This window comes from Blautia marasmi (genome assembly GCF_900258535.1).
GTDB lineage: Bacteria > Bacillota > Clostridia > Lachnospirales > Lachnospiraceae > Blautia > Blautia hominis.
The window spans coordinates 1,353,527-1,468,869 of sequence record NZ_OIWX01000001.1; the positions used below are offsets into that span (position 1 = coordinate 1,353,527).

The following is a 115,343-nucleotide window of genomic DNA, read 5'->3' on the forward strand; positions in this document are numbered from 1 at the left end:
CTGTATCCTCTCTTGTGGAGAGAGATACCTGATGTGTCAATGCCAATAGTAGCCACATCTTTCATAAATGCCACACGAACCGGAAAACTGGCCCCGTCCTCCTCAAACCAGTCCACATGATACACTGCTCTCAGGCGTTCCACCATGGCTTTTTTCATGATAGACTGAATATCAGAAGGGCTGAACAGCTGGCTTTTCACAGAATTCGCCTTAGCCACCCAGAATTTTCCGTCCTGAGGGATATATTTTTCCCAGGGAAGAGCTTTTGTTTTCTCGAATAACTCCTCAAAAGTGACAGCCTTAATTTTAGCCACCTTTAAAAGTACCCGCTCCGTTGTGCGCAAAAACATATTTGCCCGGACAATTGCCCCGGCATCTCCGAGAAATGTCACTTTCCCGTCCTCTACTTCACTGATTTCGTAGCCTAAATCCTGTATTTCCCGTTTTAATACTGCTTCCAGTCCAAAATGACATGGTGCGATCAATTCAAATTTTTCCATTATAATTTTAACTCCTTAACAATTTCCCCGTCAAATCCGCGGATTGAGAACAAGCCGTCCTCCAGCACCGCATAGGTGGGGATATTTCCTTCCTTGGGAATGGAAACAGAACCCGGATTCAGGATAGTATAGTTTTCCTTCTTATCTGCACGCAATACATGGGTGTGGCCGTGTATAAAGATATCCCCATTTTTCATAGGCGGCAGATTTTCTTCATTATATATGTGCCCATGGCTGGCGTAAATAGTGCGCTCCCCATCCATGATCATGCAGTAATCAGCCATAATCGGAAACTGGAGCACCATCTGGTCCACTTCCGCGTCACAATTGCCACGTACCACATACAATTCATTTTTATATTCATTGAGCATGGCGATGACTTCTTTTGGCGCGTAATCTCTGGGAAGGTCATTTCTGGGACCATGGTACAGCAAATCCCCCAGCAGGATCAGACGGTCTCCATTCTCCGCCTTATATGCTTCCAACATCCTTTTACAGAAATAGGCTGAACCGTGGATGTCTGATGCAAACATGTATTTCATAGATATATTCTCCTCTGTTTTTCTCATTAAGCTGTTTCGTCTACCTTATTTTACTATGCTCTGCGGGAAAATACAAGTTCGTTCCTTTATATGCGTGGAAACCGCCTACAACGGATTTCACACGGTAGCCTCTCTGCATCAGTTCCCTGGCTGCCAAAAGGCTGGCGCTTCCCCTGTCGCAGTAAAGAACAAGGGTCTTATTGGCGGGAAGCGCTTCAAAGATATCAAGCTCCTCATACGGAATGTTGACAGCTCCGTCAAAATGGCTTGCTTCATATTCCTCTTTGTCACGCAGATCTATGATCATAACATTCCTGTCCCCATAATATTTATCCAGATCATGGGCTGAAATTGTTTCAATACCAGTCATATGAATTACCTTTTTCTTCTATTATATGCATACCAAATCCAGGACGCAAATAATAGAAACCACGCCCGCGCGGTTTCTATCATCATAAATCAGGGAGATTCCGGATGTTGTCCGAAATCTCCCTGACTGTATCCTCTTTTAGTTATAATTAATAGTTGTACTCTGAGGATGTGTTGTTTTTAGAAGAGTTTTTGCTGTTGGAAGAAGACTCATTCTGTGAGTTTCTTGTTCCGCAGTTCTCTGTTCCGTTTTTGTTTCCTGAATAGGAGTTCTTCTGAGAATTCTGGGAATTCTGAGAATTCTGAGAGTTCTGGGAGTTCTGAGAATTCTGGGAATTCTGAGAGTTCTGGGAGTTCTGAGAGTTCTGAGAATTCTTGGAGTTCTGAGAGTTCTGAGAATTCTGGGAGTTATTTGCATTAGTGGATTTGTTGTTGCTTGACTCATTGCTATAATTTTTAGCCATGACTTTACCTCCTGGTTGTACATTTTTATTTACAGTCTTATTATGTCTTTTCTGCTCCAAAATATTCGCCACTGTTCAATTCTTCTTCTTTTCGTCAATTTATCCGGCTAAAATCATTAATATTTCCTTTTGTTATGCGTATCTCGTCAAAAAAGGATTGCATTTTTTTTCCTTTTATATTATAATATGGGTTGTAAAAAGAATTTACCCTTCAAAAATTTTTTTTACATTATAACCCCTTATTTAATTATTTATACTCCCCTCGAAACACCCTGTAGCTCCCCTACAGGGTGTTTCTCTGTCTATTTATAAGGGGTTGGGGGATTTCTGTGATTTACATCTCTGGGATGTGAGTGATCACAGGAGAGTTTTTATACCACTTTTACACCACTAAGCATTTATGGAGCATGGTTATACTTGTGTGGCCCAGAGTTCCTGCATAACCTTAGGCGGGATTCCGTTCTCCAGACCTCTGGCAGCGAATGTATGCAGTCCCTTTGCTTATCACTCTCCATTTACAATCAATACCTTTTTCCCCTGAAAAGCAAATCCATATTTATAAATTCTTTCTCGGCAGATTCCTTTTGCTTCCAAAGAAGCGGCATAATCCCTTTCTTCAATCTGGTGCAGTGCTGACCGGGCGGTATCATCCAAATCTTTTTCTTTCCTATCCTGAACTTTGAACTCCAGAATCATTGCCGCCTCATTTAAGTCTCTCGGCTCCATCATAACGTCATAGCGGCCAAAACCACTTTCCCGGTTAGATGTAATCACATAGCGATTTTCCAACTCAACCATAAGGCCCAGAACAAATCCATGATAGAACCGTTCCGGTTCACATTCTTCAGATGGCTGGCTTCCGCTGTCAAAAAAACTAAAAGTCGTTAGGGCAACACGATTCATATAAACATTCATGGCTTCCAGATCATTTTTCAGCAATGCCTGAATGAAGCCATTGTAATTAGATGAAGTCGGGGAAAACCAGTCCCTTACCATATTTCGGAACATAATCATAACTTCGAGATTTGTAATTCCTAATGTATAGTCCTGTTTCCAATACTCATACAAAGAATCCTGTACTTTTGTTCCGCACACTTTTAAATATCCGCTGGCAAGCAACAGGCTCCATATTGCTTTCTCGTCAAAATCCAGCTGGTCGTATACAATCTGCTCGTCGACTTCTGTAGTAATGGTCTCCCCAGTTAATAACCGCTCAAACGCCTCCTTTATCTGTCCCGTTCCCTTCTGGATCTGGCTACTGATCAGTCGGTTACTGCTAGTATTAGCCCAGTATGGACCTGCATTATGGCTTTTCAGATAATTAATGATTGACCACGGATTATATATATCTTCTTGATTTCCAAACCTGAAGCCGTCATACCATCGCTTAACTTCGTCTTTCCGGTCATACAATCCATACTCCTGCAAGGCCTCATCCACTTCTGCTTCTGTAAATCCGAAGACATCCGCATATTGATTTGACGTGGTCGTTATCACGATTAGATTATTCAAATCTAAAAAAATAGATTCTTTACTAACTCTGGTAATTCCTGTCATAATAGCACGTTCCATATACGGATTATTCTTAAAAGTTGCATTAAACAGGCTTCTGTTAAATGACACCAATTTTTCCCAATATCCTCCAACATAAGCTTCCTGCATAGGCGTATCATATTCATCTAAAAGAATGATCACTTTCTTACCATAATATCGGTAAAGATAATCCGATAACCGATGTATTGCTAAAGAAGCCTCATACTCCTCCATATCAGCCGATACACTTAAAAAATACTCTTTTTCTTTTGCATTTAGAACACTGTCTTTCAGCAGAAAATCATATTTATTGTATAATAACTGAATCAAAATACATATTTTCTTCTTCACTTCGCTGTAGGAAGTCTCCTTAATAGTGGAAAAGCTCAATGCAATCACTGGGTATGTTCCCTGGAGCTCCCGATATTTTTCTTCCTTCCATATATTCATTCCATGAAAGATATCTGTCCCGGCGTAATTCACCGAGAAGAACTGTTCCACCATACTGAGAGTCAGTGTTTTTCCAAAGCGCCTCGGACGTGTGATCAGCGTAACATCATCTTTCTCTTCCCACCAATCCTTTATGAACATGGTCTTATCAACTAAAAACACGTTTTCTTTCCTTATTTTTTCAAAATCCTGCAATCCGATGCCCACAGTTCTTGCCATATCCCCACCATCCTTTTTATTATAATTTCCATTTCTTTCCTAATTTTCTTCTCGTAATACTTTTTATTAAATAATTATAGCCTAAAATATAATGCCCTACAACCAAATGTCAAAATGAACCCTGTTTTTTACACCAATTTTACACCACACACCACATTTTCCTATGAACTCTAATAAATCACAAGAGGCAAAGAACGCCTTAATATAGCCCATGTACAGTCTAAGGGATGGCTTACTTACGTCAAGGATGGTGAGGCTGCCGGTACCACAGGTGAAAGCCGCAGACTACGGGGGCGGCCAGGCGAGTTCCGAAATATGGTAAGCAAGTACCCCCAACCCCTTATAAATAGACAGAGAAACACCCTGTAGGGGAGCTACAGGGTGTTTCAAGGGGAGTATAAATAATTAAATAAGGGGATGATCAACTAGCTGTTCAAGGAGGGGTAAAAGAGGCAAAGTATGCATATAATCCTTTAAATTTACAGAAATCCTCTAATGTCTTAGGCGTATATCTGCATATTCCCCAAACTTGTCATACATCGCCCATTTGTGATACATAGGGACATAAAAGTGTATATTGTAACTCAAGCGGTAAAATCATGTTCCCCCATCACATCTGCAAAAAACTTCCGCAGGAGCTTTTCATCGCCCCCGCGGAAGTTTTCAAACTATTATCCAAAAACGGCCTCCTCCAGCATGGCACACAGCGTATGATACAGGGGCAGGGTATACTCCTGAACACGGTACGTCTCTGCTGACGGCATCCGAAAACAAATATCACAGTATTTTGAGAGCACGGATTCCTTCTCCCCTGTGATTCCCAATACTTTCATCCCTTTTACTTTCGCGGTCTTTGCGCCCTCCACAATATTTGCAGAGTTTCCGGATGTAGTGATAGCTATGAGCACATCCCCCTTTTGTCCGTAAGCATAAACCTGCTGCGCGAATATCATGTCAAAGGAGGTATCATTTCCCACAGCTGTCATCAAAGACGTATAGCTGTTGAGGGAAATAGCGGGAATTCCCTGCTGCAGCCTACCGGATAAGGTCTCTCCCCCTTCCAGGTTCCTGAATTTTTCCTTCTCCTCATCCGGCAGTTCGCGCTTCAGCAGAAAGCCTTTCATCAGTTCTCCTACAATATGTTCCGAATCCGATGCACTGCCTCCATTTCCGCAGACCAGTATCTTTCCACCGCTTCGGCAGCTCTGCAGGAGCAGTTCAAAAGCTGCCCAGACAGGCTGGTCCCTCAAAACAGGATAATCCTCCCGGAATTTTTCATACACTGCATACTCTCTGCCCATTTTTCCCTCCCTGGATCGCCACGGAAAGTGCCGCATAATCACCGATCTTATTTCCCAGTTTAGCGGGCACGATCCTGCATCCTTCTCTTGAAATAGCCAAGGCCTCCTGCTCGATCACTCTCTGCGCACATGGCCATAACAGATCTTCACTTCTTTCGTAGACACTGCCCAGCACAATGATCTCCGGATTCAGAATATCTATGAGGATCGCAAGTCCCCTTCCCAGATAATATCCACTGGTTTCATAGATATCAAGCGCCAGAGGGTCACCACCCTTGGCAGCAAGAGCTACCGTTTTAGCAGACAATTCCTCAATCTGTTCAAAGCTCGGGCAAAAAGACGGGCGTTCACCTATCTGCAGCTTCTCCAGCACCTTCATCCTGGCGATCTGGGCAATTCCTCCGCCGCTGCAGAACCCTTCAAAAGAGCCGGATTTGCCAAACCCCACAGGGCCGCTCTCTGTCATTCTCACATGTCCGACTTCCCCGGCCATATTGTTAGCGCCATTATACAGTTTTCCATCCAGGATAAGGCCGGCGCCCATACCTGTGCCATATGTAAGGAATATCACATGCTGATACCCTCTGGCTGCCCCGAATTTCCATTCCGCCAGCGCACAGGCGTTGGCATCATTCTGTATGTATGCGGGAACCTGAAACTCCTTTTCCATAATATCCACAATAGGTATATTATCCCATCCATATAAATTGGGGGGATTCTTCACCACCCCCTTTATATGATCCAAGGGGCCTCCGCAGCTTATGCCTATTGCCTGCAGCCGCTCTGTCTGAATATGGTTTTTCTCAAGCAGTGCCCGGACTGCACCAAATAAATCCCGGATCACACAATCCGGCCCTCTCTTAGCCTCAGTAGCAAAGCATACTCTGTCCAACACCCGGCAGTCCTCATCCGCTTTTCCAGCTTCACCCAGCACCACTGCGCATTTTGTGCCGCCTATATCAATACCGATCACATAGTCGTCTTTCATAGTTCAATCTCCTCGCAGGCATTCTTTTGGCGCATCATTCTTCCCATTCCAGGAAATTCACCTTGGCTGGCTCTGCATCCACAGATTCACTGACCAAAAATGTTTTGATCTCATACGGTTTAAACTCCGCATGAATGGTTTTTTCAAGGAAATGCAGACAGATCTCAGCCTGACACGCCTTTCCCTCTGTCTCATAAAGCCTGACAATATATCCCCTGTCTTTCTCCGCCTTTTTCAGGGCAGACAGCACCACATGGGACTCACTCACTGTCAAGAGTTCTGCCTTCTGGGGATAGTCACCTTTGTGATACGTCTCTATCACTGTGACACAGGGCTGGTTTAATTCTTCTGCCCGCTGCACCAAATGTGCCTCTTTCCCGGTTCCCAGATGGGGAACGATGGTATAACAGAAATTCTGTATTCCCTGGTCTGTGAACTGATAGTCATCCTCCTCCTCATCCAGAATATAAGGATTATGATGTGCATACACAGGACTTCTCAAAACTGTCATTTCCATGCAGTTGTGCTCCATACAGGCACTGTATTTACAGTCATTTAAAATACCCACTCCACAGATCACCTTATGATTATCCTCCTGCATTCCTGATAGATCCATCCAGCGCTGTACCGGTTCCTCCTCCCCGTTGCAGGCCTTCTCAATACAGCCAAATGGAATTTCGTATATTCCTCTGTACTGGTCCAGCGCAACTGGGAACTGGATTTTTACACAGCGGAATTTTTCCTGCCAGTTGATCTTTGCAGAAACCCTGACAGAACTGTCTTCCTTATATAATGTATAAATCTGTACCAGTGTGGAATTTTTGTATTTGCTGATGACCCGGATACTGCTCCTTACCGGCCCATCCTCTGTCTTTTTCACGGACTGCGGGACAAAGAATCCCTCTGTCTCATGAAATCTGGTGACACCATGGCTCCACGTATCCGAATTGTCCTTAACTACCACAGCTCTTCCGAAAACCCCGTCACAGTATTCAATCTTGTTTTCCTTATCCCAGATTGAAACCATTGCCCCTGTCTTCTCCTCAAACTGGACACGGACTTTTTCATTTTCCAAAACCAGTGCGCAAGAGGTATGCTCCTGCTCCTGTTCCTGCTCCACTGCATAAATGCGGAACACAGCATAACCAAGGGAGGGCACACAAGCCTGAAACACAATGCGGTTTCTTCCGTTCACCTTAGCGTCGGAAGAGATTTTTTGTGACGGTACCACATGGCCGCTGCTGTCTTTTACAATATAAGATTCACCCCTGCAGAAATTGCCGAACATTCCTGTCTCCACTTCCACGTATTCCTCCACTTCCCATCCATGGGGATTAAACACCACTGCCGGCAGCATATTCTCTTCCTGCTCAATCCCAATATGGAAGGAGATGGCCTGCAGGCTGTTATTCTCGTTTCTGGCTGCGATGGACAGCGCCTCCCCGAATTCATTTCCGGTATCTTCATATGCCTTTTGGATACTGGTCCCTGCCAAGATATCATGGAACTGGTTAAACAGGACACGCTTCCATCCCTCTGTCAGTCCCTCCGTATAGCCATGTCCGGTGATTAGCTTTGACATAACAGAAAATTTCTCTGCCCTCAAAAGAGCATTCTCCGCCTTCCTGTTGTAACGCTTCACCTGAGATTCCGCACTGTAACAGCCACTGGAATGATGCTGCAAATCTCCATGTACCACCGGAAGTTCATATTTTCTTTCCCTGAGTTTCTCAAAGTAAAAATCCGGGTCAGCAAAGACGATCTGAACGTCATCCCATTCCTTTTGAAGCTTTTTCACAGTCTCAATATTTTCGATGGTTGGGCCGCCTCCATGGTTTCCCACACCATAAAAACACATCAGCTCATCTACACCGGCGTCAAACTCTTCCTTGCAAGCCCTCATATGGTCCTCCAGCCTGCCGAACGTACAGTAGGAAAATGGAAGACGAAAAGCGTGCACCTTTGAACCGTCATCTGATTCCCAGATAAAATTTCTGGCGGGCAGCCCCTTTTCATGAGGCCCCGGGCGCATAAACACATAATTTTCCATACCCGACAGCTTCAAGATCTGAGGCATCATACCCTGATGTCCAAAGCTGTCCACATTATATCCGGTTTTGGCAGTCACACCAAATTTCTCTTTAAAATAATTCTGGGCAAGCAGAGCATGGCGGGCAAACGATTCCCCACAGGGGATATTGCAGTCCGGCTGCACCCACCAGCCCCCGCAGATCACCCAGCGGCCTTCCCGGACTCTCTTTTCAATCTCCGCAAACATCTCCGGATCATTTTTTTCGATCCACTCATAAAACTGCGCGGAGCTTGACGTAAATATTACATCCTCATATTCACTCAGCCGTTCCAGCGCCGATCTGCAGGTGGCTTTATTTTCCTGGAATCCCTCCTGCCACGGCCAAAGCCATACAGGGTCCAAATGCGCATTTCCGATCATATACAATTTCTTCATAATTGTAACCTCCCAATCTTAGAAATATAGACATTACGGTCCTTACGCTTCCATCCTCAAGCCCGCCGGTACGATCAGCCCGGGATGCTCCGTATCTGTGCATGGGGAAGCGTGCTGCCTGCAGCGGAGTGAACCGTAACGTGCAGGTGATTGCAGTCAGCCTTTTGAGGCTCCGGTCATTGCAAATCCCTTTGACATATAGTTTTGTGAGAAGAAATATAAAACAAATACAGGAAGCATATAGACAATGGAATAAGCCGCCAATTGTCCGTAGATAACCTGTCCGCGTTCCCCAAAGAAACGGTAAATATTCACGGCAGCCGGTATTTTCTCTGTGGACTGCAGCAAAATCAGCGGTACAAAAAAGTTTCCCCAGCTCCCCACAAACGTGAACATGGCAACTGTAAATAATCCGGGAAGCATCAGCGGCAGCACCACATGTATCATACTCTTGACCGCGGACGCACCGTCAATCCACGCCGCCTCCTCCAGATCAACGGAAACCCCGTCCAGAAAATTTTTCATCATCCAGATGCCATAGGGAAGCCCTGATGCTGAAAGGAAGATAATAGTTCCCCCCAAGGAATCAACCAGCTTCATCATAATAAACATCTGATAAACAGGCACCATCACCGCTGTGATGGGAATAGAGGTCAAAAACAGCATCCCCATGGTGATCTTCTGTCCTGTCTTCAGCTCATATCTTGACAAGGGATATGCTGCCAGCAGGGAACACACCAGAACAATACCTGTCTGTACAACAGAAATAAACAAACTGTTCAGGAACCCCCTCTGGTTTTTGGCATCTGTGAGGATAACCCTGAAGTTTTCAACACTCATATGCTTTGGCACTGCGAACGCCTGACTGGCTTCCGGATTAAAAGCAGCAAATACCAGCCACAGGAGTGGAAGCAAAAATGCGCCTGCAATTATCAGCAAGATCATATAGGGAATGATTTTCTGTACGTTTTTCTTGTTTTTCTTCATGATGATCCCCTCCTAATTGCCGTCGTTTGCACGAATCAGCCTGATATATACAAGACTCAGCAGAATCCCGATCGCCAGAATAAAAAGGGCAATGGCCATACCGTATCCTATCTGATATGCAATGAACGCTTTTTGATACATAAATATAGAAAGTGTTGTTGTCATAATAGCCGGTCCGCCTCCTGTCATGGCAAACACAAGGCCAAATGCGCCCAAGGTAGACAATGTCACGATCACGAATGTGGTGGCCATAGTGCTTTTTATCATGGGCAGTGTGATCCTGAGCAAGATCTGGAATCCATTGGCACCGTCAATTTTAGCTGCCTCCACAATATCATCTGATATATTATCCAGGGATGCCTGGAACATCATCATGGAATAGGCTGACCCTTTCCATATATTTGCTATGACAACACAGGCCATGGGAAATGTAAAGAGCCAGGAAACCGGCGATATCCCGAAAATACCCGTGATCTTATTCAATGTACCTGCATCGGCAAAAAAGGAGCTGAACATAAATGCCGCGATCACTTCCGGGGTGATCCAGCCTGCCACTACTGTAAAGCCGACAAATTTCCGAACCAGTCTGTTTTTCCCTCTCATGAGAGATGCCAGCAGAAATCCCAGACACTGCTGCCCAATAATACCTGAAAACACCAAAAATACCATGGTATTTTTTAATACAGTAAGAAGTTTCGGGTCTTTGAAAATCTCAATAAAATTCCTGAACCCCACAAATTTCATTGCCTGTGCGGAACTCCCCGTCAGTGAAATGTCCGTAAAAGAAAAAAAGACAGTCATGATCATGGGGCCTATGAAGAAAACGCCAAGCAGTAAAATTGATGGGGAGAAAAAAAGTGCTGTCTTCCATATCTTTCGTTTTTCTTGATTTCTTGTTCCAACCATCCTCAGTCTCTCCTTTAAAGATTCAGCTTGGAGCAATGCTCCAAGCTGAATGTAGATCCTTTATTTATAACTATTCAGTGCCTTCACAGTTACAGGCAAAAATCCATGCAGAATGGCCTTCGGCAATGGGATTTTTGCTTGGCTGCGGTACGCTTTCTTACGGTCAGCACAGTAAATGCGCTGACCTACTGAATAGTTTCCTTTATTTCACAGTCACGTTTTCCTCGCCCACAATTCGTTTCATCTCTGACTCAAAAGTAGCTGCCGCATCATCCGGACTTGCGCTTCCCATGGCAATGCTCTCCACCACCTCTGTAAACATGGTTGTCAGAGTGGAATATCCCTCTACGGACGGTCTGAAATGTGCATACGGCAGCATCTCGCCGGCCTCTTTTACTACAGACATTTTCTGTGATAAGTATGTTTCATCCTCCATGACGTCTTTACGCACGGCCAAGTCACCTGAGAACATGGCGTATTTAAGCTGGCAGTCTTTTCCTGCAATGAACTTCAGAAGTTCTTCCCCGCCGGTTTTATTATTGGCATTCTTGGGAATCGCCCAGGTCCAGCCGCCGGACATGGTGCTGAAACCGTCACCGCTTCCGTCATATGTGGGAATCTTGGCAACCGCCCAGGTATCAAGACCTTCCGGCCATTCATAGGTCCTTCCCTCTCCCCAGTTTCCGGGTACCCAGCTTCCTGTGAAGATCATGCCCAGTTTTCCGTTTTTCATATAATCACTTACAAAAAGGTCTTCCACTTTCTGCTGTGATACAATACTGAGAGGTGCACCGATCTTCTCCACATTGTAAACATCATTTACAAAATTATAGACCTTCAGTAAATTCTCTTTATCAACAACCCATTTCTTTGTGTCAAAATCATATAAAGTTCCGCCTGTTCCCGAGTAAAGCTCCTGGAAGGTTCTCATAGAAGTCTCCTCAGGTGAGGTTTTGGATGCATACAGGAAAAATGGGATAAATCCTTCACCTCCAACCTCTTTCAGCTTTTTGCCGGCCTCAATGATCTCATCCCAGTTCTTTGGCTGGAACGGAACAGAAACCCCTGCTTCCTCCATCAGCTTCTTGTCATACCAAAGACACTGGGTATCCGTGGAAAATGGAACCCCGTACTGCACACCGTCAGCACCTTTGGCGCCGTCCAGGATAGCCTCCTCAAACTGGCCTGCATCCCCCCAATTCTTCATGAATTCATCCAGCGGTTCCAGATAACCGGCCTCCGCATCGGACATGATCATGAACCCATCCTCGGTTATCAGATCAGGAGATGTCTCTTTTGACTGCATCATCATTGTGATTTTTGTGTACATGTCAGAGCCATTGACGATTTCAATGATCTCCACTTTCTTTCCCGGATTCTGCTTCTCAAACTCATCTGCCAGCCCTCTGTAAAAATCAACACGGTCTGCCCCCACAGCCATCTTGATCACATCAGACTCAGCGGAACTGCCGCCGCTTTCCTCTGTCTCTGCTTTTTTTGTCTCATCTGCCGGTTTATCACCCCCGCTTCCGCATCCAATCAATGATACACACATCATCGCTGCCAACAGACCTGCAATTTTCTTTTTAAACATAAAAATACCTCCTCCTTTACACAAAGACCAGCTTTTTGGTCTCTCTTTTTGATGAGTACATAGTAACATCGTTTTACTATAAAGTCAATTTATTTTACTATATAATGTGCAATTCGACCTTTTTCACATTTTTTTATCAAATTATTTGTGCACTTTTCACTTTTCGCAACAACATTACAGACGCATAAGTAAACTCTCCGTACTATTGCCTTTTATTAACATCTATACTATAATGAATTTAAGAATACAAAGTCACTATGCATTTTGGGGTTTTATGTTTCTTTTCAACCTGCTCTCCCACAAACGCAAAGTCTGATCTCTGTAACTGTTCCGTAGATCTGCATTTCCTGCGCTGACCGCAGGAAAGCATTTTGCATCCAGGCAAAAACGCCCCTCACCAATGACGATTCTGTACGGATTTTTGCCTGTAACCGTAAGGGTGCTGAACAGCTGCAAATTTACTATATAAAGGCGGTATTATATGATGGAAAAAACCGGATCAAATATCCAGGACGTGAAATCGAAAAATCGAATGCTTGTTTTAAAGCATATAGCAACAAGCAGCGGAATATCAAGAGTTGATATTGCCCGGAGTACCGGGCTGTCAAAAATGACGGTAGGCAACATTGTTACAGAACTGCTCAGCTCCGGTCTGGCAGAAGAGACCATAAATGTTTCCAATAATACTTCTGCAAGTTACGGACGCAGGCCTATCCTTCTTACTCTGGCCCAAAACTCCCCCTGTATCTGCGGAATGCTGATCAAAAGAAAGCTGTTTCAGATCATTCTCTCTGATCTGGGCGGCAGGATCTTTAAACAGGTGGATTACCCTTATGACACCCTTAACAGCTCAGAAGACCTGCTTCAGATTTTAACGAAAGCTTATACGGAGTGTGCAGAAAGCACGAAACGGCGTATCATTGCAATTGGTATCGCTTCCCTCGGGCCATTGGATTCCTCAAAGGGTATCATACTGAATCCCCCTTATTTCTATGGCATCGAGAACCTGCCCATTGTTTCTATCATCAGGGAAGAGACCGGCCTGCCTGTATTTCTGGTGAATGACGCCACAGCAGGGGCTTTTTCAGAAAAATTGTTTGGTTCCGGCACCTCTATATCTAATTTTGCTTATCTTCATATTATGAATGGGATCGGAGCCGGGTTTATTTTGAATCATGCTCTATATGACGGGGATTCGGGGCAGAGCGGCGAGATTGGCCATACCTCTATTAATTTTGACGGCCCCCTCTGCGCCTGCGGCAACCGGGGATGCCTGGATCTATATGCCAACCTGGATAACCTGCAGCAAAGGATAAAGGAGCTTGCTCCCTTTTACCCCAACTCTCCCTTATCCATCCCCAAGACACCCGGCTGGCTGGATATTGTATCCTGCGGCAATCAGCAGGACCCTCTTGCAGTCACCGTGCTGGAGGAATTCTGCTCCTACATCGCCTATTCCCTCAGCAATACCCTGAATCTGCTCAACCTCTCCACCATCATCGTGGGGTATGATTCTGATGGAACCAACACCATCATCGAGGATCTGCTGTATCACAAACTCTCCAGGATCACCCTGACAGCCAAATTCAATCCTCTTTCCATCCTCCACTCCACATTCGGAGGCAACGCCCCGCTCATTGGCTCCGTAGCCCTTGCAGCGGACAAGGTTTTCAGCGGTCATCTCACACTGCTGGAACTGGAGACACTATAACGCATAAAAGGCGCTGTACAGCAAGGAATACGCAACACATATTCCTTGCTATACAGCGCCTTTCATAAGCCTTGGCCGCTACATCCTTCTGCGCAGGAAGGAGAGCAGGATCAAAACTGCCACAATAGGGAGTACCACCGGTAACAGCGCACTGACAATACTGATGATCAGAGCGATCACACCCACCACGATCAAGATCCCCAGTGCCAGATGCACGGTTGGGTTATTATGCATCTTTTCCTGCACATGGTGGAAACCGCTGCCGGAGTTCTCGCTCCCACTCTGGCTGTAGGAGGTCTGGTTGTATGAAGACTGGCTCCCGTGCCCTTCCTGGTGACCAGTGCCGGACGCACCGGAAGTCTCCAGGATCGTGCGGGCGATCAGCCGGGGATCTCCCAGGCGCCCTGTCACCTCCGCCTCAGATGCGCCTTTTTTTATCTCATCGCTTATATATTGGTCGTAATATTGTACATGTCCATTTACCACATTTTGAGGAAGCTCTGAAGCGAGCGTTTCCCGCAGTACCTCTAAAAATTCTCGTTTGCTCATGGCATCAAAATCCTTTCCTGTTATACCGCCATCTTATCATATCTTTCCCAAAAAGTAATGATAATTCATTAAAATTTTTATTAAAATAAAAGAAAAATCCCCATGTCCCTGCCTAGGGTAATATAAAAACACCCTGGGGAAACTGCATCAACAGTTCCCCACAGGGTGTCCTCAATTCTAACTTAATACGGAACCAAGCGCTCCATATCCCAAAAAGCACATGATAATCGTGGCTATACAGAGTCCCAGCAAAATGGCGGGAACGGACTTTTTCAGATCCACTTCCAGAAGAGATGCGATCAAAGCTCCTGTCCATGCTCCGGTTCCCGGCAGCGGGATCCCCACGAACAGAACAAGTCCCCAGAACTCATATTTTTTAATCTTGTCACTCTTTCCCATGGCCCTTTTTTCCAGCTTAACGATCAGAGGGCGAAACACTTTTGTCTTCTTCAGCCACTTAAAAATCTGTCTGATAAAAAGCAGAATGAACGGGATAGGAATGATATTCCCGAGGATACAGGCAATGACGGCCTGAAGCATGGGAATTTTCAATACGGTTGCCAGTAAAAGTCCGCCCCTCAGTTCCAGTATGGGAACCATGGAAATCAAAAAGACGGCTGCTTCCGGTGTCAGGAAGGACGGCATGTTTTCAGCAAACCAATGTACTACGGATTCCATTAAAACCTCCTGTTACTTTACCTGGAATTCTTCAGCCAGAGCTTTGAAGCCAGGCATAGAATTCATGATTGTTTCGTAGGATACACAGTAAGCGATCCGCACATAACCGGGACAGGCAAAAGAAGATCCCGGAACGATCAGGATATTGTGCTTCTTCGCCGCCGCACAGAAGGCCTTCTCGTCCTCCACCGGGGATTTTACGAACAGGTAGAATGCGCCTTCCGGCTTTATGCACTCAAATCCCAGTTCTTTCAGTCCATTATATAAGGCTTCCCGGTTACGGTTATAAAACGGTACGTCTACTTTGGCATCCAGACACTTTGCGACAACTTTCTGCATCAGGGACGGAGCATTGACATATCCGAGAATACGGGTAGCCACGTTCGCTGCTGCAATTACATCCTCAGCATCACTCACTTCATCCGGAATCACCAGATATCCGATACGCTCACCCGGAAGGGACAAGGACTTGCTGTAGGAATAACCAATGATAGCATTTTCATAGTATTTTGTCAAATACGGAACCTCAATCCCATCATATACCAGTTCCCTGTAAGGCTCGTCCGAAATGAGATAAATATCGGTTCCCAGCTCTTTTTCTTTTCCGCGGAGGATATCTGCCATCTTCTTGATCGTATCCTCAGAGTACACAACACCTGTGGGGTTATTTGGAGAGTTGATGATCACAGCCTTGGTTTTGGCAGTGATCTTTTGCTCCAGTTCTTCCAGGTTCGGCTGGAATGTCTCCGTATTGGGGCTTACAACCACGATCTTACCGTCATAGTTTGAGACATAGCTGTTATACTCACCAAAATACGGTGCTATGACGATCACTTCGTCCCCCGGGTTCAACAGGGTTTTCAGGATAACGTTCAATCCTCCTGCCGCACCTACCGTCATAATGATATTCTGTTCCCCAAAAGCAGTGCCGAATCTTTTATTAATGGATGCAGCGATGGCTCCCCTTACATCCTCGTATCCGCTGTTGTTCATATATCCGTGCAGCACAACCGGATCTTCTTTCTCCAGCTCCTCATAGACTGCCTGCTTTACCTCCGCCGGCGCCGGGACATTGGGGTTTCCAAGGCTGAAGTCATATACATTCTCAGCTCCGTATTTGGCCGCCATAATTTTGCCTTCCTCAAACATAGCCCGGATAGCTGAACTGTTTTTTACCAAATTCACCATTTTATCTGCTATCATATTATTACTCTTCCTTTCTATGTAGTCTTTCATTCGGATACCTACGATTATACCATTTTCCGTCCGGCAAAATCAACGTTTTAACACATTAAATCAAAAAATTATTTTTTTACACAAAGGACAGCTTATAAAGGCTGCTGTACAGACCCTCTCTCTGCATCAGCTCCTCATGGGTCCCCTCCTCTGCGATCCCGTCGTCAGTCAGGACGAGTATCCTCTCCGCCTTACGGATCGTGGACAATCTGTGTGCAATGACAAAGGTTGTCCTGTCTTTTGCCAGGCTTTCCAGAGACTGCTGTACGATTTTCTCACTCTCATTGTCCAGTGCGGATGTGGCTTCATCAAAGATCAGGATCGGCGGATTCTTCAGGAATACCCTGGCAATGGAAAGCCTCTGCTTCTGCCCTCCGGAAAGCTTGACCCCTCTTTGTCCGATATCCGTGTCATAACCATCCTCCAGACCCATAATAAAATCATGCGCATTGGCAGCCCTTGCCGCACGAAGTACCTCCTCGTCCGTTGCATCCGGTTTTCCATAGCGTATATTCTCCATGACCGTTCCCGCAAACAGATATACATCCTGCTGTACAATACCAATATGATTTCTCAGACTCTGCAGCTTGATATTCCTCACGTCCATGCCGTCCAGACACACGCTTCCGCCGCTCACATCGTAAAACCTGGGGATCAGACTGCAGAGGGTTGTTTTTCCCGCACCGGAACTTCCCACAAGGGCCACATATTCTCCTGCCTTTACCGTCAGATCCACATGGCTGAGCACTTCCTCCTGGCTCTCCTCATAGTGGAAAGAGACATCCCGGAATGCAATCTCTCCCTTCACATCCCCCAGTTCCACTGCATCAGGTACATCCTTGATATCCGGCGCAATGGCCATGATCTCCAGAAACCGGGAGTAACCGCTGTATCCGTTCTGGAACTGCTCTGTAAAGGTGATCAGCTTCTTCACAGGATCTGTAAAGTTATTGATATACAAAAGCACGGTCACCAGGTCCTCCACAGGCATTTTCCCTCTTGTCATGAAAAACGCACCTACCAGAAGCACCGTGATAGTGATCAGGGTAGTGAATGCGCCCATGCCGGAGTTATAGGTTCCCATGTATTTATAACTACGTTTCTTGGAGTCCACAAAACGCTCATTGCCTTTCTGGAATTTCTTCATCTCTTCCTTCTCGTTGGCAAAAGATTTCACCACACGGATGCCGGAAAGGCTGTCCTCAATCTGGGTATTGATATCCGCGATCCGCGCCCTGTTTTCCCTGAATGCTGATTTCATCTTCCTGTTATAAATAAAAGCATAGATAAGAAGGAACGGCACAAACAGGAAGGCTGACAAGGCCAGTTTCGTGTTAATAAACATCAGGATAATAAACGCACCGATAAATTTAATGACAGAGATCACCAAATCCTCAGGTCCATGGTGCAGCAGCTCACTGATGTCAAACAGATCAGAGGTAATTCTGGACAGAAGATGTCCAACCTTCTGGTTATCGTAAAACGCAAAAGAGAGCTTCTGGTAATGTCCAAATATCTCGTTGCGCATATCCCGCTCGATCCTGGCTCCCATAATATGACCGTAATAGGCAATATAATAGTTACAAAATGCCTCCACCAGCACAAGGGCAACCATAAAAATACCCAGCTTCATGATCAGGTCTGTGGCCTCCCGCACAGGCTGGTTCACTACTGTGCTGGTGATATAGCGTACGATCAGCGGAATCACCAGCGTGATCCCCGCTCCTAAAATCGCAAAAAACAGGTCAGAAAAAAACAAACCCTTATAGGGCTTATAATAGCTGACCAGTTTTTTCAGTGTTTTTCCCATCTCTTTTTATCTCTCCTTTTCTTTCTCGTGTCTATTCCGTGTTTTCGTATGATCTCAGACAACGATTCCATAGGTCTGCGCATTTTCTGCGCTGACCGTAAGAATGCGTTCCGCAGCCAAGTAATATCCCATTGCCGAAGGCGATCCTGCATGGATCTTTGCCTGTAACTGGCCTGTAACTGTGAAGGTACGAAACAGTTACAATCACAGTATAAAACAGGACACTGTTTTTGGCAATGTCCTGTTTTATAAACTTTTACACAGGGAAACTGTCCCTGAGACATAAGGCTCCATACCCCGTCTGGTTATTGGGATAAGGGCCTCCCAGTAGATGGCGTGCCCCCCTTCGCAGATATGCCTTCACTTTTTCTCCGTAGAGAAACGGATCATTTCCTCTGACGATCCCCCATTCCATCAGCAGAGCCGCCGAACCGGTGACAAAAGGCGCCGCAAATGAGGTGCCGGTCCTGGAGGTATATCCCCCGTTTGGTGCGGCTGTTGTAATATCCACACCCGGGGCAGCGATATCAGGTTTTACCATATTCGTGATCCTGGTAAACCCCCGCCCGGAAAAATCAGCGTAAGCCTGGTATCTGGAATTGTATGCCCCAACCGAGATCACCCTTGCGGCTGTGGAAGGAATGGTAAGGGTTATCTCCGGCACGGGAAATAGGAAACGTGTACCTTCATTCAATGCCGCGCCTCCGGGCATCCACAAATTGTACCTGCCGTCCACAATCCTCCCCGGTATCAGGTTGATCTTCCACACGCCGCTGTCAATGTAAGTATTCTGGGGGATAAAGTCAATGAAAATCTCCTGGGACAGACTGAACGGACTGGGTTTCCCATAATAGATCAGTATCTGGGTGGTCCCCAGATTAAAGCGCTGGGGCCCCAGTATTTCCTGAAACGGCCCGGCCACCTGACCGTTAGGATGCTGAAGGGAAATATCCATCTGGTCCACATACTGTTTCCAGATCTGTATATTCATCCCAGTTTCATAAGCACCGATCTGGAACGAAGCCGCCTGGCTTTCCCCCTGCCGGAGAGTCCCTGAGGTGTGCACTGCCTTGTTTCCTTCATTCCCCGTTCCCACGCATATGACTGTCCGCCCAAGATTGGACGCATTGTCCAGATATGCCTCTATGAGAGATTCCCCGCTGTGGGAACCATAATTATTGCCAAAGCTCAGATTCAGCGCGAGCGGCATTCCCATGGCAATAGATTGGCGGATGCAGTAGTCAATTCCCTGCATCAGTTCCGTGGTCCTTGGAAATCCCTCCGTCTGAGGTGTCCCCAATTTCACCGCTATGATCTGGCTCTCAGAGGCCACACCTCTGCGCAGCCCCCCGGAAGCCCTGCCGTTACCTGCGGCGATTCCCAGAACGCCTGTGCCATGCCCGCTCAGATCACGGCTTGGGACCGCTGCGTACCGCTCTGCCGCTGTCGGTTTCTGAAGTGCCTCATCAATCTGCTCTTTGGTATACTCTGTTCCAATGACATAACCGGCCGGCGGATTCCCGGGCACAGTCTGGTCCCACAGTCTCAGGATACGGCTGCTCCCGTCTGCATTGCGGAAATCCGGATGGGCATAATCCACCCCGGAATCCACACAGCCCACAAGAACACCTGCCCCAAAAAGCGGCTGTCCCAATGGTGAAAACCCGCTCTGCACCGGATTAATACAGGAAGCCGCGCGCCCCTGCTCCACCGCGAAAAACAGCCGCTTAGGCATTTCAATAAATTCTATCTGGGGATATTCCGAAAGACTGTCGATCTGGTTCTCCGGAACAGAAAGTATGGCAAATCCACCCAAAAGCTCCACAGCCTTTATCTCCGGGTTCAGCGCGCCCTGCAGACTTCCGGAGTATTTTACAATTAAATCCCACCTTCTCTCTTCCGGCTCAAACCCCACATCCAGTACAAGGGACTTTTCCCGTTCCTGCGGTGTGGCATCCAAGGCCAGATTCAAAAGATTTTCCAGCTTTTGATCCTGCATAACAGCTCCTGGTCTTTGCGGTATCTCTCCATTATATGCAAAAAAGGCGGCCAAAATCTGTCTTTTTTCCAAACAGATTCTGACCGCTCCTTTATATTACGAATTTAGCGCTTTTGATTTGGTCATAACATGGTACGGACCTGCCACGAAGAACACGCCGCCTATCATATTACCGATGGTTACAAATAAAAGATTATAGAAATAACCTCCTACGCTGACTGCTGCATCCCCTGCATTTAAGATTCCAACTGCCAGAATACTCATATTGGCAATACTATGCTCAAATCCGCAGATCATAAATACAAAAATACACCAGAATACCATGATCAGCTTTCCTGACTCGGATTTCATCTTTAATGCGCACCATACGGCAAGACATACCAGGATATTACAGAAGATTCCCCTTACCAGAAGCTGTACAGGTGTCAGAGACATCTTTGCGGCAGCTACCTGTGCAAAATAAGCTCCTATATCACCTTTTGGCACTCCGGTAAGCTGGAAGCCGGCAACACCTAACAGAGAACCTAAAAAGTTTCCGATATAACATAAGATCCATGCTTTGACTGTCTTGCCCCAGGGCACACATCCACTGAAGGATGCACTTCCAAGAACCATATTGTTGCCTGTAAACAACTCGGCACCCGCCATAATAACAAGGCTCAATGCTGCCGCAAATGCAAAGGCCTGCACGGCTTTCAGCATTGGGGACCCCGCTGCGTTCAATGGTGTTCCCAGAGTAAATGTTACAAAACTTCCGAATGCAATGAAAAGCCCTGCAGTGATGGAGGATACCATAAAACCAAAGGTATTGTTCTCCATGAAGTTTATCTTACCTTTCGCCGCATTACAGACTGCACTGAATTCATCAAAATACATATATTTTCCCCCGCTTCTTTCGCTAACGTATGCATACAAAATTCAGGTACGGCTTTAACCGTACCTGATTTCATCTTTATTCAGTTTTCAATATGGAATTTTATTAGAACAGACCGGAGATCTTTCCTGTCTCATCAACATCAATTCTCTCTGCAGCCGGAACTTTCGGCAGACCAGGCATGGTCATGATCTCTCCGGTAAGAGCAACAATGAAGCCTGCACCTGCGGAAATCTTCAGGTTACGAACGGTTACTTCAAAGTCTTTCGGTGCACCCAGTTTTGTCTGGTCATCTGTCAGGCTGTACTGTGTCTTAGCCACACAAATCGGGCAGTTTCCATATCCAAGAGCTTCCAGCTGAGCAGCCTGTTTCTGAGCATTTGCTGTCAGAACCGCTTTCTTGCCGCCGTAAATCTTCTGAACGATCTGGTTTAATTTGTCCTCAATGCTTCCTTCCAGCTCATAGGAGAATGTAAAGTCATTCTTCTCTTCCACAAGACGTACCACTTCTTTAGCCAGTGCAACGCCGCCTTCGCCGCCTTTTGCCCAAACTTCGGAAAGTGCAACATTTACGCCCAGTTCTTTACATTTTGCTTCTACCAGGTCAAGCTCTGCCTTGGTATCGGTCGGGAATGCGTTGATCGCAACAACACACGGAAGTTTGTAAACATTTGTGATATTGCTTACATGTTTCAGTAAGTTCGGAAGACCTTTCTCCAGAGCTTCCAGGTTCTCGTTATTTAAGTCTGCTTTCGGTACGCCGCCGTTGTATTTCAGGGCACGTACAGTCGCTACGATAACAACTGCGCTCGGTGTCAGGCCAGCCATACGGCACTTGATATCCAGGAATTTCTCTGCACCTAAGTCCGCGCCGAATCCTGCTTCTGTGATAGCATAGTCACCTAATTTCAGTGCCATCTTGGTAGCAATGACTGAGTTACATCCATGAGCGATATTAGCGAACGGTCCGCCGTGAACGATTGCAGGTACATGCTCCAGAGTCTGAACCAGGTTTGGTTTCAGAGCATCTTTCAGCAGTGCACACATAGCACCTTCTGCATGTAAATCATGAGCTGTAACAGGTTTCTGCTCGGAAACCTTGCCATATGTATAACCAACGATGATCCTTCCCAGTCTCTCCTTCAGGTCTGTAATGTCTTTTGCCAGACACAGAACAGCCATGATCTCGGAAGCAACTGTGATATCGTATCCATCTTCTCTCGGACAGCCGTTTGTCTTTCCGCCAAGACCATCAACTACAAAACGAAGCTGGCGGTCATTCATGTCCACGCATCTTCTCCAGGTAATCTTTCTTGGGTCAATGTTCAGGTCGTTGCCCTGATAAATGTGATTATCCAGCATTGCTGCCAGCAGATTGTTCGCTGCACCGATCGCATGGAAATCACCTGTAAAATGCAGGTTGATATCTTCCATTGGAACTACCTGTGCATATCCGCCGCCTGCGGCACCACCTTTTACACCGAATACCGGTCCCAGGGATGGTTCACGGAGCGCTACCATTACATTTTTTCCTAATTTCTGAAGGCCGTCAGCCAGACCTACTGTTGTTGTGGTCTTTCCTTCACCGGCAGGTGTCGGGTTGATAGCGGTAACCAGAACCAGTTTTCCGTTCGGTTTATCAGATTCTTTTAACAGATTGTAGTCAATTTTAGCTTTGTACTTACCGTACTGCTCCAGATATTTGTCATCAATACCTGCTTTTTCTGCAATCTTTGTAATTGGCTCCATTGTGCACTCCTGTGCGATTTCGATGTCTGATTTGAATCCCATGTTAATACCCTCCTTTTCATAGCAATAGCTTTGTCTTCTGCCTGCCACCACTGTCTATGTATGAACCTCTTTGAAAAAAAAGGGCAACATTTGTCAATTACACAATTACAAACGTTGCCCAGACGGTCGGCTCTCACTTACATTTTGACTTCACTGTGGTGCTCCACATTGTAATCCGTCAGAAATCAAAACTATTATTTTGTTATGTCTATAATTTATCACAATTTCCGATTACTGTCAATGCTGTATTATATTAAAAATTCACAACAATATTTCGACAATTTTACTCTATTTTCCAGCGATAAACGCTAATACCTCTTCTTTTTTAGGCATAACACGGAGGGCGCCCTTCTTTGTAGTAATAAGAGAGGAGGCACCATTGGAGAATTCCAGCATTTCATAGAGCTGTTCCTCTGTAAGGCCTTCCATTCCGTGCTCCAGCACATAATTCAGCGCACATGCGCCGAAGGTATCCCCGGCCCCTGTTGTCTCGATTGTATTCTCCTGTAAAAACGGCGCATGGAACACTTCTCTGCCCTCATGGAACGCAGTGCTCCCTTCTTTTCCCATGGTTACATTCATCAGCTTCAGATTAGGATACTGTGCAAGCAGCATATGGGCGCCTTCCTTCACATCCTTGGTTCCGGTCATGAATTCCAGCTCCTCCTCTGAAATTTTCAGCAAATCACATTTTGAGAGGCCGTAGGCGATCTGTTCTTTTGCAAGCTCCATGCTGCTCCACAGAGGGGGACGCAGGTTCGGATCAAAAGAGATGAGAAGTCCGGCCTCCTTTGCAACATCAATGGCTTTGGCAGTGGCTTTGCGCACCCCTTCATGGGTCATGGACAGTGTTCCGAAGTGGAATGCCCTGGCTGATCTTATGTATGCTTCATCGATCTGCTCAACATTCAGCATCATATCCGCACCGGGATTTCTGTAAAACGCAAAGTCCCTGTCCCCGTCCTCAAACGTATGGACAAATGCCAGTGTTGTGTGGACCTCCTCGTTCTCATACAGATGGCTGGTGTCAATACCCAGGCTGTTCAGTGTACTTCTCAGGGATGTACCGAACTGGTCCTTTCCCACAACCCCCAGAAAAGATGTAGTTTTTCCAAGGTTATTCAGCATAGCCAGCACATTACACGGCGCCCCGCCCGGATTTGCCTCGAAGATGGGATTTCCCTGTCCGCTCACACCGTTCTCCGTAAAGTCGATCAAAAGCTCGCCCAGCGCGATAACATCAAAATTCTTATTCATATATGTTCTCCTTGTCCGTTTTATTCTACTGTGAATTATATTCGTTTTGCCTGCTTTACGCAAGTACCGCGGCATAATTATTCATAAAAAATACATTGGATGTAGAATTTTTGTCACTGCACAGCTAGGAAACAAGGGATTGATTCTTAATGAATCGAAAGGTTTTCTTTAGAATTTCTTTTAAATTGAGCCTGCAATTTCTTTTAAATTTTATGATGTAATGAAAAGGTAAGAAAAATGTCGAAACTGAGGTGATTTTTATGAATATATTGAACCAGATATCTGAGTATGCCTCCATCTGCCCGGAAAGAACAGCCATCTGCTGTGACGGCTTGTCTGTTACTTACGGGGAGCTGGAGTTATATTCTTCCCGCCTGGCCTGCCATCTTGAGCAGCTATGCGGACAGAACCGTTCCCCCATCGCAGTGTACGGGCACAAACATCCCCTGATGCTTGTATCCTTCCTGGCATGTGTGAAATCGGGCCGGGCCTACTGCCCCATTGACACCTCCGTACCGGATTCCCGTGCGGAAATGATCCTGGACGCCCTTGATTCACCTGTCTTTTTATCCCTCTCTCCTCTGCGGGCTGAATGCAGGGACAAACGTACACTATCCCTGGAGGATATTGATATTATCGTGCATACGGATCTATCCTGTATGAATGGCTGTCTGGAAACCGGCAGACCAAAGCCGGTTTCCGGGGATGATGTTTTCTATATCATATTTACTTCCGGAAGCACCGGTACCCCAAAAGGAGTTGCCATCACGGAAACCAATCTAAGCAATTTTCTGGACTGGTCCATCACCCTTGGAACTCCAACCAATGCCAAAAAGGGAAAGGTGTTTCTGAATCAGGCCCCCTTCTCCTTTGATTTATCTGTTATGGATCTGTACACCTGTCTGGCAGTGGGCGGAACGCTCTGGTGTCTGACAAAAGATGTGCAGAAGGATTACCGGAGACTGCTGGATTCCCTGAAATGCTCCGGGGCATCCATTATGGTCTCCACACCGTCCTTTGCGGATGTGTGCCTGTCAGACCCAGCCTTTGCCCAGGCCTGCCTGCCTGACCTTGGTCTGTTTTTATTCTGCGGGGAAACCCTTACGAACCGGACAGCCCGAAAGCTCCTGGAACGCTTTCCTGATGCCAAAGTCATGAATACATACGGCCCCACCGAATCCACCGTGGCAGTCACCCAGGTGGAGATAACCCCGGAACTGGCAGCCAGCCCTTCTCCTCTCCCTGTGGGCAGGGCAAAACCTGGCACTCTGCTGCAGATCTGCGGTCCGGACGGCAGTGTACTCCCGGAAGGGGAAAAAGGGGAGATAATGATCATAGGTGATACGGTAAGCCCCGGCTACTATCAGAATCCCACACAGACCAAGAGCCGCTTTTACCCGTATACCAATAAGGGCATCATCAAGCAGGCATACCGCACAGGTGACAAAGGGTATCTGAAAGACGGAATGCTCTATTACTGCGGACGCATAGACCTGCAGATCAAGCTGCACGGATACAGAATTGAGCTGGAGGATATTGAAAATAATCTTCTCCGCCTCCCTCAGATAGAAAAAGCCGCCGTACTCCCAAACACGAGGGAGGGGCGTGTCAAAAGCATCAGTGCCTATCTGGTCTGCCCCGGCATGACGGCGCCGGAGCGCAATTACGCAGAAACTTTGAAAGAGGGACTGCGCACATTCCTTCCGGAATACATGATACCTAAGAAACTCGTATTCATGGACCGTCTTCCCATGACCGGAAACGGAAAAGTTGACAGAAAAGCTCTGGGAGACCTGGTTCTTTGAGTTTTTACGAAGGGCTTTCCTTCTTTGTCTGCCTTTTTCTCTTCCTGATACCCGCCGTCATTCTGGGCATCATGGAAAAAAAGATGGGCCACTACACCCTGGCTGTCTCCCTTGTATTTATCGTCCTGGTTTTCGGCCACAGTCCCAGGCAGTTCCTCTACCTGCTTTTGTTTTACGCATGGTCTTACCTGGTGGTACGCGGCTATGCGGCTGTCCGCAGAAAAAACGGCAGGAATGAAAAACAGTATTATCTGTTTCTGGCAGCCATGCTGCTGCCACTGATATTATGTAAACTATCGCCCTTGTTTCACATGAACATTTTCGGATTCACGGGCATTTCTTATATGAGTTTCCGCAGCATTCAGATGGTCATAGAGATTTACGACGGAATCATTGAGGAGATTCCACTCCTGGAATTTTCAGGATTCCTCCTTTTCTTCCCCTCCATCAGCTCCGGACCCATTGACCGGAGCCGCCGTTTTCACGATGACTGGGAGCGCACCATACCGAGGGCGGAATACCTGGAAATGCTGGGAGAAGGCATTTTTAAACTTCTTTTGGGCCTGGTCTACAAACTGGCGCTGGGCACTCAGCTCTACACACTGCTCACCATATGTGAACAGTCCATGGGGCAGCGCGGCGCCCCCTGGTATTTCGCCGCCGGGTATGCCTGGCTGTACGGTTTCTACCTGTTCTTTGATTTTGCAGGATATTCCCTTATGGCAGTGGGAACCGCATATATTCTGGGCGTAAGGCTGCCTGACAACTTCCGGGCGCCTTTCAAAAGCCTGGATATAAAAGAATTCTGGGACCGCTGGCACATAACCCTGTCCCACTGGTTCCGTGATTTCCTATTCACCCGTTTCATTATGAAATGCTCAAAGAAAAAATGGTTCTCCACCCGCCTGAACAGAGCCTGCGCCGGATTTATTGTCAATATGGGCGTCATGGGATTATGGCACGGCGTCACGCCCTCTTACATCCTCTACGGACTCTACCACGGTATACTGCTGTCAGCAACAGAGGTCTACCAGAAAAAATCAGGCTTCTACAAAAAACACAAAAACCAAAGACTATACAAAGCAGTCTCCTGGCTGCTTACCATAAACCTGGTGATATTCGGCTTCTTTATCTTCTCCGGAAAATTTCTGGAGCTTTTAACCGCCTGATATCCAGCATCGGCACCTATACGCAGCAAACACGCTGCCCGGTGACCATCAATGATACTTAAAAAGGAGAAATGAAAAATGGAAGAAAAAATTTTAGATCTATTAGCAGAAATCTGTGAGGATGACATTGTAAAAGAAGACTTAAAAACCGAACTTTTCCAATCCGGTCTTCTGGACTCTCTGGGATTTGCCGAACTCCTCGCCGGTCTTGAGGAGGAATGCAGCGTTGTCATTGCCCCCTCAGAAGTCACCAGAGATGAGATGGATACCCCGGAGAAAATTCTGGCTCTCGTGAGATCCAAATGCTGACCCAGGAAAGGCAGGCGCAAGAAACATGAAAAGACTGACTGCATTTTTCACGGCTTTCGTACTATTCCTTGTCACTGCGGCAGGCATTCATCTGACTGTCCGTGACAAGAAAATCCCGGACTCCCATACATTTTCCACATGGGCCAATGAGACCAAAACACGATCCCGCGAAACCATAAAACAAAACCTGAACTCCCACAGCCTTCTGGTATTCGGCTCTTCCGAGTTCATGCACGGACAGGACACCCCCTACCATCCCTCATCCATGTTTGCTGACAGTGACTTTCAGCCCATGCTCATAGGCGCGGGCTATTACCAGTCCCTGAGCCATGCCATTGCCCTCAGCGCTTTAGGGGAGGGGCAGAAAAAAGCCGTTCTGTTCCTATCCCCACAGTGGTTCCGAAAAACGGGTGTCCTGCCCCAGGCCTTTGCATCCCGTTTCTCGGAAAATGACTACATGGGTATGCTGCAGAACGAGACCCTTTCAAAAGAGACAAAACAGTACATCATAGACCGCACCCACACCCTTCTGAAAGACGACCCCAAAACCCAGAACCGTCTGACCACCTACGAACGTGTATGGAACACCAAGACCGCAACAAGCGAGGACACTCTCATAGCCAACGCCTGGCAGAGCTTCCTGAACGAGAAAGAAAAAATAACGGTCCCCCTTCTCTTTGACCTAACCGCCAAAAAGCCAAGTCCACCCGCCGGCAATCTTTCCATCAACTGGACCAAATGGCTTTCCAAAGCCGAAGAAGACGGTGCCCGCTATCAGGAAAACCAGTTCTACATAGATGACAAAAACTACAAAAAACTAAAACCGCGCCTTTCCAAAAAGAAAGACTGCAACAAAAAAGCCATCCACGGCTACGGTTCCTCCCCGGAGTACGATGACCTCCGCTGTTTCCTGAATGTCTGCCGTGACATGGACATCAAGCCATTACTTGTAGTCCTGCCTGTAAACGGCTATTACTACGACTACACCGGCTTCCCCCAGACCGCCAGAGAAACCTACTATTCCAACATCCAAAGCCTGGCCGAAACCTACAACGCCGAGCTTGCCGATTTTTCAGCCGACGAATACACCAAATACTTCTTTGAAGACCAAGTCCACATCGGACGGAAAGGATGGGTACTGATCAATGAAAGCCTTTACAACTTTTATAAAGAACCTTAAAAAAAATCCCAAAACCCGCTTCCTCCTCCAAGTCCTCTCCTTCTACGCCCTCCTCATGCTCCTTTACCTCTACTTCATGACCGCCAACCTCTCCACTGCTCCCCCCTTCCTCTACTCCCAATTCTGAAGCCGCCCCGCGGCTTCTTTTTCTCCCTCTTCTTCCCAACACTCCAACGCACCGCCCCATCTTCTTCCTGACGCTACAACGCACTGCCCTATCTTCTTCCTGACACTACAACGCACCGCCCCATCTTCTTCCTGACGCTACAACGCACCGCCCCATCTTCTTCCTGACACTACAACGCACCGCCCCATCTTCCCCGCCAACACCTGAATCCCATTAAAAACACCGTGGCCGGCAGTCTTCTCCCGGTACTGCGTTGCGCAGGGCTTTTAGGAAGTCTTAATGCGAAACGGCCAAAGATTGGCAGATAAAATTGGGTTCACAAAACCCAATTTTAAGCGGTGATGAGATGTAAAATCATCAGATTTTACATCGGTTCGCCGCGGTTCTGTCAATCTTTGGCCGTTTCGCATTTAGACTTTCTTAAAGCCCGAAGCCGCAGTACCGGGAGAAGACTGCCGGTCACGGTGTTTTTAATGAACAATGAACACTACTCCCTCTTTATCATCCGATACCCAATCCCAATATGCGTCTGAATATACCTAGGCTCCGAAGGCTCCTCCTCAATCTTCTTCCTAAGCGTCGCCATAAACACCCGCAGGGAAGGCACGTCACTCTGCATCACATTTCCCCACACTTCATTCAGTATAAAATTATGTGTCAGCACCCTCCCCACATTCTTAGCCAAAAGACACAGCAGCTTATACTCAATAGGCGTCAAATGGATCTCCTCATCCCTGATAAATACACATCCCGAAGCATAATCAATCTTCAGATCCCCATTCTCAAAAACAGCGTTATCCTCCACACCCCCGCTGCTCTGATACATAGCCCTGCGGAGACTTGCCCGCAGCCTTGCCAGCAGTTCCTCCACGCTGAATGGCTTCGTCAGGTAATCATCTGCCCCCGCATCCAGCGCATTTACCTTATCTGCATCCTCGCTTCTGGCACTCACCACAATAATAGGAACATTTGACCAGGATCGCACCTTTTTGATCAGATCCACACCATCCATATCCGGCAGCCCCAGATCCAGGATGATGACATCCGGCCGCTGAGACACAGCCTCCATCAGGGCCTGCGCCCCGTTTTTCGCCATGTGGTATCTGTATTCCTGCATATCCAGTGTGGTTGCCATCAGGTTTCTGACTGCCTTATCATCCTCCACAATAAGTATCAATGGTTTATTCATGTATCACAACCTCCTCTGCCGGCAATGTGAAATAAAAAACACTTCCCCGGGGCTTGTTATCCCTTACCCCGATCTCTCCGCCGTGTGCATTTATAATAGATTTACAGAGGGCAAGTCCCAGGCCCAGTCCGCGCCTGCCGTCCCCCTTCTGGTTCTCCGCTGTATAAAACATCTGAAACAGCTTATCTTTCTCTTCATCCGCCACACCTTTTCCATTGTCTGCAATTTCCGTCCACACAAATCCATCCTTTTGAAACACGTGGACCTTAATCTCCGATCCGGGTGGCGTATATTTAATGGCATTATCAATCATGTTAATAAACACCTGCACGATCAGTCTAGTATCCATCTTTGCCATTAGAAATTCATCATCCTGCTTCACAGTGATCCTGTGTTCTCCGCTTTTTCTGTCCAGATGGTGCATGGCCTCGTTGATCACATCATCCAAAAGTTCCGTCTGTCGTTTCAGATTCATGGCACCGTTCTCGATTCTGGTGACCGACAGCAGATTCTCTACCAGATTGATCAGCCAGATGGCATCATCATAAATATCCCCGTAGATCTTATGCCTCTGCGCTTCCTCCATCTGAGCACCGCTGTTGAGCAGCACACTGGCATTTCCGGAAATACCGGTCAGCGGCGTGCGCAGGTCATGGGATATGGCACGAAGCAGATTTGCCCGCAGCCGTTCCTGCCTGGCATTCATCTCCACCTCTTTTTTCTCCTCATCCAGCCTCTGCTTTTCAAGTGCCAGAGCACATTCATTCAGCATGGCAAGGAGCAGGCTTCTCTCAAAGGCAGTGAGTTCCTCGGCCCCAATAACGATCCCAGCCACTGCCAGCGCTTCTTTTCTGCCCCTGACAGCCAGATACAGGCATTTTGCCTCGGGCAGCGTATCTGTTGTGGCACCGGCATGTTTATTGTTCTGGTATACCCAGGAGACCACTTCCAGTTCTTTCTCATTGATATACGGCTCTGCGTCCCTCATCTCCCGGTTATCTGTCCGCGGTACCAGACTGCCCGTTTCATCGGGCATATAGAAAATGACCATACGGCCCAGCATTTTCTCCATCTGCACCATAGTCTCTGAGATGATCTGTGAAACATCCCTGGCCTTCTGCAGCTTCTGGCTGGTTTCCAGCAGAATTTCCGTGCGGTAAGCCTTCTCCGCCGCCTGGTGTGCCTGTTCCTTCACCCTGGTGGTAAGAGTGGATATGAGGAATGCCACAAGGAACATAATAATAAATGTAACGGGATATTCCGGTCCGTAAGCTTTCAGGGAATACCTGGGAAGAGTAAAGAAAAAATTAAAGGTAAACACACTGATAAAAGAGCTTACCAGACTGTATGCCTTACTCTCTGTCCACATGGCAGTAAGCACCACTCCCAAAATATACAGCATGATGATATTGACCTCTGAAATCCCATGACTGTACATCCAGCCACCGATTCCCGTTGAGGCAACCAGCACTCCCACTGTTTTCAGGCTGTCTTTCAATGTAAATCCTGTGCTGCCGTGCCTGATCCTGAATCCCGCTGTCCCCGTATTTTCTTCCATGGAGGGGATAATATAAATATCAGGATTAGAGCCCAGGGCTGTGAGCCTGTCGGCAAAGCTGACTCTGGAAAATGAAAGACCTCCTATCCATTTTGTCCGGCCCAGTACGATTTTTGACACCCCGGCCATTCTGGCATATTCCGCGATCTGCTGAACCACATCATCCCCATACATGGTGATGACCCTGGCCCCCAGTTTTTCAGCCAGCTCCATATTTTCCCTCAAGATCTTCTTATCCGTATCCGGCAGATTTTTATCGTGGGATGTCTGTACATACAGGGCCGTAAAGGCACCGTGAAAGGCATCTGCCATACGTGCAGCCGTTCTGATCACCCTGCCGTTGGAGGGGGATGGTGATATCCCCGTAAGGATATGTTCTCCCGGATAAGAGGTTTCCCGTACCGCCTCTCCTTTCTCAGCGATCTTATTGATCCTGTCCGCCATTCTTCTAAGCGCCATCTCCCGCAGGGCAGTGAGAATGCCCGAGTCAGCCGCATGATTTCCGAGACGTTCCCGCACTTTTTCCGGCTCCGCATCCACAAATTCCACCTGGTCGGCCTGGTCAAACACTTTATCCGGAATCCGCTCCCCTGCGGGCCTGCCGGTCAGAGAGGATATCACATCCGAAAGACTCTCGATCTGCTGTACATTCAGGGTAGTATATACGTCTATCCCTGCCCGGAGTAGTTCTTCTATATCCTGATAACGCTTTCTATGCCTGGAGCCGGGCACATTTCCATGTGCAAGCCTGTCAATGACTAAAAGCTGCGGCTTTCTTCTGATGGCACTGTCTATATCAAATTCAGGAGACAGCTTTCCCTGGTAATTATGGAAAACAGGTGCAAGTCTTTCCATCTCCTCCCGCAGATCCCATTCCAGGGGAATACAGCCAATCACCACATCGCAGCCCTCTTCTTTTCTTTTCCCTGCATCCCGCAGCATCTGCACCGTTTTTCCCGTACCTTCCGCATAGCTAAAAAATATTTTCAGTCTGCCGCCTCTATCCAAATCCATTGATGCTCCCCTTTCTGTACTGCTTACATCACTCCCGGTAAAATATACGGTTATCTGACGGGAGTTAACAGGTTTATTATAGCTTATTTTATAAAGTAATCAAATAAATCGCAAAAAGAAAGGCAAAGAGCGCCGGCTATCTCGCCTTTGCCAGCGCTCTTACATCTTTGTAATGTCCCATTATGATCAGGGTTTCACTCCCCCGGAAAACATATTCCGGGCGGGGCAGAGGGTAGATCTCCTCCTGTTCCTTGACTGCCAGGATACTGATATGATATTTATTCCGCACTCCTTTTTCCACAATGGATTTTCCTACCCACGGTACCGGCACAGGGATTTCATAGATGGAATAATCAGGCGTAAGTTCAATATAATCAAAAATATTTTCCGTGCCGAATTTTACGGCCAGCCGTTCTGCCATCTCTCTTTCGGGATAGACTACCTTATCCGCCCCGTTTCTGAGAAGGAATTTTGCATGTACATCCCTGTTGGCCCTTGACAGGACAAAGGGTGCGCCATAGTCCTTGAGAAGCGCTGTGGTTTCCAGGGAGCTCTGAAAATTGTCTCCAATCGCCACTACGCACAGATCAAAATTCCCCACCCCCAGAGAGGCAATAAAATGCTCATTGGTGGTATCCCCGATCTGCGCATTTGTCACCAGATCAAGCGCGTCATTGACACGCTCCTCATTTATGTCAACCGCAAGGACTTCATTTCCCTCTTCGATCAATTTAGCGGCCATATGTCGCCCAAAGCGGCCCAGTCCCACAACAAGAACCGATTTCATATTTTACTTTTCCTCCTTTAATAGGCCTTAGCCTACAGATACTTTTTCCATTGGCAGTTTTGACGGTATACACGCGATCCTGTTGCCGAAAGCAATGAGTATGGTAATACCTCCAACCCTTCCGATAAACATGAGCAGGATCAAAACGATATGTGACACAGTGCCAAGCTGAGCTGTGATTCCAAGGGACAGCCCCACCGTTCCGATCGCGGATGCTGCCTCAAACAGCGCATCCTGGATCATGACCCCATCTGCAGAGGATATCAGAACCGTTCCCACAAGGATCAAAAGCCCGTACAGCATGGTCACACAGCTTGCGTGCCGCAGGGCATTTTCCTCCATTCTCCGGCGGAAGCACTCAATATCCTTCCGTTTCCTGAATTCCGACCAGATACTCAAGATCATAATGAACATGGTAGTTGTCTTGATTCCTCCTGCAGTGGAGCCTGGGGAACCACCGATAAACATCAGCCCCACCATAAGGATCTTGCTGCACCCGGTAAGGGTTGTCAGATCCACGGTGTTGAAGCCTGCTGTTCTGGGCGTTACAGCCTGGAAAAACGCACATAACACCTGTTCGCCAAAACTCCGCCCCTCCATGGAGGGTTTCCCCAGTTCAAAGAAAAATATAAGGACAGCTCCGCCGAAAATCAGAATGGTCGTTGCCATAAGCACCACCTTGGTATGGAGCTTATAATTTTTATAGTGCCATTTATGTTCCCTGATATCTGACCAGACAAGAAATCCCAGTCCTCCTACTATAATAAGAAGCATAATGGTAATACTCACCAGCGGGCTGCCCGAAGCAGTCATAAGGGACGAACCGGGTTCAAAATTCCCCATCAGATCTATTCCCGCATTACAGAACGCCGAGATAGAATGAAATACGGAAAAATATATGCCTTTTCCAACTCCAAGCCTGGGAACAAAATAAAAGCTCAGCAAAATGGCTCCGATCCCCTCGAATAATACCGTTCCGCCGAACACAAACTTTGCCATACGCACGATCCCGCCCACCTGAGGTGCAGCCACGGATTCCTGCATCAGAAGCCTCTGCGACAAACCAATCTTTCTTTTTGTGATAGTAAGCGCGGAAATGGCAATTGTCATAAATCCAATGCCGCCTATCTGTATTAACAATAAGATAACACCCTGGCCGAATGAGGACCAGAATGTATAAGTGTCATGCAGGACCAGTCCTGTGACACATGTTGCTGATGTAGCAGTAAACCAGGCATCCATAAATGGAACCGCAGTCATCTGCCTGCTGGACACAGGCAGCATCAGCAGAAGCGTACCTGTGGTGATCACCGCCAAATATCCAAAAACTATAAGTTTCGTTGTGGTCCAGTGATGTTTCTTTATTCCTGACATAAGAGTTTTCCACCCTTTTTATTCTCTTTATATGTTGTTCTGTAACATAACTGTTACATATCTTCACAGTTACAGGCCTGCTGAGTAGTTATCCTGTAACTACATATTCTAAATTCTTTTATATTAAAACGGCGTAAAGCTATATTAAGGACACATTAAGATAGCATAAAGATTTATATGCTCTTTATGCTATCTTGTCCTGTTCTCTTATTCTTTATTCTCTATCTGTTCGTCGTCCCTGGTATTGCGGTAAAACCATTCCAGAAGGTCCTCCAGCGCTTCCTTGACGGACTGAAGAGGCTTGTCAAACATTCCGGATTTATAAAAATTGATCACAACAGCACCAATGGGGACTGCAAGTATCATGCCTATCACACTGCTGATACGGTATCCTGTATACATAAAAATCAAAGTAAGCAGCGGGTCCATACCAATGGAATCCCCCACCATTTTGGGTTCTATGATCCGTCGCAGCAGTTGAGTGACCAAATACAGAATGATAAGCCCAACCGCAAACTTTGTATCTCCGGACAGCAGTTTAAATATGGCCCATGGAATAAGCGCCGTACCGGTACCGAAAAACGGCAGCATATCCAAAAAGGAAATGAGAAACGCCACCAGAACAGCAAAACTCACCTGTAGAAACAAAAGTCCCACGCAGAGTATAGCCCAAATGATCGCCATGATCTTAAACTGTGCCTTAAAATACCCGCCAAAAACTTTCTTGAAGCTGTCTGAGAGCACCTTCCATTTTTCCTGTATGATCTGCGGCGTGTTATTCCGCCCAAACTCCAGGATCCCATCCCTGTCCGCAATGAAAAAATATGCAGACAAAATGGTAAAGATAATAGATATCAGCACACTTGGAAGATGTTTTGCCAGGTCTCCCGCATATCCCACCGTCCACTCACTGATATTACCCACCAGTTTTCCAATCCGTTCTCCCAGATCATCCTGTATATTATTGATAGAAGTCTGTACATTTTCCGGAAGCTGTTTCATAAATTTATTCAGGTTGTGTTCCACCTCACGAAAATCTTCCCGAAAACCGCCGTAAATATCTGGCGCCTGGTTAATCAGCTCGCTGGTTTCCTCCACTGCTTTTGCCCCAATAAAATACCCCGCCCCGATAATGGCGGCCAGAACTGCTATGATGATCAGCATTGAGGTATGCTTTCTGGCTATCTTCATCCGTCTCTCCACCATACGAACCAGAGGACTTGCTATCATAGCAATAACCCAGCCAATGACAAAAGGCATAAAAAATCTGAGGAATTTGATTCCCAGAACAATGAACAATATAACGCCTAAAACGCTGAACAACGCCGCCAGAATACCTTTAACATACTTTTTCCACTTCTTCATATCTAAATATCTCCCATGCCTGCCTGTTTTGACTGCTGTCACTGCAATCTGACAGTAGCCGGGGCAGATTTTGCCTGCACCGGCTACTTTAAGTATACTCTCATCCGCATGGGATACAATGCATATCCCGTTAATTTTTTATGAAAAATTTGCGAACTGTATCTGGTTGTTATTTTTCCTTCGGAAAGGTCAAAAGTGTTTGTTTGTACTGTCAAATTTCTCTGAGAAAAGCAAAGGGTTCCTCGTCATGCAGAAAATGCATCAGCATATATGCTGTCATGATCGCAGCCTTCTCTTCTCTCAGGATCCGCCTGACTTCCTCCCTGTCCGCCAGCACAATCTCCAATTCCTCGGAGTCTTCCAGGCCGTCCCCGGAAATCTCACCGGAAGTATAGCCATACACCGTGGCGCAGGATTCGTCAGTCATGCCAATAGTTGTGAAGTACGGCTTTTCGTACGCCGGATCCACATCAATGGGGGACAGCTCAAGTCCGGTTTCCTCTTTCATTTCTCTGATTCCGGCCTCTTTGTAGTCCTCACCGGGTTCTACCAGTCCCGCCGGAAATTCATAGATATAACTATCAATGGCATAGCGGTACTGACGCACCAGCACCACTTTGTCCTTTTTCTCTCCGTAAAGGCTGTAAATGATCACACCATCCGGGGTATTTTTCTTCGTTCTTATTTTCAGGTCATTTTCTGTCTTTGCTCTGGACGCCACGTAATAATGGCCTTTTCTGCCTGTTTTGCTCTCCACATCCAAGTGATAGAGATTCACGTGGGGGTTTTCTGTGAGCGGCGTCACTTTTTTTATTTCCGGCATATTTTATTCTCCTCGCAGTAATACTCTGATCCTTTTATATATAAGCAGTGTGACGGCAGAAATGATACATCCTTTCACCAGATTAAACGGTGCCACTGCCAGCACTACAAAGGTAAACAGGTTGTTGATCGCAGGATGGATGGATGTGCCCATCTGGATAAATGCGCTTACCGGCATGCCAAATGCTGCCCCATATGCGGGAAGCAGAATAAATGCATTTACCACGCAGCCTACAACAGCCATTGAGATCGTTCCTATCACCATTCCAATCACGGCAAATTTTTTATTCCTGCGGTATTTATAGAAAAATGCTGCCGGAACAATGAAAGAACACCCAATCAGGAAATTGGCGATCTCACCTACCCCGGCTGTGGCGGAGCCATGGATCACTGCATACAGCAGTACCTTTAAAAGTTCGATCATAATACCAGCCACCGGCCCCATGGCAAACGCCCCTACCAGTACCGGTACTTCTGAGAAGTCCATCTGATAAAACGGCGGTGCGATCACCGGGATAGGAAACTCGATCATCATCAATACCGTAGCCACTGCCCCAAGCATAGCTACCTGCGCCAGTGTCCTGATCTTAGAACGATTCTGCGCCCCTGCAGGCCTTTTGTTTACAATTGCGTCATTACTCATTTTCATTCTCTCCTTTTTATGATGGTTTCATAGTAACTATTCAGTAAGTCTGCGCATTCACTGCGCTGACCGTAAGAAAGTGTACCACGGCCAAGCAAAAATCCCATCGCCAAAGGCGATTCTGCATGGATTTTTGCCTGTAACTGTGAAAGTACTGAACAGTTACGTTTCATAAAAGGAAATTCTTCTTTTCTGTCATTGATGTACAGATTCCATCCTGCTGCGCTGCCACAGTAATAATGAAAAAATGCCCTGAGATCAGGGCACCGACGAAATCTGTATTGTGACATACATTTTCTTCTCTCATCCAGACTTTAACTGTCGGTACCGGAATCACACCGGTTCAGCCATTTACATGGGTCGCGGACTATACCGCCGGTAGGGATTTACACCCTGCCCCGAAGAATTTTCTTTTATTCTATTGGGAATTATAGCGCATTTGACTATATTTTTCAAGGGTTTTTGTGGATATTGTATAAAAATGAGCGGGGATTTTGTAGGTGTTTTCTTATAAATCCTCATAACTGTTTATAACTCCTTATAAAATCGGCCGGAAATGGTGTAAAAATAGTGTAAATCTAAATGGCTGAATGCCTCTAACTGGTATCATATATTATCTCATGCCATTGTAATGTTCCTTACATTTACCTATCTACTTATCTTCTCTACTATATAATATTATACCGTACTTTTTTATCTACGTCATGATGTATTTCAAGATTTTACCAATGGCAGCAGGATAAAAGAAAGCACCAGTTCAGGAATATTCTCTTATTGGTGCCAGTCCTTTACCAAGTCAACCAACCATACGTTTTGTAATCTCTTGATCTAATATGGTAAAACGCTTCATTACAAATATCTTGTTTCATTTTCCTCCTGAAAGCTCTCTGGTAAAGTTTTCTAGCTTTTTTGTTTTCTTTACACCACCAACGCACTGTTGGTCTGTTCATAGAATTTTTCTTACTATGGTTCCATCTATATAACCTCTTATTGACCTTAATTCCATAAACTTTTTCCATGTTCTGATATTCTAAATCACTTTCCCATTCGTAGATATCAGTATAGTTTGTCTCCATTCCTTTCACCAGTACAAAGAGCATTATTTGCCTAATGGCAAGCCACTTCCGTACTTAGAAGACATTCAATCTGTAAAATAACTTATTGCTCATCTCCCTTCCTCTTAACCTTATCCTATTATTCCTTTGATATTTTCCTAACGGCAGCAGGAGATAGAATCAAAATCTCCCATCTAAACATTGAACACCAGTTCCCTGTATGGTATAATTTATTTGTATAATTGAACAGAAAACGGATGCGATTTTCCGAAAGTTAGATGCCCTCTAGTATCACGAAAGAGAGGGTGATGCCCTATGAATACCATAGAAGTGCTAACGCTTTTGCTGGTAATATTTGCGGCTCTGTCTTACATAGACAATCATAAAAAGAAATAGCATCCCTACCCTGAGAAAGTAAGATGCTATTTCTATAAAACATTTTAAACTACTGAGGGCAATCGGAAATTCATTCCGATAACCTTTCTAAGTAAATTATATACTAGAGCTGCTTGTTTTGCAAGTGGCTCTTTTCATTTACCATTCTGTTTTGATGTGCTGCCCCTCAAGTTGACAATTAAAAAAACAACAAATTATTTTCTGCCCGGTGCTATGCTGGGCAGTTTTTATGCTGCACCCAGCAGTTGCTTTTTATAATACTCCTGTGGATAATAGCGATAAAGATAATCTGATAACTGATATAGAATCTCAAAGAAGCTTCGTAGTCTTCCATTACAGCGGAAACATTTAAGAAATCTTCTTTTTCACCCTCATCCAGGATATCTTCTTTCAGTAAAAAATTATACTTGCGATATAAAAGCAGGATCAGCTTACATATTTTCTTTTTCACCTCACTGTAAGAGTTCCTAGTAGTACCTCCTGTTAGATAGCAAGCCCCTCCTTGTTCGTTACACAATTTTTTTAAGCAAACCTGCCAGTACAGATGTGAGATTTTAGTCATTTGGTATTAAATATCCGCCATCATAACTTACTATTTTATCTATGGCAGGAATACTCAAGCTGATTACATATTCACAAGAACAATCGGTACCAGAGATTATAAATTCATTCAGCCCTTTTGACAATTCAACTGTAATCTCACCGGAATCTTTTTCACTTACATTACCCTCTTCTAACTGTAAGATTTTCCTCCAATCTTGAAATATTTCTAATTCATTTTTATCATTGCTGTAAACAATTTTCATCGTCCCCGGCGTATTTTCACTGACTTCAACTGCCAACAGAACACCATATGAATCATGTACTTTTACCTTCCCTTTGGACATAATAACATTATCATTTTGCTCGATTTTTGATGCCTCAAATGATGTAGTTTTTATTTGAATGGGCCAATCTGTATACGCACAGCCAGATAAAATACTTGCAATTAGAATCAATAAAATAAAGCCCTTTATTTTTTTCATGGATACCCTCCAATAATTCTTATCTAATAGTTTACCAGGCATTGCGCTTTATCACGAGAAGCCAATGCAGTGTTAAAATCCCATATTGGCCTGCAACATATCCAAATTTAAATATTGATTATCAATAGATGCATCGTTGTTTGACACAGATCTGTTTCTCTCAGTAACAATTTGGTTAGAAATTCCTTCTCTCACCTCATCTATCCACTCACCACTGCTTGCAAGATACAATGTTCTTGAATCGCCATCTACTATAACGTGCATATTTTGGTTATTCAGAGCGCCGTTTCCATTATAAAAGTACCATTTTACACCCATTTGTTTCCAACCAGTCAGCATATGTCCAAGAAAATTTAAATAATACCATGTTCCGTCAATTTTCTGCCAGTCTACCAACATATGTCCTAATCAATACAGATAGAACCAGTTACCATTGGACTGTAAAACCAATTAATTATTTCAGTCTTTTATTTTTAAGCTTTTTCCTCCATAAAAAGACCGTTACAGAAATTATAAATATGATAACCACAGCTGCTGTTATCCTATATAGTCCAATCGGCTGTGACTTTTTTCCAATATCAATTACTGCTGATTCACCACCTTGTCCAAACGTATCTGGAACATTTGCCGCCGCTTGCATTACACTCTTAAAATCATATGCTTGAAATCCATCCGGATCTGAAGGCTCCAATTCTTCATCTGAATATATATTTCTACGTGTTTTACTGCTATCAGTTATCATTGCAGCAGCCGATGTCCGCGCTGGAATAACATACAAAATCTCCTCATTATCAAGTGCTATGAATAAAGGCTGTCTAATAGGTGATACCCCACCGACCAAGAAAAATTGATAATCATTCATTTCAATTTCATTTTTTTCTAGAGATGCGTTTAATTGTTCTTCTAATGTTAAATTCCCCGGTTCGTAACCATACACACCTTCCACTTCCCATGAACCAGTCTGCTGCCCATTTTCATCTCGTTCTCTTGTAACACAAGCTTCATACAAAACATCATCCGCGCGGATAGAAACTATCCACATATACGGGCTTTGGCTTAAAGCATCCATTACTTCAGCATAATTTATAATTTTATTTTCAATTAAAGGTGTATCTAAGTATTCCTTAACCGCGTTATTAAGGTCAACATCCTCAACCGTAATTTGTCGCCCTCCTGATGATGTCGTTGGACCATTATTTACAAATTGAACAATTTGACTTTCAATATTATACATTGAATCATAATCTTCTGAGTCCTTTAATTTTTCTATAGAGCCTGCCATGACATCTTTAACTATAAAAAACATTGAAATCATTAACCCCAGCACAATAACTCTACTTTTCTTTTGCATTGACACCCTTCCTTAATTAATAATAATCAGATTTTTATTGTATCCTGTTATTGTTTGATAATAAACTGTATGACTCAATACCAAAGTACACCATCAGCACGCTGTGGTCTATTGTTTCTTACTCTCGCTTCGTTTATCGAATACTTTCCTACTGGCAACAGGCGGCAGAATCTAAATTTCCCATCAGCTCATTGAACGCCTATTCCCTGTATATTATAATTTATTCGTATAATTGAACAGAAAACAGATACGATTTTCCAATAGTTAGATGCCCTCTTGTCCGCTGTCTTACATAGACAATCATAATAACAAAAAGAAATAGCATCCTACCGTCCAAAGTAGATGCTATTTCCATAAATACATTTTAAACTACTGAGGGCAATCGGAAATTCAATTCCAATAACCTTTCGCTTGTTTTAATTCCAATAACCTTTCGCTTGTTTTGCAAGCAGCGCTTTTTTTCCATAACATATTCAATTGCTGCCCATTTCTTTCATAACACTTTTAACAGAAATCCTTATTCCTTACTAACAGCCTTTCAGCCACTAGTCCTATCTCCGCATTAATCGTACGCCTGTCCGAGAACATCCAAACTCCCTAACTTCTCATCACTTAAATATCTTCTTCGCAACAAATAAGAAAATACATGCGCCAAAGACAGACACAATAACATTAGCCAGAAAACCATATGCATGAAATCCCACTAATGAAATGACGGCGCTGCCCACAAAGGAGCCGGCGATTCCGGTGATAATGGTTCTGATGAATCCTCCTTTTTTTACGTCCATGATCTTCCCGGCGATCCAGCCGGATACTATACCTATAACTAATGATGTAAGCATTTTTCCCTCCTACTATTACTCCTTTTATGGAATGTCTGTTACTGTTCAATCTTTGTATATATCATTATATGATATCCTTATATAACAATAATATTATTGTACCATAATTACGATCATGTTTCACCATCAACTTCTTATCACAGAACAAATCCCCCTGCCTGTAACATCACCGTTATCAGGCAGGGGGATTTTATTCATTAGAAGATCTCTCTTCCCATTTCATCAGGGATCATAGATTTTCTATAAAAGAAACTGTTGATCACATCGCACCATTCCCGGCTGTTTTCTGCCTGGCGCACAAAGCGTTCTTTGACTCTTTGGAAAATATGCTGCGGGATTTTATCCTCCAGGCAGTTCCAGTCTCTCTGCATTTTTTGAACATCAGCATATCCCTCAAAATGACTGTCATATATATGCTGAATCAATGTCTTCCCGGAACGCAGCCGGTGTGTGTAGGGAACACGATGGAAAAACAGCAGCAGATTTTCCGGACAACTTTCTGTATCTCTGTACAGAGCTGCATTTTTCTCAAAATACTGCTCACTATATCCGGTGCCCTTTTCGCTTCTGTCGACACCCACGGCCAGATGGTCGGCTCTGTGGTAGGTACCCCATTTGGAGTATTCGTATCCTTCCGGATTCGGCCCATAGTGGTATGCAGGATTCACCATAAAACCGATTCCCAGAGGCGCCGTATATTTTTCGTAAACTTCTCTGGAACGAAGAAGGATATCTCCGATCATCATCTTCACATCACTGTCTCTGCTGATCTGCAGGGAAATCCACTCCTGCACGATCTCTTCTGCTGATATCTGAGGATTCCAGGCCAGGCGCCCGAAGCCGTACAGGTTGGCGCCAGCAAGATCATGCCCTGTCCAGTTGGCATCCCTTCCTGTGTTGGCGACAGCAGCCATGCCGCATTTCTGCTGTCCGAATGTCCTGCCTGAGACTATGTCCGCAACGGTATCTTGGGGTTTTCCACAGCCTGTAGAAAAATCAAGCACTTCTTTCCACATGGGAACAAGATAACACACATCAATCTGCTGGCCAGTGTATTCCTGAGCTATCTGTACTTCCAGCATTTGGTTGGTGTGCTGGAGGCCGCCGAAAAGGGGATGCACCGGTTCTCTCACCTGGAAATCAATGGGGCCGTTTTTGATCTGAAGGATCACATTGTCATCAAATTTTCCGTCCAGAGGCATAAAATTGTCATACCCGGCACATGCACGGTCTGTCCTGCGGTCCCGCCAGTCCTGCTGACAATTGTACACAAAGCATCTCCAGATGATCGTTCCTCCATAAGGCTTTACCGCACGGGCCAGCATGTTGGCGCCGTCCGCATGGTTCCTGCCGTATGCAAAAGGACCCGGACGTCCCTCAGAGTCTGCCTTTACAAGAAAACCTCCCATATTGGGAATCCGGCTGAAAATCTCACCGCATTTTTTCTCCCACCATTTCCTCACGTCCTCATTCAGAGGGTCTGCGCAGGGAAGCCCGTCCAGAGTCATGGGCGCTGCAAAATCAATGCACAGATACATGGAAATACCGTATTTCCCAAAGATACCGGCAATCTGCGCCAATTCGTTATAGTGCTTTTCTGTGATAAGCCATTCTGCCCCATCCCGGACATTCACATTATTGATGGAAATTGCATTGATTCCAACGGAACAAAGCAGTCTGGCATAATCTGTGATCCGCTTCGTTACGCATACTTTTCCGTTTTCATAAAAAAAAGAGTTTCCTGCGTAACCACGCTCAATGCTGCCGTCTATGTTGTCCCACTGATTCAGCATTCTGATGGGATTCTGCGGATTTTCCTGAAGGGAAATACCCGTGATATCTTTTCCTGCGGAAACCATAAGAAGAAACCGGAAGGTTCCGTACAAAAGTCCGTTTTCCCCGGCTGCACGGATATAGATTCTGTCATTTTCTTCGGTTATCTCATATCCTTCCGTACCCAGGTCCGGGGATGGATCTATTTCTAACAGAATTCCTGCTTTCTCCCTGTCATCTGTCCTGATGATCTGAATGCTGAATAGTTTTTCAGATGCAGTCTCTATTTCCCGCAGAGCGCTTATGATCAGCTCTCCGTTTTGATCTGTATAGACAGACTTAAAAAATTTCCTGTTCCTCTGATTTTCTATCGGTTCATATGCAAGCCACGCCTGCTCCCAGTTACACATAATTTCCTCCTCGTCTTTCATATCCCAGATATTGTTTCAGCATGTCTGTCTCCACACCTGCCAGTATAACAATTGCGGAAACTATCATCCCTTTAATCCGGAGGTTGCAATTCCGTCCGCCAGATATTTCTGGAAGAAAATAAATATCAGCACAATCGGCACAATGGAAAGAGTCGCCATTGCAAACATAGCACCATAGTCCGATGAGGAACCCGGATCGCAGAACAATTTCAGCGCCAGGGCAACCGGATACATGGCGGCATCATTGATATAAAGCAGGGCTGACATAAAATCATCCCATCTCCACATAAAGGAGAAGATACCGCCCGTGATCAGCGACGGTGCCATTAGCGGCAGGATGATACGGAAGAAGATCCCGTAATAGGAGCATCCGTCTATCTTAGCAGCTTCATCCAGCTCTGTGGGGATACCTTCGATAAAATTCATCATCAGATATACGAAAAATCCCTGAATGGCAAAGAAAAACGGAACGATAAGCGGAGAAAAACTGCCTACCCAGCCAAGTTTTTCATACCACAGATACTGGGGCACCATAAGGATCTGGCCCGGCAGCATCATGGATGCCAGCATGGCACCGAATAAAATCTTCTTGCCCCTGAACTGGCATCTGGCAAAGCCGTAAGCCACACAGGCGGAAGATGCCAGCGTACCGATGGTACCCACAACTGCTATAAAAAGAGAATTTTTGAAAAAGGTACCAAAGGACACCCCCGCAAAACCTCTCCAGCCATTGGAATAGTTCTCCAGTGTAAATGTCTCAGGAATCAGGCTTCCCGCTGTTGTAAAAATGGTGCTTGTCTCTTTGAAAGAGCTCATGAACATCCAGCAGAGCGGATACAGCATGGCTAACCCGAAACCGCAGACTAAAACATGATAAACAACTGTTCTTATATTCTTCGTTTTCACAATCTCACCCCTGTTCATATACCCAATATTTTTTCGTCTTAAACAACACAAATGTGATCACCGCAATAATGCCCAGCATAACCCACGCCATTGCGGATGCATATCCGGATTTGCTGAAGGAGAAGGACTGCTGGTACATATACACAGCGTAGAATAAGGTAGTATCCATAGGTTTCCCCTGTGTGATGATCAAACTCTGTGTAAATGCCAGGAACCCGTTGATCATCTGCATAACCAGATTGAAGAAAATGGTAGGCGTCAGAAGCGGCAGGGTAACGCGGAAGAACTTTGTCACCTTGCTGGCACCGTCCACATCTGCTGCCTCATACAGCGATTTTGGAATCTGTTTTAATGCAGAAAGGAAAATCAGCATGGAGGAACCGAACTGCCACACAGCCAGCAGGATCAAGGTCCAGATCGCCGTCCTGGTATCACTGAGCCAGGCAAAGTTTGTATCAATTCCGAGCATTCCCAGAATACTGTTCACTACACCGTCAGGTGCAAACATCCTCTTCCACAAAATAGCCACTGCCACAGAGCCGCCGATGATGGATGGCAGATAGTATGCCGCACGGTAAAAGCCTGTAGCTTTTGTTGGTTTCACCAGTATCATAGCCACCAACAGGGCAAAAATAAGCCTCAGCGGAACAGACACCAGCGCGAAATAAAGAGTCGCTTTGATGGAATGCCAGAACACTTCATCATTTGTAAACATATCTATGTAGTTCTTGAGTCCCACGAACTCCGGCGGGGACAAAATGTCATAGTCACACAGGGAGTAGTAAAAAGAGATTCCCATAGGTATGATCAAAAACACCAAAAATCCTATGATAAAAGGAAGGCAGAACACAATTCCTGCTGTCTTTTCCTTATTTAAAAACTTGTATAATTTTTTACTGGTAGGTTTCAAAATCTCCTCTCCTTTCTAAAGGCAGAAAAAGGGCTGCCGCCGTCCAAAAGACTACAGCAGCCCTGATTATTTATTGATGGGTAACTTGTTCAGTACCCTCACAGTTACAGGCAAAAATCCATGCAGAATCGCCTTTGGCGATAGGATTTTTGCTTGGCTGCGGAATGCTTTCTTACGGTCAGCGCAGTGAATGCGCAGACCTACTGAACTGTTACTATTGATGTTCCGCGTAAATTTCGTTTGCGCTTTTGAAATATTCCTCCGCAGCCTGCTCCGAAGTATATTCCCCGTATTTCACTTTCTCCTCCAGCTTTCTCAGCAGATCCTGAGACTCGCTGGTCCCCTCCGGTGCCAGAGGCGGCAGTGCACTGGAATTTGGAGTGATAACGTCCGTGATAAATGCAGCATTTTCCTGGTCTTCCTTGCTGATTAATGGCATGATCTCCTCTGAGATCTTGCTGGACACCGGGATTCCTCTTTCTGCCAGAAGGATCTTGTATGCCTCTGAAGAATTTGTAAAGTAATTCAGCACTTTCACTGCCTCTTTCGGATTTTTCGTATCAGCGCTCACACAGTAATACATACTGGGTTTTACATAGTTGGATTTTTTCGGGTCTGTGGATGGTATGGTTGTGATCGCAATGTCTGTTCCCTCCGGTGCTGCTGTCTGGTAGGCAGTCAGCATGGCAGAACCATTGATGGTACACCAGGTCATATTGTCCGGATTGGAACCGTATACCATTGGGTCTTCCTCAACGCTGGCTGTGTCAGCTGCCTGGCTGGGGGAGATGTGCCATCCCTCTTTGACACCGTCTTCAGAAATTTTAAAGTAATCTACATAGTCCTCTGCGCTCTCTCCGCCAAGTTTGTCCACTACCTGAATCTCATTAGCCCTTGCATAGACTTCCATGTACATTCCGTAATGGATAAGGTTTGCCCGGTATCCGGTCTCATCATAGACCTGCTTTGCGATATCGATAAACTCATCTAAAGTCATATTGTCCTTGATCGTGATCCCCAGTTCATCCAGCAGTGTTTTATTATAGAACATACAGGAGGCACTGGTCCCGGATGCAACACCGTAAATCTTGTCTCCCACCTTGCCCATATTGACTGCATCTTCTGACAGATCGGAGGTATCCAGAGTTCCGTCTTCAATATAGGGTGACAGGTCTAAAAGCTGGCCCTTGTCCACATACTGCTGCAGATATGACATATCCATCTGGATGATGTCCGGCATTTTTTTGCCTGCCGCTGAGGTAGCCATTTTACTCCAGTAATCATCCCACTGGAAGAACTGTCCCTTAACTGTAGTTCCCTCTTCTTCCTTATATTTATCCAGCACCTGCTGTGTACGCTCATTTCTTACCTGGTTTCCCCACCAGGCCATGGTCAGTTCTCCTGATGCTGCTTCCTCTTTACTTCCTTTTCCGCTCTTGTCTGATCCGCACGCTGTCATGGAACCTGCTGCCAGTGCACATGCCAGTGCCACTGCTGCTGCTCTTTTTAAATATTTCCTTTTCACTGTTTTTCCTCCATGTTTTCTTTTGAGAAGCTCCTCTTGATGTATCTCATTATATAATGATTTTCCCCGGATGAAAATTGATAAAACTTACTTCCAAACACAAAAAACACACCTGCATCAGCAAAAAAATTACTTTACCTGTAAATAATTGACTTCCGACATTTTTTGTTTGTTTTTTCCGGGTAAATCAATTGCACTTTTATCTTTATTTTACTATAATTTTTTTAATCCCCCGTTTTCCTCCCTCAGGGAGGCGAGCGCAGAGGAGCACTGATTTCATTTCACACATACTGAAAAGAAGGGCGTTGACCATGAAAAAAATGGGAAGAATACAAAGCATGTCCCTGAAATACAAAATACTGACCGTTATCCTGACCGGATTTCTGGTGCTTTTTCTGGCTGGGATCGTCAGTCTGAATTTTGTGTCAAATTCTTATGAAAAAAAGCTGTACAATTCAATTGCGGCCACTCTCACCGATTCCGCACTTGAGATTTCCGACCAGCTTCAGTACATTGATACGATCGTGGATTCCATACTGGCGAACCAGACCATACAGGGCAGTCTGGACCGTTCAGGCAAGAGCACCCAGAACTCCGAAAAACAGCTCTGTTTTAACCAGGTGTACTCCACTCTTTGTGATTATTTCTTTATTTTTAACAGTGACGCCATTTCTTATATCTCCGTGTTACAGGGAAATGATGTCATCAGCACTTCCAACCGGAAGTTCCAGACTGTACCGGAATCTGTCCGCAGCAAACTGCTCAAGACAGCCATCGACAACCAGGGAGCCACTGTGACGGTCACAGATTACGGACCTGACTATGGGATCTTCATTGTAAAGGAACTGAGGAAAATAGAAGGCCTCAGCCTGGATTCCCTGGGTGTTCTGATCATAAATATAGATATGGATGCTATTATCTCTGCCGCCACAGCCGCCAGCGCGGAGTTTGAAGATATCTCTTATTACCTGTATGATGATAACAGCCTCATATTTAATGACAGTGCGCTGTCCCGGGAAGATTCCGACCAATTGTATAAAGAATTAAAAGGAGACTATGATGTTGTCTCCCTGAAAAACGAAAAACTGTTTGCTGTAAGCGGTTTGATCCCCACCTATGGCTGGAATTATATCTGCACAGTCTCCTATACTTCCATCTATCAGGCCATCACGCTCTCCAGCCAGTCCTTTTTCCTGATTATGATATTGGCTGTGATCATCGTGGGCATCTTCAGCACCAAACTGGTCTTTGCGCTTTTCAGGCATTTTGACCGTCTTATTGAAAATATGAAACAATTCGGGGAAGGCAGATACGAGATTAACGCTGCGCCCAAGGAATACCAGCAGGATGAGATCGGGCTTCTCTATAAAAATTTTGATACCATGGTAGAAAAGATCAATACTCTGATCAATGAAAATTATGTCAATGAGCTGCTGAAAAAAGAGGCACAGATCAAGGCAATGGAAAGCCAGATGGACCCCCACTTTCTATACAACACACTGGATTCTATCAACTGGCGGGCACGCATGATCAAATCAGAGGAGATATCCCAGATCACTACAGCCCTTGGAAATCTGCTGCGCCTGTCTCTCGGCAACAACTCCAAGGACTTTACCCTGCGCCAGGAGCTTACCATTGTGGACAATTATATTATCATACAGAAAATAAGGTATCAGAAGCGTCTGGATTTCTCTGTGGAGATCCCTGACAGCCTTCTGGATATTCCCATTCCCAAATTCACCCTACAGCCATTGTTGGAAAATGCCATCCGCTATGGTTTGGAGGAATCCTCCGAGACCTGCTATATTACCATCACTTCCCATATAAAGGACAACACCGTAATCCTGAAGATCATGAATACGGGTTCCGCTTTTGAGGAAAATTTCATGGAAAAGCTGCTGGACGGGGAAATACAGCCTCACGGATTTGGAATCGGAATCCTGAATATCCACAAACGGATCCAGATGACTTACGGCAGTGAATACGGACTGCATTTATATACCATAGAAGATGAAGAGACTTATGAAGAATGTGCAGCAGCAGAAATACACATTCCTTATACACAGAAAGAGGAGAACAAGCCATGTTAAAACTATTGATCGTGGACGACGAGGAAATGATCTGCCAGGCCATTGCCAACATTATTGACTGGAAAGCCTATAATATTCAACTGGTGGGAACCTGTACAGACGGGGTGGAAGCCTATCACACTATTCTGGATGAATGCCCGGATATTGTGATAACAGATATTCGGATGCCCGGCATTTCGGGCCTGGAATTGATCGAGAGGATCAACCGCACGGATCTGTGCACGCAGTTTGTGATCCTCTCCGGATACGGGGAATTTGAGTATGCCAAGAGAGCTATGAAATGCGGCGTCCAGCATTATCTGCTGAAGCCCTGCACAGAGACTCAGATCGTTGACTGCATTCAGGAAGTGACTAAAGATTACTATAAAATTGCTTTTGCAAGGGATATGAAACCGGAGCAGGACAGCCGGGCTTTCCATAATCTGCACAAAACCCTGATCCGGAATATCATACGGGAGGGGATCTCCTGTGCACAGGTGTCAGATACCTTTTTTGACTTGTACGAACATTATATCAACCTGACGGATGTGCCTTATCAGTTCTGCAGCGTCTATTATCTGGAGGAGAAAGATCTGGCAAGGTGCCTGGAACGCTTTGATGACTACTGCCGAGAAAATATGCCGGAGGTAGAGCGGTATGCTGTCTATATACAGAATGTCCTTCTGGTCTTCTTCCCTAATTTTGAGACCTCTTATGCACAGCTTGACAGTTTTTTCAAAGGCCTGGATTTCCCCGGACAGACGGTGTCTGTGGAGTACAGCCGTATGAGATATGCAGATTTGAAAACTCTGTTAACCATGCTGATCAAGAAACTGAAACGGTACGACATTCTTTATTTTATAGACGGCACAGATGCAGTCCCCAATTTTAACTACGGACAGATTGTGGACCGTGTAAACCGGCTGGTGCCTGTGCTTGCGGATAAATATGCAGAGGGCAGGGAAGAGATCGTGATGGAGCTGAAAAAAATACTCTATGCTATTTCCAATAAGGATTTTTTGCTGCAGTTATCAGATAATATAATTATCTCTTTGGGGACACAGCTCCCCTCCCACACACTGCCGGAAATCACGGATTTTTTGTACCAGCTCCACAAAGAGGAGGATACAGGCCGTATTGCGGAGTCCGTGCTGGATTATATGAACAAGCTTTCGGAGGTGCAGTCTTTTAATACAAAACAGTACAGCCCTTTTATCTCGCGGCTGATCGACTATATTTATGAACACTACTCCAACCCCGATCTGACGCTGAAATGGATTTCTGAAAATTATCTGTATATGAATGTGAACTATGTAAGCCGCTGTTTTACAAAGGAGACAGGGGAAAAGTTTTCGGGATTTCTTATGAAATTAAGAGTGCAGAAGGCAAAAGAGATTTTGGCTGCCCGGGATACGGAACAGATCCAAAACGTGGCCCAGCTTGTGGGGTGCGGAAATACGCCTTATTATTTCAGTAAGATTTTCAAGAAGTGTACGGGGCTTACGCCTTCGGCTTATGTGAAGAAGATGGGGAAATAATAGGGCATGGGGTAAATATAAAAAACAAGCTGGTCTTAAAAATCAGCTTGTTTTTATATTTAGCAATACTCCCCTGAAACCATTTTTATTATAACGTTGCAGCCCTATGTATAAGGAACATCACTGTCCTTCTTCTATATCGTCTGATTCGATAATTCGTAATTCAGTGACACATTGATCTATCACAGAATCCCTGGACGCCCGGTATGCCAGATAGTAGAACCAGACATAAATCGCCGAACAAATGATGGCTGCACTCAAGCATATAGCTACACATGTTTTCCATATGCTTTTTTTCTTAATACAAGCCAGAATGTACTCAAAATCCTGGTCTGCAAGATAGTCACGCACAATATCCTCCGGTCTGCCGAACGAATCCACCAGCTGTTCATAGGTCATATTGGGATGCTCCCTGGCAAAATCCGAAAGTTCCAAACGGATATCTCTCAAAAATCTGCCGTCTTTGAAGCTAATGCGGGGAAATAATTCTTTTAATACCTTATAATATTGTACTACATATTTATTTCTTGTATCCCATTGGCATAACATTATTTCACATTCCTCATGTCTGATGTAAATCCCTGGTCCTGTTTAAGAAAAAACTGTAATGTCTCTGTTAATTCCAGACACTTTTTTGACAATTTCTCTAATTCTTCGTATCCCTTTGGTTCAATATGGTAATATACCCTTTCCATTCTTTTTCCAGTCAGACGCTTTTGCCCGGTTATCAGACCTTCTTCCTCCATGCGGTAGAGAGCCGGATATATAGTGCCTCTCTGAATCGTCAGAAGACCATTAAAGGTCTGGTCCATCTCCTGCATGATCTCGTATGCGTATGCTTCCTTTCCGGACAGCAGCTTAAGAATGATCATGCTGATGATATCTAATCTCAATGTCTTTTCACCCATGTGAACCCCTTCCATAGCTTCTGCCGTCAAACCATTTGTCTGATGAAAAGGGGGATTAGGCTCCCCCGTTAACGGAATGGTAGTTAATTGTCCCTGAAAAGAAGCTTTTTACTTTTTCTGATAAATATATTATACTGACATAAGATATCTATGTCAATAAATATCTATAAAATATGAATATATAATAGAAAAGATATCCATATTTGTGATCGCAAAAAAGCCACGGCCTTAGTGCCGCAGCTTATTCTCCCTCAATCTCTCCCTCTTCCCACAGAAGGCGTCTATAATACCCCTGGGGATTCCCAGTATGCACTGGGCGCATTTTCCCATTCGGGCATACCAATCGCCATAGGGTTATAGACAATCCTGCCGCCCCTTATTGTCATAATACATTCCAGCTTCCTATTGCCCTTCAGGGATGCATGGCCTGCATCTGCAAATCCAAACCTGCCTTCCCTTATATCCAGCAGCGCAATGTCTGCATCCCGGCCGGCTTTCAAGTCCCCCAGTTCTTCGTGTCCGATGATCTCTGCAGGCCGTTTCGTTGTGCGATATATGACTTCTTTCAGTGGCATACCCATATTCAAGTATTTTGACATGATATGGAGCAGATTTATTACAGGTCCATTCACATTATCCAGATACAGATCTGTGGATATGGTATCCGGATAAAAACCTTGCCGCAATGCAGGCACAGCGTTGCGGAACCAGAAGCTTCCCGCTCCATGGCCCAGATCAAAGATCACGCCCCTGTCCCTTGCCCTGTACATATGCTCCTGCACTTTTCCATCTGCATCCAGAATGGGAAACTGCTGAGCATACACGTGTGTATGAATATCTCCCGGCCGTAACTTTTCCAGGATCAACTCCGGATAAGTACGCCACGGAAGATTCGGCTGAAAATCTGCCATTACCGGCTTCCCGCACAATTTTCCGGCCTCCACTGCACGATCCACAGATTCCCAGGCAGGATGCTCCTTGTCCACCGGCCTGCCCACCCAGTAATGGGCCGTTTTAATTCCCACTACACAATCATAGGTTCCGGCTATGGCTGCCGCAATCTCCGGCTGGAATTCCTTTCTATCCTGTTCGGATTCCAGATTCACCATTCCACCTGACGCAATATTCACAAAGGCAAATACTTTCAATGGGGAGCGGTCAATCACATGTTCCTTAAACTGCAGAAAATCACGGCTTCCGCAGGTACCTGCATCCACACAGGCCGTCACACCAGATTGGAACATGTGGGCATCGCCCTGTATTGTAGGAAGCCCGTCCTCCTCAAAGGGAAACCTGGGATAAATATGGCAGTGCATGTCAACCAGCCCCGGTGTCAGGAGATACCCGCGGACATCTAAAACCTGTTCCCCTTCCTCTGCCGGAATTTGTTTTTCCATACTGCTGATCTTTCCATCTTTTACAGCAATATCAAACTCTCCGTCCACATCCTGGGATGGGTCTAGTACCCTTGCTCCTTTTAAAATCAAATTGTATTTTTTCATATGTATGCCCCATCATTTCTCTTATTATTCTCTAATATATATCTAAAGATCATTTTGTAAGCTGTATAGCACTGCTTGATACCACATTTCATAAGGATCATATTACAAACAATCTTTTAACAATAGGTACAAATTCATAAGGCTTCTGGACACATGATACGGACCTTTTAATTCAAATCCTTTTGCATCCATATACATGCTGTTGTCCCGATGCAGGACACTATACCATTCCCCATATTGGGTATCTCTGAAATATTTCTCTACATATTCAAATTCCCTCATAAAATACTCAAAATGTCTCTCGTTTTCATTGTACAGTGCGCTCATTGCCAGCGTGTAAAGTCCTTCTGCCTGCACCCACCAGATTTTATCATCCCATCTTACCGCATTACCTGCATAATCTGTCTCCTGAAATTCCTGCTGCGGTGTATGGCACAGAGCATCCACATTCTGATAAAATCCACCGAACTCCTGGTCATAACAACTGTCAATAACCCAGTCCAGTACGGTTCCGGCTCTTTCCAGAATCTTTTTATCCTCCTGCTCCAGCCCCGCTTTCATGGAAAACCATAGAGACTCCATGGTATGCCCCGCGTCAACCACTCTTCCCGGCCCTTCTGTCAGGGGCTCTCCTGAAATACGGATGTACTCAAATGGTTTTTCGTACCGGTCACTGGCAAATTCATAGAGTGATTTATATACACACTGGTCCAGCACCTGCCTGTAGGTATCTCCGAATAATTTCCGGCTCTCTAATGCCACAAGAAGGGTCATGAAGTTCACCGCGTGTTTCTGGAATCCCCGGGGTATCCCCTCCTGTCTGAGTATGTCCTGCTTTTTTACATTCTCAAAAAGGATCTCCGTCAGAAGTTTTGCCTGCTCTGCTTCCCTCTCCCAGTCCTGGCCGCGGCGTTTCCGTGCCAGCACATATTCATAGAAACCTTTCACCATAAAATGGTCTGTAAAAATGGAAACCGGGCCTTCCAGCACCTTTCCCCCTGCATCCATCATCCGGCAAAATCTTCCCTCCGCGGTGCAAAATTTTGTATTTACCGCCTCCCTTCCGGCTTCTGCGAGAGAAAACCATTCCTCCCTGTCCTCTATGTGGTTATATAAAGCGCCGAACAGGTACATTGTTCTTCCCACAAACCAGCCCGGACGAATGTCTTTCGTTCTGCCGCCCTTCCGGTCATAACAAGTTGTGTAGCCAAATCCTCCATCCGTTCTTACCCTCTGTTCCCAAAAAGGAATTACTTCCTCAAAAAGCTCCTGTTCAATCTTATGCAGGCAATTTCGCAGTTCCTTTTCATGGTTTCTCACAAACACACTTTTCTTAATTTCGGTACGCCCCCTTTATTTTGTGCATTATTGCTAACTTATCTTACTTATTTATTTCCAGTTTTTTGAAAACGTTTACATTTCCCCAGTCAAAAATCCTATTACAATATCTCTGCCAGCCTGTCCCCAACGATTTCCGCCTCTTTATCTGTCAGGTTCAGCGGACTGATATAAATCATGTTTTCTTCCGGGACTGCGCCTATATAAATACCGGCTTCTCTCATTTTATCCGCTGTCTCTTCTGCTTTTCCAATCTGTTTCAGTTCACAAAATAACCGGGGATATTCTTGTCCCACAGGGCCCTTTGCAGTTATTTTAGTGCCCAGCACGCTGTCCCTGCCTTCTATTTTCTTCTGTATGCTCACATTTCTTTGATACATTTTCTCTTTTTGTTCCCGGTGGTTTAAAGAACAATATTGTTCCACCGCTTTGTAAAGGCCTGCCATGGCCTCCCGTGATGTTTTGCTCGATCTGCATATGCCATGTCCGGGCGAGCCAATGTTTCTGCAGATTTCAATATATTCCCGTTTTCCTAATATCAATCCGCTGTCCTGTGGTCCGCAGAGTGTCTTTCCTCCGCTGAAGATCACCATATCTGCGCCCATCTCCGTAAACTTCCAAAGATTTTCAACCGGTGGAAGCTGCGCTGCTGCATCAACCACCACAGGTACCCCTTTTCCGTGTGCTGCGGCGATCGTCTTTTCCAGGCTCAGGGAACCTCTTTGGTACAGAGCGGATGCAAAGTAAAATACACCGGCTGTCCTGCTGGTGATCCTCCCTTCCAGTTCAAATTCCAGCGTCTCGTCAGCGTCTCCGATCTCGGCTACCTGTGCGCCTGACGCCTCTATTGCCTTGTCGTAAGCATTTCGCTGCGCCCTCATAACAAGGATCTCATTTGGGATATCCTCCGTATCCGGCAGTTTTCTATAGTGATACAGATCCCCCCTGGTCATACACACACAGGCAGCAAGTAGTAAGCCTCCCGAAGCCCCGTTTGTATAGTAGGCCCCCTCATTATGGGTAAGCCCGGCTGTCCTGTCACCTAAGACGCGCTGCAGTTCCTCCATATCAACAAAGGCACCCGCCATTTCCTCCATGGTTTTGAGTGTCCGGGCCGACATGCGGCTTCCGCCATATATGGTGTATGTGTCATGGGCATTGATATACTTCTTTACTCCCAATTCCTCAAATATATCCATTTTCCCCCTCCTGTTCTCAATGTGCCTTAATACTGGCACCGCCGTCCACCAGCAGCGTCTGTCCTGTCACATATGCGGATAAATCACTGGCAAGATATAATACGGCGTAAGCAATATCCTCCATCCTCCCCGGTGGAAGAGGCTGCATTTTAACCAGCATATCCAAAAACACATCGCGTTTTTCTCCTTCCGGATATGTATGGATCTCGTCCATCATCACATCACTTAAGATCAGTCCCGGAGATACGTTGTTCACACGTATGCCATAAGGCGCATAATCCAGGGCCATAGCCCTTGCCGTAGCATTAACCGCTCCTTTTGTACCAGCATAGATATCAAATCCCGGCATGGTCATAGTTCCGTGGATGGAGGAGATATTGACAATATTCCCTGCCTTCTTTTCCATCATGGACGGCAGAAAGGCTCTGGAAAAATAAATGCCGCTCAGATAATTTGTCCTTATCATCTTTTCCATGAGCCGATCGGAATATCGGTGCAGAGGATGCTGTTCATTGATTCCCACTGTATTTACCAGGATATCAATGCTCCTCTCATTTTTGAGTATTTCCCTGCACGCACTCTCAATTTCCTCTTTTTCAGATAGATCCGCCACAAATCCTCTGGAATCAGGTGACAGCTTTTGTATCTCCTTTACAGTCTCAGACAATGTTTTCTCATTCCTGCCTCCCACATAAACCTGTGCCCCCTGCTGGGCAAATAAAATTGCCGTCTCCCGCCCGATTCCTCTTGCTCCGGTGGTGATGACTGCTTTTTTACCCTCCAGCAGACGGTTAAAATTCCGCTTTTCCATATTTATTCTTACATCCCTCCATAGTTTCCCACAGTCTCCTTTTCAATCACTTTGGTTTCATATACATGCCGTACCGTTTTCGCCTCCTTTGAAAATTCCAGTTGTTCTGCCAATATGTGAATGCTGTCCTGCCCAATCTGATACAAGGGCTGTTCCACAGAAGTGATCCGCGGTCCCCGGTATCCGTCAGGCAGAATCCTCTGATTATCGAAGCCCACAATGGAAATATCCTCCGGGACCTTAAGTCCGCTGTCCATCACTGCCCTCACGGCAAAGCTGGCAATGGCATCATCGGAACAGAAGACAGCACTTGGCCTGTTGTCCAGAGATATGAGCATTTTCATTTTTTCATAGCCGCTGCGGTAATCTGTGGAGGTATACTGGATATAGCCTTCGCTGATCTCCAGACCTGCATTTCTTATACTGTCCAAATATCCGTTCATGCGCTCCTGGGTCACTTTTTTGTTGGGATTTCCGCAGATATGGGCTATCTTTTTGTGTCCTCTCTGCATCAGGTGTTCCACAGCCTTTTTGCTGCCGCCGTAATTGTCTATGAGGAGTTTATTGCAGGTACACTCCCTCACGTCATTCTCTATCATTACATAATTTACATGATTACTTTCCTTCAGATAATCCAGGACTTTCCTGTCATTTAAGTAGGAGCCGTAGAGAACTACCCCATCCACTACACCGTTTGTCAGATATTTTACATAGTTTTCCTTGCTGTCAGCATCTCCCCCCAAAACACTGCAGAATATCACATTGTATTTCGTCCGCCGGGCCCCATGTTCAAATCCCTTGATCAGGTCATAAAAGAAGGGATCATGCAGATTGTTGACTACCACGCCAATACAGTTTGTCTTCCTTTTCACCAGGGACCTTGCCGCATGATTTGGACTGTACCCCAGTTCACGGATCGTATCCTGAACCAGTTCCCGCATCTTGGGTTTGACATTATCACTGTTATTGATCACTCTTGAAACGGTGGCAAGTGAAACATTAGCCGCTTTAGCCACATCTTTTATACTAACCGTTCTTCTTGTTTCCATGTTTTTCCTCTATTCATTTATAAAAACTGTGTAACGGTTCCATACAGGGAAAGGACGGACCTGTATCGTTACCAAACTGCGAAGTTTGCTGATGCTGCATTCATTGAAAACGTTTACATCTAACTGCATCATATAATACGGAATCATAACTTGTCAACTGTTTCCCTTGCTTTATGGTGTATTTCGCACTAATGCACGAACATCTCTTATATTTTTTATGCAACTTTTATCCCAAAGTGTAGATACATGGCTCACCGGCGCCTGGGGGCGTCCCCCTCCTGTCCCGCGGTTCCAAATTCCGCAAGCTATAACAGTTGTCAATTCCGCCACCCCTATGTTATGATAAGACTGCGGGAACAATAGCATATCCGGTATCTTTACGCTTTGCTGTACTGAACCGGTCGGGGGGCGAGTCGCCGCCTGATCATAAACGGGGAGACATTAGACTTCCGAACGCTCCGAGGTACTTCTGCACACTGCGTGTGCTGTACGGCCTTCGGCCTATGTACATCTGCGCATTCTCCAGAATCACCTTCTTGTATTGTTCCCGCAAAATTCATATCCGGGATGTGGTTAAATGGCAGGCAATGATCTATGGAAATATTGTGAGGCAAAGGAAGCAGAAGATGTACTGCGTTCCTTTCATTTGCTGGAAGGCACAGGCGTCAGCGATGAGAAATATCTGGCTTGTCTTTATGCAGTCAGTAATCACACAGAAGAGCATTACCATACTGCAGTTATACAAAAAAAGAACGGCGGGATGAGAAAGTTGTCGGTACCCGACACACTGCTGCGGACAATACAGCGGAATATTGTAAAAAATGTATTATGCGAGCGTTCCGTCTCGCAATATGCAACTGCATATAGAAAGAAAGCTTCCGTCATGGAAAATGCCCGGCCCCATGTTGGTGCAGAAATGGTGATGAAACTGGATATCAAGGATTTTTTTGACTGTATTACCTTTCAGATGGTATATCAGTATGCATTTCCGGCGATCTACTATCCGCCTTCCATCCGGATGCTTTTGACTTCCCTGTGCTGCCGGAACGACTGTCTGCCACAGGGAGCCCCCAGTTCCCCGGCAATCTCCAATCTGGCTATGCGTTCTTTTGATGAATATATGGGCGCCTGGTGTGGGGAACGGCAGATGCAATATACCAGATACTGCGATGACCTGACCTTTTCCGGTACTTTTGATCAAAAGGAAGTAAAGCAGAAAGTCCGTAATTTTTTGCACGTACTGGGATTTGAATTAAATAGAAAAAAGACAAGAGTCCAGGATCAGTCCCACAGACAGACCGTGACAGGACTTGTAGTAAATGAAAAAATGCAGGTGAGCAGAGAATACAGAAACCAGCTCCGCGCAGAGATTTATTATTGTCAAAAGTACGGAGTGACCTCACATTTGAACAAAATGGGGAATCCTGCCTGGATGAGGGAAGATGAACCGGATGGTAAAAGATATCTGCAGTATCTGCTTGGAAAAATAAATTATGTGCTGGCAGTAAATCCCCATGATGGCCATTTTTGTAAAAAGAGAGAGGAACTATCTCTTATGGTCAGGGAAATATCTACCCGGAGCAACACACTCTAGTGCGGGAAAGCACCGGCATACATATCTCATAAATCCCCGCCGGCAAAAAACGGCGGGGATTCCCTTTAGGCTTCCGTTCCATACACTTCCAGCTGCACAAGCGCCGGAAAGGGGGACGGTTCCTCTGATCTTATCAATTCTCCGATCTGAAGCCATTCGATCTTTTTTTTCTCAAATGTAAATTCCTGAGCGTCCCCTGTCTTTTTCAATTCCAATTCCATAGCTGTGCCGTCTGAAAATGTGACAGTCGCCTTTTTCCACCAATTGTCATGTGGGTAATCCGCTCTTGTATAAAGGATAATCCGGTCAACCTCCACCGTCCGTCCAAATTCCAGCTTCATGGCTGCATCTGCCCGCTGGTTAATCCCCCAGGATTCATAAGGCCACTCCCCGTGGCAGGCCGCCGCAGTGATACCGTCAACAGCATTCATGGCTGCAAAGACAGACTCTCCTCTTGTCTCCACATTGGCTGATGCGTGTGGGTAACAGTTGGTCTCCCCATGGCAGTCATTCACATTCAGCGCCAGGTTCCGGTATGCCTCATATTCAAAAGGATAAGCTTTTCGGATGTGGATCAAATGCCTGCTTCCGGAAAATGTCTTGGGTGACATATTGACCCGCTTGTTTCGATAGGTAAGCCTTTGATATAATCTCCGGCTTTTCCCCCGACTAGCACCGGACATGCGATTTTCACCGCATCCGGCGCCCCATCGATTGTGTTGGCCTACATTTAAACAGTCACCAAATTATTACGTTACCCTATTGCTGGCAGACCAGCCCGCTCACGCAGACTGTTTATTTTGGAAATCATCTTTTTGGTTATTTCAAGTGTTTTGGTTAAGGCTTTTAATTCTCTTTGAGGTGTCTTCTGTAATAACGGCAGGTATTTCTTGTGTATGAGAATCATATTTCTGTAGCGTTCTTCTCCACCCTGTTCTTTAGATTTCTTGAACCAACATTCTATTGTTGAGGCATTCGTGAACACTTCTCCACTTATCGCACATTTACCCTGTTGTGCAGAAAATAAGGAAATGCTGCTATCCGTGTATTCTATGCTGTGGTCAGTTATCCGGTCATCTTTTAATCCATTCATGACCGCCTTGTTAAGAATGAGGCTTGTATGGATTAGTTCCCTTCCCTCTGGTGTGTAGCTACATACTTTGATTCTTTTAGGCATTGCCACCTTGAATTTCACATATGCTATCGGATAAATCATCTGGTCAATCCCAGCAACATATCTTATCATCCTGGATTTTCCAAATCTTCCCTTTTCGCTCTGGGTTATCGTTCCGCCCTCACGCTTTAACATACATCCCTTTTCGGTGTTCAGCCTGTTTGTAAGTACCGTCATAACCTGTCTGTGGATTGCCCTGCAATCAAGGCTGATGCAGGTTGCAAGCTGGTAGTAGTTCTGTATGCCTAAAACCATCGAGTTATAAAGCCTTATCTCATTGAGACAGCTTATTTTTTCCCTTGGTCTTGCTATGTTCTTAGCTTGCTCCACTAATTTATCCTTTTCAATCTTTAGCCTTTTATCACAGATTGCCGATTTGACTACATACTTATGGTGTTTGGGAATGACCTTGATTTTGAAGCCTAAAAATTCCGACCATCTTTTACGGGTGTTTACAATCCTCGTTTTTTCTGGTGATACTTCAAGTTTCAGCCTTTCCTCAATCCACTTTGTGACAGCTTCTTTTGTTTTTACAGCGTCTTCCTTGGTTCTACAGAAGATTCTAAAATCGTCAGCATATCTCACGATATGCATTTCCTTGAGATTTGTCCTCCTCATTACCGTATATCCGTGGCTTTTATCTAAGACCTCGGACGTTCTGATAACTCTGTATTTCGCTTTTTTTAATGCCAGTGGGTTTTCTTCCCATTGGCTAGCCACCCACCAGTCAAGTTCATTTAGCACTATGTTTGCCAGCAAGGGGGAAATGATGCCGCCCTGCGGAGTTCCCTCGGTAGGGATGAGTGTTGAACCATCCTGCATTCTTATTGGTGCTGTCAGAATTCGCTTTATTACAAATATAAGCTGTTTGTCCTGTATTCCGAATGCCCAAATCTGTTTTATCAGCTTGCTATGATTCACATGGTCAAAAAATCCTTTTATATCAAATTCAATCACATAATGAAGATTCATTCTCTGTAACATCGTGTAAGTTTTTGATATCGCATGCTCAACCGAACGATTTGGTCTGAATCCATAGCTATTGTTATAAAACTTTGCCTCACATATCGGCTCTAAAATCTGCTTAATACATTGCTGTATCAGCCTGTCCCATATACACGGGATGCCTAAGGGACGCAGTTTTCCATTGGGTTTTGGTATATCTTTCCGTCTTACAGGTTTGGGTCTGTAGCCATGCTGGCTCCCCGTAACAATGAACCTCACTTTCTCCACAACCTTGTCGGGAGACATTCCCCCGATTTCTGTGATATTCCTGTTGTCCGTACCTGCTGTGTAGCTTCCTTTGTTAGCCTTTATGTTCCTATATGCGAGCAGGATGTTATCCCGGCTCAATATCAAATCCATAAGACTTTCAAATGTATCGCCGCTTAGGCTTCTCTGATATAACTCATCGAAGGTATCCTGCATATCATAGTATTCAGCGTGCCGCAAATCATCTACACATAGGTTTTTGTTTTTCTTTGGCATAAGGCATCACCTCCTTTTGAAAGTGACCCTTTTGGTCTTATTCGAATCCTTATGTTGGACTGAATAATGTATGCTTTTTACAACCGACTAGAGGCCATTCCTACTTCTTCCATTACAGAAGCTATCAACAGTTCGACCTCAACCTTTCAGCACTGATTCATTTGCTTATTGTTCTTCGTCAGATTATCCCTGTCCGGGATTCGATACCTTTCCTTGTTCCGATAGTCCTATCTGTACATTTATACCCTTAGGTTTCTGCTATAGTCCTGCCAGCTTGGATATGCCTGTAACATATCATGGTCGTTCGTAGGGAAAATTTCTACTAAACCACACTGGCTGCGCTTTAACGCACCCATACATTTCTATATGGTCTTCTTTTAGAACCGTACATTCACAGATTCGTCAGTTTGCCCGCCAAAGCAAACATACTAACCATAGGTATTTTATAGAGCCTCGGCTTATAGGTAACACACCCCACCTCTGGGGCGCTTTCGTGAGACATTTGGCAGTCTCTTACGGTTACTCTCAGCCTTTGTCATGGAGCTTCAAACCCCGACCTTTACAATCGACGCATGTCCATCAAGGCTAGGCGTTTCCGGACGTTACTCCTTCATTCCACCTATTGAACTATCAGTTCATAGACTGATTTATTAAATTAAATCGTGCCCATGCGCAGGCTTGTTACCGCCTGCGAACAAGTCGCACTTCCCCAAAAGGAATCTTGTACCATATATTTCCTGTCAGATACACCAGGGAATGGCCCCTTCCGTCATCCAGGGACAGCCAGTAAAATGCCGGTATCTCAGCCGCCTCCACTACGATCTGATCACCTTCCCTGTATTCCGCGCAGTAAGGAAGGTTCACTTCTCTCTCCCCGCGGGCAACCGCCAATGTGAAGCCGTTTTTGTCCTGTACTTTTAAACTGATAGACATCTCTCTACCTCTTCTCTCTTTCTATTTCTGCACGAATGCCTGTCCGTTTCACCAGACAGGCATTCAGATATTAATTCAGTATTTTCTTCACTGCCTCTGCCATCTCTTCACATTTGCAGTCAGCAAAGAAATATTCCCGGAATTTCTCGCCGCTGAGTGTGCCTTTTACAAGCTCCCGATCCAGGTTTTCCAGAATCTCGGGAAGGGCTTTGTATGTCACCTCTTTTACCTTGTCCAGGATCTGTTTGTTACGCTTCTCCGGAACTGCACGTTCCCTTGGGTATCCCTGTCCGCTCTCCTCACAGAAAAGTTTCTCAAAGATATACTGGAGATTCAGGTCTCCGCCCCAGCCAAACCCTTTTGCAAAGGGAATGGCAATGGCATTGCCGTCATTGATCTGGGCAAATGTGTAGGCATCCAGTGCGTCCTCCACATGACCGCATATCACCCCCGGGAAGGAGTTGCAGGCCAGCATTGCGCCCTCGCCTGTACCGCAGCCGGTGATCACATAATCGGCTGCACCGGAATTCAAAAGGACTGCTGCAAGGATCCCCACCTGTACATAAGTGAGCTGGCAGTCATCCTCTGCTGTGTACATACCGTAATTGCGCACTTCATGCCCCATGGGTCCCACTACTGTTTCCAATGCTTGACAGATGATGTGGTTTTTAGCCGCCTGGCTGTTTTCATTTATTAAAGCAACTTTCATGATCTTTTTTTCCTCTCTTACTATGACCTCTAAAAAGTAAATATCTTTATCACGGCTGTTTTCCAATGTATGCCAGGATCCCTCCGTCCACATAGAGAATATGGCCGTTTACAAAGTCAGATGCATCGGACGCCAGGAAGATGGCAGGTCCCATCAGGTCCTCCGGGGTTCCCCAGCGCGCCTGAGGTGTTTTTGCCAGGATAAACTGGTCAAATGGATGTCTGCTGCCGTCCGGCTGCTTTTCCCTGAGGGGTGCTGTCTGGGGTGTGGCAATATACCCCGGCCCGATGCCGTTGCACTGGATATTATATTCGCCGTATTCTGACGCTATATTCTTTGTCAGCATTTTCAGGCCGCCCTTTGCAGCCGCATAAGCGGAAACCGTCTCACGGCCCAGCTCGCTCATCATGGAACAGATATTGATGATCTTGCCGTGTCCTTTTTCCATCATGCCGGGAATCACTGCTTTTGACACAATGAACGGTGCGTTCAGGTCAATATCAATGACCTGGCGGAATTCCTCTGCTTTCATCTCTGTCATAGGAATGCGCTTGATGATACCTGCGTTGTTGACCAGAATATCAACGGTGCCCAGTTCTTTCTCAATATCAGCCACCATTTTTTCCACCTGGGCCTCATCCGTCACATCACAGATATAACCTCTGGCGTCAATTCCTTTGGCTTTGTAGTCAGCCATAGCCTTATCCATGTGTTCCCGGCCTCTGCAGTTAAACGCGATCTTCGCACCAGCTGCTGCATATGCCTCCGCAATGGCAAATCCGATCCCGTAGGCTGCTCCTGTCACCAGGGCAACTTTTCCTTCTAAAGAAAATAATTTGTTTGTTTCCATATGGGTATCTCCTCTCTTTTTTTCTGTCATCATGTTCTCTATTTACAGGATATCTTGGTTTCTGATGCCGTCCATATCGTCAAAATCCTGGTTTTCTCCCACCATTCCCCAGATAAAGGTATAATTTCTGGATCCGGAACCGGAATGGATGGACCAGCTTGGGGAGATCACTGCCTCCTCATTTCTCATAACAATATGTCTTGTCTCCTGAGGTTCTCCCATATAATGCATGACAAAAGCATCCTCCGGCATGTCAAAATACAGATATACTTCCATCCTTCTGTCATGGGTATGACACGGCATGGTGTTCCAGACACTTCCCGGCTCCAGACTTGTCATTCCCATCTCCAGCTGACAGCTCTCCACCTGGCCCGGAAGAATATATTTGCAGATGGTTCTGTGGTTGGACTGCTCCAGACTTCCCAGCTCCACCTTGTTTTCCTCTTTGATGATCACCACATCTTCCTCTTCTGTCCCCTCCCGTTTGATCAGCACAGTGGGGTAGGTAGTGTGTGCGGGAGCACTGTTAATATAAAATTTTGCCGGATTTTCCTTGTCTGTACTGGAAAATGTAATGTCCTTTTTGCCCATGCCGATGTACATTCCGTCCCTTGGCGCCACCTGGTAAGTTCTGCCGTCCACACAGATGCTGCCCGGGCCTCCGATATTGATAACTCCCATCTCCCGTCTCTGTAAAAAATATTCTGCTCTCAGTTCATCTCCTGCCACCAATTTCAGTTCTTTTTCGGCCGGAGTGGCGGAGCCGGTGATGATTCGGTCAATGTGGCTGTACACCAGCTTGATCTCATCGGGTACAAACACGTTCTGTATTAAAAATTCTTCTCTGAGGCGCTGGGTGGTATAGTGTTTCACATCCCTGGGTGATGCTGCGGTTCTGAGTTCCATAATGATTCCTGCCTTTCTTTTGCTTTCCCTTATCGTTATCCTCATCTTATCATGACAGATTTTCGGTTTCCTGTGTTTTTCTTTCAGAAATATTGCAAATCTTACACTGATGTTTTATACTAAAAGCGTGACGGTTCCATACCTTCACAGTTATAGCCACAGAAGCAAGACGGCATCCGTTGATCACCGGGAGGAAACATCCATGAAAATATATAGTTCCTGTAAAGAGGGAATACGTTCCTGTATTGAAACGCAGACATTTTCCGCTGCGCATCTGTACAGCTATGAGAAGCCTATGGATATCCATATCCATGACTGTTATGAAATTTATTACTCCATCTCCGGGGGAAAGCAGTTTTTGATCGACAACCGGTTCTATACTTTCAATCCCGGAGATATTTTCTTTATCAATCAATATGAAAGCCATTATCTGTCCCAGATCGACAATGTGAAACACGAACGGATCATTGTCTCCATCTACCCTGATTACCTGAAGCAATGCTGTTCCGGCAAGACCGATCTGAACTACTGCTTTACCTGCCGAAATACTAACTTCGGACATAAGATTTCCCTGTCCCTTGAGGAACAGAAGCGCTTTCTGTACTTTATACATAAGCTGTCCGAGAATAACGAATACGGACAGGATATTTTAGACCACGCAGTATTTCTTCAGCTTATGACCTTTTTAAACGGCATCTTTCTGAGAAACTGCGACCACGACCTGCCCCGGCATGAACCTGTCGGAAGCCGTCACGAACAGATGGACGCCATTCTTTCCTATATTAATCAGCATATCTCTGAAGATCTTTACATTGAGCGGCTGGCTAAACACTTTTATATCAGCACCTCCTATCTGTGCAGGATATTCAAGAGTGAAACGGGAACCACCATCAATAAATACATTACTGCCAAACGCATCACCCTTGCCAAATCATATCTTTCAGAGGGATATTCTGTCACAGATGCCTGCATCCGCTGCGGCTTTGGGGACTATAGTAATTTCCTGAAATCTTTTACAAAAGCTGTGGGGATCTCCCCCAAGAAATACGCCCAGTTCTCCGCATAAAAACAACCCGGCTCGAAGAGCAGAAACTGCTCTTGGAGCCGGGTTATCTTACCGGAAACAGGTACCTGTTTTCACGGGGCAGGGAACTGCCGGGCTAATTTTATGCTGCATAGGTCCGGATCAGCTGCTCCAGATTTCCGACGCCCTCATCGGAATAAATTTTCAGTTCTACTTTTTTGCCGGCCCCGATGGCCATCATTCCCATAATGGATTTGGCATCCACCATATAGCTGCCGTAACAGGCATCAATCTGGAAGGGAGCCTCTGATACTTTGTTCACAAAATTCACAATTTCATTTACTTCTTTAAAACAAACTTGAACGCACATAAAACCATTCTCCTTTTTTTAGTCTTTATATGATCCGTGATTTTCTTCTTATTCTGAGTACATTATAATCGAATCTTTCAGGAATAAAAATGGATTATTTTTCGATTTTATGTGATATTTTTTTATTTTTTTCGCCTTTTTTCTATTTTTCCTGTCTGACCCAAACTGTCATTTCATTTTCTCCCCTGTTTGCCCAGACATAATATGGTATGAAACGAAGCTTAACCGGTTCCTTTACAGCAGCTTTCAGAGAGTGATATAAGCCCTTCCGGATAGACGGCAGCTTCTGCCGGAATCCATCTGCCACAACAGAAGTGACCGGTTCCCCTGCCACTGTATAGGCTTCTGTGCGGGTCTCTGCACTGCAGTCCACTGTAAGCAGATGCAGATCTGCCCCATTGTCAACTTCCTCCAGGCAGTACACCACAGGGCCTCTTGCCACTGCCACCCTGCCTATGTCCTCCCGGACTCTGGGGTCAGCCTGCAGGATTTTCACATCCATGGCAAATTCCAGAGTCATGGATTCTCCCGGATCCCAGCTTTTTGTCACATACAGGTAACCATCCCTCATGACACAGGCATCGTCCTGCACGCCCTTCAGTGAAAAACCGGTCTGAGCTTCCTCTCCCCCTGCTTCCTCCCTGCACCAGTCCGGAATCCGGAGGGCTATGGTGAACGGTACGGATTCCCCGCTCACCTCTATGGTCACCTTACCGCTGTGGGGCAGCCCGGAGCTGATTGAGATAGTCACTTCTTTTCCATTCACCTGCTTTTTCACAATACTTCCCATATAGAGATGTACAAACAAGGTATCTTCTGTCTCCGTGAAGGCGTAAGCGCTGAGGGAACTCAGCAGCCTTGCCAGGTTGGGAGGACAGCAGGAACAGCCGAACCATTTCTGCCGCACGGGCTTCACATGCGCCTTCCTCTCATCTTTATGGCAGGCCTCAGGATTTACTTCCAGTGGATTCACATAGAAAAAGCTTTTCCCATCCAGGGCCATTCCGCTGAGTACACAGTTGTACAGTGCCCGTTCCATCACATCCGCATACCTAGAATCAGGTTTCATCTCCAGCATTCTCCTGGCAAAAAATACAAGGCCTATGGCTGCGCAAGTCTCTGCGTATGCCGTGTCATTGGGCAGGTCATAATTAAAAGAAAATGCTTCCCCTATCTGGGTGCCGCCTATTCCTCCGGTGATATACATCTTCCGGTCCACCATATTATCCCATAATTTTTCGCAGGCTTTATACAGGCTCTCATCCTGCGTCAGCCTGGCTATATCTGTCATTCCCGAATAGAGATAGACCGCGCGCACCGCATGGCCCACCGCTTCCTCCTGTTCCCGTACCGGAATATGCGCCTGATTGTATGCGTAGCGGAGTCCATCGGGCTGATCTTTCACACCTTCCGGGTGTTCTTTATCAAAGTAATAGGGTCTGCGGCCTCTTTCATCCACAAAGAATTTCCCCAGGTTCAGATATTTTTCCTCTCCTGTGGCCTCAAACAGGCGGACCAGTGCCATCTCCGCGATCTCATGGCCCGGATACCCCTTACATTTTCCCTCTTCCGGGCCAAAATGTTCTGCCGTATAGTCCGCATATCTCATGGCCGCTTTCAGCAGTTTATCTTTCCCCGTAGCCTGATAATAGGCCACTGCCCCCTCGATCAAATGTCCGAGGCAGTACAGCTCGTGATGGTCTTTCAGGTTTGTAAATATTTTATCTTTCCCGTTCAGGATATAATAAGTATCCAGGTATCCGTCCTCCTGCTGGGCAGCACAGACGATATCAATGGCATGGTCCGCTGTCTTTTCCAGCTCCGGGTCCGGGTGCTGGGTGAGGGAATACCCTGCCGCCTCAATCCATTTATAGAAATCACTGTCCTGGAAAACAAACCCGTAAAATTTATCTTCCGGGTGTTCGGGGTCCTGTGGAAGAGCCTCAAAGCCGCGGAAGGTGTAGGAGGGTTCCCGGAACGTTTCCCCCTGCTCTCTTCTCTCCAGGTTCTTCTTACCCGCGATCTTAAAATTCCTCATACAGTAGCTGGGCACAGCCCCCTCTACCTGGTCATTCAGTGCATCCCACTGATAGGGCAGCATCTGGGTCCTCACCAGCTCCATCTCTTTTTTCCAAAAATCATCGGTTATCTGCACGCTCCTCAGAGAAAGCGGCCTGCTGAAATTTTTTCTGTCCATTTTATCCATCCTCCATCTGCCATTTTGGGCTGCCGGCAATATCACTTACCGTACTTGATCTGTCATGATAATTTTAACAGAGCTTTGCTTTCCTATCCATTGCCAATACGGAATATGCCATGTATAATATGGAAATAAAGCTATAGAAAAGGAGAGTCTCTCATGCTTCTTATGGAAAAAATGGCGCACCGGCAGATAACCGGCGCCAACTATATTACATCCATTAACGGCATGGTCCATCCCGACCGTGTACTTTCAGAACATGATTTTCTTTACATGCTGGAAGGGGACTGGGAGATCATGGAGGATGGAAGTGTATATGAAATGCACCGGGATGACCTGCTGATCCTCGGCGCCGGCAGGCACCATTACGGCGAAAAACTATGTAATCCGGGAAACAGGCATATGTATTTCCACGTGCTGCCCTCCCCCGCTGAGAAGAGCGAAAAAAACGGCATGGAAAAAATGGAACCATCCACACTTTTTCCATGCCATACCCTGCTGCACTGCCGCCACAATCCCCACATCCGGATGTATTTTGAAGAAATCATATCCGCGTTCTGGTCAGACAGTCCTGAAAAGCTCTGCCGCCTCTCTCTGCTTTTTAATCTGCTGTTATGTGAAATCGCAGAGCTGCAGGCTGCCGCCGGAGACAAAGGACCGTCTGATCCTCTGGTAGAAGAAATCTGCCGGCAGATACAGTCTAACCCCCAGAGGTTTTACACTGCCGGGGAAATGGCGGAAGCTCATTTTATCTGTGCCCGCACCTTGAATAACCGCTTTCAGAAAGCCTGCCAAAAGACCTTCTATGCCTATCAGATGGAGACCAAGCTGGAGATGGTGCGGTACTTTTTGATACACCAGCCTGATGCCCCTCTTCATGAGGCTGCGGTCAACTTTGGATTTTACGATGAATTTCATCTGAGCAAAGCTTTCAAGAAACACTTTAAAATGTCTCCCTCCCGGTATCGGAAATACCATGCCTCATGCAATGTGCAGACCTACTGAGCGGTTACAAAATAAGCATCTATGCCGTCCGCAATTCCCTGTACCATATTTTTCTGCATCTCAGGGTCCTGCATTCTCTCATCATCACTTTGGTTGGTCATAAAACCCATTTCCAAAATGGTCACCGGAACTGTACTCCAGTTGATGCCAGTCATATTGTCATAGAGCCTTACGCCATTGTTTTTAATGCCTGTTGCCTGGCAATACGCATTGATGATCTCCTCCCCCAGCCTGCTGCTTTCCTCATGAAGCTGCCCCACATAGGGATTGTCAGCAGATGGGATCATAGTCATGGCACCATTTGCGCTGTTGTCCTCGCTGCCGTCGGCGTGAATCCTGACAAGGATCTGAGCACCGTTCTCGGCGGCGATCTGCGCACGTTCCACGTTGCTGACGGCGGTGTCATTGTCCTCTCTTGTCATGATGACCTCATAACCGCGGTTTTTAAGCTCCTCCTGAAGCTGCATGGAAACAGCCAGAGTCAGTTCATATTCCGGAACACCGGTGTAGACGCCCTGGGTGCCTGATGCGAATTTATCCTTCATCTCCTCAGAACCGGGGCCAAGGGGTTCCGTTCCCCCTGTATCTGCTCCCGGTCCCTGATGTCCGGGGTCGATGGCTACTTTTCTTCCGCTGCTCTTTTGGTCCGCAGGAGGCGCTTCCTGTGCATCTGCTTCCTGCACATCTGCTTCCTGGGCATCTGCTGTCTGGGCGCCTTCTGCTGTCCCTGCGTCCTGACCGGCACCTGCTGCTTCCTCCCGCTTCGCTTCCTTCAGCGCCTCCAGTTCTTCTTCCAGCGATTCCGACGTTTTCTGCATTTTATTTATCTGCCTGTCCATGCGCTTCATTTCCTGCTGAAGTGATTTGCTTTTCTGTACACCTGCCACGGCAAAGACCGCAAACACAGCGGCCAGTACAAAGATCAAACTGCCGAAAATAATTCCCATTTTTTTCATTCTCCCATTCCTTTCCTGCTGCATTTACCGTTTCCATTGCTCTCCCTGTAGCTGCCCGGGCTAATACCCACATGCTTTCTGAAGATTTTTGCAAAGTAATTTCCATTGGAAAATCCGTTTTTTCTGGCGATACTGTCTATACTCCACTCTGTGCCCAGCAGATCATTCATGGCAGACTGCAGACGGAGTCCTGTCAGATAGGACAAGGGTGCACGCCCCATCTCGTCCTTAAACGCCCGGGACAGATGCTCCGGGGATAGATCCAGTCTGGCTGCCAGCTCCTCTATCCCGGTAAGCCTTGGATATTCCTCCTCCATGATTTCCGCTGCCCTCTGCACAGCAGAGCTTTTTTTCTGTGCTGCCGGATGTTCTGTCTCCCTTAGCAGAGCGCAGAGAAAGCGGTAGAGAAACTCCCCGCCCTGGTATTTTTGCAGCCGCTCCCCGTTTGTCAGGCGTTTCTGCAGATGCAGTGCCATACGGATCGGCGGGCTGCTTTCATCCAGGGACATAAGATCCGGGCATATGTTCCTTATTTTACGAACAAACGGAATCGCCCCGTCTCCCAGAAAATGCAGATATAAAAATTCCCACGGCTCATCCCGGCCATTTTCCAGATAGTATCTGCTCTTTTCGGGAAACTGTACCAAAAAACCCTGCCCCCGCCGCACCTTGTACCCGAAATTATTTTTCTCAAATACGCCCTCCCCTCCAAGTGTATACTGAAAGAGAAAGCCTTCATATCCCGGCCTGTCATCATTGTAAAAATCGTACGTTTCCCCTAACCGGCTCTCCACGCCGCCGTCCAGCAGAACCAACGGCTGTCCCTCCATGTCGTCCTGATTCAGAACGCCGAATATCCCCCTGTTGTACCCCATCAAAAATTTACCTCTATATATCAAATTTCTATTCTTTTGTTTTACACACAATCTTATTATAATTAGTGTTATGGAAAAAGTCAAAAGATTAAAATAAGTCAAATTTCTACCCGAATGATACCAGGAGGTTTTTTATGAACAAAAACAGTTTTGCAAAAGTCCCGCCTATGGGCTGGAACAGCTATGATTATTATGACACTGCCGTAAATGAAGAACAGGTAAAGAAAAACGCGGACTACATGGCTGCACACTTAAAAGAATACGGATGGGAATATATTGTGGTGGATATCCAGTGGTATGCACATAAAGCAGGTTCTAAGAGAGACCAGTTCCAGTACATTCCCTTTTCCGGACTGGAAATGGATGAATATTCCCGCCTTCTGCCTGACCCGGAGCGCTTCCCCTCCTCGGCCGGCCAAAAAGGGTTCGCTCCCCTGGCTGCTTATGTACATAGCCTGGGACTGAAATTCGGCATTCATATCATGCGCGGGATCCCCCGTATTGCAGCCCAGGACCATATGAAGATAAAGGGCAGCGAAGTCACTGCCGACATGGCAGCCAATCCCTATTCCATCTGTCCCTGGAACCCGGATATGTACGGCCTTAACAATTCTCCTGCCGGACAGGCTTACTATGATTCCCTGCTGGAACTGTACGCATCCTGGGGTGTGGATTTTATTAAATGTGATGATATCTGCAACACCTGCAACCAAAGCCCTCACCGGGAGAATCAGTATAACGCGGCCCATGAGGTGGAAATGCTGGCAAACGCCATCAAACGCTGCGGACGCCCCATCGTATTCTCCCTCTCCCCCGGACCTGCCCTGATCGACAGGGCATGGCATTATGAGAAATATGCCAATATGTGGCGTATCACGGACGATTTCTGGGATGACTGGAAATATTTAAAGGATATGTTTCGCCGCTGTGAACTGTGGCAGACACAGGTTTCGGAAGGATGTTATCCCGACTGTGATATGCTCCCTCTGGGGTGGATCGGAAAAGGCTTCGGCAGGGAGCGTATGACAGGATTCACCAGAGAAGAACAGCGAACCATGATGACTCTTTGGTGCCTTTTCGGTTCTCCTCTTATGCTGGGCGCAGAGATGACCAAAATGGATGACTGGACCCTGTCCCTGCTCACAAACCAGAAGGTACTGGCACTGCTGCCGCCCTCCTGCCGCCCAAGACAGATCTGCTTGGATGAGGATAAGGCCGTCTGGACTGCATGTGATGAAAAGGAAGGGACTCTGTATACCGCACTGTTTAATCTCAGTGATGAAACTGCTTCTGTCAGTGTGGGTCTGGACGACCTTGGAAAAGGATTTGAGGAGGATGCTGCACTTACCGATCTGTGGGACGGAGCAATCAGCCGCAGCGAGGACCTGGAGATCCGGGCTATACTTCCTGCACATGGATGTGTGCTGTATCAGGTTCATATAAAATAGGACCCCGCCCGGAGGGCTTTCTTACACATAAAAAAGTTCAGAGGGATTTCCTATGTGATAAAGAATAAGCAGCAGTCTGTGAAAACTTAATTTCACTTTGACTGCTGCTCCTATTTTTTACATCCGCACCATACATTCCTTTTTGTAAAAGCTTATCCCATATTTTAAAATCTCTGTGTAGCCCTCATCCCGCAGCTCTGCATCGTATTTCTGTTCCTTTATCTGCCGCAGGGCAGACGCACATGCTTTCTCCATATCGGAAAACTTTGCGGAGACCTTGATCTCTAAAATAACTGCCCGTCCCCGGATACTGGGAGTTTTTAATATAATATCAGGTCTGCCTTTTCCGGATTCCCGGTTTGACAATATCCTGTATTTCCCTATATTTTTTAACAGCCCGGTCAGAAACCCATGATAGTAGCTCTTGGCATAATCGTAAAAGCTGATCGTTTCCTGAAGCTGGCTGCTGATCTCCTCCTCCATCACCCTGAAATTTCCATGTTCTATGGCCTCATACAGCACACCTAGATCCATGTTCCGAACCTTTTGGTCAAACCAGGAAAGGATCGTATTCTTATAAATATAACGAACTTCTGCATTTGGGATCGCCATCTCGATATACTGGTCTTCCCCTACCATCCGCCTGTCTGTCTGCCTTAAATACCCTGTAAAAAACAGAAAATTCCACAGGTTATCTTCCGACTGATACACATCCCCATATGTGATATCTTCATGGACAGGCTTTTCGATCGTACTGCCCTCGATCAATGCCTCCAGCTCTCCTCTGACCGAAATATCTGCCCTTTCCACCAGCCCTCTGACAATACTGTTTGATGAAGGATTGGCCCAATAAGGGGAAGGAAACGCCTCTCTGTCTGCACATAAATCCTTGGTAAACTTAACAACGCTCCATGGATTATATACCTCCTCGTCACCGAAACGATATCCGTCGTACCAATGCCGCATTATATCTTTTTTCTCTTCAAGACCATAGTATTGAAGCATTCGGTCTACTTCTTCCTGTGTAAAACCAAAATACTCCCCATAGCTCACCGCCAAAATAGAATTTATATCCAGATTGTTCAGTCCCGTAAAAATGGACTCTTTAGAAATCCTCAAGCACCCGGTCATTACTGCAAATTCCAAGAATGGATTTGTCTTGAGTACTGACTCAAACAAAGAACGGAGAAACTCTGCCATCTCATTATAAAAACCGGAAAAATACGCATTTTCAAGGGGTACATCATACTCATCCAGAAGTATAATAACGTTACTGCTATAGATTTTGCTCAGACATTCTGACAAAAAACGAAGAGATGTATTACACTCTCCTCTTACCGCCTCCATCCTGGTCATTCGGATATACCGCTGTTTTTCCTGCGGATTCAGATCCATATCTTCTAAAAATGGTTGATGCCGCTTATGCTCCTGGGAAATGGCTTCCTGTACTGCATAAAAGGCCTGCGGAAAATCAGGCTGTTTTGCTGATTTTAAAGAAATACTGATAACCGGATATTTCCCCATCTGTTCTGTATAGATGCTGCCGCAGGAATAGATTGAAAGCCCCTCAAACAGCTTTTTATTTTCACAGTTTCTCTCCTCACTTCCTGTATTTTCAAAAAAACATTTCAGCATACTAAGGGTCAGGGTCTTTCCGAACCTTCTGGGACGTGTAAAAAGGCTCACATCCCCCTTTTTATCAAGCAGTTCCCTGATAAACAATGTTTTATCTACATAGTAATAACCATTTCGTATTAACTTCTCAAAATCGTCCACTCCCACCGGCAACGGTTTTCTTATCATGGTCTCCCGCCTTTCCCTTTTTCCCAATTATACTTCATTAACAGAAATAGATAAAGCCCCTTTTCGGTATAAAAAAGGGGCTTTATCTCTAATAGTGTTACTGTTTCGTAGCTCTTTGCACAGTAACGCGCTTCGCGATGCACCGATATGAGCATTCTGCCCCGTATCGCGCTGCCTGCCTCGGGATTTTCATGCTTCCGGCATGAAAACGCCTCCCGGTACAGTGGCCTGTGAACTAATATAACACTTCCGTCTCTATAACATTTTTCCCTTTCCGGATCTCATATTTCACAACAGGGATCAAAGTTTTGCTGTGAATCAGGTTGGTATTGGGGTCCGGCTTGATGACCATGGATTCCCCTTCTCCCTGCAGAGAACGCACTTCACATCCCTCCGGTTCCGTCATGGGCAGGGCAAACCCGGCATCATAGGCGGTACAGTCATAATCACTTTCAATAGTATGTATCCTTCTGTGTCCCGCACCGGTGGGAATGATACGGGAATGCACCAGGATTCCCGGCAGGGGAGACCATACAGAAACGATCTGTTCTTTTGTCACCTCATAGCTCTCTGCCTGCCCGCGGATAAAAATATGTCCCAGCACTTCAAAAGAAAGTACACTGTCCGGTGCGGCTTCCTGAACATTCACCGGGGAGCGCATCACGCTGAAGCCATATTTTGTGGAGTAGGCGAACTTGGCGTATTTTTCCTCGGTATGGCCATGAACATGTCCAAAGGTACGGCCTCCCGGAAGGGCCACCACATTGCCGCCGGCTCTTCTCTGTATGATCATATCCGCCTTTTCCAGGTATTTCTCTGACCGGAGCAGAGGAAGAGGCGCCGCCTCGCAGGTCCAGAAAGGGTCATCCTCCGGCAGGGCAAGACATGCAAAGGCCTTCATGGCCCAATAGGGTGACTGGGGAGAATTGTAGCTCTCCGTCATCTGCAGATTGGGATAGCAATACCCAATGGTCAGAAGCCCTGAATGATCAAAGATCGGCAGATTCATCCAATACTCCAGATGCCGTACAAGGATCCCCTTCATGACAGGCAGGGGAAGAGGCTCAATATGCGCCATGACGCAGGCAGAATAAAAGGCCGCCTGTGCAAAGCGGTAAGTCAGAGAGCGCCCATAGGGAAGGGCACTGCCGTCCTCTGCAAACCAATACACAAAGTCTTTCCCAAACTGCTCCGCCCGTTCCAGGTAACGCCTGCACCGCTTGGGATCCTCCTCCTTCATGACCATTGCGTACACAATTCCATAAAACTCCATGGCAAACGGAATATAATAATCCGCCTGTCCGTTCTCTCCGTCCAGATACCAGCCGCCGCCAAGGTAGCAGGACTCAATGAAATCCAGGCTTTTTTCCATTCCCTCTTTGTCGTAGGGCATTCCCGTCTTTCTGAGTGCCGTGTTCACCAGGATGTGGAAGAAACGCCAGTTACAGTCACAGCATTTATTCCGGTTTATCTCGCAGAGCCAAACACTAACCTGTTTTTTCTCCTTTTCCGTCAACGGCTCCCAGATCTTCTCTCCTGCAAACAGGATGGCAAAGGCAATGGCAGCCATCTCCACCAGCTTCTGGTCATAATCTCCACATTTGCCCCAGTATTCCACTGAAGCAGGGTCTGTACCGGAAACCAGGCCCTGCCTGTATATCTTTTCAAAGGCCTCATCACTTCCGCCCCCTGCCCAGAAGGCAGCCAGTCCCCAGAGCGGACGCGAAAATCCTTCCATCCAGGCACTCTCATCCGGATAATGGGCGCTGGTGCAGCCTATGTTCAGACGGGCTTTTTCTTCACTGTAATACGGTTTCAGCGGGTTCAGGATCTCCAGCATCCATTTCTCAAAATCCTGCCTCGTGTTCAGCTTTCTCTTATCCATAAGGCACCTCCTACCAAATCCAGAAATCTCTGCCCATCAGCCGCAGAACTGCTTCTATAAAGAAATAATCCCCGTAAATAATAGGTACCTGAAGGTTCTCCCCCTCATCATGATACGCCACTTTTCCCATACCCAGAACTCCGTCCTCATCCGGGTTCCAGTTACAGAACTGTTCTTCCATGGCACGCAGGATCCGCAGGGCACTTTTCTCATACAGATTTTTCTCATTTTCCGGTACATGTTTCGCGATCTCCAGAAGGCCGCAGGCTGCGCAGGCACCGGCTGTGGAATCATAATACAGCGGCTCCTTGGGTGCTCTGAAATCACACAGGGGAAGATAATCCGTAAGGGATACATTTGCAATAAAATAGTGGGCTGTCTGCTTTGCCGCGTCCAGGTATTTTTGTTCTTTTGTGTGGGCATAACTGATGGCAAATCCATAGACTGCCCAGGACTGTCCTCTGGACCAGGAAGACCCCTCCTCATACCCCTGCCCTGCCGGTGCTTCCAAAAGCTCTCCGGTCAATGGGTCCAGTATGGCAATGTGATTACAGGAACCGTCCGGGCGCAGTATCTTCTCCATTGCTGTGTCTGCGTGTTTTCTGGCGACCGCTTCAAAACGCGGATCCTTTGATTCCTCGGAAGCCCAGTAGAGCAGGGACAGATTCATCAGACAGTCAATGATCATCCATCCTGCCTTATCGTCATTCCAGGCTCGTATGAAGTTTCCCAGCACATTAAATCTGCCTGCCAGCAGATTGGCTGCGTGCTGGCCTCTGATATAGGACTCATGACTGCCTGTGAGCCGGTAGTCCGCCACTGCTGTGTGCATCCACATGAAGCCCACGTCGTGGTAAAGCCCTTCATATTCCTCCATGGATCTGTCCAGGCGTTTCTCCACATTTTCAGCTTTCCTGCGGTATATTTCCTTCCCTGTGGCGTGATACATCTGCCACAGGATCCCGCCCCAGAACCCATTGGTCCACCAGGCGATATCCCGTTCTCCCAAATCCTCCTCATAGTGTCCGTTTTTTGGAATGTAGGGAATTTTATCCCCCAGCCTTTCACATTCCTTTTCCATTTTCAGATCGAATCTTGCAAAGGTTTCTTCCAGCCATTTACAATCTGCTTCTGATAAAAATTTCTGCATGAATCTGTTTCCTCCGAATATTAAATATGGTAACGGTTCAGTAACCTCACAGTTACAGGCAAAAATCCATGCAGAATCGCTTTTGGCGATGGGATTTTTGCTTGGCTGCGGAATGCTTTCTTACGGTCAGCGCAGTGCATGCGCAGACCTACTGGATCGTTACTAAATATGTTATCTCTTCCTCTATGGATTTACATATACCGGTTTCATCAACCCGTCTGCTCCGAATTCCACCCGGTCCATACAGGTCTCACGGTGATAGCCTTTTCCCTCCGGATAATCACTGAAAGGAGTGGCAAATCTATGATAAGCCATGTAATAAGTATCTTCCCCGGACCCTTTGAAAATGCAGTGATGGCCTGTCCCCAGCACACCCGTCTCCGGCCTCTTCAAAAGCACGGGATACAGGTATCTCACAGGTCCGTACAGACTTTTTGAGATACCGTAGTTCACATGATAATCCTCACATCCGGTGTCCTCGCACGACCAGGTAAAATGATAGATCCCCTGCCTTTTCAGAACGGTCACAGCCTCTCTGAAATCCTCTGCGCCCTCCAGGTTTTTCATGGTTTCCGGGCAGACATGGAGCAGGTCGTCACTTAACTTTACAATGGCCGGCTCTCCGTTTCCAAACAGCATATACACCTGTCCATCCTCTTCATAGATGGAAGGGTCTATCACCTGACTCATTTTTACCCCTGCGGCCTGCACCGTTTCAGGGGTCAGCAGAGGTTCCGGCTGTGCCAAAAACCCGGACACCGGGGAATCACTGACAGCTGCACCGATACAGGAGACACCATCCGGCCTTTTTGCGCAGAAATAATAATAAAACCGTCCATTCCGCTGAAAAACAGCCGGAGCCCAGGCCGAACCCACAGACCAGGGAACCTGCTCGGAAGCAACATCCAGTATGATCCCCTCATCCTTCCATTTTCTCAGATCTTTGGAGGAGAACACATGGAATTTAGTCCCTGACCAGTGTGAAAAACCGTCTGTTGTGGGATATAAATAGTAAGTTCCATTAAAGTTCAGCACATCCGGGTCTGCATAAAGCCCCGGAAGTACAGGATTTTGTCTGCCTTGCAGCCTTAAGATACAGATAGATTCCGGTTTTATGTCAACTTCAAATCTGTTGCTATCAAACGCGGCTGCCGTTACCTTGGGAGTCACCAGATCCGGGTGTTCAAACGTGTTTCTGTCCTCTCTCCCAAATCCATCCATTCTGTATAGGCTGCCTGCAAAACGGCTGTTTTCCTCACCCTCCAGGCATATCTGTACCTTCTGCTCCCGGGGCAGTACATTGACCAGTTTGATGATCACATCTCCTGTGTCCTTTTCCAGGCTGCTGGTAATATAAACCGGCTCTGCCAGAACCAGAAGCACCTCTGTCTCCTGCTCCGGGATTCCATCCACAAATGTCTCCACCTTTCTGCCCCGAACACGGATCTCCAGGTCGTAAGTCCTTCCCACTTCCACGCTGCGGCTCCGCTGGATCAAACAGGAATTTCTCCCATTCACATCCTCACCGATGATAGAATCTTGATTGGCCCATCCGCCAATTTCCCAGAACAGGCGGTTTTTCTCATCCTGCTGCCCAAAACTTATGGTAAATCCCTTTTTGCCGCTCAACTCTCTGGCATGCAGATGAATGGTATAGTCTCTGCTGCTTACATCCATGAGCTTTTCCTTCGGTTTGTCAGGGTTCACCACTGTTTTCGGATATGTATACTGTTTCCCTGTCTCTTCCTCTGTGATCACGATATTGTCAAATACCACCTCGGATTCATTGGCTTCCAGGACAATGGATCCGGGAAGACTGTCCGGATACCTGCTCAGCATTACGGACGGACCCTTATCCTCAATTTCCTGCTGCAGCACCACATCCCCGTGATGGTTCATAAAAAGTTTCTGAACATAATAACTGGGAGAAGGCACTGCCCCATGGTTATCCATCCATATCATATCCGGTTCCCAGTTTACATAATCCTTATGACAGAACAGCGGTGCATAGCATGCCAGTTTTACTGCATGGGCTGCGTTCTGCATTCCCACCATAAAAGATGCTTCCGCCAATGCATTGAACCAGGTATTATCATGGGAAGCATACTCTCCCAGAAATACCTTGGGCCCATTCTCAGGAAATACATCGTAGCGGTGGTGATGGGCAATAAACCATTCCGGGGACTGGTAATAATGTTCATCCACCAGATCAGCCCCCTCCTCTCTTGCGGACCGCCACCCTCTGTCGTATTCCCTGCCTGCCGCAAAGGGGCCACTGGTGCCAATGATCCGTATCTCCGGATATTTCTCCCGGATCGCCTTATGAAAAAGAGGGTACCGTTCAAAAAACGGCTCTCCCACCTCCTCATTACCGATACCGATATATTCCAAATGAAACGGTTCGGGATGTCCCATTTTGGCCCGCCTGGCGCCCCAGAAAGAGTCTGCATCCCCATTGGCAAATTCGATCAGATCCAGTGCATCCCGGATATATCCTTCCAGTTCATCTCCCACAGCCCCCTCGCGGGTATGGGGATTATAGCCCCCGGGAAGTACAGGAACAGGCTTTGCACCTAAATCTTCGCACAGCAGAAAATATTCATAATACCCCAGTCCCATGGTCTGGTTATATCCCCAGTTATTTCGACAGGCAGGCCGGTTTTCCACAGGGCCGATGGTGTTCTTCCACCGGTATAGGCTGTCCCTGTCTTTGGCGTGCAGGGAACCGCCGTGGATCAGGCAGCCTCCGGGAAAACGCAGAAATTTAGGATGCATATCCTCCAGAAGCTGCGCCAGATCTCTGCGCAGGCCGTTCTTTCTGTTCTTATAGGTATGTCTTGGAAACAAAGACACAAAATCAAGTTCCACGCATCCGCTTCCCTTTACTGTTACAGCCAGTCTTCCCTGCCTGTCATCCATAGGCGCCTGCAGCGTAAGCTGGTATTTCTCCCAGTCTTCTGTCATATAAATACTTGCACAGGTATAGACCTGTCCATTTGCGGAGCGCAGGGAAACTTCCAATCGCTCACAGTCCCCCCTCTCTTTTCTGGCATAACAAGTAAAGTCATAGGACTCATCTTTTTCAAAGGAGATTCCCTGCCCGAATCCCAGATTCCAAACACCGGTATCCTCCCCTGTCTCCGGTATTTCTATCACCAGATAATGGGGATTTTCAGGGAAAAGCCCATGTTCTTTTTCCACGCGGAGTTCTGTTTTCCCACCCTTTTCAATCTTCTCCCAGGCCGTCAGTCCATGATACTCCGGGTTGTCTACAGAACAAAATTCAAAGGCACGGTTCTGAACCAGTTCCGCATATAATCCGCCGTCTGCCGCATGGTTCAGATCTTCAAAAAAGATGCCAAACAGGTCCCGCATCTCTGCTTTTTCTGCTTTTGTATTAATGTTTACCTTTATATCAGGTTCCGCATTTTTGCTGCCCCACCGCTCATACAAGCGCTGGTATTCACTTTCCTTCAGCACCAGCACAGACCCGTGGCGTTTGCAGACATTTCCCATATCATAATCCGCTGCTTCAGCCACTTTAAAATCACCGTTTTCCAGACTTGTACAGATGAGGGGAAGGTATCCGAGTCCTTCTGCAAACCGGTCCACCATAAGGCACCACTTCCCTTTTTCCCCCATGGGGAATGCTGCCGGACCTTCCACTCCCATCAGCGTGCCCAATTGTTCTGCACATACCTCCGTAAATTCTCCCTGCAGGCTTGTGCCTTTGTCCATGCGTATATTTTTATTGGTTTCATCCTTTGAGAATCGGTAGAAAACGCCTTCTTCCTCTATAATGGTGGTGTCTATTACATGATGATCCCTCTCAATGTATTTTTCCGGTGCTGTGAACACCCTAAAATCTCTGGTGTAGGAACAATAAATTCTTTGTTTATGCGCTGAGTCCCCCGGCTCTTTTGTCATGGAGGCCCAGAATACAAGGTAGGATCCCTTCTCCGGATCATAGATGGCCTCCGGCGCCCACGCACAGCCAGCCCCCGGGATTCCCGTCTCAAAACTCCAGGGTTCTGACCAGTGAAGCAGATCTTCAGAGCACCAGATAATGATCCGGGTACTCCCCTCCATCTGTGCTGCCGTCCAGCCTTTCTTGCTGGCAATCCTCAGATCTGTGGCAATGATATAAAACTTTCCATCTATGACAGACTTTATTATAAATGGGTCCCTGACTCCTTTTTCTCCGATCCCGGACCGGATCACCGGCCTGCCCTCATTCAAATCCTGCCAGTGCATCCCGTCTCTGCTTAGCGCAAAATACACCTGTTCTCCATCCGGAGACTCCCCTGTAAAATGTACAAATAAATAACCGTTTTCTCTCTGATCCATGCAGTTTTTTCCTCCTTACTCATGCCATATCCCGGTATTTTGAAATCGGTTTCAAATTTTCTTTCATTCTACTACACCCAGCGGACTTTTACAATGCCTTTCGGGAAAAAGTCGCTGATTTACAATAAGTCTCTCCCAATTCCATTGTTTTCCCCTGCCGTTTCCTTATAATATGTTTTAGCAGAAAAAGAAACTAGGAGGTATTCCATTGAATACAACATTTTATCCCATAACACAAAGCTGCAGATTCCATCCGGGAGACTGCCCGGATGCATGGCAGGCATGGTATGATGACTCAGCCTGGGAGACGGTTTCGCTCCCTCACGACTGGTCGGTAACTCTTCCGTTCTCCAGAGAATATTCCAGTGGTACCGGATACCTGGCAGGCGGCATCGGATGGTATCGGTTCCGGATCACACCCCATAAATCCTGGAAAGGTAAAAGGCTGTCTCTGGCCTTTGACGGTGTCTATAAAAACAGTCGTGTCTGGTGCAACAGCTACTATCTGGGAAACAGGCCAAACGGTTATATTTCCTTTACTTATGATATTACAGAACAGTTTTGTTTTGACCGCGAAAACATCATCTGTGTCTGTGTGGACCACAGGGATATTGCGGATTCCCGCTGGTTCACCGGCTCCGGTATCACCCGAAAAGTACAGCTCCTAGTACAGGAGCCTGTGCATATGGTCCCTTACAGCGCGGCGTTTGAAACACCTGAGGTATCCCCTGAAAAAGCGGTCTTTCGTACATCCTGTGAGATAAAAAATGATACCTTGCAGGATGTACGGGCCACCGTTACATTCAGGCTTTTGAGGACAGGATATGATGGTCTTGCTGCCAATGAAACACAGGGAGGGCAGGCCGTAACCAACCCTTCGGCTGCTTCCGGGGTGCAGGCCGAAGCTTCTGTCAATATGTGCTTCCCTGCCGGTACCGTATGCAAGGCTGAGGCTTCCCGTGAGGTAACTGCCCCTGTCCTGTGGTCTCCGGATTCACCGGAATTATATACTTTAGAAACCTGGATCTGCCTGTCCGGTGAGTGTGCTCCGGAAGCTGACTGCACTATAGGATACAGGATTGACACACGCAGCGTCGGATTCCGCAGTATCTGTTTTGACGCTGACAGAGGCTTTTTCTTAAACGGCACAAACACTCTGATAAAAGGAGTCTGCGTCCATCACGATGCTGGCTGTCTGGGTGCTGCCGTGCCCGCCGCAGTATGGCGCAGGCGCCTCAGAAAGTTAAAGGATATGGGATGCAATGCCATACGGATGAGCCACAATCCCCATATGCCGGAACTTTATGACCTCTGCGATGCGATGGGTTTTCTTGTCATAGATGAAGCATTTGACGAGTGGGAAGGTCCCAAAAACAAATGGAGCACCGGACACAATGTGTATCCCCCAAAGCACCAGGGCTACTATCTGGAGTTTCCCCAGTGGCATAAAGAGGATCTGACAGCACTTGTGCGCCGTGACCGCTGCCATCCCTCTGTTATCATGTGGAGTATCGGCAATGAGATCGACTACCCCAATGACCCTTACTGCCACGCCTCTTTCACCACCATGACAGGCAACAATGATGCGGATAAACCGGCGGAGGAACGGCAGTATAACCCCCAAAGGCCGGATGCCGGACGCCTGGCTGTGCTCGCACAAAAACTGTCCAAAATCGTGAAAGAAAATGATAAGACCCGTCCTGTCACCCTGGCTGCTGCTTTCCCGGAGCTGTCTTCGGGACTGGGCTTCCTGGACTCTGTGGATGTTGCCGGATATAACTACAAGGAACATCTCTATGAGGAAAGCCACCGCAGATTCCCCGGCAAACCATTTATCGGAAGCGAAAACGGTCACAGCCTAGAAGCGTGGAGAGCAGTGACGGATAAGCCCTGGATCTCAGGACAGTTTCTCTGGACCGGAATTGATTATCTGGGGGAAGCTAAAGGCTGGCCCATTCATGGCTCCGGTGCAGGGCTTCTGACACTTGCCGGATTTGAAAAACCGGGTTATTACCGCAGACAGAGTCTATGGTCCTCCAAGCCCATGATACATCTGTCCACTGCCCGGATGGACGCTGACCGGGGGGAATGGACCCCTGTTGCTGATACCTGGAACTACCCGGAAAAAGAAGAAGTGCTTATAAAGTGTTACACCAATCTGCCCCGGGCAGAAATATGGCTGAATGACAAGTGCCTGGGCACTTTTGAGAAAGATCCGGACGCGGATGCCATTACTCTTTCCGCTGCCTACACGCCCGGCACACTGAAAGCACTGGGAACCGCTTTGGATGGAACAAAAGTCACACACACACTGATAACTACAGGCACTGCCTGCTGCGTATCCCTGCAATGTTTTGAGGACTTCCCGCATCCCGGCCCCCAACCCGTGTTATATCAAATTGAGGCACTTATGAGAGATACCTGGGGCAATCCTGTCCTCTCCGACTCTTCCCTCCTGCATGTGACAGCAGATAACGGCAGAATATGCGGGCTGGAGAATGGAAACCTGGCGGATGTGACGGATTACAGCGCCCACTTCAGACGGGCATATTGCGGCAGATTATTAATTTATGTAAACCATATCAATGAGGAAAAAGAAGTGACCATCACGGTTTCCGGTGATGCGGAGGCAAATATCAAACCGGCGGTCCTGATACTTCCTCCCTTAAAGTGACAGAGATAGAAAGAAGGAAACTCCATGAAATTCTTTCATTATGACAAAACCTTAAGCATTATGAAAACACCACAGGGCACCATGACCCTGTCCCGCATCTTCGTGCCCTTTTTTACGGAAATGCTGCTTCTTAATATGATGGGCACCATCAACACCCTGATGCTCTCCCATTACTCAGATGATGCTGTGGCAGCCGTTGGCTCTGCCACCCAGCTTCTGGGAATGATACTCACCTTTTATACCGTGATCGGCACAGGCGCGTCCATAGTCATCAACCACAACCTGGGTGCTGAAAATACAGAAAAGGCTTCTGACGCTGCTTTTACCTCCATTATCTTGTGCGGCACATTAAGTTTGGTTCTGGGCACTTCTCTTTCCCTGGCAGCCAGGCCTCTTCTGGGCCTTATGCATCTGGAAGGGCAGGTTTTGGACTATGCAGTCACCTATTTCCGGATTGCCGTGCAGTTTTCATTTTTCCAGGCAGTGACATCCAGCGTCTCCGGTATTTTCAGAAGTTACGGGAAACCTAAGATATCTGTCTGCGTGTCCCTGACCATGAACTGTATGAACGCCGCACTGGACTATCTGATCATTTTCCGCCCGGTAGAACTTCCTCTTTCCGGGGTATCCGGCATTGCTGCCGCCTATGTATGCAGCCAGTTGTTTGGACTGCTCCTGATACTCACTTTCCTGCGGAAAATACCGCTGGGGCTGAATTTCAGAAAAAAAGGTCCCGCTTCATTGAAAATTGTCACAACTATGCTGAAGGTGGGCATCCCGGGAGGTGTCAGCACCATTTCCTACAATCTTTCCCAGGTAGTCTCCACCTCCATCATTGCTATATTGGGGGTTGGTGCTATCTCCACTAAAATATATGTGTCCAATATTGTATTTTACGTATATGTATTCGGTATGAGTCTGGGATTATCCACTTCCCTTATGATAGGATGGCTCGCCGGAGCGGGTAAATATGAGCAGGCATACAAGTTAAATCTTCAGAACCTGAAACTGACCATAGGCGCCAACGTGACCCTTTCCTTCCTGATCTTTCTTCTGGCAGAGCCTTTGCTTGGATGCTTTACCTCGGACCCCCAGATCATTGCCATGGGCAGGCATCTGATGCTCATTGATATCCTGGTAGAAACCGGCCGGGGATTCAACCATGTGGAAGAAAATTCCCTGCGCGGCGCCGGGGACGTGATCTATCCCATGACGGTATCTATGATATCCTGCTGGACCATGAGTATTCTCTTTTCCTATATTCTGGGAATCCGCATGGGACTTGGCCTTGCAGGGTGCTGGATCGCCTTTGCCATGGACGAATTTTTCCGCGGAACTGCCTATCTGATACGCTGGAGATCCAGAAAATGGACCGCAAAAACAGTCGCGGCCCATGTCTAGTCAGCAAAACGGGAGCACCATACAGGGGCTCCCGTTTTGCAAAAATGATCAGCGTGACCGTCAGTTTTTTTCAACAGATTCAATCACACATTCGTGTCTCTTTGTCTTTATATTATAATTAATTGCCACTAACAATAAATTCCCTGAGTAACTCTCCAGATTTTTAATATAGCGTTTCTCTTTCATCTGATTTATAGCACCTTTTGCAGATTTATTCCATTTTAATTCTATTATCATAGCCGGTTTATCCGAATGATTAATTTTCGGAAGAAACACAATATCCGCAAATCCTTCACCTGTGGGCATTTCTCTGAAAATATCATAATATATCCTTGCGCTATAATATGCCAGGGTGATAGTACAACTGAGTGAATTTTCATTATTATATGTCAAAACTGATGTCTCTAAATGTGAAGCATCTATTCCTTCCGCTACAGCATCCGCATCTTTTTTCCACGTAGCTTCCAAAAGCATTTCGGATGTACGGATTGCCTTTATAACGGCATTCCACCCTGCTCCCTCTATTGCATTTACAAATTCTGAACTTATTTCTGCATTCGGAATAAATACCTCTTTTTCCCACATATCATACGCCAAGTACCCCAGATGGATCAATAAGGTCAAAACATCATCCCTGGTCTTAAGTGATGTCATATCATTAACAAACGTATTTGTATTGATCCTGCATCTTTCACCGGAAAGCATCCGGACAATACTGTCTTTTAGCCCATCAAAATTCATATCTATATAAATTCTCAATGCCTCATACGTCTCTGTCTGTGTCCAATAATTGTCAAATTCCTGATTCAGCATTGCATCAACTACGGATTTTGGACTATATACATGAGGTGCTTTTCTAAATTGATATCCATCATACCATTGCTTTGTCTCTCCAAAGTCCATCCCAAATTCCACACAAAGATTTTTCACTTCTACTTCTGTAAATCCCACATATTCTGCGAGTCCCTTGGGATTTGTCATTGAAAATTCCATGAACATATTAAGCGCTGAATGTGACCCATACTTTTTAATGGGAAGGATCCCTGTCATATAAGTCAGCTTTGCATACTCCGCATCTTTTAGCAAATCCCTTAAAAAATCAAGATATTCTGTCTGTGCTTTTGTATCATGCTGCTCTTCCCGGAAAATACAGTCCCATTCATCAATAATAAATACAAACTGGTTACCTGTTATTTTATATATTTCTTCTAAAATACCTGCCAGTTTTCTGGTTTTCTTTTCCACCGGCTTGCATTTTTCTTTTTCTGTCAGAAATGGATAATTTTCATATAACTCTTCCAGGACTCTTTCCTGCAGATATAAGACTAAATCCTCAGGCTTCTCAACCCGGCTGAGGAATTTCTGTATATTTAGGAATATTAAATCATGCTGATTCAAATGCTCTTTAAATGACTCCGCCCTTTCAATCTGCAGTCCTCTGAACAGCTCCCTTGAATCACATCCACAGCTATAATAGGCCGTCAGCATACTGGCTGCCATAGTTTTTCCAAATCTTCTTGGACGGCTGACGCATAAATATTTCTGCTGAGTGCCAAATACTTTGTTTGTGTATTCTATTAAACCTGTTTTATCCACATATATTTCGGAAGCTACTGCTTCTTTAAACCCAATGTTATTGGGATTCAAATAAATGCCCATCGTTTTGGCCCTCCTGCTGAATATTATTCACATTGCACCAGACATTATACTTACATGATAGTGCAGCACTTGCTGCTGCATAAATTATGGAATCCATCGCCAAAGGCGATTCTGCATGGATTTTTGCCTGTAGCTGTGAAGGTACTGAACAGTTACATATGAAGTATTATAACATGCTGTCATGAGATTATGTCACTTTATTGTAAATTTCCGTTACCGTCCTCACACTCCATCTCCCTCACCCCTGCCAAAGCCCCATACTGCCCCGGTGATATCCCGGTATACTTTTTAAACACCTTGCAAAAATATCCGTCATCCTTAAACCCCACCCGGTATCCCACGGCGGAGATCTTCATGGAAGTGGTAGCCAGCAGCTCCATGGCACGGTGTATGCGTATTTCATTCAGGCAGGCGAAGATGGTTTTTCCGATGTTCTTTTTAAATACCCGGTTCAGATAATCAAAATTACAGGAAAACTCCTCCTCAATTCCTGCACCTGATATCTGCCTGTGATAATTCTCATTCAAATAATTCAAAAGCTCATGGACCCGGTGATAGGAGGATGGGATCCCGTGGGTGGGCCTGGCCGTCCAGGAAGACAAGGCCTCCCTGGAGATTGCCACCAGGGCCTCCATAAAGCGGCACTCACACGCTACTTTATAATTCTCCATCTGGTTTCTATGCTGTTCCATGGCCTCCTGGATCAGCTTCAGTACCCGCAGATATCCTCCCTTTCTGCCCAGAGAAACGTGTTTCGGCAGCCAAAGGACGTCATCTCTGTACCGCTTATGGGAACCGCTGTCCTGCTGCAGGCAGGTTCCCCGGATTCGCAGAAGATTCTCCATAAAACCCGGCTGCACCTCTCTTCTGTAGATCTGAGGATGGCGGAAATGGATATAATAATACTCACACTCGGAGGCCTTCAGTCCTTCGTGCACAAAGTCCGTATCCAGCAGAAGTACATCTCCTTCCCTGAGTTCATACTCTTTTTCCTCTTCCCTCAGGTACAGCACCCCCTGCTTCATAATATACAAAATATATTCATCCGGCTGCCGCTTTCTGTGTACATAGGGCGGCTCCAGCACGGCTGTGTCCACCAGCCTGATCTGCGGCAGGATATTGGCATTTATTTCATAATACATCTCTTTATCCTAGGTCCGGTTCACCGCAAAGTGAGATGCTGCCCGGCGCCTTTCCCTCTGTCTCGAAAATAAGGATCGTATTTTCCCCTTCTCTCAACAGCGGGGCCGGTATATATAACCGCTTCTGCGGACCGATCTCCCAAAAACGTCCGATATTAAATTCATTGACCAGCACACAGCCTTTTCCCCATCCGGTAAAGTCAAGGAAGGTATCCCCTGTCTCGTCAGCCTCAAATGTAAATTCATAGAATCCCGGCTCTCCCGCTTTGATCGGGACCTCAAAATCGAGACCGCTTAAATCTTCCATTGGCAGGCAGTATTCTGTCCAGTGATAATGCTGGTGGCCGTTGATCTGCACGCTTCTGTCGATTCCTTTGCGCTGCTGCTCCAGAGCCGGCCCAAAGTTGACGCGGCCCATATTTTCCATCAAAATGGAGATTTTTTCCCCCTTTTGGATCGGATCCTCAAACGCATACTCTGTCAGCAGTTCCCTGTCATACAGTGTCAGTACAGGCTTTTCATCCACAAACATATTTGCTCTGTCATTGGCGCCCCACAGACGGATCTTTTCAATAGGTCCCTCGTATTTCAACGGACTTTCGTACAAGATGTAGCCGTATCCCTGGCCCAGCTTTTCCATGGACTGAGGATATACACAGTCAACCGGAGAGGCTATGTTTTTCAGGTTTCCGAAAAGCCCGGCTTTTCTGGCTGTCCTCAGCGTTCCGTAGTCTTTTCTTTTTATCTCCGTACTCAGACTTACTTCCGGTATCTCCGCATATTTGCTGATAACCCGGCGGAACGCTTCATATTTGGGTGTGATCCTGCCGTCCTCAGTCAGCAGGGCATCATAATCGTAGGAAGTCACATCCGGAGTCAGCACATCATAGTAGTTGGAGCCATTTGTAAATCCAAAATTCGTACCGCCCTCAAACATATAAATATTCACATGCCCCTCAGACAGGATTTCGTCCAAATCCTTCACATGCTCATCCAGATCTCCGGTCTGATGGCATTCCACACCCCAGTTGTCAAACCAGCCCACCCAGAACTCCATGCACATAAGGGGCTTGTCCCCTATCTTCTCACGCATAATGGCAAACTGTTCTTTTCCCTTGGAGCCAAAATTCCCAGTCTGCAGGACACCGTCTATTTTTCCGCAGTCAAAGGCGTCTCCCCACGGACCGTCTGAAGTGACAAGAGGAACCTCACATCCGCATTCTGTCATGAGATCCTTCATGTATTCCAGATACTCCCTGTCATCGCCATAGTAGCCGTACTCATTCTCAACCTGCATCATAATGACCGGACCGCCCTTGGTATACTGCAGAGGCGCAATGACCTTAAAAAGCTCCTCATAGTATTCTCTCACATGCTGCAGATAAGGCTCATACATGCAGCGAAGGCGCATACCGTCCTCCCGCAGAAGCCAATAGGGAAGTCCGCCGAATTCCCACTCCGCACAGATATAGGGAGACGGCCTTAAGATCACCATCAGTCCCAACTCCTGGGCCGTATTCACATAACGGGCAATATCCAGAATACCGCTGAAATCAAACACACCTTTCTCCTTCTCATGAAGGTTCCAGGGAATATAGGTCTCAACCGTATTACATCCCAAAGCCTTTAATTTTTCCAGTCGGTCCCTCCAATATTCAGGAACCACACGGAAATAATGCATCCCTCCGGAAATAATCTTGATCTTTTTTCCGTCCAGATAAAAATCATCCTTTATTTCAAATTTTTCCACAGTTACTCCTTTCTGAACTTTCATTTGTTCATACGGCAAATGGGAATGCCAAATGCCGGGCACTTTTTGCTGCGCCAGTATTGGTATTCCCATGCGTTTTACTAAATTTTCCTAATTATGATTTTATCACTTTTCGCCTCTGAATGCATCAATATCTTTCTGGATAGATGCCTTTACTTCTTCATAGCCGGCTGCTTTGATCTTTTCCCTCATTTCGTCGATGGCTTTGTGGGGATCATCATATTTACCATAACCAAGCTGAGGCAGATATTCAGATAATACATTGGCAATGGCTGCCTGCTGTGTCTCAATTGCATTTTTGTCAATGATCAGGTTTTCAAATTCATAGTCATATGCAATCTTATCATAGTTGTCGATCATATCCTGTGTGCCATCCCACCAGCTTACATTCTGCAGCTCCAGGTCATCGTTACGTCCGCACCAGAAGTTGGCATCCACTTTGTCAGTTGCCTCATCCCATCCTTCCGGATAATCCAGCTTGCCGTCCTCTGTCACAATGTAGTCTGTTCCCTCAACACCATAGTTGATGTAACGGTAGCACTCTTCGTCGTTGCGCAGCAGATCATATACCATCAATGCTCTCTCCGGATGTTTGGAGTTTGCGCTGATCGCTGCGGCGCCGTGAGTCTTGAGTGGTTTTGCCACATTGTTGTTTTCCTGTCCCCAGTAATACATTTTCACATCAGAACCCGGCTGTTTTACATCCATGTTGGGTTTTACCTGTGAATAGTAAGTCTGGCTGTGGTGCTGGTCTGCCGCGCAGGTACCTGCATACATTTCCACTCTGGTATCGCCGTCATAGTTCAGGGCATCCTCACGCCATACGCCGATCTCATTCCATTCTTTCATGATATCTGCAGCTTCATAGATGGCATCGTCTTCCATGAACGGAGAAGAAACGGTATAAGGATCTTCTTTGGAGGTAAACCAGAATTCATAGTTACCTGCATTACATCCGATAAGCGGACGGTAATTTGTATTAGATAAAATGTATGGCTCCAGAAGGCTTCCCAGGTTATTCTTTCCTGCATCCCACGGAACAACATCCGGCTTGTTGTCTTTTACATATTTGAAATATGTGGTCAGTTCGTCAAATTTTGTGATGGTTCCGTCCGTGATGCCTGCCTCTTTTGCCCAGTCTCCACGGTACATCATTCCATGGTTTGTATACTGGGTGTATTTATCCTCAGGGATGAACATGATCTCATCGTTCAATTTGCAGATATCCCAGTTGCCGTCAGCGTCAACCTGTTCCCAGGTCTTCGGTGCGTATGTCTTCAGCATATCTTCTGTCAGGGGCAGGAATGCACCTTTCTGCGCATTTTCCCATCCGTACAGCCAGTCTGTAGCGGTTGTGATAATGTCAAGGGATGCGTCACCGCTTAAAAGCTGTGTATTATACTGTGTCTGCCAGTCAGCCCACTCAACATAAGTGAGTTCCAGCTCTGCATTTACTTTTTCAGTCAGGACTTTGTTTAACCCTTTCAGCACCTCATCTAATCTGCCGTTGGAAGGTTTGTTTCCCAGAACCAGCATGTTGATGACTTCATGACTGGAAGTGTCAATGGTTCCGTCCTCTTTTACTTTGGAACCTCCGTCACCGCCTTTGCTTCCGCAGCCTGCCAGGCTTGCTCCCATTAATACCGCCATGGTCAGGGCCAGAGTACGTTTTACTGTGGTATTCTTTTTCATTTTGATCCTCCACTTCTTATATTTTTTATTCATATAAATCCCTTACAGGGTAATTCATATCAGTCAGCAGTTACAAAATATCAGCCTTTTACCGCTCCCACGGTGATACCGGAGATAAAATACTTCTGTACAAAAGGATACAAAAATACGATCGGTCCGGTTGCCACAACCGCTGTGGCCATCTTCAGTGTATTGGACGGAAGGTCTGCAACCGTCACAGCGGCACCGGCCATTGAGTTCTTAAGCGCAGCGGCCTGGTTTATGATGTTGTACAGATAATACTGCAGCGGCTTATAATCCACCTCTGAACCCAGATACAGGGATGAGAGGTACCATTCGTTCCAGTAGCCCAGAGCCAGAAACAGACCCACAGTTGCCAGCGCCGGTTTCAGCATGGGCAGAACAAGGGAAATAAAAATCCTGAAGTCTCCGGCCCCGTCAATCTTACCGGACTCGGTGATCTCAAAGGGCACGGATTTTGCAAAGTTCTTCATCAGAATGATCAGCCACGGGGTCATAAGTAATTGGAAGAACACGGCAAAGTATGTACCTTTTAACTGCAGATATCTGGATACCCAGATGAAAGTGGGCGCCATACCTGCGGAAAACAGGGTTGTAAAGTATATGAAAAAGGATATTAGATTTCTGAAGGGAAAATCCTTTCTCTGCAGGGCATAGCCGGTCATGGCAATGACGAACAGTCCCACAAGGGTTCCGCAGACCGTAAGAAGGATGGTGACTGCGTAAGAGCCCAGTATCATTTTCGGGAAACGGAACACCCAGGTATATGCATCCAATGTAAACTCTTTCGGAAGCAGGCCGAACCCTTCCTTCATGATCACGCTCTCCGTACTGAATGAAGCCGATATGATAAGAATAAACGGCAGCAGACAGATCAGCGCAAAAGCTGTGATCACCAGATAAGAAATGATTTTTACGATCCAGGTACTGGCGTCCTGTTTTATCTTTGTCTTATTTTGATTCTGCACTTTACTCACCTCCTAGAATAATGCGTAATCCGGATCGATCCGTTTTACCAGCCAGTTACTGAACATAACAAGGGCAAATCCAAAGATGGACTGGTACAGCCCCACTGCAGACGATGTAGAGAAGTTGTTCTGCGTTGTCATGGTCCTGTATACAAACGTCTCAATAATATCTGTTGTCTGGAAGAGCTGGGAGTTATTTCCTACCATGTTCCAGAATAAACCGAAGTTACCCTTCATAATGCCGCCTAAAGCAAAGAGCAGAAGAATAATAAATGTAGGTTTCAGGCTTGGAAGGATGATGTAGCGGATCCTCTGCCAGCTCGTTGCTCCATCCACTTCCGCGGCCTCCATCATACCGGAATCAATGCCGCAGATCGCTGCAAAATAAACAACCGAACCGTATCCTGTCTGCTGCCACATCTGACAGAAGATAATGATAAACGGCCATATACCTGCCATACTGTAAATCTTGACAGGGTCTCCGCCGGTTTCACGCAGCAGGGTATTTAAAGCACCTGTATCGTAATTCAGGATATTAAATGCGATGGCTCCGATCAATACCACAGAGATGAAATACGGCAGGAACATAATGGTTTGGGATACTTTTTTAAAGTATTTGTTGCGCACTTCGTTGAGCATAACGGCAAGTGTGATCTGTACCACATTGCCCAGAACAATAAAGACCACATTATAAAGCAGTGTATTTCTGGTCAATTTCCAAAGTTCACCGGATTGGATCAGGAATTCAAAATTCTTCAGTCCCACAAACGGACTGCCGAAGATTCCATCCCGGAAATTATAGTTCGTAAACGCTATGTACACACCCGGCAGGGGGCAGTAATTAAAGACTATAAAAAACACCACGGCAGGAAGACACATCAGCAGCAATGTCCGGTTATCCTTTACTTTTTTCAAGAATGGCTTCTGGGTACCTGCCATGACCGCTGTTCCTGTTTTATTTTTCCTTGCTTTCACATCATTCTCCTCCTCTTTTTGAAATCGGTTTCAACAATTGCCTGTTTCCACTCACTCTCCTAGGTTAAACACACGTACATTTCCTCCTGTTCTTGTTCTCTTTTATTACAACTGCCCTTTAACTGCAGATGTTTTTATGTATTTCCACGATACTCACGCCCCTCATATTGAAACCCGTTTCATTATGGGCATAATCTAACTCTTCTATATTTTAAGATCGTTTACATTTTCTCTTATCCCTTATACTTTGCCGTTGACTCACGGATCACCAGTTTAGGGGGTATGAGCTGCATTTTTGACGGATTTTCCCCCTCGATCGCCATGAGCGCTGTCTCTACCAGAGTATTGGCAAATCTGTCATAATTATATCCCACACTTGTCAGGCATGGTGTCTCTGATTCCGCGATAAATGTGTCATCAAAACTTAAAATGGAGATGTCTTCCGGTATAAAAAGTCCGTGGCGGCGGATAGACTGCATAATGCCCATTGCCATAAAATCGTTGATGGCAATGACCGCTGTGGGAAGTTCTTGTCCGCTGTCGAAAATCCTGTCCATCACCTGAAGCCCGCACTCCACGGAATACTCCGGTGTCTCCACAATGTCATCCGCAGAAAATGCGATCCCATGTTTTCTCAGACTGCTTCTGTAAATGACCCGCTTTGTATAAGTGGAATTCACATCTTTCCTGCCTCCAATAAGCGCAATCTTTTGGTGGCCGTACGCAATGAGATGTTCCATTGCAGCCTCCATGGCCTTTTTCTGATCTATATTAACCTGGTAGCAGTCACTGCCGTCCAGTTTGCCTGTGATGACCACCGGGATCGTATCTGTGATCTGGTTGATCTTCTCCACATACTCCTCGTCTGAAACCATCTCATCCACTTTGCCGCCGATCATGATCAGGGCATCCACCCGCATCTCGATCATCTTCTGCAGGTTCTGTTCCTGAAGCTCCATATCATTCAGATAATTGCTGAGCATCAGGCTGTAGCCTCTCTCATTGGCAGCCCTCTCACAGGCCACGGCAAGTGTTGCATAAAAAGGATTTCTGATATCCGGGATCAGGAAACCAATGAGCTTTGTCTTTGTACTGCTCAGACTGCGCGCCATGGCATTTGGCCGGAAATCATATTTCTTGATCAGAGTCTCCACCTTGATCCGCTTCTCTGTGCTGACATTGGCATTGCCTGTCAGGACCCTGGAAACGGTTGCCGGGGATACGCCTGCTTCCTTTGCGATATGATAAATACTAACTCTCTCTTTTCCCATTGTCTCACCTGTTCATATATAATGTATAGATTGTAATACTTCCAGTATAATATATGAAACCGCTTTCTACAAGACAAATCTTTCAGATTGCTGCTTTGTCATAATCACTAATGGATTTATCTATATTATAAATGGAGAATCACAGAATGCACATGTAATTATTTTTTTATTTTGGTACTTTTTTTGATTCCGGGTAAAAATTTTACCGGCTTTTGTTCAATGCTACATAATCGTTCAAACATGCCTGCACTGCGCTGACCGTATAAATGCGCGGCGGCAGCAGGCATCCCGTCATTGGGAAGGGATTTTCTAATCTGTTACATTTCTACAGATTCTTCCTGTATTTGCTGGGGGAGATCCCTGTGTTTTTCTTGAAAACCTTTATGAAATAAAAATAGTCATTATAACCTGTCTGCTCTGCAATGGATTCCACGGAAAGGCTTTCATCCGCAAGCAGCTCCTTTGCTTTCTGGATTCGTTTTGAGGTAATATACTCTGAGAAGGAGAGTCCCAGCTCTGCCTTTAACTGGCTGCTCAGATAACCGGTGCTGATCCCGTGAGCCTCCGCCAGGCCGGAGAGGGTGATATTTTCTGTGTATCTCTCCTGTATCTCCCGGATGATCTTGTTCATCATGGAGGAGTTTATGGGTTCCGCCGCAGATACTTCCTCCGCCTCCCCCCGCTCGCTTCTGAATGCTCCCAGCAGTCTTTCCAGAACCTGGTCCAGCTTCTCCTGCTCCACCGGTTTCAGCAGATAGTCAAATGTCCCCATCCGGATCGCGGACTGCGCATACTCAAATTCTGCGTACCCGCTGATAAAGATCACTTTCACATCCAACCCTTTCTCTCTGATCTTCTCCAAAAGCTGCAGACCGTTCAGGCCGGGCATACGGATATCGGAGATCAGGACATCAGGCTTTTTCTCCAAAATCTCCTCCATGGCAGCCACCCCATTGTTTGCTTCCCCGATCACCTGAAACGGCAGTCCTGATCTTTCAATCTGCTTTTTCAAACCGATCACCACCCATGTTTCATCATCTGCCAGATAAATCCTGTACATTTTCACCGCCCCTTTCCTCTACCTCATCCGGTATTATGATTGTGATTTTTGTCCCCACTCCCAATCTGCTCTCTATCCGAAATACCACGTCATCCCCGTAAAATAACTTTAGTCTCTGGTATATGTTGGCCACTCCGATCCCCTTCTGTCCGGTCGGCTTGCTGTCCAGATTGTCCCGCATCCATACCAGTTTTGCCGGTTCAATCCCACAGCCGTTGTCCTCCACCACAAACATCATATGGCTCTCCCCCTCCATGTGTATGGATACATTTACTTCCCCGTCCTCCATTTTCTGTTCCAGACCGTGGAATACGGCATTTTCCACCAGAGGCTGAAGCATGAGTTTGATCACCCGCTTCTCTTTCACCGTCTCATCCATCTCAATATCCACATCTATTTTACCCATGAAGCGGTAATCTATGATCTTGGCATATTCCCGGATGTAGCTGACTTCCTCCTCCACACTGACAATGTTATCCCCTTTTACGGCAAAGCGGAATACCTTTGACAGCGCCATGGTGATCTCCGCAATATCCTCCACCTCATAGTACAGTGCCATGGAACAGATACACTCAAAAGTATTATACAGAAAATGAGGATTGATCTGATTCCGGTAGGCCAAAACCTGAAGCTGTTTCTTGGCGATTTCCGCCTCATACATTTTTTTCTGGGATTCCCGGATTTCCTGGTTCATCTTCTGCTGTTTGTCCAGCATATGATTCAGGCTTTGCACCACTGTACCGATCTCATCCTCCCTGCCGATCTCCATTCTCTCCTCAGGCCTGTACACAATCCCCTGGATAAACAGGTCCACCCGGTGCAGTGGCCCTACAAAACGTTTATAACAGAACCATACAAGCAGTATCAGGAGGGCAAATGCCAGCACATAGGCTGTGGTCACAAATTTTTTGCCGTTCTCGGTGCTGCTGTTCATTTCACTTTCCGGTATACGGCTGACCACTTTCCATCCGTCCATGCGCACACTGCGCACTTTCACATAATAGCCGTCCGTGCTCCTCATCATACTTCTGTCCAGCTCTTCCAGCCCGTCATTTCCTCTGGAAGCGATTATCTGATCATTGCCGTCCAGCAGATATACCTGTGTATTCTCCGTGGTCTGGGAATCCTCCAGAAGCCCTGACAGGTTATCTGTCCGCATCATCATCACGCACATGCCGATCTGAATGCCGTACTTCCGGTTATTCAGATCATAGACCGGAAAATATACCGTATAAAAAGGCACACCGGCCTGATTCAGATAAAAGATATCTCCAAATTCCATCTTTTTTTTCAAAAGTGTTACAAAATCCGGGTTATTTGCTGCCTTTCCCATGGCTGCGATCTGGTTCAGAGAGGTGTCATAGAGATAGATCCCCGCTATGTCACTCTCCAGCAAAACCGTATTGGAAAATATCTCCGACAGATCTTCTGACGCCATGACTCTCGCAACAGGGTCCATGGTAAAATAGTCATATGTTGTGGGCGCATAGGCCATGGCAGTGGCTACGTGGTTCAGCGTATCATGGAAATCTTCCATTTTTCCTTCTACCTGCAGCAGAATCTTTTCGTTCAGATCAATGGTCCGGTCCCTGAGCATTCTGCTGGAATAGCTGTCCGTCACAGTGTATGCCGCCAGCAGAAGGAACATAATAAGGGCAGTGAAGGCGATAAGCTGAAGCCATAAACTGTCTTTTAATCTCTTCCTCATAGTTGTCCTCTCCCTCATTTATAAATGAATATGCAGGCCTACTGAACTGTCACGTTTATTTTCTCTATACTCTTGCCGTACTCCCTGCAGTTTTTCTGATATATCTCATTCTTATAGGCATCCACGCTGTCAATTCCCATTCTGTTCAGGGTTTCCGTCATCTCCGTATACCGGGCTTCGGCTTCCTCCCGGCTTTCCGCCAGGATGATCCGGGGAATCTGTTCCTTTTGATATTCCCTTATTTTCGCATCCAGGATCCCCTCCTCGCTCTCCGGGGGGATATCCTCCGCAGTTAAGGGAAGCAGGGATTCATCATAGCCCGCTGTCCTCTCATGGCTGCCGTAGGCTGTAAAGATCTCCTTTTCTGCTGCTGCGCTGCTGCCTTTTTTCGGTTCCGGCAGTACGCTTCTCTCCCAGGAAAAGTTGTCAAACATCCACCAGGCCCCCTGCCCGGTCTGCCCGTAATCCAGAGATGCTTTTTCCCCTTTTTCTGTCTGTACCACATATCCTTGGTCGTCCAGATGATAATCACTGCCCTCATATCCAAAGCTCCAAAATAAAAGCCCGTCATCACTGCTCATATAATCCAGCCATGCCGCTACCTGGGCGGGATGGCTGCAGTCTTTTGAGATAAACGTTCCCAGCCAGCCTGTGGGAGCTCTCAGATTTTTTCCGAGAACCGGGGTCTCCCCGCCTGAGGAAAAGATGGGACCTGAGGAGACCCATTCGGTGTAATCAATGCCGCTGTTTGCCACATTGCCTATAAAACAGAACACATTTCCTTTGGCCATCAGGGTCTTTATCTTTGCATTTTCATAAGTAAGCTGTTCCGGAGATGCATAGCCTTTCCGTATAGCCTCATTTAAAAACAGAAGCGCATGTTTTGCTTCAGGCTGCAGAAGGATATCCCGGTAATTTCCGTTCTCGTCCACCCGCTCGGCGCCAAAAGTGTATTCCAGAAATTTCACGGTGGGGTCGCTGTATCCCTTTCCATCAACCAAAAGAGGGATCACCGCTTCCCCGCCTACGTCCAGATGCATATTTTTCACCTGTTCCCAGGCAGCCAGAACCTGTTCCTCTGTCTGCACATCCTCAATAGTCAGCCCTGCTTTCCTGAGCAGTTCCCTGTTCCATATGACTGCATTGTTGTCATTATAGTTGGTCCAGTCCTCAAAGAACTTGGAACTGGGCTTCCAGATTTTCCTGGAATCCTGGGAATTCATATGGGAGGGATACGCATACCAGCCGCCGTCCCGCTTGATCAGTTCCTTTTTTATATCTTCGGGAAAAGACTTCAGGAGATGGGAATCCGGACAATACTTTTTTAAAAATTCCTCCAGGTTCCAGACCTTTCCTGATGTGATGAGCTGGCTGATCGTCGTCTCATCCGTGAGGGATATGATGTCCGGCAGTTCATCATTCAGCAGCATCAGACTGAGCTGTGCGTCTGCATTCTGGGGCGGCACGGTAATATCCAGGGCCAAGCCTGTCTTTTCGGTAATATCCCCGGTAATGGTCCCCTCTCCTGTACTCCAAGAGGGCGGTTCCCAGAAATTCACATCGCAGAATAAGGAAGCCGTCACATATGGGTCGCCCTCCTCTTTGGCTATATCCTTCTGTCCTGCACCGCATCCTGCAAACAGCAAAACACCTGCTGACAGGGTGATCAAAATCATTTCTCGTATTTTCATCTCTTCCTCCAGGTTGTGTCACGAACCGGCAGCAGTCCGGTCACCCGAACTGTCACACAAACTCCTCTGCTGTTATTCTATCATTGCAGGCACTACATTGACAATGCCATTCCCCAACTGTTTTTTCCATGATAGGGTTTGAGTTACTATTCACGGCTGCTATCCCGCGAGGTGTTTTTATGCGCTTGCGCATGAAAATCCCGAGGCAGCCAGCGCCATATGGGGCAGAATGCTCCATATCTGTGCATCGCGAAGCGTGTTACTGTTTACAGAACTGCGTTTTTTGCAGGGCTGTGAATAGTAACGGGTTTGAAGGTAACGGTACACTGCGTGTCCGGTCACTTGTTACACCGGTTTTTTATTTTTCCTAACAAAAAGCGCTTATATCCATAACCAAGTACAGATATAAGCGTCTTCCTGTTATACTTCCGTTGACTGTGTTAGATCACGGCTTAAATCTCGGCTGTAGCCTCCTTAAGCCACTCACGCTCCTCCTTGTTTTCAAGAAGAGGTGCTATGGTCTCATATACGTGTTTGTGATAAGCATTGAGCCATTTGCGTTCTTCTTCTCCGAGAAGTTCCGGCAGGATCGCCTCCCGCTCAAAGGGAACCAGGGTCACAACCTCAAACTCCATGAACTGGCCGTAGGCATTTTTCTCACCTTTTCGGCACATGAGCAGATTCTCGCAGCGGATCCCGTATCTGCCTTCCAGGTAAAGTCCCGGTTCGTCGGAGATCAGCACCCCCTCCTCCAGAGGCACATAGCCCCCCGGACGGATCGCGCTGTTCCAATTAATATTCTGGGGTCCCTCGTGTACGTTCAGAAGAAATCCCACACCGTGTCCCGTACCGTGATTGAAATCAAGACCTCTCTCCCACAGCGGGCCTCTTGCCAGACAATCCAGATGCGCTCCGCCCATTCCATACATAAACTTTGCAGTTGCCAGACGGATGTTTCCCTTGAGCACCAGTGTGAAATGTTCTTTTTGTTCCTGTGTCAGCTCACCAACCGCAATGGTTCTGGTGATATCTGTAGTCCCCTGCCAATACTGTCCGCCGGAGTCAATGAGAAAGAATCCTACCGGCTCCACTTTGGCGCAGTCGTCTTTGGCAGGTGCATAATGACACATAGCCGCATTCGGTCCGTAGGCGCAGATGGTTCCAAAGCTCAAATCCAGGAAATCAGGGTCCTGGGCACGCAGTTCATAGCTTTTCTCTGCAGCGCTGTACTCTGTTATCTCCTCTTTTCCCACGTTCTGCTTCAGCCAGTATATAAACCGGCACATAGCCTTTGCATCCTTTATGTGGGCTGTGCGCACATTTTCCCTCTCCACCCGGTTCTTCATGGCTTTCATAGGTTTGGACGGATTAACACAGTCCACCATCTTTACACCCGCAGGGATATTTTCAAACAGAGTATAATTGACAACCGCTTCATCAAGCAGTACTACATCTTCATCCGCAAGTTTTTTCACGTCCTCATACACCTGGAAGTAAGGAAGGACCGTGATTCCGGACTTCTTCAGTTCTTCCCGGACTTCAGCGGATACAGCCTCCTCCTGTACATAGAAATATACGTCCTTCTCTGTGAGGATCACATAGGAGAGGATCACAGGATTGCACTCAATATCATTGCCCCTGATGTTCAGCAGCCACGCAATATCATCCAGGCTGGAGAGCAGATGGGTATTGGCACCCTTTTCTTTCATGATCCTGCGGACATCTGCCAGCTTCTCTTCTCTGGATCTGCCCACATATTTCACGTCCACAAGAAAGGCCTGCTCTCTTGACATCATAGGTCTGTCACTCCAGATTTTTCCGCCAAGATCGTCCTGGCACAGAAAACGGCCCTGTTTTCTTTCCATCATGTCCGCATAAGCCTTTCCCTGGCTCACACTGACGGTCCTTCCGTCACACCCCAGACAGCCGCCCACCGGAATATTTTTCTCCAGGAACTGGTCCACGGTAGGAACGCCTTCTTCCCTCATTTTCATAAGGGTAATACCGGTATCCTCCAGCTCTTTTCCCGCCTGGATAAAATACCGCCCGTCTGTCCAGAGATATGCACTGTCTCTGGTCACCACCAGGGTTCCCGCAGATCCGGTAAATCCTGAAAGCCAGGCACGCACCTTAAAATACGCCCCCACATACTCCGACTGGTGAAAATCCGCTGTGGGCACAAGATACATGTCCATGCCTGCCGCTGCCATCTCTTCCTGCAGCTTCTCGATCCTTACTCTGTTTGCATTCATTCTCCACGCTTCCTTTCCGTATCCTCAGATACCTTTCATAGTAAGAGAAATCCTCTTCTTTTTCAAATCCACACTGAGAACTTTCACATCCACAACGTCACCGACACTGACCGCCTCAAGGGGATGTTTGATAAACCGTTCCGTCATCTGGGAAATGTGAACCAGGCCGTCCTGATGCACCCCGATATCTACAAACGCTCCGAAATCAATGACATTTCTCACCGTTCCTTTCAGGACCATGCCCTCTTTTAAGTCCTTCATATCCAGAACGTCTGTGCGCAGCACCGGTTTCGGCATCTCTTCTCGTGGGTCGCGGCCCGGCTTAGTGAGCTCTTTTACAATATCTCTCAGGGTCATCTCCCCCACGCCCAGCTTCTCTGCCATCTTCTTGTAGTCCTTCACATAATATACCGCATTGCCGCCAAAGATATCCGCCGGCTTCATTCCCATACTGTCCAGGAGTTTTTCCGCAGCTTCATAGCTCTCGGGATGGACACTGGTAGCGTCAAGAGGGTTTTTCCCGCCTGTGATGCGCAGGAACCCGGCACACTGCTCAAAGGCTTTTGGTCCCAGCTTTGCCACTTTCAGAAGCTGCTTTCGGTTCTCAAAACGTCCGTTTTCTTCCCTGTAGGTTACAATGTTCTTTGCGATTGCCTTGCTGACACCGGACACATACTCCAGAAGAGAGACCGAGGCAGTGTTCAGATCCACACCCACCTTGTTTACACAGTCCTCCACCACGCCTGACAGGGCTTCGCCCAGCTTCTTCTGGTTCATGTCATGCTGGTACTGGCCTACACCGATGGATTTTGGATCAATTTTTACCAGCTCCGCCAACGGGTCCTGGAGACGTCTTGCTATGGATGCCGCGCTTCTCTGCCCCACATCAAAGTTGGGGAATTCCTCTGTGGCAAGTTTACTGGCAGAGTATACGGAAGCTCCGGCCTCATTGGTGATAACATAATGCACCTTCTCCGGAATCTCTTTTAAAAGCTCTACGATCACCTGCTCCGATTCCCTGGAAGCCGTTCCGTTGCCAAGAGAGATCAGGGTGATACCGTATTTTTTGATCAGCTTTTTCAATGTTTCTTTCGCAGCTGCGATCTTAGCCGGTGTAGTGGGCGCTGTAGGATAAACCACCACGGTATCCAGCACCTTTCCGGTGGGGTCTACCACAGCCAGCTTACAGCCGGTACGGAAAGCCGGGTCCCATCCAAGAACCACCTGTCCCACAATAGGAGGCTGCATGAGAAGCTGTTCCAGGTTCTTCTTGAAAACCTTGATCGCACCGTCCTCCGCCTTCTCTGTCATATCATTGCGGATTTCCCTCTCAATGGCGGGACCGATCAGACGGCTGTAGCTGTCCTCCACCACATCCTTCAAAACAGGCGTAGTGTTTGGATTGCTGCGGGTGATCACCTGTTTTTCCAGGTAACGGATAACATCCTCTGTTGGCGCCTCTATCTTCACGGTCAGGATTTTTTCCTTCTCCCCCCGGTTCAGGGCCAGGACTCTGTGGCCCGCCACTTTTGCGATGGGCTCCTCATACTCGTAATACATCTCATAGACAGACTGTTCTTTGGGGTTCTTGGCTGCAGAGATCACCCTTCCCTTCTTCACGGTCATATCCCGGATACGGATGCGGTAGTCTGCTTCATCGGAAATGCTCTCAGCCACTATATCCTTTGCCCCTGCAATGGCATCCTCCACTGTCCCCACTTCTTTTTCCTCAGACAGAAATGCCTTTGCTTCCTCCTCCAGAGACTTGTCCGTCATCTGCAGCAGAATAATATTTGCCAGAGGTTCCAGGCCCTTTTCCTTGGCGATCGTGGCTCTTGTACGGCGTTTCGGACGATACGGACGATATAGATCTTCCACAACAACCAGGGTCTGGGCTGCCAGGATCTGTTTTTTCAGCTCCTCCGTCAGCTTGCCCTGCTCCTCGATACTGGCAAGCACCTGTGTCTTCTTATCCTCCAGGTTGCGCAGGTAATTCAGGCGTTCGTACAGATTTCTCAGCACTTCGTCGTTCAGCGCACCGGTGGCTTCCTTACGGTAACGGGAAATAAACGGTATGGTATTTCCCTCATCTATCAGTTTAACGGCAGCTTCCACCTGCCACTTCTCCACTTTCAGTTCTTCTGTCAATGCTAAAATGATATCCATGGGGTTTCTCCTTTTATCCTTCATTCAAGTTTGTCATATAACACCTTATCAATAGGAAGGGAATTTGTCAAGAAAACAGCGTTTTGTTTCTCTGATACAGCTCCTGAAAACGGGCAAAGCCTTCCCTGTAGATCTTCACCCGCTCTTTATCCGGGACTGTCACCTCGGTTCCCGGACGGGTCAGCACGCCGCAGGCCTCCTCATAGGAGGAAAAAGCACCGCAGCCCACGGCTGCCGTCATGGCGGCTCCCACGCAGGCCTGTTCCGCCTCCCCTGCTGTATGGATCTCAGCCTCAAAAACATCTGCCTGTATCTCCCGGAAAAGCTGTCCCCTGGCTCCGCCGCCGGATGCGATCACCCTGTCAAAACGGATCCCCATGTCTTTCAATATCTCCAGTGATCCCTTCAGCCCGAAAATAACGCCTTCCATTGTACTTCGGATCAAATGTTCCCGGCTGTGGTACAGGCTCATGCCAAAATAGATTCCCCGGGCATTGGGGTCATTGCAGGGACAGCGCTCTCCGCTCAGATAGGGAAGAAAGAGGAGTCCGTCACTTCCCGCAGGGGCTGTCCCGGCCAGGCTTGTCATCTCCTCAAAATCCCTCATATGAAGCATATTATCCCTGAGCCATTTCAGAGCCACGCCTCCGGTCAGGGAAGAACCCTGTATCTCCCAAAGCCCTCTGCCTGTATGGCAGAAGGTATTTGTGCGGAATCCCGTATCGTAGACCGGCTTGTCAAGGGCACAGGCCACCTGGCTGGCAGTGCCGATATTGCAGGAGAGGATTCCCGGCTTAATGATCCCGTTCCCGGCCAGCTGCATCATGGAATCACCGCCCCCCAGAAATAAGGGCGTGCCCTCCCTGATCCCTGTTTCCTTTGAACAGGAAGCACTGACACTGCCTCCCCTTTCAAAAGCTTCCCCGCAGACCGGAAACATTTCCCGCTGAAGGCCAAGCCTGTCGATCAGTTCCCAGGCCCACTGCCTCTTTTTCACATCAAATATGCCTGTGGAGGAGGCATCTGTCACATCCGTGGCTGCCTCGCCGCACATACAAAAGCGGATATAATCTTTGGGCAGCATGACTTTTGCAGTCTTGGCGTACCGTTCCGGTTCATGTTCCCGCATCCAGAGCAGGGAGGATATGAGAAACCCTGTACAGGGTGTGTTTAAGGTGATCCGGTTCCACTCCTCCCTGGATATGGTGTCCCAGATATGCCCAATGGCATCCTGGGAGCGCTGGTCTGCCCAGATCACAGCATTTCGCACCGGCTTACCGTTTTTGTCCACTGCTGCCATACCGTGCATCTGTCCCGAAAAACTAATGCCCCGGATATCTGCCGCTGCCCCCGGGTGTTTGCCCAGCAGCGCCCTGATGCATTCTTTTGTCTGCTGCCAAAGATATTCCATGTCCTGCTCCGCCTCACAGGGTGTTTTTTTAATCATGTCATATCCTGCTGCCTCTGTGCCCAGCACCGCACCGTCAGCACCCAAAAGCATAACTTTTACACTTGATGTCCCCAAATCTATTCCGCAATAATATTCCATTTCATTTAGCTCCCTCACCCGGCCTGCATTCCCAAAGTCCGCATCCTTTTCGGATAAATGCCTCCAGTTCATCCTGCAGTTCTTTTTCAAAAGCTTTCCATATATGATTCAAACAGGACAGATTTACTACGTCCTCCTCCAATATGATGGACGGCAGGTATCCCAGGTTCTCATAGAGGGAGGCCACTACCTCCGCATTGGCCCTGGTATTTCCCTTTTCAATCTCCCTGTAGCGCTTCACACTCACGTCCAGGACATCAGCCATCTCACTCTGGGTCATTTCGTTTGCCATACGGATCTTGTACCAGATGGTCCGCTTGGAGGTATGAGGAAATACCTGATACCTGAGAAGTTCGATCTCCCTGGTAAAAAGCGCTGCCGCACTCCCTGCTATCTGCGCGGATTCCATGCCCTGCTGTACGGTCCAGACAATGAGCTGGAGCAGCTCTGCTCTCTTCTTGCTGCTGCACTGTTCCATCAGTTCGTCCAGTACCGTTCGGAGGCTGCCGCGCCCTGAGATCAGGTAATCCACATCTATATTATTCTTTTTCAGATTATACAGCTCCTCACCGGAGATGATCTTTTTCCCCTTCTCCAGCTTGCTGTAATGGCTCTGCGTAATCCCCATGACACTGCCCATGTTCTCCTGGCTCATGTTCTGCATCTGCCTGTACGCATTTAACCGATTTAACATTTTATCATAAGCATTGCTCATGGTTCATCCATTCCTCACTTTAAGTTTCACGTATTGGATAGTTCCATGTTCAATTGTAAATTGTTTCTGTATGCCCTTTTATATCCTATTTGTGACTATCCCTTATATTTTCCAGTCTTGCCCTATTTTCCTATCCATGATAGAATGTAGTTTGACAAACGAAAAAAATATTCTTATATGATTGAAAATACATGAAATGAGGTTTGACTTTATGAATGATCCTTATGATGAGAATAACCAGGAGATGGGATATGGGCAGGAGCCCCCGCAGGGTCCCGTCATCTATCCTGAACCGCCGGCAGAACACATCTATGAAGGCAGTCCCGGTTTTGCCTCCGCTGCCCTTACAATGGGAATCCTTTCCCTTGTGTCCATGTGCTGTTTTCCGCCTTTGGCACTTTTATTCGGAGGGCTTGGCCTCCTGTTCGGCATTATATCAAAGGGAACCTATGCCCGCCCCGGCAATGCCAAAGCCGGCATGGCACTTTCCTCCGCAGGAATCGCCATTGTGGCGGCCATTGTCCTGTTCTTTACTTCCACCATGCTCTCCACCAGTGAGGGACGTACGTTTTTCAGCCAGTATCTGCATATACTGACACATCCTGAAGAATATACGGAAGATGACATTTATGATTTCCTGCAGGATTACCTGTACCGCAATGCAAACCCAGGCAGTGGTTCCGGTAGCGGCATCACTTCCCCCTACGGTCAGGATGATGATCATGACTATGAAGATCCGGACCGGCCGGATCAAAATGACGGTGGACAGGATCACTATTATCCCGCACCGGATGAGGGTGATAATTTTATCTAAATGTTTATGAAAGCGTCTGACCGGAGCCTGCTCCCATGCCGGACGCTTTTACAATATATCAATTCCCCATACCAGCTTCAAAAGATTTCGCACCACCCACTGGATGAGTATAATGGCTGCTGCCAGATAAAGGTACAGGTCGCGGTAACGCATTCCCACTGCCAGCCTGCCCCTGGTCAGGTATTCTATGGTGTGGGAGATCATATACCAGGCAAAGACAACAGCAGTGTACACCACCACCGGATGACAGAGAAAGGATCTTACGATCTCCCCCCGGAAAAGGGCTGCACATGCCCTGGTACCTCCGCAGCCCGGACAGTAATAACCTGTCAGCTCCCAAAAGATACAGGGAAGGGAAAAGATTTTCTTCTGCATAGGAAAGCCCTTGGTGACTCCTGCAAGGACTGCGGCGGCTCCAAGGAGCATCCACCCCAGTATATATAGACTTTTTTCTTCTTTTTTACTCATTCGCGGTTCCATTTTACCCTCTTGTAACCTGGTTTAGTTATGTTATAATAAGCATGATAACGTGCCGGAATTGCCGGCCATTTCCTTAAATACGAAAGAATGGAGATTTTATTTTATGAAAAGAAATTCTGCTGCTATAAAGCTGATCGCCCGTGAAAATCTCTCCGGCAGATACGGCACCCCCATGGCTGCGCTGCTCCTGATGTTTCTGTGCAGTCTTCTGCCGTCCATGTTGATCACTAGTACCATGAGCACTGCTACTGTCCTGGGGATCGTGACCACCCAGCTTCTCAATTATATGGTTTCCCTGCTGGTGGCTGTTGTGGGCGCAGGCTATGCAAAGCTTATGCTGAATATCAGCCGCGGTGAAGCTTTTGCGGTAAAAGACTTGTTCTTTGCCTTCTCACACCACCCTGACCGTTTCATTGTTGTCCACCTGATCCTGCTGGTTATACAGTTTATCTTTGCCCTGCCTTTTGACCTGCCGGGTTATATGAACAAGGACATGTCTGACAATGCCTTTCTGCTTCTCATGCTCTTCGGCAGTCTGACGAATCTGGCGGTGAACATGATACTTGGCCTGTTCTTCGGCCTTGCAGACTATCTTCTCCTGGACAACACGGACATGAGTGCCATGGAGGCAATGAGAGAAAGCCTGCGGCTTATGAAAGGAAATAAAGGACGTCTCCTCTACATGGACCTGAGCTTTATCCCCCTTATGCTGCTGAGCCTGCTTTCCTGCTATGTGGGATTTCTGTGGCTGACACCGTATATGAGAGCTGCCGGCGCTGTGTTCTATATGGACGTTACCGGTGAACTGGATGCTCCCAGGCCGAAACCTGCGCCACAGGAGAATGACAGTTACAATCATTCATATTGGACCGGACAGTAATTATCATACATCCAATTTAAGAAGATAGCAATAATTGATAGGTTTTATACCGAAAAAAAACAAAATACAACCATTCAGACAAGTGGAACCGTTACGCATCCGGCCATAAAAAAACATTTCACTATGGGCTGGGCGTCTGTTCATACACTTGGCAGTACATGCGCAGACCTGTCTGAATCTTCACTAAAAACAGGCAGCAGAAGGTATGCTATGCAAACCTTCTGCTGCCTTAAACTATGGCAGGCATCTATAACGCCTCCGTGCGAAATCCCATCTCTTCTAAGTTTTTTATTACCGCATCAGCCTTTGACCTTCCCCGGATCTTTATATATACGGTCCTCACCTGTACGGTAGTTCCCGTTAATGCCAGGATTTTCTTCCCGCTCTCATATGGTATATAGACCCGGCTTTCTATATCCTCCAAAACGGCGGCAAAAATACCTGTCTCCCTGTAAACTGCGGTCGTCTGTTTCCATATCTCCTCATCTGCGGCTGTTCCCGGCTCCTGCGCTTCTCCTTGTACCGGAGAGATTTCTGCTGTCATTCCCAGACTTCGTTTTATAAGATCCTCTTTTTTCCCTTTTGTGATTTTGTACTGATTCTGATCCTTAAGGCCCTCCAGGGCCTGGGGTGTAAAATAAAGAGGGATTTTACTGCCTGCCTCCAGCTCCGTAAGACAGCGGTCTATTTTCAGAGGAAAAATATCCGTATCCACTGCCCGCAGAGATACATCCATTTCATACTCTTCTATTTCCATATGTACAGGGATATCCAGAACTGCTGAGACAGCCTCCACTCCTTTTTGTTCCCATAATTCCGACAGGAACGTATCCGGCATATCCTCCATATCACTGTATAGCAGATATTCAAATAACTCCTTGTCCTCCATATGGTTTTTTATCATACCGGCGCCGCACCATAACAATATTGCCGGCAGCAGCACGGACAATGCTATTTTATAAATACTCCCGTAAAGTCTTCTGCTTTCCAAAAGCGCTCCCCGCTTTCCCGACGCACTCCGGCAATCCGTCCGGATGATCTATCCGCATCGTTTTTTCAGATTCCTGATTCTCATACTCTGAACAAAAAAACCTCCTATAAGCCCAGCCCCAAGCAGTACCAGGACGGACACCCACCACTGGTTGGTCTCCTCCTTCTTATCTGCTTTTAGACTCAATACCTTTGGAGCCTGTATCTCTGTTTCATAGGCAACACCCTGGCTGTAGGTCTGTCCGTATATATCCTCGTATTCCAGAACCAGGGTACCTTCTGTCTTCCCGTATTTTTCCCGGTCTGTTCCGCTCATCTCCTCATGAATAGATTCCATATTTCTGGCACCGGCATAGAGGGACAGATTCCCCTGCAGGCTCTGCCCTGCCTCCAAGGTTCCTGCATAAAAAGTCTGTACCGCAAATATTCCCCTGCCCTGTGAGGAAACCCTTACATTATATACTGTGGATTTGCCGAGATTTAGGATCTGAAGGTCCGAGGATATGGTATCTGTGGAGTATACTTTCGCCGGAACCCTGTAATTTGCCAACGAAACCCGGGCCGGCTGCCGAATCCGGAGGGTGTATGTCTCGGTACCGGTATACGCCGTGCCCTTTTCATTCTCATATTCAAATGTAAACTTTACAGGTACATTCCCCTCTTTGGCGTTATCCTGTATCTGCAGTTTCTCCTTCCATACCACCGTTCCGCCCGGTCTTACCGTCTCATAATATTCAGAAGTACGCTCAAATACAAGATTATTTCCCTCTCCCTCCTCGGTGATCGTCACCTTTACATTACAGGCTGTAAATTCTTTGCTCTTATTGCGGAAGACCAGCTCTGCGGACTGGCTGCTGCCGGCGTCTAAAATGCTCCCGTCCAGGCTGCACTGCTCCAGGATAAACTTCGGCTGATGCATGACTGCCTCTTCTGAAACTTCACTGCTCTGCCCTCCTCCGCTGTCTCCTTCCGGCTCCATACCTGTTTCCTGCGAAGGCCCCTCTGCGCTTTCCTCCTCGTTCCCGGGAATCTCCCCATTCCCTGTCACATTGACAAAAACCACATATTCCAGGGATACGGGCTCCCCATTTTTATCAAATCCTTCTGCTTTTGCCTTAACGGGGTACTGCCCTTTTACCCTGTTTTCCTGCAGCAGTATATCCTCCGTATACAGATACACCTCCGTCGTTTCTCCGTCAAACGTAACCGTCTGCGGGTTGATATCTTTCTGATAGTTCTTGATCTGAAACGGTGTCTCCTTATCCCCGGCAAAATCCAGTGCAACGGTCAGGGTGTTGTCTTTCAGCTCACCATCTGCAGTGAAGGGAATCACAATCTTTACGTTATCCCCCTCCTCCACCGGGACGTACCCGTCCGCATAAGAATTTTCCATCCCCTCAAAAATGTGTCTGTTATCAATCCCAAGATGGACCGCCTCCTCCGGCTTTCCGGAGCCGTCCTCTGTTTCCTTTTCTGCCGTTTCTTTTTCCTCAGCATCCCCCGGCTCTTTTTTGCTGTCCTTTTCTCCTGGCTCCTCTATTCCTGCTGCTGTCTCTGGTTTGCCGGCCTGCCCTGTTCTTACGAACGATCCTGTTTTCCCTCTTCCCCCTGTTCTTACGATCGGCTCTGTTTTCTCTGCCTCCTCCATTCTTACGAACGGCTCTGTTTTCCCTGCCTCCTCTGTTCTTACAGATGGCTCTGTTTTCTCTGCCTCCTCCATTCTTACGATCGGCTCTGTTTTCCCTGTCTGTACCTGTCCAAACACGGTCAGTCCGCCCGGCACGGCCAAATACACTGCCAGGATCACAGCAGTTATTCCCTGCAGTCTCCTCCTCATGTCATACGCTCCCTTTCCTGTACCGTCTCCCCTGCCATATGCCGCAGGATACCTGCATCCATCTCATATACCTCGTCACACAGTATTTCTATATCCGTGCTGTTGTGGCTTGCCAGTAAAATGGTCTTTCCTCTCCTCTTCAAATCCAGCAATATAGATCTTATGTCAACCACACCGCTTTTATCCAGCCCGTTAAATGGTTCATCCAGAATCAAAAAGTCAGGATTTTCCATGATCGCCTGGGCTATGCCGAGGCGCTGCCGCATGCCAAGGGAATATTTTGCCACAGGCTTTTTCAAATCCGGGTCAAGTCCCACTCTCTGCAATACCTCTCTTATCTCCTTCACAGAAATTTTCCGGTTCAGATCTGCCAGGATCTCCAGATTCTTTATGCCTGTATATTCAGTCAAAAAACCGGGTGTTTCAATAATAAGCCCCAGGCTTTCGGGAAAATCTGTGTCCCTGCCGATATATTTTCCTCCCACCCGGATGCTGCCGGACGTAACGGGGAGAAAACCGCAGATACATTTCATGAGGACCGTCTTGCCGGAACCGTTATTCCCCACAATACCATAGACCTTTCCCCTGCGCATGGTCATGGTTGTCTCTTTTAACACAAGCTCATTCCCGAATTTCTTCGTCACCCTGTCCACTGCCACATACTCAGATATCCCTGCATCTGTCATATAACATCCCTCCATATAGAAACATCAGCAGCATAAGCAGTAAAAGTAAAAATGCCCACAGTCCAATACCGTCCTTTCCCCAGTCACCTGCCGCCTTTATCCACGACTGCGGGTCTATGACATAAATCTTTTCCAGGTACCGTTCATGGAGTATCGTCAGAAGATAATATACCGCAAAGGGTATGCCGTATGCCATGTACACTGAACCGGACAGAAGCGCCATAATGCCGCTTAGATCCGCCAGTACGGCGGACACCAAAAACAGCCTTGCCATGGTCCGCAAAAGGGGGATCATAAGTTCCCATCTCCACTCTGCCTTCAGTTCCAGGGGAAAGAAAAACACAAAATACAACAGCAGAGTTATAAGAACAGCCAATGCCCACCCAAAACAGCCGCTGCATGTGGTCGTGATGACCCTGTCCTCCACAAAATCCTTTTTCCCCTTCCGGGCAACATAAAACCCCAGAAATCCGGAAGCCTTTTCCCCGATCCATACATCCCCGTAAGGCAGTACAGCCACAACAGGTACCAGAAAGATGACGGTTTTGGAGGTCAATGCCTCTGCCACCATGCCATACCAGCTCCCGCCGGGAAAAGGACTGTCAAATGCAGGGAATTTCGTTCCTGCCACCAGTCCCGCCACGGCGAGAAACACTGCCAGCCAGGTTGTCCTCCGCCCCATCATACGCTTACTGTCCATACTTAATACCCCATAAAAGTAAAATTATAACGCTTCAATGCCCGGCAGGATAAAAGACCCAATACTGCCAGAAGGACAAGAAAAAGGACAGATGACTGAAAGATCGTAGGCAGCTTGTCATATCCAAAGCTGTGCCCCGGGTAAGATGCGTGGTTCAGGGGACTGATCCAGCCTGTCAGCACATTTACTTTATACCGCTCATGTTTTTCCAGACCCAGGATCCTGGCTATGATGTCCGGTTCCAGCAGGAATCCATACAGACTGTAAAAAATCCCTGCAAAGATTCCCTTTGTCCTTCCAAACCGCAGATTGACCGCCAACATCAGAAAACAAAGTGTCCAGGAATAAAACAATATCAACACCAGTGTCTGCAGCATGCATTCATAAGGCGTAATACTCTCCATTGCCTTTACACTGGCCGGAATCCCCATAGAATCTCCAAGTTCCGAGTAGGCGAGACGCACCGCTGTTTCGCTCCATATATTTCCCGGAAACGTGTACTTCTGGCACAAAATGATCGTCACAGACATAATAAATGCCGCATAAAGGATCGTCCCCAGAGCAATATAGAAAAACTGCGCTGCCATCCACTGCATCCTTTTCATTCTGGCCAGGTAAAAAGGAGTCACCGGACCCGCCTTCGGCACATCGGAAAACATAAGGATCAGGAGAAGAGAGGCAAGCAGCACATTGGTACCGTCTCCAAAAGTCCAAATAAATGGTTCCGCAGCCTGCATGGATGTTTCATAATGCTCTGCCACCCGGATCACCCTCTCACTTAATAAAAAACAAAGGACAACCGCAAGCAGGAAGGTGAGTATGATCCTGGTATTCTTAAAAAATCCCAGAAAATTAAAACGGATCACTGCCTTTATTTTCCCCGGACCGTTCATCAGTAACCAAGGCCCCTGTCAATGATCGTGCCGTCGATGGCATTGATGGTGAACAGGCTGTTGTTGGGAATGGAGGACGCATCCCGGGTGCCCTCCTGGTCATTCAGGGTCATTTCCGAATTTCCGAAAAAGTCCCAGACCGGGACTAAAAGCCCGCTGCGGCTGTCCTGTGCCGGACTATAGATCCTGGTATAACCCAGTGTTATCCTGTCCACAGTTACCTTGTATTCCTTCAGATATTCATTGTCCATTTGGCTGGATACTTTGTACTGCATCATCTCTGTATAAATCTGTTTGATCTCCTCAAAGTCTAAAAGCTTCACATTCTCCACCTGAGTTTTGCCTATTTCATAGGGGCTGACATAAGATAACTCCTCCAGTCCATTTTTAGAGACCACGATCTTCAGTGTCTCATATGTCCATGGTTCTATGGTAC

At 46.7% G+C, this 115,343-nt stretch carries 93 protein-coding genes and 2 riboswitches (2 of these 95 running past the window's edge); of the genes, 16 read left to right on the plus strand and 77 right to left on the minus strand.

Annotated elements, in window-relative coordinates:
- From C6P39_RS06050 to C6P39_RS06070, 5 genes are all read right to left on the minus strand, one after another.
- Positions 1-500, minus strand: partial view of a THUMP domain-containing class I SAM-dependent RNA methyltransferase gene (locus C6P39_RS06050; RefSeq protein WP_104803151.1) — the 5' portion only. 652 nt of this gene lie to the left of the window's left edge; 500 of the gene's 1,152 nt are visible here — the first part of the coding sequence; its start codon is at positions 498-500; its stop codon lies off the left edge, out of view.
- The gene (gene yfcE, locus C6P39_RS06055; RefSeq protein ID WP_095175499.1) at positions 500-1,042 is read right to left on the minus strand and encodes a phosphodiesterase; all 543 of its coding nucleotides are present in this window, start codon (positions 1,040-1,042) and stop codon (positions 500-502) included. The genes C6P39_RS06050 and yfcE overlap by 1 nt, the downstream gene beginning before the upstream one ends.
- Positions 1,043-1,082: 40 nt before the next feature.
- The gene (locus tag C6P39_RS06060; RefSeq protein ID WP_095175500.1) at positions 1,083-1,412 is read right to left on the minus strand and encodes a rhodanese-like domain-containing protein; all 330 of its coding nucleotides are present in this window, start codon (positions 1,410-1,412) and stop codon (positions 1,083-1,085) included.
- 148 nt (positions 1,413-1,560) lie between these two features.
- Positions 1,561-1,875: a hypothetical protein gene (locus tag C6P39_RS06065; protein ID WP_104803152.1), complete on the minus strand. Its 315-nt coding sequence runs from the start codon at positions 1,873-1,875 to the stop codon at positions 1,561-1,563.
- Between the two features lie 504 nt (positions 1,876-2,379).
- Complete coding sequence (locus C6P39_RS06070; RefSeq protein ID WP_104803153.1) at positions 2,380-4,077, minus strand: AAA family ATPase; 1,698 nt, start codon at positions 4,075-4,077, stop codon at positions 2,380-2,382.
- A 204-nt stretch (positions 4,078-4,281) separates the two neighbouring features.
- Between C6P39_RS06070 and C6P39_RS28695 the strand changes: the two genes are divergently transcribed.
- Entirely contained in the window at positions 4,282-4,446 is a 165-nt protein-coding gene (locus C6P39_RS28695; RefSeq protein WP_408608519.1) for a hypothetical protein, read from the plus strand.
- Between the two features lie 302 nt (positions 4,447-4,748).
- Here the strand turns inward: C6P39_RS28695 and C6P39_RS06080 are convergent, their stop codons facing one another.
- The 6 genes from C6P39_RS06080 to C6P39_RS06105 form a co-directional block, all read right to left on the minus strand.
- Positions 4,749-5,378 carry a D-sedoheptulose-7-phosphate isomerase gene (locus C6P39_RS06080; protein WP_095175503.1) on the minus strand — a complete coding sequence of 210 codons (630 nt, stop codon included), beginning with the start codon at positions 5,376-5,378 and terminating at the stop codon, positions 4,749-4,751.
- The gene (locus C6P39_RS06085; protein WP_104803154.1) at positions 5,353-6,366 is read right to left on the minus strand and encodes an ROK family protein; all 1,014 of its coding nucleotides are present in this window, start codon (positions 6,364-6,366) and stop codon (positions 5,353-5,355) included. The genes C6P39_RS06080 and C6P39_RS06085 overlap by 26 nt, the downstream gene beginning before the upstream one ends.
- A 34-nt stretch (positions 6,367-6,400) precedes the next feature.
- Positions 6,401-8,833, minus strand: a complete 2,433-nt coding sequence (locus C6P39_RS06090; protein ID WP_104803155.1) for an alpha-mannosidase — start codon at positions 8,831-8,833, stop codon at positions 6,401-6,403.
- 156 nt (positions 8,834-8,989) lie between these two features.
- A complete protein-coding gene (locus tag C6P39_RS06095) occupies positions 8,990-9,820 on the minus strand; it encodes a carbohydrate ABC transporter permease (RefSeq protein ID WP_187144052.1) in 831 nt (276 codons plus the stop codon).
- 12 nt (positions 9,821-9,832) lie between these two features.
- Positions 9,833-10,726 carry a carbohydrate ABC transporter permease gene (locus tag C6P39_RS06100; protein WP_095175507.1) on the minus strand — a complete coding sequence of 298 codons (894 nt, stop codon included), beginning with the start codon at positions 10,724-10,726 and terminating at the stop codon, positions 9,833-9,835.
- 202 nt (positions 10,727-10,928) lie between these two features.
- The gene (locus C6P39_RS06105; RefSeq protein WP_158661471.1) at positions 10,929-12,320 is read right to left on the minus strand and encodes an extracellular solute-binding protein; all 1,392 of its coding nucleotides are present in this window, start codon (positions 12,318-12,320) and stop codon (positions 10,929-10,931) included.
- Between the two features lie 481 nt (positions 12,321-12,801).
- On the opposite strand from C6P39_RS06105, the gene C6P39_RS06110 reads away from it, so the two are divergent.
- A complete protein-coding gene (locus tag C6P39_RS06110; protein WP_095175509.1) occupies positions 12,802-14,031 on the plus strand; it encodes an ROK family transcriptional regulator in 1,230 nt (409 codons plus the stop codon).
- Positions 14,032-14,109: 78 nt separating this feature from the next.
- On the opposite strand, the gene C6P39_RS06115 is transcribed toward C6P39_RS06110, so the two are convergent.
- The 8 genes from C6P39_RS06115 to C6P39_RS06150 all read right to left on the minus strand — a co-directional run bounded on the left by C6P39_RS06115 (position 14,110) and on the right by C6P39_RS06150 (position 24,225).
- A complete protein-coding gene (locus C6P39_RS06115) occupies positions 14,110-14,580 on the minus strand; it encodes a DUF1700 domain-containing protein (RefSeq protein WP_095175510.1) in 471 nt (156 codons plus the stop codon).
- Positions 14,581-14,757: 177 nt separating this feature from the next.
- Entirely contained in the window at positions 14,758-15,258 is a 501-nt protein-coding gene (locus C6P39_RS06120) for a COG2426 family protein (RefSeq protein WP_095175511.1), read from the minus strand.
- Between the two features lie 12 nt (positions 15,259-15,270).
- The gene (locus C6P39_RS06125) at positions 15,271-16,461 is read right to left on the minus strand and encodes a pyridoxal phosphate-dependent aminotransferase (RefSeq protein ID WP_104803157.1); all 1,191 of its coding nucleotides are present in this window, start codon (positions 16,459-16,461) and stop codon (positions 15,271-15,273) included.
- A gap of 109 nt (positions 16,462-16,570) precedes the next feature.
- Positions 16,571-18,304 (minus strand): ABC transporter ATP-binding protein, encoded by a 1,734-nt coding sequence (locus C6P39_RS06130; RefSeq protein WP_104803158.1) that lies wholly within the window; start codon positions 18,302-18,304, stop codon positions 16,571-16,573.
- Positions 18,305-18,560: 256 nt separating this feature from the next.
- Positions 18,561-20,303 carry a S8 family peptidase gene (locus tag C6P39_RS06135; protein WP_095175675.1) on the minus strand — a complete coding sequence of 581 codons (1,743 nt, stop codon included), beginning with the start codon at positions 20,301-20,303 and terminating at the stop codon, positions 18,561-18,563.
- A 96-nt stretch (positions 20,304-20,399) separates the two neighbouring features.
- Complete coding sequence (locus C6P39_RS06140) at positions 20,400-21,179, minus strand: formate/nitrite transporter family protein (protein ID WP_095175514.1); 780 nt, start codon at positions 21,177-21,179, stop codon at positions 20,400-20,402.
- 103 nt (positions 21,180-21,282) lie between these two features.
- Positions 21,283-22,968 carry a formate--tetrahydrofolate ligase gene (locus C6P39_RS06145; RefSeq protein ID WP_095175515.1) on the minus strand — a complete coding sequence of 562 codons (1,686 nt, stop codon included), beginning with the start codon at positions 22,966-22,968 and terminating at the stop codon, positions 21,283-21,285.
- 109 nt (positions 22,969-23,077) lie between these two features.
- A riboswitch (ZMP/ZTP riboswitch) is annotated at positions 23,078-23,164 on the minus strand.
- Positions 23,165-23,256: 92 nt separating this feature from the next.
- A complete protein-coding gene (locus tag C6P39_RS06150; RefSeq protein WP_095175516.1) occupies positions 23,257-24,225 on the minus strand; it encodes a carbohydrate kinase family protein in 969 nt (322 codons plus the stop codon).
- A gap of 260 nt (positions 24,226-24,485) precedes the next feature.
- On the opposite strand from C6P39_RS06150, the gene dltA reads away from it, so the two are divergent.
- From dltA to dltD, 4 genes are all read left to right on the plus strand, one after another.
- Positions 24,486-26,030, plus strand: coding sequence for a D-alanine--poly(phosphoribitol) ligase subunit DltA (gene dltA, locus C6P39_RS06155; RefSeq protein ID WP_104803159.1), 1,545 nt, complete (start codon positions 24,486-24,488; stop codon positions 26,028-26,030).
- A complete protein-coding gene (dltB, locus tag C6P39_RS06160) occupies positions 26,027-27,199 on the plus strand; it encodes a D-alanyl-lipoteichoic acid biosynthesis protein DltB (RefSeq protein ID WP_104803160.1) in 1,173 nt (390 codons plus the stop codon). Before dltA ends, dltB begins: the two co-directional genes overlap by 4 nt.
- 78 nt (positions 27,200-27,277) lie before the next feature.
- Positions 27,278-27,508 (plus strand): D-alanine--poly(phosphoribitol) ligase subunit DltC, encoded by a 231-nt coding sequence (gene dltC, locus C6P39_RS06165; protein WP_104803161.1) that lies wholly within the window; start codon positions 27,278-27,280, stop codon positions 27,506-27,508.
- 25 nt (positions 27,509-27,533) lie between these two features.
- Positions 27,534-28,688 (plus strand): D-alanyl-lipoteichoic acid biosynthesis protein DltD, encoded by a 1,155-nt coding sequence (gene dltD, locus C6P39_RS06170; RefSeq protein ID WP_104803162.1) that lies wholly within the window; start codon positions 27,534-27,536, stop codon positions 28,686-28,688.
- A gap of 614 nt (positions 28,689-29,302) precedes the next feature.
- Here the strand turns inward: dltD and C6P39_RS06180 are convergent.
- The 16 genes from C6P39_RS06180 to C6P39_RS06260 form a co-directional block, all read right to left on the minus strand.
- The gene (locus tag C6P39_RS06180) at positions 29,303-30,004 is read right to left on the minus strand and encodes a response regulator (protein WP_095175522.1); all 702 of its coding nucleotides are present in this window, start codon (positions 30,002-30,004) and stop codon (positions 29,303-29,305) included.
- Positions 29,997-32,576, minus strand: coding sequence for a sensor histidine kinase (locus tag C6P39_RS06185; RefSeq protein ID WP_207657112.1), 2,580 nt, complete (start codon positions 32,574-32,576; stop codon positions 29,997-29,999). The genes C6P39_RS06180 and C6P39_RS06185 overlap by 8 nt, the downstream gene beginning before the upstream one ends.
- A gap of 136 nt (positions 32,577-32,712) precedes the next feature.
- Positions 32,713-33,363, minus strand: coding sequence for a potassium channel family protein (locus C6P39_RS06190; RefSeq protein ID WP_065544451.1), 651 nt, complete (start codon positions 33,361-33,363; stop codon positions 32,713-32,715).
- A 27-nt stretch (positions 33,364-33,390) separates the two neighbouring features.
- Positions 33,391-34,737: a TrkH family potassium uptake protein gene (locus C6P39_RS06195; RefSeq protein ID WP_095175524.1), complete on the minus strand. Its 1,347-nt coding sequence runs from the start codon at positions 34,735-34,737 to the stop codon at positions 33,391-33,393.
- A gap of 207 nt (positions 34,738-34,944) precedes the next feature.
- Positions 34,945-36,102 (minus strand): sporulation integral membrane protein YtvI, encoded by a 1,158-nt coding sequence (gene ytvI, locus C6P39_RS06200; protein WP_095175525.1) that lies wholly within the window; start codon positions 36,100-36,102, stop codon positions 34,945-34,947.
- A 211-nt stretch (positions 36,103-36,313) separates the two neighbouring features.
- Entirely contained in the window at positions 36,314-36,925 is a 612-nt protein-coding gene (locus C6P39_RS06205; protein WP_104803165.1) for an NUDIX hydrolase, read from the minus strand.
- A gap of 3 nt (positions 36,926-36,928) precedes the next feature.
- Positions 36,929-37,567, minus strand: coding sequence for an ECF transporter S component (locus tag C6P39_RS06210; protein ID WP_104803166.1), 639 nt, complete (start codon positions 37,565-37,567; stop codon positions 36,929-36,931).
- 291 nt (positions 37,568-37,858) lie between these two features.
- Positions 37,859-37,977: riboswitch (FMN riboswitch) on the minus strand.
- A gap of 1,252 nt (positions 37,978-39,229) precedes the next feature.
- A complete protein-coding gene (locus C6P39_RS06220) occupies positions 39,230-39,469 on the minus strand; it encodes a hypothetical protein (RefSeq protein ID WP_104803168.1) in 240 nt (79 codons plus the stop codon).
- 103 nt (positions 39,470-39,572) lie between these two features.
- The gene (locus C6P39_RS06225; RefSeq protein ID WP_104803169.1) at positions 39,573-40,043 is read right to left on the minus strand and encodes a hypothetical protein; all 471 of its coding nucleotides are present in this window, start codon (positions 40,041-40,043) and stop codon (positions 39,573-39,575) included.
- 72 nt (positions 40,044-40,115) lie between these two features.
- Positions 40,116-40,442, minus strand: a complete 327-nt coding sequence (locus C6P39_RS06230) for a hypothetical protein (protein WP_104803170.1) — start codon at positions 40,440-40,442, stop codon at positions 40,116-40,118.
- A 55-nt stretch (positions 40,443-40,497) separates the two neighbouring features.
- Positions 40,498-41,394, minus strand: coding sequence for a hypothetical protein (locus C6P39_RS06235; RefSeq protein WP_104803171.1), 897 nt, complete (start codon positions 41,392-41,394; stop codon positions 40,498-40,500).
- Positions 41,395-42,002: 608 nt separating this feature from the next.
- The gene (locus C6P39_RS06240) at positions 42,003-42,236 is read right to left on the minus strand and encodes a GlsB/YeaQ/YmgE family stress response membrane protein (RefSeq protein WP_095175531.1); all 234 of its coding nucleotides are present in this window, start codon (positions 42,234-42,236) and stop codon (positions 42,003-42,005) included.
- A gap of 197 nt (positions 42,237-42,433) precedes the next feature.
- Positions 42,434-44,419: an alpha-glucuronidase family glycosyl hydrolase gene (locus tag C6P39_RS06245; protein ID WP_104803172.1), complete on the minus strand. Its 1,986-nt coding sequence runs from the start codon at positions 44,417-44,419 to the stop codon at positions 42,434-42,436.
- An 84-nt stretch (positions 44,420-44,503) separates the two neighbouring features.
- Complete coding sequence (locus C6P39_RS06250) at positions 44,504-45,364, minus strand: carbohydrate ABC transporter permease (RefSeq protein ID WP_331481677.1); 861 nt, start codon at positions 45,362-45,364, stop codon at positions 44,504-44,506.
- On the minus strand, positions 45,351-46,256 hold the full coding sequence (locus C6P39_RS06255) for a carbohydrate ABC transporter permease (RefSeq protein WP_104803173.1): 906 nt from the start codon (positions 46,254-46,256) through the stop codon (positions 45,351-45,353). The genes C6P39_RS06250 and C6P39_RS06255 overlap by 14 nt, the downstream gene beginning before the upstream one ends.
- 214 nt (positions 46,257-46,470) lie before the next feature.
- Entirely contained in the window at positions 46,471-47,781 is a 1,311-nt protein-coding gene (locus C6P39_RS06260) for an ABC transporter substrate-binding protein (RefSeq protein WP_242986951.1), read from the minus strand.
- A 311-nt stretch (positions 47,782-48,092) separates the two neighbouring features.
- Here C6P39_RS06260 and C6P39_RS06265 point away from each other — a divergent pair, with 311 nt between their 5' ends.
- Together C6P39_RS06265 and C6P39_RS06270 are read left to right on the plus strand one after the other, a co-directional pair.
- Complete coding sequence (locus tag C6P39_RS06265; protein ID WP_104803174.1) at positions 48,093-49,871, plus strand: sensor histidine kinase; 1,779 nt, start codon at positions 48,093-48,095, stop codon at positions 49,869-49,871.
- Positions 49,865-51,388, plus strand: a complete 1,524-nt coding sequence (locus C6P39_RS06270; protein ID WP_158661472.1) for a response regulator transcription factor — start codon at positions 49,865-49,867, stop codon at positions 51,386-51,388. The genes C6P39_RS06265 and C6P39_RS06270 overlap by 7 nt, the downstream gene beginning before the upstream one ends.
- Before the next feature lie 120 nt (positions 51,389-51,508).
- On the opposite strand, the gene C6P39_RS06275 is transcribed toward C6P39_RS06270, so the two are convergent.
- The 7 genes from C6P39_RS06275 to C6P39_RS06305 form a co-directional block, all read right to left on the minus strand.
- On the minus strand, positions 51,509-51,937 hold the full coding sequence (locus tag C6P39_RS06275) for a DUF6120 family protein (protein ID WP_104803176.1): 429 nt from the start codon (positions 51,935-51,937) through the stop codon (positions 51,509-51,511).
- A complete protein-coding gene (locus C6P39_RS06280) occupies positions 51,937-52,296 on the minus strand; it encodes a PadR family transcriptional regulator (RefSeq protein WP_158661473.1) in 360 nt (119 codons plus the stop codon). Before C6P39_RS06280 ends, C6P39_RS06275 begins: the two co-directional genes overlap by 1 nt.
- A 281-nt stretch (positions 52,297-52,577) precedes the next feature.
- Positions 52,578-53,798: an amidohydrolase/deacetylase family metallohydrolase gene (locus C6P39_RS06285; RefSeq protein ID WP_104803178.1), complete on the minus strand. Its 1,221-nt coding sequence runs from the start codon at positions 53,796-53,798 to the stop codon at positions 52,578-52,580.
- A gap of 102 nt (positions 53,799-53,900) precedes the next feature.
- Positions 53,901-55,118, minus strand: coding sequence for an AGE family epimerase/isomerase (locus tag C6P39_RS06290; RefSeq protein WP_242986953.1), 1,218 nt, complete (start codon positions 55,116-55,118; stop codon positions 53,901-53,903).
- A 119-nt stretch (positions 55,119-55,237) separates the two neighbouring features.
- Positions 55,238-56,335, minus strand: a complete 1,098-nt coding sequence (locus C6P39_RS06295) for an aminotransferase class V-fold PLP-dependent enzyme (protein WP_104803180.1) — start codon at positions 56,333-56,335, stop codon at positions 55,238-55,240.
- Positions 56,336-56,351: 16 nt separating this feature from the next.
- Positions 56,352-57,146, minus strand: coding sequence for an SDR family NAD(P)-dependent oxidoreductase (locus C6P39_RS06300; RefSeq protein ID WP_104803181.1), 795 nt, complete (start codon positions 57,144-57,146; stop codon positions 56,352-56,354).
- Between the two features lie 8 nt (positions 57,147-57,154).
- On the minus strand, positions 57,155-58,195 hold the full coding sequence (locus tag C6P39_RS06305) for a LacI family DNA-binding transcriptional regulator (protein WP_104803182.1): 1,041 nt from the start codon (positions 58,193-58,195) through the stop codon (positions 57,155-57,157).
- A gap of 577 nt (positions 58,196-58,772) precedes the next feature.
- Here C6P39_RS06305 and C6P39_RS06310 point away from each other — a divergent pair.
- A complete protein-coding gene (locus C6P39_RS06310) occupies positions 58,773-59,789 on the plus strand; it encodes a reverse transcriptase family protein (RefSeq protein ID WP_104803183.1) in 1,017 nt (338 codons plus the stop codon).
- Between the two features lie 65 nt (positions 59,790-59,854).
- Here the strand turns inward: C6P39_RS06310 and C6P39_RS06315 are convergent, their stop codons facing one another.
- The 6 genes from C6P39_RS06315 to kduI all read right to left on the minus strand — a co-directional run bounded on the left by C6P39_RS06315 (position 59,855) and on the right by kduI (position 65,849).
- Positions 59,855-60,400 carry a DUF7402 domain-containing protein gene (locus C6P39_RS06315; protein WP_207657113.1) on the minus strand — a complete coding sequence of 182 codons (546 nt, stop codon included), beginning with the start codon at positions 60,398-60,400 and terminating at the stop codon, positions 59,855-59,857.
- 143 nt (positions 60,401-60,543) lie between these two features.
- On the minus strand, positions 60,544-62,451 hold the full coding sequence (gene ltrA, locus C6P39_RS06320; protein WP_104803184.1) for a group II intron reverse transcriptase/maturase: 1,908 nt from the start codon (positions 62,449-62,451) through the stop codon (positions 60,544-60,546).
- A 681-nt stretch (positions 62,452-63,132) separates the two neighbouring features.
- Positions 63,133-63,384 (minus strand): hypothetical protein, encoded by a 252-nt coding sequence (locus tag C6P39_RS06325; RefSeq protein ID WP_207657114.1) that lies wholly within the window; start codon positions 63,382-63,384, stop codon positions 63,133-63,135.
- A 70-nt stretch (positions 63,385-63,454) separates the two neighbouring features.
- A complete protein-coding gene (locus tag C6P39_RS06330) occupies positions 63,455-64,093 on the minus strand; it encodes an RpiB/LacA/LacB family sugar-phosphate isomerase (RefSeq protein ID WP_104805868.1) in 639 nt (212 codons plus the stop codon).
- 49 nt (positions 64,094-64,142) lie between these two features.
- Entirely contained in the window at positions 64,143-64,943 is an 801-nt protein-coding gene (locus C6P39_RS06335) for a gluconate 5-dehydrogenase (protein WP_095175539.1), read from the minus strand.
- Positions 64,944-64,985: 42 nt separating this feature from the next.
- The gene (gene kduI / locus C6P39_RS06340) at positions 64,986-65,849 is read right to left on the minus strand and encodes a 5-dehydro-4-deoxy-D-glucuronate isomerase (protein WP_104805869.1); all 864 of its coding nucleotides are present in this window, start codon (positions 65,847-65,849) and stop codon (positions 64,986-64,988) included.
- A gap of 202 nt (positions 65,850-66,051) precedes the next feature.
- On the opposite strand from kduI, the gene C6P39_RS06345 reads away from it, so the two are divergent.
- Entirely contained in the window at positions 66,052-66,915 is an 864-nt protein-coding gene (locus C6P39_RS06345; protein ID WP_095175540.1) for an AraC family transcriptional regulator, read from the plus strand.
- A 100-nt stretch (positions 66,916-67,015) separates the two neighbouring features.
- On the opposite strand, the gene C6P39_RS06350 is transcribed toward C6P39_RS06345, so the two are convergent.
- Both C6P39_RS06350 and C6P39_RS06355 read right to left on the minus strand, forming a co-directional pair.
- Positions 67,016-67,243, minus strand: coding sequence for an HPr family phosphocarrier protein (locus tag C6P39_RS06350; RefSeq protein WP_065544432.1), 228 nt, complete (start codon positions 67,241-67,243; stop codon positions 67,016-67,018).
- Between the two features lie 142 nt (positions 67,244-67,385).
- Entirely contained in the window at positions 67,386-69,440 is a 2,055-nt protein-coding gene (locus tag C6P39_RS06355) for a glycoside hydrolase family 127 protein (RefSeq protein WP_104803185.1), read from the minus strand.
- Between the two features lie 162 nt (positions 69,441-69,602).
- Here C6P39_RS06355 and C6P39_RS06360 point away from each other — a divergent pair, with 162 nt between their 5' ends.
- A complete protein-coding gene (locus C6P39_RS06360) occupies positions 69,603-70,448 on the plus strand; it encodes a helix-turn-helix domain-containing protein (protein WP_104803186.1) in 846 nt (281 codons plus the stop codon).
- Here the strand turns inward: C6P39_RS06360 and C6P39_RS06365 are convergent.
- Together C6P39_RS06365 and C6P39_RS06370 are read right to left on the minus strand one after the other, a co-directional pair.
- Positions 70,442-71,404 (minus strand): N-acetylmuramoyl-L-alanine amidase family protein, encoded by a 963-nt coding sequence (locus C6P39_RS06365; protein ID WP_104803187.1) that lies wholly within the window; start codon positions 71,402-71,404, stop codon positions 70,442-70,444. The two genes, C6P39_RS06360 and C6P39_RS06365, sit on opposite strands and share 7 nt — an antisense overlap.
- Positions 71,401-72,279, minus strand: a complete 879-nt coding sequence (locus C6P39_RS06370) for an AraC family transcriptional regulator (RefSeq protein WP_104803188.1) — start codon at positions 72,277-72,279, stop codon at positions 71,401-71,403. The genes C6P39_RS06365 and C6P39_RS06370 overlap by 4 nt, the downstream gene beginning before the upstream one ends.
- Positions 72,280-72,413: 134 nt before the next feature.
- Here C6P39_RS06370 and C6P39_RS06375 point away from each other — a divergent pair, with 134 nt between their 5' ends.
- Positions 72,414-73,727, plus strand: coding sequence for a glycoside hydrolase family 27 protein (locus C6P39_RS06375; RefSeq protein ID WP_104803189.1), 1,314 nt, complete (start codon positions 72,414-72,416; stop codon positions 73,725-73,727).
- Between the two features lie 117 nt (positions 73,728-73,844).
- Here the strand turns inward: C6P39_RS06375 and C6P39_RS06380 are convergent, their stop codons facing one another.
- The 4 genes from C6P39_RS06380 to C6P39_RS06395 all read right to left on the minus strand — a co-directional run bounded on the left by C6P39_RS06380 (position 73,845) and on the right by C6P39_RS06395 (position 82,912).
- Entirely contained in the window at positions 73,845-75,530 is a 1,686-nt protein-coding gene (locus C6P39_RS06380) for an AAA family ATPase (protein WP_104803190.1), read from the minus strand.
- 235 nt (positions 75,531-75,765) lie between these two features.
- Positions 75,766-77,415, minus strand: coding sequence for a DUF2264 domain-containing protein (locus C6P39_RS06385; protein WP_104803191.1), 1,650 nt, complete (start codon positions 77,413-77,415; stop codon positions 75,766-75,768).
- A 10-nt stretch (positions 77,416-77,425) separates the two neighbouring features.
- Positions 77,426-78,565 carry a glycoside hydrolase family 88 protein gene (locus C6P39_RS06390; RefSeq protein ID WP_095175547.1) on the minus strand — a complete coding sequence of 380 codons (1,140 nt, stop codon included), beginning with the start codon at positions 78,563-78,565 and terminating at the stop codon, positions 77,426-77,428.
- A gap of 183 nt (positions 78,566-78,748) precedes the next feature.
- Positions 78,749-82,912, minus strand: a complete 4,164-nt coding sequence (locus tag C6P39_RS06395) for a family 43 glycosylhydrolase (RefSeq protein WP_242986955.1) — start codon at positions 82,910-82,912, stop codon at positions 78,749-78,751.
- Positions 82,913-83,120: 208 nt separating this feature from the next.
- On the opposite strand from C6P39_RS06395, the gene C6P39_RS06405 reads away from it, so the two are divergent.
- On the plus strand, positions 83,121-85,586 hold the full coding sequence (locus tag C6P39_RS06405; RefSeq protein ID WP_104803192.1) for a glycoside hydrolase family 2 TIM barrel-domain containing protein: 2,466 nt from the start codon (positions 83,121-83,123) through the stop codon (positions 85,584-85,586).
- A gap of 24 nt (positions 85,587-85,610) precedes the next feature.
- Positions 85,611-86,987, plus strand: coding sequence for an MATE family efflux transporter (locus C6P39_RS06410; RefSeq protein WP_095175549.1), 1,377 nt, complete (start codon positions 85,611-85,613; stop codon positions 86,985-86,987).
- A gap of 60 nt (positions 86,988-87,047) precedes the next feature.
- On the opposite strand, the gene C6P39_RS06415 is transcribed toward C6P39_RS06410, so the two are convergent.
- The 14 genes from C6P39_RS06415 to C6P39_RS06480 all read right to left on the minus strand — a co-directional run bounded on the left by C6P39_RS06415 (position 87,048) and on the right by C6P39_RS06480 (position 107,627).
- Positions 87,048-88,646, minus strand: a complete 1,599-nt coding sequence (locus C6P39_RS06415; RefSeq protein WP_104803193.1) for an AAA family ATPase — start codon at positions 88,644-88,646, stop codon at positions 87,048-87,050.
- Positions 88,647-88,843: 197 nt separating this feature from the next.
- Positions 88,844-89,788, minus strand: a complete 945-nt coding sequence (locus tag C6P39_RS06420; RefSeq protein ID WP_104803194.1) for an AraC family transcriptional regulator — start codon at positions 89,786-89,788, stop codon at positions 88,844-88,846.
- Positions 89,789-89,792: 4 nt separating this feature from the next.
- Complete coding sequence (locus tag C6P39_RS06425) at positions 89,793-91,538, minus strand: glycoside hydrolase family 35 protein (RefSeq protein ID WP_104805871.1); 1,746 nt, start codon at positions 91,536-91,538, stop codon at positions 89,793-89,795.
- 126 nt (positions 91,539-91,664) lie between these two features.
- Positions 91,665-93,251 (minus strand): extracellular solute-binding protein, encoded by a 1,587-nt coding sequence (locus C6P39_RS06430; RefSeq protein ID WP_104803195.1) that lies wholly within the window; start codon positions 93,249-93,251, stop codon positions 91,665-91,667.
- An 80-nt stretch (positions 93,252-93,331) separates the two neighbouring features.
- Complete coding sequence (locus tag C6P39_RS06435; protein WP_104803196.1) at positions 93,332-94,240, minus strand: carbohydrate ABC transporter permease; 909 nt, start codon at positions 94,238-94,240, stop codon at positions 93,332-93,334.
- Between the two features lie 12 nt (positions 94,241-94,252).
- A complete protein-coding gene (locus C6P39_RS06440; protein WP_242986957.1) occupies positions 94,253-95,215 on the minus strand; it encodes an ABC transporter permease in 963 nt (320 codons plus the stop codon).
- 233 nt (positions 95,216-95,448) lie between these two features.
- Positions 95,449-96,486: a LacI family DNA-binding transcriptional regulator gene (locus C6P39_RS06445; protein ID WP_104803197.1), complete on the minus strand. Its 1,038-nt coding sequence runs from the start codon at positions 96,484-96,486 to the stop codon at positions 95,449-95,451.
- A 325-nt stretch (positions 96,487-96,811) separates the two neighbouring features.
- A complete protein-coding gene (locus tag C6P39_RS06450) occupies positions 96,812-97,546 on the minus strand; it encodes a response regulator transcription factor (protein ID WP_095175553.1) in 735 nt (244 codons plus the stop codon).
- Entirely contained in the window at positions 97,521-99,254 is a 1,734-nt protein-coding gene (locus C6P39_RS06455; protein WP_158661475.1) for a sensor histidine kinase, read from the minus strand. The genes C6P39_RS06450 and C6P39_RS06455 overlap by 26 nt, the downstream gene beginning before the upstream one ends.
- 38 nt (positions 99,255-99,292) lie before the next feature.
- Positions 99,293-100,945, minus strand: coding sequence for a type 2 periplasmic-binding domain-containing protein (locus C6P39_RS06460; RefSeq protein WP_104803199.1), 1,653 nt, complete (start codon positions 100,943-100,945; stop codon positions 99,293-99,295).
- A gap of 452 nt (positions 100,946-101,397) precedes the next feature.
- Positions 101,398-103,197 carry an aminopeptidase P family protein gene (locus tag C6P39_RS06465; protein WP_104803200.1) on the minus strand — a complete coding sequence of 600 codons (1,800 nt, stop codon included), beginning with the start codon at positions 103,195-103,197 and terminating at the stop codon, positions 101,398-101,400.
- 24 nt (positions 103,198-103,221) lie between these two features.
- Positions 103,222-105,363, minus strand: coding sequence for a Tex family protein (locus C6P39_RS06470; RefSeq protein ID WP_104803201.1), 2,142 nt, complete (start codon positions 105,361-105,363; stop codon positions 103,222-103,224).
- A gap of 67 nt (positions 105,364-105,430) precedes the next feature.
- Positions 105,431-106,912 carry a xylulokinase gene (xylB, locus tag C6P39_RS06475; protein WP_104803202.1) on the minus strand — a complete coding sequence of 494 codons (1,482 nt, stop codon included), beginning with the start codon at positions 106,910-106,912 and terminating at the stop codon, positions 105,431-105,433.
- A gap of 1 nt (position 106,913) precedes the next feature.
- Positions 106,914-107,627: a helix-turn-helix domain-containing protein gene (locus C6P39_RS06480; protein ID WP_095175560.1), complete on the minus strand. Its 714-nt coding sequence runs from the start codon at positions 107,625-107,627 to the stop codon at positions 106,914-106,916.
- 211 nt (positions 107,628-107,838) lie between these two features.
- Here C6P39_RS06480 and C6P39_RS06485 point away from each other — a divergent pair, with 211 nt between their 5' ends.
- Entirely contained in the window at positions 107,839-108,441 is a 603-nt protein-coding gene (locus tag C6P39_RS06485; protein WP_095175561.1) for a hypothetical protein, read from the plus strand.
- Between the two features lie 48 nt (positions 108,442-108,489).
- On the opposite strand, the gene C6P39_RS06490 is transcribed toward C6P39_RS06485, so the two are convergent.
- Positions 108,490-108,921, minus strand: coding sequence for a DUF2752 domain-containing protein (locus C6P39_RS06490; protein ID WP_104803203.1), 432 nt, complete (start codon positions 108,919-108,921; stop codon positions 108,490-108,492).
- 103 nt (positions 108,922-109,024) lie between these two features.
- On the opposite strand from C6P39_RS06490, the gene C6P39_RS06495 reads away from it, so the two are divergent.
- Positions 109,025-109,801, plus strand: coding sequence for a DUF975 family protein (locus C6P39_RS06495; protein WP_104803204.1), 777 nt, complete (start codon positions 109,025-109,027; stop codon positions 109,799-109,801).
- A 247-nt stretch (positions 109,802-110,048) separates the two neighbouring features.
- On the opposite strand, the gene C6P39_RS06500 is transcribed toward C6P39_RS06495, so the two are convergent.
- The 6 genes in view from C6P39_RS06500 to C6P39_RS06525 are tightly spaced (at most 48 nt apart) and all read right to left on the minus strand, a layout consistent with a single transcriptional unit that may run on beyond the window.
- Positions 110,049-110,792: a hypothetical protein gene (locus C6P39_RS06500; protein ID WP_104803205.1), complete on the minus strand. Its 744-nt coding sequence runs from the start codon at positions 110,790-110,792 to the stop codon at positions 110,049-110,051.
- A gap of 48 nt (positions 110,793-110,840) precedes the next feature.
- A complete protein-coding gene (locus C6P39_RS06505) occupies positions 110,841-112,628 on the minus strand; it encodes a COG1361 family protein (protein WP_104803206.1) in 1,788 nt (595 codons plus the stop codon).
- Entirely contained in the window at positions 112,625-113,314 is a 690-nt protein-coding gene (locus tag C6P39_RS06510) for an ABC transporter ATP-binding protein (RefSeq protein WP_104803207.1), read from the minus strand. The genes C6P39_RS06505 and C6P39_RS06510 overlap by 4 nt, the downstream gene beginning before the upstream one ends.
- Positions 113,292-114,014, minus strand: coding sequence for a hypothetical protein (locus C6P39_RS06515; RefSeq protein ID WP_104803208.1), 723 nt, complete (start codon positions 114,012-114,014; stop codon positions 113,292-113,294). Before C6P39_RS06515 ends, C6P39_RS06510 begins: the two co-directional genes overlap by 23 nt.
- 2 nt (positions 114,015-114,016) lie before the next feature.
- Positions 114,017-114,907, minus strand: coding sequence for a hypothetical protein (locus C6P39_RS06520; protein ID WP_104803209.1), 891 nt, complete (start codon positions 114,905-114,907; stop codon positions 114,017-114,019).
- Positions 114,907-115,343: the final stretch of a DUF6034 family protein gene (locus C6P39_RS06525; RefSeq protein ID WP_095175569.1), read on the minus strand. The gene runs 1,036 nt beyond the window's last position; 437 of the gene's 1,473 nt are visible here — the last part of the coding sequence; its start codon lies beyond the right edge, outside the window — the gene reads right to left on this strand; its stop codon occupies positions 114,907-114,909. The genes C6P39_RS06520 and C6P39_RS06525 overlap by 1 nt, the downstream gene beginning before the upstream one ends.

What these genes read in the sequence shown, in the direction of transcription:
- yfcE (WP_095175499.1), bottom strand. Translation starts at nt 1,042, where the DNA reads ATGAAATACATGTTTGCATCAGACATCCACGGTTCAGCCTATTTCTGT.
- C6P39_RS06060 (WP_095175500.1), bottom strand. Translation starts at nt 1,412, where the DNA reads ATGACTGGTATTGAAACAATTTCAGCCCATGATCTGGATAAATATTAT.
- C6P39_RS06065 (WP_104803152.1), bottom strand. Translation starts at nt 1,875, where the DNA reads ATGGCTAAAAATTATAGCAATGAGTCAAGCAACAACAAATCCACTAAT.
- C6P39_RS06070 (WP_104803153.1), bottom strand. Translation starts at nt 4,077, where the DNA reads ATGGCAAGAACTGTGGGCATCGGATTGCAGGATTTTGAAAAAATAAGG.
- C6P39_RS06080 (WP_095175503.1), bottom strand. Translation starts at nt 5,378, where the DNA reads ATGGGCAGAGAGTATGCAGTGTATGAAAAATTCCGGGAGGATTATCCT.
- C6P39_RS06085 (WP_104803154.1), bottom strand. Translation starts at nt 6,366, where the DNA reads ATGAAAGACGACTATGTGATCGGTATTGATATAGGCGGCACAAAATGC.
- C6P39_RS06090 (WP_104803155.1), bottom strand. Translation starts at nt 8,833, where the DNA reads ATGAAGAAATTGTATATGATCGGAAATGCGCATTTGGACCCTGTATGG.
- C6P39_RS06095 (WP_187144052.1), bottom strand. Translation starts at nt 9,820, where the DNA reads ATGAAGAAAAACAAGAAAAACGTACAGAAAATCATTCCCTATATGATC.
- C6P39_RS06100 (WP_095175507.1), bottom strand. Translation starts at nt 10,726, where the DNA reads ATGGTTGGAACAAGAAATCAAGAAAAACGAAAGATATGGAAGACAGCA.
- C6P39_RS06105 (WP_158661471.1), bottom strand. Translation starts at nt 12,320, where the DNA reads ATGTTTAAAAAGAAAATTGCAGGTCTGTTGGCAGCGATGATGTGTGTA.
- C6P39_RS06110 (WP_095175509.1), top strand. Translation starts at nt 12,802, where the DNA reads ATGATGGAAAAAACCGGATCAAATATCCAGGACGTGAAATCGAAAAAT.
- C6P39_RS06115 (WP_095175510.1), bottom strand. Translation starts at nt 14,580, where the DNA reads ATGAGCAAACGAGAATTTTTAGAGGTACTGCGGGAAACGCTCGCTTCA.
- C6P39_RS06120 (WP_095175511.1), bottom strand. Translation starts at nt 15,258, where the DNA reads ATGGAATCCGTAGTACATTGGTTTGCTGAAAACATGCCGTCCTTCCTG.
- C6P39_RS06125 (WP_104803157.1), bottom strand. Translation starts at nt 16,461, where the DNA reads ATGATAGCAGATAAAATGGTGAATTTGGTAAAAAACAGTTCAGCTATC.
- C6P39_RS06130 (WP_104803158.1), bottom strand. Translation starts at nt 18,304, where the DNA reads ATGGGAAAAACACTGAAAAAACTGGTCAGCTATTATAAGCCCTATAAG.
- C6P39_RS06135 (WP_095175675.1), bottom strand. Translation starts at nt 20,303, where the DNA reads ATGCAGGATCAAAAGCTGGAAAATCTTTTGAATCTGGCCTTGGATGCC.
- C6P39_RS06140 (WP_095175514.1), bottom strand. Translation starts at nt 21,179, where the DNA reads ATGTATTTTGATGAATTCAGTGCAGTCTGTAATGCGGCGAAAGGTAAG.
- C6P39_RS06145 (WP_095175515.1), bottom strand. Translation starts at nt 22,968, where the DNA reads ATGGGATTCAAATCAGACATCGAAATCGCACAGGAGTGCACAATGGAG.
- C6P39_RS06150 (WP_095175516.1), bottom strand. Translation starts at nt 24,225, where the DNA reads ATGAATAAGAATTTTGATGTTATCGCGCTGGGCGAGCTTTTGATCGAC.
- dltA (WP_104803159.1), top strand. Translation starts at nt 24,486, where the DNA reads ATGAATATATTGAACCAGATATCTGAGTATGCCTCCATCTGCCCGGAA.
- dltC (WP_104803161.1), top strand. Translation starts at nt 27,278, where the DNA reads ATGGAAGAAAAAATTTTAGATCTATTAGCAGAAATCTGTGAGGATGAC.
- dltD (WP_104803162.1), top strand. Translation starts at nt 27,534, where the DNA reads ATGAAAAGACTGACTGCATTTTTCACGGCTTTCGTACTATTCCTTGTC.
- C6P39_RS06180 (WP_095175522.1), bottom strand. Translation starts at nt 30,004, where the DNA reads ATGAATAAACCATTGATACTTATTGTGGAGGATGATAAGGCAGTCAGA.
- C6P39_RS06185 (WP_207657112.1), bottom strand. Translation starts at nt 32,576, where the DNA reads ATGGATTTGGATAGAGGCGGCAGACTGAAAATATTTTTTAGCTATGCG.
- C6P39_RS06190 (WP_065544451.1), bottom strand. Translation starts at nt 33,363, where the DNA reads ATGAAATCGGTTCTTGTTGTGGGACTGGGCCGCTTTGGGCGACATATG.
- C6P39_RS06195 (WP_095175524.1), bottom strand. Translation starts at nt 34,737, where the DNA reads ATGTCAGGAATAAAGAAACATCACTGGACCACAACGAAACTTATAGTT.
- ytvI (WP_095175525.1), bottom strand. Translation starts at nt 36,102, where the DNA reads ATGAAGAAGTGGAAAAAGTATGTTAAAGGTATTCTGGCGGCGTTGTTC.
- C6P39_RS06205 (WP_104803165.1), bottom strand. Translation starts at nt 36,925, where the DNA reads ATGCCGGAAATAAAAAAAGTGACGCCGCTCACAGAAAACCCCCACGTG.
- C6P39_RS06210 (WP_104803166.1), bottom strand. Translation starts at nt 37,567, where the DNA reads ATGAGTAATGACGCAATTGTAAACAAAAGGCCTGCAGGGGCGCAGAAT.
- C6P39_RS06225 (WP_104803169.1), bottom strand. Translation starts at nt 40,043, where the DNA reads ATGAAAAAAATAAAGGGCTTTATTTTATTGATTCTAATTGCAAGTATT.
- C6P39_RS06230 (WP_104803170.1), bottom strand. Translation starts at nt 40,442, where the DNA reads ATGTTGGTAGACTGGCAGAAAATTGACGGAACATGGTATTATTTAAAT.
- C6P39_RS06235 (WP_104803171.1), bottom strand. Translation starts at nt 41,394, where the DNA reads ATGCAAAAGAAAAGTAGAGTTATTGTGCTGGGGTTAATGATTTCAATG.
- C6P39_RS06240 (WP_095175531.1), bottom strand. Translation starts at nt 42,236, where the DNA reads ATGCTTACATCATTAGTTATAGGTATAGTATCCGGCTGGATCGCCGGG.
- C6P39_RS06245 (WP_104803172.1), bottom strand. Translation starts at nt 44,419, where the DNA reads ATGTGTAACTGGGAGCAGGCGTGGCTTGCATATGAACCGATAGAAAAT.
- C6P39_RS06250 (WP_331481677.1), bottom strand. Translation starts at nt 45,364, where the DNA reads ATGAACAGGGGTGAGATTGTGAAAACGAAGAATATAAGAACAGTTGTT.
- C6P39_RS06265 (WP_104803174.1), top strand. Translation starts at nt 48,093, where the DNA reads ATGAAAAAAATGGGAAGAATACAAAGCATGTCCCTGAAATACAAAATA.
- C6P39_RS06270 (WP_158661472.1), top strand. Translation starts at nt 49,865, where the DNA reads ATGTTAAAACTATTGATCGTGGACGACGAGGAAATGATCTGCCAGGCC.
- C6P39_RS06275 (WP_104803176.1), bottom strand. Translation starts at nt 51,937, where the DNA reads ATGTTATGCCAATGGGATACAAGAAATAAATATGTAGTACAATATTAT.
- C6P39_RS06280 (WP_158661473.1), bottom strand. Translation starts at nt 52,296, where the DNA reads ATGGGTGAAAAGACATTGAGATTAGATATCATCAGCATGATCATTCTT.
- C6P39_RS06285 (WP_104803178.1), bottom strand. Translation starts at nt 53,798, where the DNA reads ATGAAAAAATACAATTTGATTTTAAAAGGAGCAAGGGTACTAGACCCA.
- C6P39_RS06295 (WP_104803180.1), bottom strand. Translation starts at nt 56,335, where the DNA reads ATGGATATATTTGAGGAATTGGGAGTAAAGAAGTATATCAATGCCCAT.
- C6P39_RS06300 (WP_104803181.1), bottom strand. Translation starts at nt 57,146, where the DNA reads ATGGAAAAGCGGAATTTTAACCGTCTGCTGGAGGGTAAAAAAGCAGTC.
- C6P39_RS06305 (WP_104803182.1), bottom strand. Translation starts at nt 58,195, where the DNA reads ATGGAAACAAGAAGAACGGTTAGTATAAAAGATGTGGCTAAAGCGGCT.
- C6P39_RS06310 (WP_104803183.1), top strand. Translation starts at nt 58,773, where the DNA reads ATGGCAGGCAATGATCTATGGAAATATTGTGAGGCAAAGGAAGCAGAA.
- C6P39_RS06315 (WP_207657113.1), bottom strand. Translation starts at nt 60,400, where the DNA reads ATGTCACCCAAGACATTTTCCGGAAGCAGGCATTTGATCCACATCCGA.
- ltrA (WP_104803184.1), bottom strand. Translation starts at nt 62,451, where the DNA reads ATGCCAAAGAAAAACAAAAACCTATGTGTAGATGATTTGCGGCACGCT.
- C6P39_RS06325 (WP_207657114.1), bottom strand. Translation starts at nt 63,384, where the DNA reads ATGTCTATCAGTTTAAAAGTACAGGACAAAAACGGCTTCACATTGGCG.
- C6P39_RS06330 (WP_104805868.1), bottom strand. Translation starts at nt 64,093, where the DNA reads ATGAAAGTTGCTTTAATAAATGAAAACAGCCAGGCGGCTAAAAACCAC.
- C6P39_RS06335 (WP_095175539.1), bottom strand. Translation starts at nt 64,943, where the DNA reads ATGGAAACAAACAAATTATTTTCTTTAGAAGGAAAAGTTGCCCTGGTG.
- kduI (WP_104805869.1), bottom strand. Translation starts at nt 65,849, where the DNA reads ATGGAACTCAGAACCGCAGCATCACCCAGGGATGTGAAACACTATACC.
- C6P39_RS06345 (WP_095175540.1), top strand. Translation starts at nt 66,052, where the DNA reads ATGAAAATATATAGTTCCTGTAAAGAGGGAATACGTTCCTGTATTGAA.
- C6P39_RS06350 (WP_065544432.1), bottom strand. Translation starts at nt 67,243, where the DNA reads ATGTGCGTTCAAGTTTGTTTTAAAGAAGTAAATGAAATTGTGAATTTT.
- C6P39_RS06355 (WP_104803185.1), bottom strand. Translation starts at nt 69,440, where the DNA reads ATGGACAGAAAAAATTTCAGCAGGCCGCTTTCTCTGAGGAGCGTGCAG.
- C6P39_RS06360 (WP_104803186.1), top strand. Translation starts at nt 69,603, where the DNA reads ATGCTTCTTATGGAAAAAATGGCGCACCGGCAGATAACCGGCGCCAAC.
- C6P39_RS06365 (WP_104803187.1), bottom strand. Translation starts at nt 71,404, where the DNA reads ATGAAAAAAATGGGAATTATTTTCGGCAGTTTGATCTTTGTACTGGCC.
- C6P39_RS06370 (WP_104803188.1), bottom strand. Translation starts at nt 72,279, where the DNA reads ATGGGGTACAACAGGGGGATATTCGGCGTTCTGAATCAGGACGACATG.
- C6P39_RS06375 (WP_104803189.1), top strand. Translation starts at nt 72,414, where the DNA reads ATGAACAAAAACAGTTTTGCAAAAGTCCCGCCTATGGGCTGGAACAGC.
- C6P39_RS06380 (WP_104803190.1), bottom strand. Translation starts at nt 75,530, where the DNA reads ATGATAAGAAAACCGTTGCCGGTGGGAGTGGACGATTTTGAGAAGTTA.
- C6P39_RS06385 (WP_104803191.1), bottom strand. Translation starts at nt 77,415, where the DNA reads ATGGATAAGAGAAAGCTGAACACGAGGCAGGATTTTGAGAAATGGATG.
- C6P39_RS06390 (WP_095175547.1), bottom strand. Translation starts at nt 78,565, where the DNA reads ATGCAGAAATTTTTATCAGAAGCAGATTGTAAATGGCTGGAAGAAACC.
- C6P39_RS06395 (WP_242986955.1), bottom strand. Translation starts at nt 82,912, where the DNA reads ATGGATCAGAGAGAAAACGGTTATTTATTTGTACATTTTACAGGGGAG.
- C6P39_RS06410 (WP_095175549.1), top strand. Translation starts at nt 85,611, where the DNA reads ATGAAATTCTTTCATTATGACAAAACCTTAAGCATTATGAAAACACCA.
- C6P39_RS06415 (WP_104803193.1), bottom strand. Translation starts at nt 88,646, where the DNA reads ATGGGCATTTATTTGAATCCCAATAACATTGGGTTTAAAGAAGCAGTA.
- C6P39_RS06420 (WP_104803194.1), bottom strand. Translation starts at nt 89,788, where the DNA reads ATGTATTATGAAATAAATGCCAATATCCTGCCGCAGATCAGGCTGGTG.
- C6P39_RS06430 (WP_104803195.1), bottom strand. Translation starts at nt 93,251, where the DNA reads ATGAAAAAGAATACCACAGTAAAACGTACTCTGGCCCTGACCATGGCG.
- C6P39_RS06445 (WP_104803197.1), bottom strand. Translation starts at nt 96,486, where the DNA reads ATGGGAAAAGAGAGAGTTAGTATTTATCATATCGCAAAGGAAGCAGGC.
- C6P39_RS06450 (WP_095175553.1), bottom strand. Translation starts at nt 97,546, where the DNA reads ATGTACAGGATTTATCTGGCAGATGATGAAACATGGGTGGTGATCGGT.
- C6P39_RS06455 (WP_158661475.1), bottom strand. Translation starts at nt 99,254, where the DNA reads ATGAGGAAGAGATTAAAAGACAGTTTATGGCTTCAGCTTATCGCCTTC.
- C6P39_RS06460 (WP_104803199.1), bottom strand. Translation starts at nt 100,945, where the DNA reads ATGAAAATACGAGAAATGATTTTGATCACCCTGTCAGCAGGTGTTTTG.
- C6P39_RS06465 (WP_104803200.1), bottom strand. Translation starts at nt 103,197, where the DNA reads ATGAATGCAAACAGAGTAAGGATCGAGAAGCTGCAGGAAGAGATGGCA.
- C6P39_RS06470 (WP_104803201.1), bottom strand. Translation starts at nt 105,363, where the DNA reads ATGGATATCATTTTAGCATTGACAGAAGAACTGAAAGTGGAGAAGTGG.
- xylB (WP_104803202.1), bottom strand. Translation starts at nt 106,912, where the DNA reads ATGGAATATTATTGCGGAATAGATTTGGGGACATCAAGTGTAAAAGTT.
- C6P39_RS06480 (WP_095175560.1), bottom strand. Translation starts at nt 107,627, where the DNA reads ATGAGCAATGCTTATGATAAAATGTTAAATCGGTTAAATGCGTACAGG.
- C6P39_RS06485 (WP_095175561.1), top strand. Translation starts at nt 107,839, where the DNA reads ATGAATGATCCTTATGATGAGAATAACCAGGAGATGGGATATGGGCAG.
- C6P39_RS06490 (WP_104803203.1), bottom strand. Translation starts at nt 108,921, where the DNA reads ATGGAACCGCGAATGAGTAAAAAAGAAGAAAAAAGTCTATATATACTG.
- C6P39_RS06495 (WP_104803204.1), top strand. Translation starts at nt 109,025, where the DNA reads ATGAAAAGAAATTCTGCTGCTATAAAGCTGATCGCCCGTGAAAATCTC.
- C6P39_RS06505 (WP_104803206.1), bottom strand. Translation starts at nt 112,628, where the DNA reads ATGAGGAGGAGACTGCAGGGAATAACTGCTGTGATCCTGGCAGTGTAT.
- C6P39_RS06510 (WP_104803207.1), bottom strand. Translation starts at nt 113,314, where the DNA reads ATGACAGATGCAGGGATATCTGAGTATGTGGCAGTGGACAGGGTGACG.
- C6P39_RS06515 (WP_104803208.1), bottom strand. Translation starts at nt 114,014, where the DNA reads ATGGACAGTAAGCGTATGATGGGGCGGAGGACAACCTGGCTGGCAGTG.
- C6P39_RS06520 (WP_104803209.1), bottom strand. Translation starts at nt 114,907, where the DNA reads ATGAACGGTCCGGGGAAAATAAAGGCAGTGATCCGTTTTAATTTTCTG.